This window comes from Acinetobacter sp. A2, assembly GCF_012371325.1.
GTDB lineage: Bacteria > Pseudomonadota > Gammaproteobacteria > Pseudomonadales > Moraxellaceae > Acinetobacter.
In genome coordinates, this window is sequence record NZ_JAAZQX010000009.1 from 1 (window position 1) to 86,058 (window position 86,058).

An 86,058-nucleotide genomic window follows, 5' to 3' on the forward strand; every position below is an offset into this window, starting at 1 on the left:
GTTACCCATGTGAGAGTAAGTCATCGCCAGCTCATTATTCAAACACCCTCAACTAACGTTGAGGGTGTTTTTTTATGGATAAAATAAAATGTTAAGAAGAATAAAAAACCCTTAAATATAATTTAAGGGTTTTAAACTTATATGAATATCAAATACTTAGAAATGTGCTTCTAAGCCTAAATATGGACCTTTAAACTCTAATTGAGTTTCTTGGTTGGAATCTTGATTCAGTTTAATGTCTAAGATGCGATAACCCGCTTTTAAACCGACATCCACCAGAATCGCATCAATAAAGTTATACTTAATTTCTGCTTGAGCATCACGCACTTCATTGTCACTATTTTTAGCGTAATTGACTTCAGCTTTAGCACTTAATCCTGTAAATGGTAACTTTACTGCAGCTTCAGCATACAGCATTGGCAAAGTTTCACTGACTTCCTGAGTTTGGAACAGATTAGATTTTAAATCACCCTCAATGAGTTTAGCGCCAATCCCAACATCTGCTGCAACAATATTATCTAAAATTTCATAATATAAAATGAAATCTGAATAGTCTAAATCGAGCTGATGGGTTTTTACACCTGCAACACTTTGTTCACTTTCGGCCTGTAAATTGGTGTGTTTAATTTTTGCATTGGGCAAAAATGGCACAGGATGCTCGACTGAAACGCTAAAAGGTAGGGCATAATCATCATCAAGTGCAGGTGAAAGTTGCGTTTGAGTCCAGTCTGCACTGTATTTCCAGTAATCTAGGCTGGCTTTTACACCAATGATATCGGCATGTGCAAATGAACAGCCAGCAAGGCTGAGTGCTAAAGCAAAACGTGGTATGGTGATCATAAGAACTCTAAAATTTTGTAGACATCATTTTGTCGTGATTGGATTTAAATTGTGATTTTGCATAGGATGTCTATATCTTATGCGCTATTGTCCAATTTAGTGCATCATACATTTTCTTGAATGAAAATTCTTGCAAAAAATACAGCCTATTCGTGCCAAAAACAGAGGATTTTAGTATGCAAAATATCAATCATCCCGTGGATTATCCGCTTTATGTGGCCAGTAAAGCGCTAGAAACAGGGCAATGGTTAGACGTTCAGCATAAATATTCTCAAAAATTGTACGCCCGTGTTGCACTTGCAGATGCCAAAACGCTGGAAAAAGCCATTCGTGCTGCAGTAAAAGCAGAAGCTGAAATGGCAAAATTACAGCCTTTTCAAAAACAAAAAATTCTGCTGCATTGTGTGCAGCGTTTCCAAGATATGCGTGAAGAATTGGTTGACATTCTAATAGCTGAAGGTGGAAAGCCACGCATGGCTGCAATGGCAGAGGTGGAGCGTTTAATTAATACCTTCCAAATTGCGGCAGATGCTGTATCGCAATTAGATGAAGGGCGCATTTTGCCTTTGGCTGTGACGGCTGCTGCTGCAAATTATCAAGGGATGGTCAAGCATGTGCCGATTGGTGCAGTATCTTTAATTAGTCCATTTAATTTTCCACTGAATTTAACTGCACATAAAATTGCGCCTGCCATTGCAGCAGGTTGTCCTTTTGTACTGAAACCTGCCAGTGCTACCCCTATTTCAGCATTAAAAATTGCAGAAGTGTTGGCAGAAACAGATTTACCTAAAGGTGCTTTTTCAGTTTTACCATGTGAGCGGGAACAAGCCGATGTTTTAGTCACGGATGATCGCTTTAAACTGTTGAGTTTTACGGGTTCAGATGTGGTGGGCTGGGATATGAAAGCCCGTGCAGGCCGTAAAAAAGTGACCTTAGAGTTGGGCGGCAATGCAGCAGTGATGATTGAACCGGATACAGAATTGAATGATGCGCTGATCAATCGTCTCATTGGCGGGGCATATAATCATGCAGGGCAGGTGTGTATTAGTGTGCAACGTATTTTAGTGCATGCAGATGTATATGCTGACCTGAAAAAGAAAATGGTCAGCCAGCTGAAAAAAATCAAAGCGGCAGACCCAGATTTAGACACGACGCTAGTTGGCCCAATGATTAAGACTTCTGAAGCGCAGCGTCTGAAAAAATGGGTCGATAAGGCAGTGAAGAAAGGTGCGAAATTGTTGGTCGGTGGAGAACTCAAAGGGGTGATGTTTGAGCCGACTTTATTGGAACAGGTCGATCCAAACTTAGAAGTGTATAAAGATGAAGTTTTTGGCCCTGTTGCCATTTTGGAAAAATATTCATCTTTTGAACAAGGGATTGCACGTATTAATCAAAGCCGTTTTGGTTTACAGGCGGGCGTGTATACAAAGAGTCTGGACAAAATGCTGTATGCATGGGAGCAGTTGCAGGTGGGTGGTGTGATTATTAATGATATTCCATCCTTCCGCGTTGACAATATGCCTTATGGTGGCGTGAAAGATTCAGGTTTAGGGCGAGAAGGGATTCAATCTGCCATTCGTGATATGCAGGAAGAACGTTTATTGGTAATTAAGCGTTAAGGCATTGCTCTTTTTTGCGTCATTTAGCCAGCGCTGTAGTGATTTAAAAACAACTTCGGTGCTGCTTAGAATAGATGAAAAGTAAAATAATCAGAACAAGCTAAAAAATATATTCCAAATAGTTATATTATTTATTACCAAAAAATCAAGTCAAAATGGAATGGAATTTGAACGTTTGATTAAAAAAGTGCATATAAAAAGCATCTTTCTGAGCAGAATTTACAGAAAAATTGTTCAAAAATGAGTATTGTTAAGCCATACAAAAGCGCACTATTTTGTAAAAACTTTAAGCAAGATTTTCTGAATATTTCGCTGTTTGATCTTTAGATCATGACGCTCACAAGGTGTAACTCTAAAGCAAACACCCAGATTTTCATTTTTTGCAGAATATTTTTTGTGTGCGCTAAAGTACCGTAATATAAGTAAATTTAAGCTAATGAAAAAGCAGGTTTATTTATATAAAAGGTTAAAATTAAAAACAAGCAGTAAAAAATATTCTGAAGTTTAGGTGTTCTATGACAGATTCTCGTGAGAGTTGGTCCGCACGATCAGGCTTCATTATTGCAGCCATTGGTTCTGCGGTCGGGCTAGGCAATATTTGGCGTTTCCCTTATGTTGCGTATGAAAATGGTGGCGGTGCATTTTTAATTCCGTATTTAATTGCGATCTTTGCCGCAGGTTTGCCATTATTGTTTTTGGACTATGCGGTCGGGCATAAGTACCGTAAAGCACCGCCAACGGCTTATAAAAAGCTGATGAACAGCGAATCACTTGGTTGGTGGCAAGTGATGGTGACCTTGTTGATTGGGATTTACTATGCCAGCGTGTTGTCTTGGGCAGGCAGCTATATGTTCTATTCCATTGGTCAACAATGGGGTGCAGATACAGAAAAATTCTTCTTCTCGACCTATTTGCAAAATGGTGAAGGCTTAGCTTTCGGTTTTGTACCGACTTTATTTATTGGATTAGTCATCGTGTGGACGGTGGTGATGTTCATTTTATATGGTGGGGTCAAAAAAGGGGTGGAGTTGTCGAATAAAATCTTTATGCCATTGTTGGTGATTTTATTCTCCATTTTGGTGATTCAAGCTTTACGTTTACCTGGTGCGGTAGATGGTTTAAATGCTTTCTTTACTCCAAATTGGGAAGCAATGGCGAACTATAAAGTTTGGTTAGCTGCCTTTGGTCATATCTTCTTCTCGCTTTCAGTTGGATTCGGGATCATGCTGACCTATTCATCTTACTTAAAGCGTAAAACCAATTTGACAGGTTCTGGCTTGGTGGTGGCATTGGCCAACTCTTCATTTGAAATTCTAGCGGGTATTGGTATTTTTGCTGCGCTTGGTTTCATGGCCTACAGCGCTGGTTCATCGGTAGATGAAGTAGTTTCTGGTGGTATTGGTCTTGCGTTTATTGCATTCCCAAAAATTATTTCAAGCCTCGGTGCAGGTGGCGATCTATTCGGTTTCTTGTTCTTTGCTTCATTGACCGTTGCTGGTGTGACTTCAATGGTGAGTATTCTACAAGTCCCTATTGCTGCTTTCCAAGACAAACTGGGTTGGTCTCGTAAACGTGCAGTGACCATTATTGCAGGTGGTTCGGCGATTATTTCAACCCTGTTATTCTCTACCCACAGCGCAATTACTTTTGTAGACATCATTGACTACTTTGCCAATAACATTGGTATTGTCGGTGGTGGTTTATTGTCAATTATTTTGGTGACTTGGTTCCGTCGTCCATTGCTTAAAGAACTGCAAACACATGTCAATCAATACTCAAGCATCAAATTGGGTTGGGGGTGGAATTTTCTCTTAACTGTAGTCACACCACTTTCTTTATTGGTTGCTTTAGGTTTAACCCTTAAATCTATTTTTGCAGAAGGCTATAGTGGCTATCCATTACATATTTTACTCACCGTGGGTGGGGGTACAGTGCTGCTATTTGTAATTGGTGCAGTAATGCTTAGCCGTTTAAAAGACCACGACGCAGCGGAGAAATAATATGAATACATCGGCAATTGTGATGTTGCTCATTTCAACTGTGGTGCTATGGGGTGGATTGGTCTTAGCGATGATTCATCTGATTAAAAACCCAGATGAACTGGAAGACCAAACTTGAGATGAGGATGTACAAGTGCTTTATGCCAAGTACATCCTGAAGTTTAAAAAAGTCAAAAAATAACCCTTGAATCGATCAAGGGTTATTTTTTTGAAAAGAGAAAAAGTGGCAATAAATTTATGCTGTTTTTTCGATACGACAATAATAAAAACCATCGCCACGACCTTGCTGTGGTAGCAATTGGCGCCCATATCGTTGTGCAATGCCCCAGTCTGCTTCAATTTTTACTTCTTTGGCATTGTCATGTTCGGCAAAAAACTGCTGCATTTGCTGTTCATTTTCGGCTTTTAAAATCGAGCAGGTAATGTAAAGCAATGTGCCACCCACTTTAAGTTGCTGCCACATGTGTTGCAAAATCTGTTGTTGTAAGGCTGCGGTTTGTTGAATGTCGCCAGATTGACGCAGCAAGCGAATATCTGGATGACGACGCAAAACTCCAATTGCTGAACATGGTGCATCTAATACAATACAGTCTACGGTTTCACTGGTCATCCATGTGGTGGCATCAGCAGCGACAATATCGACCTGTGTGTCTTGATTCAGCTGTAGACGTTCTAGGTTTTCACTGACACGTAATAGACGTTTGGCATCGTGATCTAGCGCAATCAGTTTTTTAGGCTGAAACTTTTCCAAAAGATGTGCTGTTTTGCCACCAGGTGCTGCGCAGGCATCGATCACCACTTTGCCATCTAAATTTGGCAAGAGGGAAGCACACAATTGAGCATGTTCATCCTGAACCGAAAACACGCCTTCATCAAAGCCGGGTAAGTCTGGAATGTGCACATTTTGCAGCATCACAATACCGACTTCAGATAAGCTACAAGCTTCGGCAGCAATCTCTTGCTCCTGCAAAATTTCTAGATAGTCATCACGGCTAATTTGGCGTGTATTGACTCTTAAAGTCAGTGGTGCGGTTTGTTTTAGGCTTTGGGTTAATTGTTCTAGTTGTTCTGGCCAGTCTTTTTTCAGACGCTTGTATAACCAACTTGGTAAACCATGTGCCTGAGTCAAAGCGGTTTGAAAGTCTGAGGTTTCACGTGAAACACGACGCAGAATGGCATTGACCACACCACTTAAGGCTTGATAGCCCAATTGCTTGGTCGCAGTCACGGTTTCCGAAATTGCGGCATGACTAGCCACACGAGTGCAGAGTACCTGATACAGCCCGACGTATAAGCAAGTTTCCACGGTTTCATTGTTTAAAGGTTTGACCAACAACGGCAAGGTAATGCTTTTTAGGGCATACCACTGTCTTAAAGTCCCCAAAACTAGCTCGTGAAATAAGGCACGGTCACGTTCTGACACTTTGTTTAAGTGTAAAGGCAAAACACTATTTAAAGATTGTCCTTGCTGGACAGCCAATAAAGTACGGATTACTTGGGCACGCAAGTTCAAATGCGAGCTGCCAGATTCAGATGGGCTCATGCGAGAACTTGTCCTGATTGAAGTTTTTGAGTTTGAATAATTTGTACTGGGTTCAGAGGCTTAGCACCTGGCCATTGCAGTGAGGTTAAACATACCGCTTGTTGATCGCCACAGGCCACGTGTACGCCCTGTTTATCCAGTTTTAAAATCGTGCCTGCTGCCTGACCTTGTGCAGACTCAGTTGATAATTGGGAACCCCATACTCGCAAGTTTTGGCTGTCATCTAAAGGGATAAATGCCACAGGCCAAGGGTTAAAGGCACGAATATTACGGTCAATTGCAACGGCGGACTGTGACCAGTCAATTTGCGCTTCGGCTTTAGAGAGTTTATGTGCATAGACCGTTAAGGCTTCATCTTGCACTTCACGCGCTGCTAAATAATCTTGTAATTTTTGTTCTGAAGCCAATACTTCCACAATCGCTTCGGCACCTTGCTCGGCCAATTTGTCATGTAAGCTGGCAGAGGTCTCTTCTGCAGTAATGGGGCACAGGGTTTTATACATCATATCGCCTGTGTCTAAACCTGCGGCCATTTTCATAATGGTTACGCCTGTTTCAGTATCGCCCGTAGCAATAGCACGCTGAATAGGCGCTGCACCACGCCAACGTGGTAATAACGAACCGTGGATATTCAAACAACCGTATTTAGGGGTATCTAAAACCACTTGTGGCAAGATGAGACCATAAGCTGCGACGACCATGACATCGGCATTCAGGGCAGCCAATTCTTGTTGGGCCGTTAAACCTTCTTCAGTAGATGATTTAAAATGCAAAGGTTGATACACAGGAAGATCGTGTTGCAGTGCCAATTGTTTAACCGCTGAAGCAGTGAGTTTTTGCCCACGTCCCGCTTTACGGTCAGGCTGAGTGTAGACCGCGACAATGTCATGTTCAGTGTTCAGGAGTGCTGCCAAAGCACTTGCAGCGAATTCAGGCGTACCCGCAAAAACGATTTTCAATGGAAATCAACCCATGTAAATAGATAACGCGGCAATTATAACAAATTGCAGCTCAAAGGTCGGAAAGGGATGTAACAAATCCCCTCTGCGGCTGTTCTGCGCTATAATTATTATGATAAATATTGGTAATGCAAAACCTAAATATTATTCATGAAAGTTTTGTATTTAATTCAGTATGATCAACAAAGTGCTGTCGTTTTTAAGCCATTACGTATTTTTTAACTAGGACATAAAGCAGCAGCCTTACTACCTCAAGCTGTAGTAAAATAGAAAGATTCTTCAACTGTTTTGCAGTGACAAAGACCTTGCAAACAGTATTATTTCGCCAGAATGAACATCGTATTCATTCCCGCACAACCAAGTTGGAACTTTACAATGCCTGACTATCGTTCAAAAACATCGACACACGGAAGAAATATGGCTGGTGCACGTGGCTTATGGCGTGCAACAGGTATGAAAGACGAAGATTTCGGTAAGCCGATTATTGCGGTGGTCAACTCATTTACCCAATTTGTACCTGGCCATGTGCATTTAAAAGACCTTGGGCAAATGGTGGCAGAGCAAATTCAGGCTGCAGGTGGTGTGGCTAAAGAATTTAACACCATTGCGGTAGATGACGGGATTGCCATGGGCCATGACGGCATGTTGTATTCATTGCCATCGCGTGACTTGATTGCCGACTCTGTTGAGTACATGGTGAGCGCACACTGTGCTGATGCCATGGTATGTATTTCAAACTGTGACAAAATCACCCCAGGAATGTTGATGGCAGCGATGCGTCTGAACATTCCAGTGGTCTTTGTGTCTGGCGGTCCAATGGAAGCAGGTAAAGTTAAAATTCGCGGTAATGAGCATGCGATTGACTTGATTGATGCAATGATTGTGGCAGCAGATGACAACTACAGCGACGAAGAAGTGGCTGAGTACGAGCGTTCTGCATGTCCAACTTGTGGTTCATGTTCAGGCATGTTCACTGCAAACTCAATGAACTGCTTAACTGAAGCTTTAGGTTTATCTTTACCGGGCAATGGTTCAATTGTCGCCACCCACGCTAACCGTAAAAAACTGTTCGATCAAGCAGGTCAGTTAATCGTGGAATTGGCAAAACGCCATTATGAACAAGATGACTACAGCGTATTGCCACGTTCAATGGTTACCAAAGCATCGTATGAAAATGCCATGACACTAGACATTGCCATGGGTGGTTCAACCAACACGGTATTGCACTTATTGGCGGCTGCCAATGAAGCAGGTGTTGATTTCACCATGGATGATATTGACCGTTTATCACGCAAAGTACCTGTTTTATGTAAAGTTGCACCTGCAAAACAAGACGTTCATATGGAAGATGTACACCGTGCAGGCGGCATCATGTCTATTTTAGGTGAGCTAGACCGTGCGGGCTTATTAGATACTTCAGTGGGCACAGTTCACGAAGCAACATTAAAAGATGCTTTAGACAAATGGGACATTATCCGTACTGAAAATGAAGAAGTGTATAGCTTCTACCGTTCTGCACCGGGCGGCGTACCAACTCAAACTGCATTTTCACAAGACCGTTACTATTCACGTTTAGATGGTGACCGTGATAGTGGTGTCATCCGTAATGCAGAAAATGCGTTCTCTAAAGATGGTGGTTTGGCGGTACTTTACGGCAACATCGCTTTAGATGGCTGTATTGTGAAAACTGCAGGGGTAGATGATTCCATTTTAAAATTCAACGGTACGGCACGTGTTTTTGAAAGTCAGGATGCTGCAGTCGATGCGATCTTAGGCGGTAAAATTACAGCGGGTGATGTGGTGGTGATTCGCTACGAAGGCCCACGTGGCGGCCCGGGTATGCAAGAAATGCTGTATCCGACCAGCTATTTGAAATCGAAAGGTTTGGGCAAAGAATGTGCCTTACTCACCGATGGTCGTTTCTCTGGCGGTTCTTCAGGTCTTTCAATTGGTCACGTTTCTCCAGAAGCGGCTGAAGGTGGTGCGATTGGTTTGGTTGAAGATGGCGACCGTATCGAAATTGATATTCCAAACCGCAGCATTCACTTGGCAGTTGATGATGCAACCATGGCGGCACGTCGTGAAGCACAGGAAGCCAAAGGCTGGCATCCTGAAGAAGAGCGTCCGCGTAAAATTTCAAAAGCCTTGAAAGCTTATGCGATGCACACCACCAGTGCGGCAAAAGGTGCGGTACGCGAAATCTAAGCATCCACTAGTGCATAAATCTTAAATAAAAAAGCACTCCTAACATTGGGGTGCTTTTTTTATGTACATACCTGTGCAGGATGTGACATCTAAATCGCACGTGGTTTTTCTTGGGCATTTGGTTTTATATCGTGCCTGCTTTCTATACAATGAAATACAGAATAAATTAGATCCGTATGACTTGACCGATCTTGCAAGGAATCCGCTATGAGCAAACAGAATATTCGCGAACATTCAGCCGAAGTCTATGAAGGCATTGAAAATGCACCTGCACGTTCCATGATGCGCGCGGTCGGTTTTAAGGATGAAGATTTTAGCCGTCCATTCATTGGTATTGCATCGACTTGGGCCAATGTCACACCATGTAATATGCACATTGATAGCTTGGCACGAGAAGCAGAAACAGGCGTGAATCAGGCGGGTGGTAAAGGTATTATTTTCAATACCATCACCATTTCAGACGGTATTTCTAACGGCACCGAAGGCATGAAATATTCACTGGTTTCACGTGAAATTATTGCCGACTCAATTGAAGCGGTGGTGGGGTGTCAGGCTTATGATGGCGTAATTGCCATTGGTGGCTGTGACAAAAACATGCCAGGCTGCATTATGGGACTGGCACGTTTAAACCGTCCAGGCTTGTTTGTGTATGGCGGCACCATCAAACCAGGTGCAGGACATACCGATATTATTTCGGTATTTGAAGCTGTGGGGCAGCATGCCAAAGGTGAAATTAACGAAATTCAGGTCAAGCAAATTGAAGAAGTGGCTTTGCCCGGTGCAGGCTCTTGTGGTGGGATGTACACCGCCAACTCAATGGCATCGGCCATCGAAGCCTTGGGCATGAGTTTGCCGGGTTCTTCGGCACAGGAAGCAGTATCTCAAGACAAATTGCAGGATTGCCAACGTGCAGGCGAAGCCGTTATGAATCTGTTGCGTTTGGACATTAAACCGCGTGACATTATGACCAAGTCTGCTTTTGAAAATGCCATTAAAGTGCTGATTGCTTTGGGTGGTTCAACCAATGGCGTACTGCATTTAATTGCTATGGCCCACTCAGCAGGGGTTGAACTCACGCTAGATGACTTTGTACGAATTGGTCAGGAAACACCTGTGGTGGCAGATGTACGCCCATCGGGTAAATATTTAATGTCTGAGCTGATTGCGATTGGCGGAATTCAACCGCTAATGAAACGTATGCTCGATGCAGGAATGTTAGATGGTTCGTGCTTAACCGTTACTGGTAAAACTTTGGCAGAAAACTTGGCCGATGTTGCTGACTACCCAGCCGATCAGCAGATTATTTTACCGTTTGATGCCCCAATTAAAAAAGATTCGCATTTGGTGGTGTTAAAAGGCAATTTATCGCCAACAGGGGCGGTGGCCAAAATTACAGGCAAAGAAGGTTTGTATTTTGAAGGCCCTGCACGTGTTTTTGAAGGCGAAATTGGTGCAATGCGCGGTATTTTGGATGGTGAAGTCCAAGAAGGCGAAGTGGTGGTGATTCGTGGTGAAGGCCCTAAAGGTGGCCCTGGTATGCCTGAAATGCTAAAACCAACTTCTGCCATTGTTGGTAAAGGCTTAGGAAACTCAGTGGCTTTAATTACCGATGGGCGATTCTCAGGCGGCAGTCATGGTTTTGTGATTGGACATGTCACCCCAGAAGCCTATGAAGGTGGGCCAATTGGTCTGGTTAAAAATGGCGATAAAATTTCGATTAATGCCGAAACCCGTGAAATGACTTGGCATGTGTCGGAAGAAGAAATGGCCGCACGTAAAGCTGCATGGGTCAAACCAAAACCAAACTACACCCATGGTGCTTTGGCAAAATTTGCCAAACTGGCATCGGGGGCAGAGAAGGGTGCGGTTACCGATCTGAATTTAGAGGTCTAATTGATCAATTAGATGTGAATTGATATAAATCCTTGTGTACTATTTAGGGACTAGCGCCATGGTTGTTTTTGTCCATAGACCCTAGACCACAAGGATTTTAATTGTAGAGGTTGATCTCATGTCACTGTTGCGCCGTTGGTTCGATCCGATTCGATCGAGTTGGTTTTATCAAAAACCTTCTCGGCAAGCGGTGTTGCCCACGGAACACGGACTGAGTGTGCATCTGCGTTTAGACGATGTTTACAGCTATTTGGCGGTGCAGCAACTGCCGCAGTTAGAAGATATTTTGGCAGAGGAATTAAAGCCGTTAAAGGTGGTAATTTCTAGCCAAAGTGGTGATGCTCCCAATCAAATGTCAGCAGCGGAATGGCAAAACTATTGCATCAATGATGCGCAGATTTTGGCCAAGCAACATCGTTTTAGTTTTCACGATACACCTGAACCACCGACTGCAGAAGCCTTGATGCAGGCCGAAGCTATTTTGCGGCATACCCCACTACGTGGGCAGGACTTTTTGTATTTACTTGAAGATGTGTTCCACATGCTGTGGCAAAAACAGTCGGGTAAATTACGCACCTTATATGCCATGGCCAGCCGTCATCATCAGGTACAGGATTTTTCCGAACGGGTATTTGATGATGCACCTGTGTTGGCCAGTTATTTTGAATTTGGCGGACGTAAATACCATGCGGTCGATGATTTATTGCGCTTAACTCGCCGTTTAAAACAACAAAAACTGCTGACTGATAATCCTATTTTCTTGATCAATCACATTGAATGGCGAGAACATTTAATTAGTGATGCCGAAGAACTCAATGAAATTCAGGCACTCGACCCTGAACTGGATTTGTATATTGCACTGGAAGACCCGATTTCTTGGTTGTTATTGGCGTATATCAAAGAAGAATTAGCTGCCTATTACAATATCCATTTGAATGTGTATCCCTTGTCTTATCATGGACGCGACTGGTTTGACTGGAGTTTGGCAACACGTTTATCTAAACGTACTGATGTTGCGTTTACGCCGTTTTGCCGCCCGACTGAGCAGGCGACTTATCAAATGGCACAACTGTATTACAGTGCGCCTGAAGAACAGCGTGTGGATGCCATGTATCGCATTTTGCAGGCGGTATGGACGAGGGGACAGGATTTATCCTTTAAAGCGCATTTTGAGCGTATGCAGCGTGAACTGGAGTTAGATCAACTGACCACAGCCGATGTGACCGAGTTGCTCAAAGAAAACGATATGCTGTGTGAAATGAAATCTCAGCCCGATTTTCCTGTGTTGGAATTGCGCATAGATGGGCAAAGCTACGTGTTTAACAGCTTATATCGGGTGTGGATGATTGAAAGTATTTTCAGTAATGTGTTAGAAGAAAAGTATAAGAGTGAAATTGAAAACGAAACTGAAAGTGTAGCCCCAGCCCATGAACAATGAAAAAGTAAACTCATTACAACAAGCACGTGACAAGATTGATCAGATAGATGTGGCTTTAATTGAACTGATTGCATCACGTCAGTTTTATGTCGATCAAGCCATGCGCCATAAACAGACGGTGGAAGATGTGCAATCACCACAGCGAGTGAAAGAAGTCATTGAAAAAGTGCGTACTCTTGCGCTGCAACATGATGTTGATCCTGATATGGTTGAGCGTTTGTACCACGATATGATTCAGCACTTTATTCAACGTGAACTGAAAGAATTCCGCCCTTAAAAAGTTTTTAATGAGTTTGGCGTGATACTTCAAACTCAGCCAATCCTTTCCTTTACGCTGCAAAATTGCGGTGTCTGTATTTATTTTTAGCCTCGAAACAGTATTTTTAAAAATAATATGTTTATTTTTTCTATAGACAGCTTTTAGCGCAAAGCCTTGCCTGTCTTGGCTTTGCTGTTGCTTTTGAAAGCTATGGTAAAAAAAAGATTATGATTTTATTACATTTTTTAACATTGTAAGTTTGCATTATTCTGAAAAGTATATATATTGTATATACATCTTTTGCAAAGCAGTCTTTATTTTGGAGAGATCAGCAATGAACGAGCAAATCAAAAAAATAAAGACAGGCAAGAAAGATGGACAACTTTTAATTCGTATTAATAGTACTGAACGTGATGAATTTATTCGTTTATGTGAAGAACTTGATACTAGTGCTGCTCGTGAATTAAGAAAATTTATTCGTAGTTTTGTGAAACAACACAATGGTAACGAATAGCCTTACTAAGGAGTAATACCATGGCTAAGCAAGTTAAATCTTTGAAGCAACAAATCAAAGCACGTTTGAAAAAGATTTCAAAACATAAAGGCAAATTGAAGCAACTTAAGCAAGAGCTTAAAAAACAGAAATAAGCCACAGCAAAAGCATGATCTCTTAAAACGGTTTATTCTAGACAGACTGTTTGAGGTAAAAAAAAGACCGAACAATCATTGTTGTTCGGTCTTTTTGCATTACTTCGGCAGCTGCTTAGGTTACAGCAGATGACAGCAGGTTCTGATTAGGATGGATCACGCAAACTAAAGAACCAGTTCAGGAACAAGGCTGCAAAAGTTGCTGTCCCAATCCCGCCCAAGTTAAAGCTGCCCAATTGCAACGCAAAGTCACCCGTTCCTAAAATAATGGTCACGGCAGCCACCATCAGATTTTTGTTTTTAGAAAAATCGACTTTGTTTTCAATCCAGATTTTCGCGCCAGCAATGGTAATCAAACCAAATACCACAATCGAAGCGCCCGTTAAAATGGCGGTAGGAATGGTATGGATGATTGCCCCAAATTTTGGTGATAAGCCAAGGAAAATAGCAAAGACCCCCGCCACCACAAAAATAATCGTGGAATACACGCGGGTAACAGCCATCACCCCAATGTTTTCACCATAGGTAGTCATACCCGGTGCACCGACACCACCTGCAAGGGTTGTGGCAACACCATCGGCTACAAAGGCTTTACCAATGTGTGGATCGAGGTTTTCACCAGTCATGGCACCTACTGCTTTAATGTGTCCCAAGTTCTCTGCCACCAAAATGAAGGCAATTGGGGCAATAATCAGCATGGCATTCACATCAAATACAGGCGCATGAAAGTCTGGTACGCCAAACCAAGCGGCTTGCTGAATTGGTGTGAAGTTAATTGGCGTCCCCCAACCCATGACATTGGTGACCATAAAATAGATCAGATACGACATGAGTAAGCCAATTAAAAGCAAGAGGCGTTGCAGTAAACCTTTGGTAAACACGGCAATCATGCCCATACATAGTACAGTTACCAATGCCATCCACATATTAAATGGATTGCCTGCAACGGCTTTGACCGTGACTGGGGCAAGGTTTAAACCAATGATCATCACCACTGCACCTGTCACTACAGGTGGCATCAATTTTTCAATCCAGCGGGTGCCTGTGGCCATCACCAAAAAGCCAATCAGGGCATATAAAATACCGCAGGCAATAATCCCGCCTGCCGCGACCCCAATATTGGCATTTAAACCACCTGCTGCACCTGCATAGCCTGTGGCAGCAATCACTACCCCAATAAAGGCAAAGCTCGAACCTAAATAACTTGGAACGCGCCCACCTGTCATGAAAAAGAACAGGATGGTACAAATCCCTGACATTAAAATGGCAAGGTTCGGGTCAAAGCCCATTAAGAAAGGTGCAAGTACCGTAGCACCAAACATGGCAAACGCGTGTTGTATCCCCAATACAACGGTTTGTGCAGGCGGTAGATACTCATTGGTCCCTACAGGACGCGCATCAATGTTGCCTTCATAAGGGCGCCATTTGGGAAACCAATTGGACATAAAGTGAGCACTCAAAAGCTAAATTGAGCACATCATACCCTTGTATTGCATAAATTTTTAAAAAATTTTGCGAGGAAACTGACCAGTTGCTTATTTTTAGAATTAAATTTTACTATTTGTTAAAAATTAAATTTAATATAAATAAGTAATTTTATTTATAAATTTAAAGAATGTATTGCGGCATTAGTGAGATGAAAACAGACTAAGAATAAATTTAATTGCACATAATTTAGGCTGGTTTTTTTGCCTCGTAACGCATGTCTTAGTCCATGTCTGCTTTCACGTTATTATGTCCACTGTGTTTGGCTTTATGAAGCATGAGCCCAAGCCATTTCTAAGTGAGTGAATAAGCCACAAGCAGAGTACATGACTCTGCTTGTTGTGCTATTCGTAGAGGCTTAACCTGTATTGCGTAAGCCTGCTGCAATCCCTGCAATGCTCACCATAAGGGCATGATCGACAGGGGTATGTTCGGCATGTTGTTCTGCCAAATACCGGCGACGACGTTTCATCAACTCTGCCTGTAGCAAATGCAGTGGCAATAAATACGGTTTACGCACCCGCATTGATTGATCTAGCACATCATTGCTGCTGAGCAATTGCGATTCACCTTTGAGGGTCAGTAACGTTGTTACGGCATCACGCAGGCGTTGACGCAGTTGCTCACCGAGTTGTTTCAAGTCTTCGTCATCGGTCAGGTGTGACTCATAATACAATGCAATATTGCTGTCGGCTTTAGACAACACCATTTCCAACATATCAATTAAAGTCTGGAAATAAGGCCAATCGCTGAGCATTTCATCTAAAGTGGCTTTTTGTCCCTGATCGATTGTTTGGTTAATTGCTGCGCCTGTACCTAACCAAGCAGGCAGCATCAACCGGATTTGCGTCCATGCAAACACCCACGGGATGGCACGTAAGGATTCAATTCCGCCGCTGACTTTACGTTTTGCAGGACGAGAACCGAGCGGCAACATCTGCAATTCTAGTTCTGGCGTAACGGTGCGTAAATATTTCACAAAATGTGGATTTTCACGCACAGTTTGACGATACACCTGTACTGATAACTCAGTCATGTTGTGCATCAACTCGCGCCACTCAGGTTTAGGAACTGGCGGTGGCATTAAGGTCGCTTCTAAGGTTGCCGCGGTATAGACTTCCAGATTTTGTAAAGCAACGCCTTCAAGCCCGAATTTAAAGCGAATCATTTCGCCTTGTTCTGTGACGCGAATTGCACCTGAAATAGAGCCAGGTGGTTGTGAAAACAGCGCTTGCTGAGTCGGTGCGCCACCACGGCTGATTGAACCACCACGACCGTGGAATAAGGTCAACTGTACAGCGTGTTGTTGCGCTACAGCTGTTAATTCTTCTTGCGCACGGTACTGTGCCCAGTTAGCCGACATAAAGCCCGCATCTTTGGCTGAGTCTGAATAGCCAATCATTACCTCATGTTTGCCCTGAATATGCTGTTTATACCAATGCATCCCAAACAGGGTATTCATGGTTTGCGCAGCCCCATCTAAATCTTTCAGGGTTTCAAACAGGGGAACAACACGTAAAGGATGCTGAATACCCGCTTCTTTTTGTAGCAGTAACACTGCCAAAACATCACTTGGATATTCCGCCATGGAAATAATATAGGCACCCAAGCTTTCCTGCGGCTGTGCAGCCAAAGTACGCATCGTAGCAAAGACTTCTTGCACATCTGGGTGTTGAATCAGACTTTGTGCAGGTTCCTGCATGAATTTTGGCAATAATGGACGCTTGCTTTGTAATTCTTGTAGCAAGAAGTTTTGACGTGCCTGTTCTGTCCAAGTTTCAAAATTGCCCAAACCTAAGTATTCGGTAATAGCTGAAATGGCTTGGCGATGACGTCCAGACTCCTGACGAATATCCAGTTTCAGTAATTCAATGCCAAAACAGTTGACCCGATGAATCAGATCCAACAATTTGCCATTGGCAATCTCTGATAGCTGGCAAGCGGTGAGTGAGCGATAACACAGCAATAAAGGCTGTAACAGTTCATCTTTGCTTTTAATCACCAAGCTGTCATCGCCATCTTTGCCTTGTAATTTGGCAGCCAACCAATCACGGGTGGCTTTTAGACGTTCGCGAGTGTCACGTAAATATTCACGATATGGCTCTGCATGGAAATGTCCTAAGGCATCGGCCAGTTCTGGGCTGCATTGCTGAATCGAGAGTTCCCAACGCAAGTTTTCAATATCGCGTAAATATAATTCTGCAGCTTTCCAGCGTGATAGCCACAGCACTTCTTGAGTGACTTTATGAGTGACATTGGGGTTGCCATCACGGTCACCACCCATCCATGAAGCAAAACGCACAGGGGCAACGGTTAGCGGCAAGTTTTGCCCACAATGTTCTTGCACAATGCCGTCTAATTCACGCATGAATTTAGGCACGGCATTCCATAAGGTCTGCTCTATGGTGGTAAAGCCCCATTTGGCTTCATCGACTGGAGTTGGGCGATGCTGACGAATTTCATCGGTTTGCCAAGCCGAGCTGATCAGCTGTTTTAAATCTGCCAAAACTGCCTGACGTTCACGTGGGGTCAGTTTTTGCTGATCCATTTTAAATAGGCAGTCATTAATATCGTCATATTTTTGAATCAGGGTACGACGGCTGACTTCAGTTGGGTGTGCAGTCAGTACCAGTTCAATTTTTAGTTCACAGACTTGTTGAAACAAAGTTTCTGCAGAAATTTCATGGTGTTTAAATTTTTCAAATAAGCGGTCTAAAGGGTTGGGAGAAACCGCATGTTCATCAAACTCACTCTGACGACGGCTGCGCACCACATGGTATTGCTCGGCAATGTTGGCAAAGTTCAGGAAGTGGGTAAAGGCACGGGTCAGCGGTAAGATTTCATCATCTTCGAGGCTTAAAAATAGTTGTTCGAGCTGTTTTTCTGCTTCGGCTTGTCCATCACGTGCGCCTTTAGATAATGCTCGAATTTGTTCGACCTGATTAAACAAATCTTGTCCTGCGTGTAACTTGAGGGTTTCGCCCAGCAAGTTCCCAAGTAAGCGTACGTCATCGCGTAGAGGAGCATCAATTTGTTGAATCATTCGTTGTTCTCCATGTTCTGTGTTTTTCTACTCTAAAAAGACTATACCCCGATTTATCTACAATCCAAGCGGGCTATCTACAAAAGTTGCATGGATTTTGCGCATCTGAGCTTATAGTGCCAAGCAGCAGTATTTAGGAGAGAAATACAGGGTGGAGTGGAATGCTATTTGGTAAAAGAACCCCCGCTTTAGATAAACCTTTTTTGTAATGGGTTCTAAGATAATCAATGTATTAGAGTCCCAAGTGAATTTTCATGCTCATTGAGAGTATTTTTTATGCATAGTTGCTACCAATATGTAGTGATGAGGGGGGAGCAGCGTTTTGCTAAGTTACGAAAACAGCTGGATTAACCTTCGGTTCGACCTACTTTTCTTTCGGGAAAAGTAGGCAAAACCATTGTCATCCACAAAACCTGCTTACAGTTTATCTCTTATTCATTGTTTCGCAGAAACAGTAATAAAACGAATACCACGCAGGTTGTGGATGACATTCCTGCGTATCGAATGGTGATTAGTGTTGAGTTTGTTTATTTTCTTAAAACTGCGTGATTTGAATTTGTAAATCACGTAAGAAGAGGCAGCAAAATTAACCTGTTCAGCCATAACGCAGCATAAAAATTTCAATGGCGTGATTAATAATGTGCTGACATTCTGTTGGATTGGGTACGGCTCTTACACCAAGTAGGACTTCATGGTGGCGTAAACCATGCAGGAGCGACACAATCAGTTCAGTTTGGGTTTTGGGCGCATCTGCTTCAATAAACTGCAATGCAACGGCTTGGCGGAAGAAGTTTTCCCACATGGCTCTGAGTTTGGCATGTGAGGCATTGTAAAACTGTAATGCCAACGGATTTTGCTCAGAGGCCAGTTCCATCAATAAGTGTTCTAGCTTAATTGCCTCAGGCATATTCACCAAAGTTAAAGACAGTTCACAGGCTTGGTATAAAGCCTGCCGAAAATCGCTATTTGCGCTTAAGTGTAGAGGTTGGGCATTAAGCAGGCTTTCACAGGTTTCTTCAATGGCACAGGAAAACAGCGTGGCTTTGTCTTGAAAGTGATTATAGACCGTTAATTTGGTCACACCTGCTTCACGCGCAATCTGATTCATACTTGAACCATGAAAGCCTAGCTTTAAAAACAAGTGTTTTGCCGACATTAAAATGCGTTGGCGTTTTTCTAAATCTTTTGGTCGTCCGACATTAAGCTGCACTAGTTGATCCTAATTTACACCTGTAAATCTTGAAATGACGCTGCAGTTTTTAATTAGTGTACCCAGTGGTATATTAATTAAAAACTAATCAATTTAATATAGGGCCTGCTGATATTTCATAAATGATTTGCGCTGTAGGCTAAAACTGAGCAGATCAGGCATGAAACGCAGGGAATAGCGAGACTATTGCCAAGTTTCATAACGTAATCTGAGAAAGTTTTAGCCACAGCCTTTCAGGACGAGCATATTTTTGCTGCTATTGTGTTATGAGCCAGTCATTTAGAATGACTAAATTTCCTACCTCATGCCTTAAATCAGCTAAAAAATATGCGTCGTCGCAAACATAGACGAAGTGTCAGCAGCCCCTATCGTATTCTGCCCTAAAAATGAATTTTAAATAAGAGCGAACCTGATGAACATAATTCAGAATGCCATTGCCAGCCTGATGCTGATTTGCTGTCTTGCCTTAATGGGATGTAACAAACAAAACACAGCGGTTGAACAGGAAGTCCCTTTAGTGATGGTGACGCAACCGAGCAGTTTGCATACAGAACAAAAAAGCTATGCAGGTGAAGTGCAGGCACGTCAGCAAACTGCTTTGGCATTTCGTGTGGCTGGGCAGGTCACACAGCGTTTTGTTGATGTAGGCGATCAGGTCAAAGTGGGGCAAGTTTTAGCTACTTTAGATGTGCAAGATGCTGCGTTACAACTGAATGCAGCACGGGCACAACTGGAAAGTGCGGAATCTGCTGCAAAAGTGGCCAGTGATGAATTGCAGCGTTTTCAACAACTTTTACCTATGAAAGCAGTCAGTCGCTCACAATACGATGCAGTAAAAAATCAACATCAACATGCCATGGCGCAGTTGAAACAGGCACAGTCCAATTATGCCGTCAGTAGCAATCAAACTGCCTATAACCGACTGCGTGCCACAAAAAATGGGGTGATTACAGAGCGTTTTATTGAGGTTGGTCAGGTTTTGCCCGCAGGGCAAGTGGCGTATCAACTGGCCATTGCGGGTGAGCGTGAAGTGGTGATTGGCGTACCTGAACAGGCGGTGACTGATATCAAAGTCGGGCAAGCGGCTACAGTAAGTTTATGGTCACAACCTGATGCCCGTCTGGCTGGTACGGTGCGGGAAATTTCACCTGCAGCAGATCAGTCACGTACCTTTAAAGTCAAAGTCGCATTGCGGGAAAATAATGCCAACATTCAACTGGGGCAAAGTGCGCGGGTATTTCTCACTCGTCAAGCTCATCAGGGTTTATATGTACCGTTGTCTAGCGTATCGGCAACCGAGCAACAAGCCTTTGTTTTGGTCTTACAGCCGGATTCGACTGTACGTCAAGTACCAGTCAGCTTAGGGGCTTATGGGCGTGACAGCGTACCTGTACTCAGCGGTTTACAGCCACAGGATTATGTGGTGATGGGCGGTGTACATTTACTGCGTGATCGTCAAAAAATTCGCCCGATTAACCGTGACAATCAATCTATAGATGTTAAAACTGTGCTGCAAACACCAGCAAGTCACTCTGCGACAAGTGCAACCACCACACAGACGGAGCCTTAAGCATGAAGTTTAATCTGTCTGAATGGGCGCTGAAAAATAAAGGCCTAGTGGTTTACCTGATGCTGTTGTTGGGTATCGTCGGTATCTTCTCCTATTCAAAACTGGCACAAAGTGAAGACCCGCCATTCACATTTAAAGTGATGGTAATTCAAACCTATTGGCCGGGTGCGAGTGCCAAAGAGGTGTCGTTACAGGTCACAGACCGCATCGAAAAAGAGTTAATGAGTACGGGCGATTATGAACGCATCATGGCCTATTCACGGCCAGGTGAGTCTATGGTGACTTTTATTGCCAAAGACTCCATGCGTTCCAGTCAAATTCCCGATGTCTGGTATAAGGTGCGTAAAAAGGTCAATGACATTCGCCATGAACTGCCGCAAGGGGTACAAGGCCCATTTTTTAATGATGAATTTGGCGACACCTTTGGCAATATTTATGTGCTGACAGGCGCAGACTATGACTATGCCACCCTTAAAGAATATGCCGACCGTTTGCAGCTACAGTTACAGCGAGTGAAAGATGTAGCCAAAGTCAATTTGGTTGGGTTACAAGACCAAAAAATCTGGATTGAACTATCCAATACTAAAGCTGCACAACTTGGTATTCCAGTCACAGCCATTCAGCAAGCCTTACAACAACAAAACAGCGTGGCCAGTGCAGGTTTTTTTGAAACTGAGTCAGACCGTATTCAGGTACGAGTCAGCGGAGCATTACATAGTGTTGATGAACTGAAACAAATGCCACTGTTGGTGAATGGCACCACTATTCAACTGGGTGATGTTGCCGAGGTCTATCGTGGGTTTAGCGAGCCGGCCCAGCCACGTATGCGCTTTATGGGCGAAAATGGCATCGGCATTGCCGTGTCTATGCGTAAAGGCGGTGACATTCTGGCTTTAGGTGAAAATCTGGAAGCTGAATTTGCTCGTTTGCAAAAGACTTTGCCTTTAGGGATGCAGCTGCAAAAAGTGTCTGATCAACCTGTTGCGGTCAAACACAGTGTGAATGAGTTTATGAAAGTCTTGGCCGAAGCAGTGTTTATTGTATTGCTGGTCAGCTTCTTTTCACTGGGTTTTCGTACAGGCTTGGTGGTGGCATTTTCTATTCCACTGGTCTTGGCCATGACCTTTGCTGGCATGCACTTGTTTGATGTCGGGCTGCACAAAATTTCACTGGGTGCCTTAATTCTAGCCCTAGGTTTATTGGTGGATGATGCCATCATCGCCATTGAAATGATGGCGATTAAAATGGAACAGGGTTATAGCCGTTTGCAAGCCGCTGGGCATGCGTGGCGAACCACTGCTTTCCCAATGTTGACTGGTACATTGATTACCGCAGCAGGCTTTTTACCGATTGCCACAGCAGCATCAAGTACAGGGGAATATACCCGTTCAATTTTTCAGGTAGTGACCATTGCTTTAGTAGTGTCATGGTTTGCCGCAGTGCTGTTTGTGCCGTATTTGGGCGATAAATTATTGCCAGATTTTCAGCGACATGTGCAGCGCGCACCGTGGTATCAACGTCTTTGGGCACGTTTGCGTAAACAACCTGAGCCACAGCCTGTGGCACATCAGGCTGGTGAGGCGCATGACCCGTATCAAACCCGTTTCTATCAGGTATTTCGGTCATGGGTAAATACCTGTGTGCGCTATCGTAAAACCGTAATTGCGGCCACTGTTGCGATTTTTGTGTTGTCGATTGCAATGTTTAAACTGGTACCTCAACAATTCTTCCCGCCTTCCAATCGGGCGGAAATTTTGGTCGATTTAAAACTAGAAGAAGGTGCATCGCTCAAAGCCACCGAGGCCGCAGTCAAAAAAGTGGAAGACTTTTTGGCACAACAGGAGGGCATTGACAATTATGTGGCTTATATAGGTACAGGTTCGCCACGTTTTTATTTACCGCTAGATCAGCAATTGCCGCAAGCCAGTTTTGCGCAATTTGTGGTGCTGGCTTCATCTTTAGATGATCGAGATGAAATTCGCCGTAATTTATCGGAGCAGATCCGTTTATTGTTGCCTGAAGTGCGTACCCGCGTTTCTTTGCTGGAAAATGGCCCACCTGTAGGTTATCCATTGCAATTCCGTGTTTCAGGAGAAGACCTTGCTCAAGTACGACAGTGGGCACAGCAAGTGGCTGCCACAGTCAGTGCCAACCCGAATACCACCAATGTGCATTTAGATTGGGGTGAGCCAAGCAAAGTTATTCAATTACAAATTGATCAAGACCGTGCCCGTCAAATGGGGGTATCCAGTCTGGATTTGGCTAACTTCCTGAATAGCTCCATTAGTGGTGCGGCAATTAATCAATATCGTGAAAAACGTGAGCTAATTGAAATTCGATTACGTGGTGATCAAAGTGAGCGCCTAGATGTTGCATCCTTAAGCAGTTTGGCTGTACCGACTTCACGTGGAACATCGGTGCCGTTGGCACAAATTGCACAAATTGAATACCGTTTTGAGGAAGGTTTAATTTGGCATCGTAATCGTTTGCCAACCATTACTGTGCGTGCGGACATTAGTACGGGCCTACAACCTGCAACGGTGGTGAATCAGATCCAACCTGAGCTTGAAAGCTATAAAGGCACTTTGCCAAGTGGCTATTTAATTGAAGTTGGCGGCACGGTTGAAGAATCGGCGCGGGGTCAAAAATCAGTCAATGCGGGTATGCCGTTTTTCTTGGCTGTGGTGATGACCTTGTTGATGATTCAGCTGCGCAGCATGTCACGTGCATTCATTGTATTTTTGACTGCTCCGCTAGGCATCATTGGCGTGGTCTTGTTCTTATTGTTGTTTAACAAACCCTTTGGTTTTGTGGCGATGCTCGGCACAATTGCCTTGTCAGGTATGATCATGCGCAACTCCCTGATTTTAATTGATCAGATTGAACAAGACATTCTTGCAGGAGAGTCGCAGTGGGATGCAATTATTAACGCCACGGTACGCCGTTGCCGTCCAATTGTACTCACAGCATTAGCGGCTGTTTTGGCCATGATTCCACTTTCTCGCAGTATTTTCTTTGGCCCGATGGCCGTGGCGATTATGGGGGGATTAATTGTGGCAACCTTGTTGACGCTGTTCTTTTTACCAGCACTGTATGCGCAGTGGTTTAAAGTGAAAAAAAATCCACATAATCTGTAAAAGTGACATAATAACGGGTGCGAAACTTGGAAAATTTCAATATAGTAGCACCTTATATTTTTCAGCCTTAGCATACGTCACAGCATGCGCCAGATTAAAAAATAAAGCATGGCACACATGGGGTTTAATCACATTATGAAGCAAGATAACTTGGTAAAGTTTCGCCGTTCTGTTGCGATCTCTTACGTGTTTATGTTTTTTGCTTTGTTTACTGTGGTGAGTGGTGCTTTGGCGTATTGGTATGCACGTAAAGTGATTGTGGTGGACAGTACCGAAGTCTGGTTACAGGCGCAGGCGTTATGGATCATGCGCAATGTGGTAATTTACACGGTATTGGCCCTGTTTGCTGCACTGTGGTTTATTCCTTTGGCATTCTTTCCTTGGGATGCCTTTTTATGGGTCAAAGCCTGTACTGTGGCAGGTGTGGTATTTGCCGTGATCGCCTTCTTATTTTTACTCAATGCTTGGATTAAAGGGCTGTCCAAATTTTTAAAAAATAAAGCGGTGTTTTAACAGCATTTCGCTTGTATTCAGCATGTGGCTAAAATTTTTAGCAGTCTTCCCTTGTAAAACTCAGTTTTACCCCAATTTCACACATCAGTTCAGTTTTAAATAGAATTCCGTGAGGAGCATCGCCAGACATGGCTAAACGTGATTATTATGAGGTTTTGGGTGTAGCCAAAACCGCTAGTGATGATGAAATTAAAAAAGCCTACCGTAAGTTGGCGATGAAATATCATCCAGACCGTAACCCAGACAACCCAGAAGCTGAAGAAAAATTTAAAGAAGCTGCAGAAGCCTATGAAATTTTATCGGATGCAGAAAAGCGCAGTATGTATGACCGCATGGGGCACAATGCCTTTGAAGGTGGCATGGGCGGTGGTGGTGGCTTCGGCGGTGGTTTTAGCGCAGAAGACATTTTTAGCCAGTTTGGTGATATTTTCGGTGGTGCATTCGGTGGCGGTGGTCGTGGCCAGCAACGTGCACGCCGTGGTTCAGACTTACGCTATGTGATGGAACTGACCCTTGAAGAAGCGGTAAAAGGGGTGAAAAAAACCATTACCTTTACTGCACCAGCACCGTGTGAAGCGTGTGATGGCAAAGGCTCAAAAAATCCAAACGATGTTGAAACCTGTCCAACCTGTCATGGTGCGGGTCAGGTGCGTATGCAGCAAGGTTTCTTCTCGGTACAACAAACTTGTAGCACCTGTCGTGGTCAAGGCAAAATCATCAAAAACCCATGTAACCAATGTCATGGTTCGGGTGTTGCTGACCGTCAGCAAACCTTGGAAGTCACTATTCCTGCAGGCGTGGACAATGGCGACCGTGTACGTTTAACTGGTAAAGGTGAAGCCATCCGTGATGGTCAATCGGGCGACTTATACGTAGAAGTGGTGGTGCGTGAGCATGAAATCTTCCAGCGTGATGGTGCCGACCTGTATATGGATGTGCCTGTCAGCATTGCTGATGCAGCCCTAGGTAAGGAAATTGAAATTCCAACGCTTGATGGTCGTGTCAGCCTGAAAGTACCTGAGGGAACACAAACAGGTAAATTGTTCCGTTTGCGTGGTAAAGGGGTAAAACCTGTACGTACTAGCATGCAGGGCGATTTGTTATGCCGTATCGTGGTAGAAACACCAGTGAATTTGACTGCGCGTCAGCGTGAATTGTTAAAAGAGTTACAGGCGACGATGGAAGGTGAGGGTAGCCAATCATCACCAAAGAAGAAGTCGTTCTTTGATCGTTTGTTTGATTAAAAAATTTGGATGAGGTCTGCCAAAGCAGCATCTCATCTAAACTCAAAAATAAAGGCGATCTTGAGGATCGCCTTTGTTGTATCTGCCTTAGCTTTATTCGACTTCAGGCACATCTATTTCTAAAACATCTGCATTTTCTGAGCTTGCAGTTTCAACGGCAGTTTGTGGTTGAGCTGTATTTTCAGTTGTTACAACATTTACAGTTTGCGCTGCTTCTGTTTCAAGTTCAGGTGCATCCACATCAACCGCTAAGGGTTCTTGTAGCGTTACGCTAATACGGACTTTAGACAGGCTTTCTAGTGTATCGCCTGCTTGAATTGCTGGTTCTGCCAAAACGTGTCCTGCGGTCATGCTGAGCAGTAATGCTGCGACTATTTTCTTTGAATGCATGTAAATCCCCTTTCATTTTTACAATTGTTCTCATGCGTGCAGGCTAGTCTGCGCATACAAGTTTGCAAATTTGTGAAATTCACATAAAAAACAGCTTTTTGCTGATAAATTTTTAATGGAAATCTCCTAAAAATTAGCCAGTATGATCTAAAGTCTGACTTGCTCCCCCAAAGACGGTAATTTTCCGATAAAAATAAACCCAGAAACTTGCGCAGCAAACTTAGTCTGAGCAGCGAGTTTTGATATAGTAAGCACAATTTAGAATCTATTTTAGGAATATGCTATGTCAGCAACTCCACGCATTGGTGTATTAGGCGCAGGCGGTCGTATGGGACGCATCTTAATTCAGGCCGTTCAGGAAGCAGGCTGTCAATTGGCTGCAGCAGTTGAACGCCCAGAAAGCAGCCTGTTGGGTGCAGATGCAGGGGAGTTGGCAGGTGTTGGCACATTGGGTGTAAAAGTGGTGGGTAGCCTAGAGCAAGTATTGAGTGACTGTGATGTCGTAATCGACTTTACTGCACCTGCGGCAACCGCACAGCACTTAAAACTTTGCCGTGAAGCAGGCGTGGCTATTGTGATTGGCACCACGGGCATGAACGATGAACAAAAAGCTGTCTTGGAAGAATCGGCACAACAAACCCCAGTGGTGTATGCAGCCAACTATTCAGTTGGGGTAAACGTATCAATCAAACTGCTGGAATTAGCCGCCAAAGTTTTTGGCGATACTGTCGATATTGAAGTGATTGAAGCGCACCATCGTCATAAAGTTGATGCACCATCAGGTACAGCGTTAATGATGGGTGAGGCGATTGCGGCCACGCTTGGTCGTGATCTTAAACAAGATGCCGTTTACTGCCGTGAAGGACATACCGGTGCGCGTGAACGCAAGAGCATCGGCTTTCAAACCATTCGTGGTGGCGATATTGTCGGTGAGCATACCGCAATGTTTATTGCCGATGGTGAGCGCGTGGAAATTACTCACAAAGCCACCAACCGTATGAACTTTGCTGCAGGTGCTGTTCGTGCGGCAGCTTGGGTAGTTGGACGTGAAGCCCGTAAATACGACATGAAAGATGTACTAGGCTTTAACGATATTCAAGTTTAAATCGCCGCTGATGATAAAATAATAAAAACTGCTTGAACAAATCGTGATCTGCAGTTAAAACTAGGGTCTGATGTCATGGATGATGAAGCATCAGACCCCACACAAAACTAAAATAAGATGCACAAGATAATGAAAAAAATTCTGCCAATTCTTGGCATGATCGCCTGTAGCTGTATCACGCATGCGCAAAGCCTTGAACATGCCAAACTCAGTATTCATAAAAACAATATTAAAGTCTGGACCTATCAACAGCAGTCTAGTCCTGTATTTTTATACAAGGCAGAAACTACCTTTAATGTGCCTTTAGAAAAAGCAGCTGCTTTAATTTTAGATGTTGATCATGCTGTGAAATGGGTGCCTTATGTGGGCAGCGTTAAAGTCTTGTCACGAGATGATCAAAAAGGTGAGTTCTTATTGTATATGGTGCTGGATTTTCCATTTCCCTTGAAAGACCGAGATTTGGTGGTTAAAGGAAAAATGAGCAAAGATGCACAGGGAGTCATCAGCATTCAAAATACAGCCATTGAAGGCGGCTATCCGCTGAATCCTAACTATGTGCGTATTCGGCAGTATGAGGGAGATTGGACATTTCAGAAATTGGGCAATCAGAAAGTCAAGGTCAGTACCTATGGCTATGCTAACCCTGAAGGCTCGATTCCTTTAAGTTTTGTGAATATGTTTGTGCAGCAGCAACCGTATCAAATGCTGCAAAAAATGAAAATTGAATTAAGCAAAAGCGGTAATTATAAGGCGTTGCCGGAAATTTTGCGTTAAGTAATTGAGTTGCGCTGAATTTTTAATCTTAGAAAAATGGATGAAATCGGTGTCGATCTCATCCACGAAGTATTTCGGTCTAGCGGGTAGACTTAATAAGAAAACAGCCCTTTTTCTAAAGGAAATTCAATACCAATCGATGCACCACCATCATTGCCAAGGACATCTGAATCGCTAATCCAGCCATTCAGTTTAAGTGGAATATCTGGGCGTAAATAGTGTGTCCAAGTTAAATCCAAAGCTTTTAACTCATCTTTTTCTGGGAAAGCATAATTCGTGCCTCGATTTGATTCATTCAATTTGGCAAACATTACACGTGCATTCACGCGGTTGATACGATCAAAACGAATATCCCCACCGACTGAGATCATTTGTCCATCACCGCCCATGGCATGCGCTAAAGGATAGCCATGTTGATAGAAACCATCAGTGTAGACATGGTGGTTATAGGTAATACCTTGTGCTTTACCGTTAGTACGGGTATCTGCCCATTCGGTATAGAGTTGGAACGGCATATTTTGATAGCTTGATGAATAATCGACCCCAGCCAAATACATTTTTTTTGAAGGTAAGCCACCAGCTTCATCTTCACCTGCGTATTGTGCATAGATACCCATTGGCACTTGTAGCAATGGCTGTAGGTTTAAGCGTGCATCAAAACCTGCAACTTGGTTAGATTTATCATCATCACTGTTATTAAAGTTATCGTTGCCTTTGATTGCATTCCAAAGTGTGGATAGACTTTCTGAACGATCACCCCCACCCCACTGCATCATACGTGATGCCCCAAGTTCGAAATAAGGTAGCGGTTGTGCAGTGACACGTAAACCAATCAATTTGGCATCGGGTACATCATCATAATCATGCAATTGACCTGCAAAGGCTTGATATTGCCATGGACCAATCCAAGACAGCCATTTGTTGCTGAAAGCTTGTTGTTCAGCACGCTGCATGGTTACGCCGTAAACTGGGCGGCTAGCATCACCACGAATTAAGCTGCCGTCATGTGCAGGCCCCCAGTAGGTTGGAATTTGCCCTGCGATGAGCCATTGATTCCAAAGTTTGGCTGCAATGTACGAACCTTCAACATTGACATCTTGGTCATGGTCAATTTGTGGGTCTTTTTCTGCATTGACCCGAATTTTAGCATCCCAGTTCTGATTACCAGCATTGAGCTCTAAACCTGCTTGATATTGTGCTTTTTGTTGGTCGCCAAAAGCCTGAGGAATATGCTTTTGATCTGTTTCTGCAAAAAGAGAGGCTTTGAGCAGTTGGTTATTGGCATTTAAATGTGCCACCACTGCATCTACAACTTTTTGCTGATTGGTATTGCTGACTTTGGCTTGAGAAAGTGCACGTTGAATTTCATCACCACTCATGGGCCAAGTTGAAGTACTGATTTGAATAACACCTTGCTGATTTAGCCAGTTTAAATCGGTACGTAAGTTTTGGTCGTTTAGGACAATGCCTTGGGCAAAGCTTAAGGATGAGCTTAACGCCAGTGTTACCAGCAGCGCTTTGGGTGCAAACATGCTTATATATTCTCAGCGTTTATAAACTGTAAACAAGATAGATTTTTGAGTAGATTTTTGCAATGTGAATTGTTGAGTATTGTTGTAAATTTCAAAAGAAAATTCTTTAAAAATAGGTGAGTATTGCGATGGCGGGCTGATTTCAGCCCACCAATCACTTCAAATTAATCATCATTCTTATTGGCTTTATAGGCATAAGCATAGTTATACCCATAGCCATAACCGCCTGCTTCACGTTGAATATCATTCAAAATAAAGCCGTTTACTTTCACGCCAGCTTGTTCAAAGCGGTTGACAGTCAGTTCAAGTTCTTTCATTTGCGTCTTGGCATAACGTGCCACTACCAAATTCACACCCGCATATTGTGAAATAATAATCCCATCGGTGACTGCAAGGACTGGTGGGGTATCAATCAGAATATGGTCAAATTGACTCGACAAGTGCGTGAGCATGTCTGCAATTTTTTGCGTGCTTAACAACTCTGAAGGATTGGCAGGGCTTTTGCCGCGACTGATGATGCTTAAATTTTCAACTTCAGTACTACGCACAATATTGCCTAACTCTTGCTGACCATTCAGGTATTCGGTTAAGCCAGGCTTAGGGTCGTAATTAAAGTATTTATGCATATAACCACGACGTAAATCGGCGTCAATCAATAATACGCGCTTATCACTTTGCGCCAAAATAGTAGCCAAGTTGGTTGAAATAAACGATTTACCCAACTCTGGTGCAGGGCCAGAAATCATAATGATATTGTTTTTGGCACTGCTTAAAGCAAAGTGAATAGCAGTACGCATGCTGCGCAGGCTTTCAATGGCAATATCATCACTATTTTTAACCGCAAGAATAGGAATATTCTTTTTCTTTTTCAGAATTTTAATACGGCTTTCTTGCACAGGTGAACGTGGTACAGTGGCATAAACAGGTAAATCAAGTTCATTTTCAATTTGATTCGAGTCTTTAATACCTGAGCGCAACATATTACGCAGTAAGGCCAATAATGTGCCCAGAAAACCACCCAAGAAAACGGACAAAATCAGAATTAGTAATTTCTTTGGTTTAATTGGCTCAATCGGTTCTACAGCAGTATCGACAATACGCACATTGCCAATTTCACCTGCTTTAGCAATCCGCAGTTGTTGGTAAGAGTTAAGCAAGCCTGTATACAGCTGTTGTTTGACTTCTACTTCACGGAACAGTTGTAAATATTGGCGTTGTAATTCTGGCAAGCGTTTAAGTGTGCCATCTAACTCTGCAATGCGTTTGTTAATTGCCCCCAATTGCGCATTCATTTGCTGCATCACAGGGTGTTCGTTGGTGTACTTGGCCCCAGCTTCAGCCACTTGTTGCTCTAACTGCGCTTTTTGGGTTTCCAAAGTAATACTTTGGGTTAAATATAACTCAGATTCTTTGGTCACATCGACTGTATTAAACTGTTGGCGGAAACGGTTAAATTCACGCTCTGCGACATCTAATTGTTGTTTCAGTTCTGGGAGTTGGTCTTCCAAAAACTTTAAAGTCTGTGCCGTTTCTGCAGTACGACGCTCAATATTTTGTTGGCTATACGCTGCTAAAATGGCATTCAGTACTTGGGTAATGTGTTGTTTGTCTGACCCTTGGTAATTCAGCCCCAACACGCCCGTTAACTTACCTCTTTCTGCCACAGAGTAGTCAGTGGTTAAGCTTTTCATGGCAGCAGGTAAGCTTTGTTTTTGGATGTTATAGGCAGCGTTAAAGCTGTCTTGACTAAAAATAGCGACTTTCCACAGCCCAAATTCAGACTGTAATTGACTGACTTGGTTTAAAGGTGCAGAAAAAACCACCTGTTCGGTTTCTTCATCGGTCAAGCTGTATTTGCCTTGTGCAAATTTTAAAATTAAGTTTTTATCTTGAAAATATTGCGGGATATCGAACTGGCGAATATCAAAACTTTTTTGATTGTCTTTGAATAGCACTGACTGAGATGAATATTCACTGTCATATTCATGCTTGGCAATTAAACGATTCCAGAAACTGTCTTCTGTACCCGAAACGCGAATATTTAAATTTAGATGATCAATCACGCTGCCCAACACCAAACGTGATTTTAAAATTTCAATTTCAGCTTGTGCAGGCGATTTCTGCTCAATCATATTGGACAAATCACCCAATAACGCTGCAGAGGCCCCTTTGCTGTCTTCGACCTGTACCAAAGCATCTACTGCATAGGTGTCTGGCGTGGTTCTTAAATACAGTAAAGCGCAGACGATACTGAGTAGAACGCAAAGGGTAATCATTTTCCATTGTGCGATTAAGGAAAAAAATAATTCCTTTAAATCAATGGTGTCTTCGGTGTTGGCGGTTTGGCTCATAGTTTAAATATCAAAAAAAGTAGAATTTTAAAAAAAGCTGAATATCAAGAAACTAGATATATTTTTTCCAGTCGGCAATGCAGGCTTGAATTAACGCACAGGTTTCATCAAATACGGCCTGATCGTGCTGATAGGGGTCGGCTACGTTTTTACTTTGCCAGTGCCCCAATCTAAAAGTTTTGCCTTTGGCAAAGGGCCAGGTTTGTTCCACATGCTTTTGTTGATTTTGGCTCATCACCAAAATCAGGTCGGCTTTTTTAATTAAGTCTGCATTGAGTTTTTTTGCCACGTGTGGACTCATGTCAATGCCGTGACGTTGCATACATAAACAGGCTTTGTCATCGGCTGCATGACCAACCAAGCCTGAAATACCTGCAGATTCAATCTGTAAGTGTGGATATTGCTGTTTTAAAAAGTATTCTGCCATGGGGCTACGGCAAATATTGCCGATACATACCACCAAAATGTGATTAATTTTCATTAGTTCCCCAAACGATCTAGGTTATATAAAGCATTTGAGAATGGAATAATTTGATTGACGACACGTTGCCAGCGAGCCAAGCCTGAAGCATCGACATAGACAATATCATTGCTGCGCATTTTAAACTGATTGGCCAAACCAAAGTCGGCTATGCTGGATAAATCCATGTGATAGACTTCAGTATGTGCTGCATTCGGCTGACTACGAACCACATAAATTTTACTACGGCTGGCAGACAGTGGGTTTAAGCCCAGACTTTCCCCCAATACATCGCTTAAGCTCATGCCTTGATCACGCATAGGGAGCGATTGATTTTTACCTGATTCACCCATGACATAAATTTTTTGGTTTTCACGGTTGTTGACATACAAGGTGTCATTTGGCTGAATGAGCAAGTTGTGCAGTGACAAGCCTGCTTTTTCCAACTCTACGGTATTGAGTTGATAGCTACGCCCCTGACGCACTAAAGTCATAGAAGCATTGTCACCTTGTTGGGCATTGACCCCGCCTGCCATACCCAGTGCGGTATAGACACTCACAGGTTGATCGTTTAAATAGAATTGCCCGCCTTTCATGACATTGCCTTGTACAGAGTATCGCTGCCCTTGGTAAGACAAGACTCGTACAATCACGTCTGGGGTTTTTAAATAACGTGCCAATTGACCGCGCAACTCACGATTCACTTGCGCTAAAGATTTACCTGCCGCTTTATAACGCCCGATAATCGGAAATTGAATATAACCCTGTGAGTCAATTTGATAACCATTGGACTCAACCGCTTTTTCGTTACTAATGGTATTGGTGGGTGGGGTAATTTCAGGATATGCCCATAAATAAATAGAGAGAATATCACCTGAACTTAAGGTGTATTGGCGCTGTCGTGTATTAAATAAATGTGCATAATCCTGCTGAATATTGTGTACTGCAGGCTGTACTGCGAGCATTGAGTCTTGGGTGAGTTTAATCACATTGACCGCTGTACCCAAGTCGGTGGTATAGACCCCTTCATTTGGTAAGTCATAAGTTTGTAAACCAGAGGTGACAGCGCACCCAGTGGTGGCAAGGCCACATGCCAATAAAACAGTCAGTTGAAAATGTCGCACGCGAGATTCCATTATTAATTTTTTAAAATCTTTTAAATCAATTGCTGCCATTTTACCGAACTTGTCAAATAGGTACATAGCAATTTGTAATCATTTTGCAGATTCTGTCAAATTCTTTGCGAAAAGTGATAAAAATCACAAATTGTGAACTTACTCTAAATTTAAAAAGTTGAATATTCACAAAAACTATACACTGATGCATCTTTCAACTAGGGTCTGTTGACATTTCATAAAGGCAGCCACAGAAAAATACAAGCTAAGGCAACTGCGCTTTGAAAGTTTCGCTTTAGTTTATCAAACCGTGTAGCAATTCCTCGAAATTGCTTCAAACGACAAAATGAATTCTCAACTAAGTGTCTGATTTTATATAAATACCAGTCCATATGATCATTACTTGATCTTGTGTTTGATTTCTTCGGTATATTCGCTTTAGCACTTCTATTTTTAATCTGCTCTCTTAATGTTTCTGAATCATAGCCTGTATCCATACAGACCATTTCAGTGTCAGTTAAATCTAATTGTTCGACTAAAATAGGGCAACTTTGACATCATGGGTTGTTCCATCTGAAATAATAAATTCGATCGGGTTACCATGAGAGTCAACAGCTAAGTGGATTTTCGAACTATTACCCCCAACACTTTTTGAAATATCTTGATCAGGGATTCCTGCTGAATGTTGGTGTGCTCTAACATGAGTAGCATCAATAAATATCTATTCATGATCAGCGTTCTCTGAGAATATTTTAAATATTTACATTAGCTTATCTTTATTAGACCAACGATTGTACTTTTGAGAAATTAAGTTAGGATTACCAAAGACCTCGGGTAAATCTTTCCAAGGGCATCCTGTTCTAATACGATATAGGATTGCCTCAAAAAAATTTCTCAAATTTGATTTGAGATAAATATTAAATTTGCGGACAATAGCTTTTAACTTAGACCAGTGTTGATCATTCAACATTGTACGAGGCATAGCGAGTAGTGAATTTGGTTTGGCGATTGAATTTTACTATCTCGCTATTTTTTTATACAGCAAATGTCAACATAGCTTAATTTGAGCACAAATCATAATAGAAATTTCATAAATTTCTGCTAGTATTCCTGCCGAAAGATTCATTATTTTTCATAAAATATAGATATAAATTGTAAGGCGCTCAAATGCTACAGCTTTCAGACCTAAAAATTGCCATTATTGGTTTAGGCTATGTCGGGTTACCCCTAGCGGTAGAATTCGGCAAGCAGCTGCCTGTTGTGGGTTTTGATATTCAGCAAAAACGTATACAAGAATTACAAAGTGGACAAGATCATACTTTAGAAGTGTCGCCAGAAGAACTTAAACAAGCGATACATTTAAGCTATTCAGCCAATTTAGATGACTTACGCAGCTCCAATTTTTTTATTGTGACGGTGCCAACCCCAATTGATGAATTTAAACAACCTGATTTAACTCCACTTATTAAAGCCTCTACCAGTATTGGGAAAGTACTTAAAAAAGGCGATGTGGTGGTGTATGAGTCTACCGTTTACCCAGGTGCAACTGAAGAAGCCTGTATTCCAGTTTTGGAACAAGTGTCAGGCTTAAAGTTTAATCAGGATTTTTTTGCAGGCTATAGTCCAGAACGGATTAACCCAGGCGATAAGCTACACCGAGTCACCAATATTTTAAAAATCACTTCAGGTTCTACCCCAGAAGTGGCAGACTTTGTAGACCAAGTTTATAACTTGGTGATTGAAGCAGGTACACATAAAGCCGCTAGCATAAAAGTGGCTGAAGCAGCTAAGGTCATTGAAAATACCCAACGTGATGTGAATATTGCTTTAATTAATGAATTAGCCGTGATCTTTAATAAGTTGGGTATTGATACTGAAGCGGTTTTACAGGCTGCGGGAACCAAGTGGAATTTTTTACCTTTCCGTCCAGGTTTAGTCGGTGGGCACTGTATTGGGGTAGATCCATATTATTTAACCCATAAAGCACAGTCTATTGGTTATCATCCTGAAATTATTTTAGCGGGTCGTCGTTTAAATGATGGTATGGGCGCTTATGTGGTGACTCAGTTAGTCAAAGGGATGATTAAAAAGAAAATTCAGGTAGAAGGTGCTAAAGTTTTAGTCTTAGGCTTAAGTTTTAAAGAAAACTGCCCAGATATTCGTAATACCAAAATTATTGATATTGTGAGTGAACTGAAAGAATATCAAATAGATGTAGATGTATATGACCCTTGGATAGATGTGCAGGAGGCCGAGCATGAATATGGCATTCGCCCTGTACAGTCAGTGAGTGACAATAGCTATGATGCGATTATTTTAGCGGTCGCGCATGAGCAGTTTAAACAGATGGGGGCAGCGCAAATTCGTGCTTTGGGTAAACCAGAGCATGTACTCTATGATTTAAAATATGTGCTAGACGCGAAAGAAGCCGATATTCGACTTTAAGTAAAGTGCAAATAAATAAAAAATAGGGAATGATAAGTTTATGAGTCAATATCAAATAGTATGTGAGCAATTACAACACGCACCAAAAACTTGGTTATTAACAGGTGTGGCGGGTTTTATTGGCTCAAACTTATTAGAAGCTTTACTGAAGCTGAATCAGAAAGTTGTGGGTTTAGATAACTTTGCCACAGGTCATCAGCATAATTTGGACGAAGTGCAACACTTGGTGAGTGTAGAGCAATGGGCAAACTTTAAGTTCTATGAGGGTGATATTCGTAATCTAGAAGATTGCCAAAAAGCCTGTGCAAATGTGGACTATGTATTGCACCAAGCAGCTTTGGGTTCTGTGCCACGTTCTATTGCAGACCCAATTACGACTAATGCTGCCAATATTACAGGTTTTTTAAATATGTTGGTGGCAGCACGTGATGCTAAAGTATCTAGCTTTACGTATGCTGCCAGTAGTTCTACCTATGGTGATCATCCTGCATTGCCAAAAGTGGAAGAAAATATTGGTAACCCGCTTTCGCCTTATGCAGTCACTAAATATGTAAATGAGTTGTATGCAGATGTATTTGCAAGGACTTATGGTTTTAAAGCCATTGGTTTGCGTTATTTTAATGTGTTTGGTAAACGTCAGGATCCAAACGGTGCCTATGCTGCGGTGATTCCAAAATGGACCGCAGCCATGATTGCAGGTGATGATGTTTTCATTAATGGTGATGGTGAAACCAGTCGTGATTTCTGTTTTATTGAAAATACAGTTCAAGCGAATATTTTGGCAGCAACTACGCATAATGATGAAGCCAAAAACCAAGTCTATAATGTAGCAGTGGGCGATCGTACTACAATAAATGATTTGTATCGTGTGATTCATGCTGCACTAGCTGAAAATGGCGTGAATTACTGCAAAGATGCAGTGTATCGAGACTTCCGTGCTGGAGATGTACGTCACTCCCAAGCTAGCATTGCCAAAATTGAGAAAGCTCTGGGTTATGCACCTGAGTTTCGAATTGATGCTGGTATTCAGCTGGCCATGCGTTGGTATATTAAAAAGCTGACATGATTGCGCGTATTTTCGCCAAATATCAGTCGATTGGCTTAATTACGTCGAGTTTATTGGTAGGTGTGATAATTACATTTATCGCACTCCCTTTTTTAACGCGCCTTTATTCGGTGCAGGATTTTGGTGAATATGGCATTGCCTTGGCTGTGGTCAGCGTTTTATCGACCATTGTCAATTTGCGTCTCGATCAAGCCTTACTAGTCGCGGAAGAGCAGGACAAAAAAAGCCTGATCTTTGAAGGGGCGGTGTTCTCAACGGTCATTGCAATCATCAGTGGCATTGTCATTAGTTTTATTTTAAATGTTGAAATGGCAGGGGCTGTCGCGACAGGTGTGCTTGCCAATACCCTGATTCAAAGTCTATATAATTATCAATTTTCTGCACATAAAGAATATTTCTGTGCAGGTTTGAATATTTTTAGAAGTGCGATCGTCGTTGCGGCGCAATTGAGTTTGCCCCTGTTCATGCAGATCAGTCTGGTCAATAGCTACAATGTCAGTTCGATCCTGATGATCGTGGCGATGTTGCTCTACCTATTGAAGTATCAGCTCTATCAAGTCAGTTGGCAGGCGTTTAAAAATTATCAAGATTTTATTTATGCCAATACCCCGCATGCCTTGCTGAATAGTTTTTCGCATAATTTGCCGTATTATGTGGTGTCGCATTTTGTCGGTGTGCAGGCGATGGGTTTTTATGCCATTGTCGAGCGGACATTACGTGTGCCGATCAATCTAATTTCACAAACTTTACGTCAGTTTTTTATCCGTAAGTTTAAAAGCACGGATTCAAATAACAATGCGTTAAAGGCAAGTGTGCTTTTAAGTTTGGTGTCACTGCCTCTTTTTGCAATTTTCTTTATCTTGCCTGAATCGCTATATCTTTGGATTTTCGGTTCTGAATGGGTTGGCATCTCAACTTATTTCCAAATTTTAGCGTTGGGCTATTGGGCGGTTTTTTGTAATCCGCCAAGCTCGGCTTATTTAATTGCTAAGCGAAATAGCCAAGTCTTATTTAAACTGCAAATCGTAGAGCTAATCATTAAGTTCGCTTTATTTGCAGGCTTATATGTTTTATGTGCTGATAAAATTTATATGCTCTTGGCGGTGCCTGTGGCGCTAATCATTTATAACTTTGCCATTTTGTATGTGGTGTGGAGAAACAAAAGCTGATGTTTTTTAAACTGTTAAAACTGATGAATTGGTTCACTGCACAATGCCGTCAGCAATTTTATAACCTGGCTTTTGGCACGAAATTTCGTTATTTCGGTAAAGCCTGTACGGTCGAAATTAGTGGACAAGTGAAGATTGGTCAGAATGTTTATATTGGCGATCATGTCAGTTTAATTGTCGAGCAAGGTGCAATTTTAGAAATCGCGGATAACAGTTTTATCGGTGAAAGTTGTTATATCAAATGCTTTGGTGGCAAGGTGTCGATTGGCAAAGACGTCAGCATTAACTCGAAGTCATTTATCAATGGCTGTGGCGGTGTGAGCATTGGCGATAACACCCGTATTGGCACGCAAAGTATCATCATTGCCAGCAATCATAAATTTGGTGAACCTGATGTGTTGGTGAAAGACGCGATTACCAAACAAGGGGTCAGTTTAGGCGAAAATATTTGGCTTGGTGCACGGGTGACGGTACTTGATGGTGTGAAAATTCCAAGCGATTCGGTGATTGGCGCGTGTAGCCTCGTGTCGAAACCTTTGGATGAATCAGGTGTCTATGTCGGTAGTCCTGTTAAAAAAATCAAATCGCTCTGATCTTATTTTTTCATCCTGCATCGTGACTGCGGTTTCCATATCGTAAAGTAGATTTTCAGCGTAAAATAGCTGACTTATTTTCCTCCTTTTAAGTTGCCTCGCCTCATTCAGGTATTGTGTATGTCATTTATGGTTTCTGCTTTTCTACAGCTGTTTGATTTGGCTTATTTTATGGCAAAAGGCAGTGTGGCTTATGCACGTAAAAAAGGTGTGACCGTCGGTGAAAATTGCCGAATTTATATTAAAAGCTGGGGCTCAGAACCATTTTTGGTCAGTATTGGTGATCATGTGACCGTGACCTCAGGGGTGAAATTTATTACCCATGATGGCAGTACTTGTTTAATCAAAGATGAGCAAGGTAAACGCTACCAACGCTTTGCACCAATTCAAGTCGGTTCGCATGTATTTATTGGGGTCAATAGCATTGTTATGCCTGGTGTGAGCATTGGCTCAAATGTGGTGATTGGCGCAGGTTCAGTGGTGACCAAAGACATTCCTGATCATAGCGTGGCAATTGGCGTACCTGCCAAAGTGGTATCCAGTTTTGCAGATTATCAAGCCAAAATTCAAAGTACTTGTGCCAGTGACAGTGAGCTTGCAGGTATCACGGATTATCGTGAGCGGGTTGAGCGCGCTATGGCCATTCAAGCCTCAAAAACACCGCATTAATATTCTCCCATTTTAAAATTTAGGTCTGCATATGTTGAATAAAGTCATGTTCTTTTTGCCAAGCTTGGGCGGTGGCGGTGCAGAACGTACTGTCATTCAACTCGCCAACAGCTTTGCAGAACAAGGTCTGAATATTCATTTGGGCGTGTGTGATGTCAAAGGTGATAAAGCCAAACTCTTGCCTGAAGTCAGCCCGAAAATTCAATTGGTGAATTTTAATTGCGGTCGTGTTGTGAATAGCATCACACCCTTAAAAATGAAGCTGAAAGCTGAGCAGTATGATTGTTTGGTTGCAACACAAACCCATACCAATATTGTGGCGAGTATTGCTAAAAAACTGGCAGGCGTTCAAACCGCATTAATTTTCCGTGAAGTATCGACGCCGTCTAAAAATTTGAAATTACAGGGTGTTGCTAAATTCGTTTTAAAAACTTTGGTGAATTGGACGTATCCCATGGCACAGCAAGTGGTCTGTGTCTCCAAAGGGGTTGAAGCAGATTTTTGTGAATACTATAGCTATAAGAAAAATAACCTGAGCACCATTTATAACCCAGTGTTAGATGATGCCTATTTTGAAAAGCTCAAAGCGCCCGTTACGCATCGCTTTTTTAATAATGACAATAAAGTGATTTTAGCGGTAGGTCGCCTGACTGAAGCTAAAAACTTTGGCTTTGTGATCCGTTCTTTTAAAGCTTTATATGATCAGCATTCTGAAACCCGTCTGATTATTTTAGGTGAGGGTGAACTGCGTGCTGAATTTGAAGCTTTGGTATCGGACTTGGGCTTAAAAGATGTCGTAGATTTACCGGGCTTTGATTCAAACCCTTATGCCTATTTTAAATATGCGTCGCTATTTGTTTTAAGCTCAAATTGGGAAGGTCTACCGGGGGTACTGATTCAGGCACTTGCCTCTAAAGTGAAAGTGGTGAGTACTGATTGTCCAAGTGGACCAATGGAAATTTTAGACCATGCTAAATTTGGCTTATTGGTTGAATGCAATGATCAAGCAGGTTTGACACAAGCCATGCAACAGGCAATTTTTGCCGATTATGTACATTATTCAGAAACTGATTTTGAAGCGCATATTCAGCAATTCCACAAGGCAACGGTATTGAAGCAGTACTTAAACATGATGGAGTCTGCAACATGAGCAAACCGTTGATGGTGCATGTGATCACCAACTTTGCAGGCGTGGGGGGTGCCGAAATGATGTTGGCACGCTTAATTCAGCAAACTGAGCATGACTATCAGCACGTGATCATTGCACTGATGAAAACTTCCAAGGTGTATCAAAGTACTTTAGAGCGTTGTCAGTCGCATTATGCGCTCGGTTGGAATGGTTTAAATACGCTGAGTACGGTGAGTAAGCTGCGCGCATTACTCAAAAATCTACAGCCCGCAACGGTGCAATGCTGGATGTACCATGCTAATGCCTTAACCAGTTTGAGTGTCATTTGCTTAGCAAAAAAACCAAAGGTGGTATGGGGCATTCATCACTCGCTTGCTTCCCCGAAAGATGAATCCATTAGCACGAAAATTGCCTTGGGTTTAAGTAAAATACTGTCACAGCAAGCCAGTGCTATTATTTATTGTGCGCATTCGTCCATGCAACAGCATCAGGCGTTCGGCTTTAAAAATGGCAATAGCCAAGTGATTGCCAATGGTGTTTTTCTCGATAAGTTTCAGCCAAATTTACAGTTAAATGAACCAACCGTGATTGGTTTTGCAGGACGTTATCACACCGCCAAAGGTTATCCGTATTTGTTTGAAACCATGGGTTTACTGAAAGATAAAAACATCATCTTTAAAGTCGCAGGTAGTGGTGCAAGCTTAGATAACGTGGAAGTGAAAGCTTTATTTGAGCAGTATCAGTTAGATACTCAAAAAGTGCATTTGCTTGATCAAATCTCGGATATGCCTGCTTTTTATCAATCCATTGATGCATTCCTCATGACCTCAATTACCGAAGGTTTTCCGAATGTGTTGGTCGAAGCCATGGCTTCAGGACTGCCATGTATCAGTACAGATGTTGGCGATGCCAAATATATTGTGCAGGATTTAGGAAGTATTGTTCCACCACGTAATGCGCAAGCTTTGGCGGATGCCATTTTGGCATATGTACAAAAGACAGAAGCACAAAAACAAAGTTTAAAACAGGCGACGCGTGAACGGGTAGAGCAGAATTTCAGTATTGAAACTGTTAGCCGTCAATATATGCAGGTGTGGAGCCAACAGGCATGAAGTTTTTAATGATCAGCAGTTTTTTGCCATCGGTACTCAATTTTCGTGGCAAGTTATTAGAAGCGATTTCTGCCCACGGCTATGAAATTCACATCATGGCACCTGAGTTTGCAAACTTTCCTGAAGAACAACAGAAATTGGAAGCACTTGGCTATCATTTACATGAAATTCCAATGCAACGCACCGGCACCAATCCAGTTGCAGACTTAAAATTACTTAAAAACCTGTATCAGCAGATTCATCGTATTCAGCCTGACTATGTGCTGTCCTATACCATTAAACCGGTTATTTACGGTACGCTTGCGGCTTGGCTTGCGAAAGTACCGCATCGTTTTGCTTTAATTACAGGTCTGGGCTATGCCTTTCAAAATGTGGAATCTGGCAAGCGTAGTCTGTTTCAAAAGCTGGTGCATGGCTTATATGCCCAAGCGCTCAAACGTAGCGATAAAGTCTTTTTTCAAAACCCAGACGATTTAAAGCTATTCCAAGACATGCATTTGCTTGATGCCAATAAACCAACGGTGGTGGTGAATGGTTCAGGGGTGAATGTGCAAGACTTTGATGTCATGCCTTTACCCAAAAATGAACAAGGGCAGGTCAAAGCCGCATTCTTACTCATTGCACGCCTTTTGGGTGATAAAGGCGTACGTGAATATGCTGAATCGGCACGTATCATCAAAGAAAAGCATCCTGAAGCGGAATTTCAATTGGTCGGTTGGATTGATGATAATCCATCAGCTATTTCTAGAGCCGAACTTGATACATGGATTGCCGATGATCGCCTCAAATATTGGGGCAAACTCAGTGACGTTCGTCCTGCAATTGCAGAATGCTCGGTCTACGTGTTGCCCTCCTACCGTGAAGGCACGCCACGTACGGTATTAGAGGCGATGGCTATGGGACGAGCGATTATTACCACTGATGCACCAGGTTGTCGCGAAACGGTATCGCACGGTGTGAACGGTTATTTGGTTGGAGTCAAGTCTGTAGATGATTTGGTGCAAAGCATGCAATACTTTGTTGAAGATCCAAAACTGACTGAGTATATGGGAAAGCGTTCGCGGGAAATTGCGCTGAATAAATATGATGTGCATCAAGTGAATAAGCACATGATGGCTGAAATGGATATCCATTAAAGGCGATTTACCCAATTTTAGAGACGATCCAGATGACCTTAAAATATATAAAAAGTGATTTATACCGTTATACCGGCAATGTCAGTTTTAAAACTTTTTTGAAAACTTATTTTTTCAATCGCGGTTTTAATTTTTCATTTTGGTTACGTTTAGCCAGCGCTCAAAGCAAGTGGGCAAAACTGGCCTATCCTATTTATTATTATAAAAAAAAGCAGTACGGCATTGATATTAATACCACGACTCAAATTGGCTACGGCTTGTTTATTGGGCATGGCGGGCCGTTGGTCGTTAATCCGACAACCGTGATTGGCAATAATGTGAATTTATCGCAATTTACCACCATTGGTGCAAATGGCGGCCGTCAAGCCGCAGAAATTGGCGATAATGTTTATATAGGGCCAAATGTCTGCATTATTGAGCATGTCAAAATTGGCAATAATGCCACTATAGGTGCGGGCAGCGTTGTGACAAAAGATATTCCTGAAAATGCAACTGCGGTAGGAAACTACGCAAAGGTGATCAGCATGAATAATCCGGGTCATGCAGTTAATCGTCGTTGGACAGATCTCTAAACGGCTATATGGTTTAGCAGCTTTTAGAATGGGGAATACTTGAATCCCTGTGATGTTGAAATATTTTACAAATCTGATGGCTTTGGACAGGGTATAATCATTGCTAGAAATGAATATTGACTCCGCCATTTTTATCTAACCTCAAGAGTGAACCATGTTAAAGCGCTTATTGGATATTGTGATTGCATCATCTGCGCTAGTGCTGCTGTCTCCTGTATATGCTTTTGTGGCATATAAGGTGCGAAAAAATTTGGGTTCACCCGTGTTGTTCCGTCAGGTGCGTCCGGGGCTCAATGGCAAACCTTTTGAAATGATCAAATTCCGCAGTATGAAAGATGCGGTTGATGCACAAGGTCATTCCTTGCCTGACAGTGAGCGTTTAACACCCTTTGGTCAAATGCTGCGTTCCAGCAGTTTGGATGAAATGCCTGAACTGTGGAATGTGATTAAAGGTGAGATGAGCATTGTCGGGCCACGACCACTGCTGATGGAATATTTACCCCTCTATAATGAGCAACAAGCCAAACGTCATAACGTGCGTCCGGGCATCACAGGGTATGCGCAAGTGAATGGTCGTAATGCCATTTCATGGGAAAAGAAATTTGAGCTAGACACATGGTATGTCGAAAACCGTTCATTATGGCTTGATTTTAAAATCATGTTCAAAACCATAAAAAAAGTCATCGCCAAAGATGATATTAGTGCCGAAGGCGAGGCAACCATGAGTAAATTTGCCGGCACACCGGAACACAAAAAATGACAACACTTTATGCAATTTATGGTGCTTCAGGTTGTGGGCGCAGTCTGATGCCCATTGCCCGTCAGCAATTGGCGCGTGAACAAGATCAATCTGAAATTGTCTTTATTGATGATGCTTTGACAGAAATCGGTTTGGTGAATGGTCATCGTGCTATGAATTATCAAGCATTTTTAGACCAATCAGCCTCTGAAAAATACGTGCAAATTGCGATTGCCAATAGTTGTGTACGAGAAAAAATTGCTCATCGTTTAGAAGCCGATGGTATTCAGCTTTGGTCGATCTCTGCCGATAACGTGATTTTCATGGATGAGGTTCAAATCGCGGAAGGTTCAGCTTTAAGCCCATTTGTTACGATTACCTCCAACATTAAAATCGGCAAATGCTTCCATGCCAATTTATACAGCTATGTGGAGCATGATTGTGTGATTGGGGATTTCGTTACCTTTGCGCCAGGCGTAAAATGCAACGGCAATATTCATATTCATGACCATGCCTATATTGGCGCAGGTGCCATGATTAAGCAGGGCACGCCCGATCAGCCATTGGTGATTGGCAAAGGCGCGATTGTCGGCATGGGTGCCGTAGTCACCAAAAGTGTCCCTGCGGGCGCAACAGTGGTGGGTAATCCTGCGCGGATTGTCACGACTTCACAGTAATACGTTTTAGGAAAATTCCATGTTAAACAGTGCATTTGAACCTTGGCCAAGCTTTACTCAAGCAGAAGCCGATGCGGTATCAAAAGTCCTTTTATCTAATAAGGTGAATTATTGGACTGGTCAAGAATGCCGTGAATTTGAAAAGGAATTTGCACAGTTTGCAGGAACCAAGCATGCAGTTGCCGTGGCCAATGGTACAGTCGCACTCGATTTAGCACTCAAAGCCTTAGGTATTGGTGCAGGCGATGATGTGATTGTCACCTCACGTACGTTTTTAGCTTCGGCAAGCTCGATTGTGACTGCAGGTGCTAATCCTATTTTCGCTGATGTAGAGCTGGCTTCCCAGAATATTTCTTGCCGTACCATTGAAGCAGTGATTACGCCGAATACCAAAGCGATTATTTGTGTACATTTGGCAGGCTGGATGTGTGATATGGATCCGATCATGCAGTTGGCTGAGGAAAAAGGCATTTTTGTGATTGAGGATTGTGCCCAAGCGCATGGTGCAATGTACAAAGGCAAATCAGCAGGTTCAATCGGGCATATTGGTGCATGGTCTTTCTGCCAAGACAAGATTATGACCACTGGCGGTGAAGGCGGCATGGTCACTACCAATGACGAAAGTTTGTGGAAAAAAATGTGGTCGTATAAAGATCACGGCAAAAACTTTGATAGCGTGTATAACAAGCAACATCCGCCGGGATTCCGCTGGCTGCATGACTCATTTGGCACCAACTGGCGCATGATGGAAATGCAGGCGGTGATTGGCCGTTTACAGCTCAAACAAATGCCAGAATGGACTGCAAAACGTAATGCCAATATGGCGCGTATCCAAGTGGCGTTTGAAAATAGTCCGTATTTTACTGTAGCAAAACCATCATCTGATTATGTGCATGCAGCCTATAAATGCTATGTGCAAGTCAATGTGGATGCGCTGCCTGAGGGCTGGTCACGTGATCGCATCATGGCGGAAATTAGCGCGCAAGCGGTGCCATGTTTTAGTGGCTCATGTTCAGAAGTCTATTTAGAAAAAGCCTTTGATGGCACACCGTGGCGTCCAGAGAAACGTTTAGCCAATGCCAAAGCCTTAGGTGAAAGCAGTCTGATGTTTCTAGTGCATCCAACATTGTCTGAGCAAAGCCTGCAAAAAACCGTAGATGCCATTCAAAGCGTGATCGCCAAGATTCACGCTTAAAACAGCGTATAATCACGCCGTGCTTTTTCAGCCCACATAACTGAGCCTCAATGAAAGATTTTATTCGTTCCATTGCTTCGTTACCGCGTCGCCAAAAACAAGTGGTTTTGGTGACCATGGACATGTGCCTGCTGCCACTGATGATGTGGCTTGCTTATGCCATTCGTTTGGCACGGCCCAATGTCACCGTAATGCAAGGGCTTGAGGCTTGGTATATTTTTGTGGCCATCTTAGGTGTACTGATTTTTGCATTGCTCGGGATTTACCGTGCCATTGTCCGTTCATTTAATGAAGATTATTTACTGCGGATTTCGATTGGGACATTTATTCAAATTGTGGCGTTGTATGCCATCAAAAAATTAGATGTTGCTTTTATCCCGATGAGTATTCCACTCATGTACGGCTTTATGCTGTTTTCCTACATGTGGTGGAGTCGCGCAGTGATTCGTTATGCGACGCTTAAAACCTTTGCTAAAAAACAAACCCGTAAACGCGTGGCGATTTATGGTGCAGGACTTGCAGGACAACAAATTGCGGCAGCCTTAAACCGTTCTGATGATTATCTACCAGTCTGTTTTATTGATGATAAAACATCACTCAAAGGTCAGTCTTTAAGTGGTTTAAAGATTTACTCACCGAAAAAAGCGCAAAAGAAACTTGGTAAATTTGGCATTGAGGAAGTCTTACTCGCCATGCCATCGGTTGGACGTGCACGTAAAAAGGAGATTATTGAATCATTTGAAGCCACTGATGTGAAAATCATGGAGTTGCCCGGTGTCACCCAGCTGGTTGATGGCAAAGTCAAAGTTTCTGATATCCGTGAAGTGGATATTATTGATTTACTCGGTCGTGATCCTGTACCACCGAAGCCTGAGCTTTTAGAAAAAAATATTAAAGATAAAGTGGTGGTGGTGACTGGGGCAGGGGGGTCAATTGGCTCCGAACTGTGCCGTCAGATCGTGAAGCATCAGCCGAAAATGCTCGTACTATTTGAGATGTCTGAATTTGCACTGTATTCAATTGACCGAGAATTACAAACTTCAGGTATACAGGTTATACCTGTTTTAGGTTCCGTGACCAATCAAGCAAAATTAGAACGTATTTTGCAACAATACGATGTGCAAACGGTCTATCACGCTGCAGCCTATAAGCATGTGCCTTTGGTTGAAGCCAATCCTTTTGAAGGAATTTATAATACATCGATTGGTACACAGCGCAGTGTAGATGCTGCTGTAGCTCAAGGTGTGGAAACCTTTGTGCTGATTTCAACTGATAAAGCGGTACGTCCGACCAATGTCATGGGTGCTTCAAAGCGAATGGCAGAGTTATATTGCCAAGGTTTAGCTTCAACCAATCCTAAAACGCAAATCAGTATTGTGCGTTTTGGTAATGTTTTAGGTTCGTCAGGTTCTGTGGTGCCTTTGTTTAAAAAACAAATTGCGCAAGGCGGACCAGTGACGGTGACCCATCCCGAAGTGACGCGTTATTTTATGACCATACCAGAAGCTGCACAGTTGGTGATTCAAGCGGGTGCGATGGGAACAGGTGGTGATGTATTTCTACTTGATATGGGTGAGTCAGTGAAGATTATAGACTTGGCTCGACAAATGATTCGCTTGAGTGGTTTCAGGCCTATTGATGAAAATGGGGTGGGGGATATTGAGATTGATTTTACAGGGTTGCGTCCCGGTGAAAAGTTATATGAAGAATTGCTGATTGATCAAGAAGGTATCGAGAAAACCAAGCATGAAAGAATTTTAAAATCTTTTGAAAAAAGTTTTGAGTTTGAAGAAATCCTTGAAAGCTTTATAGAATTTCAAAAATTACATCAGCATGAGAATGTGAATGAATTAATTAAGATATTAGAAAAATTTGTAGATGGTTATTTATCAAACAAACTTGATGCATAATGAAGCAGGAATACTGTAGCAATACGAAATTTTCATTTTACATTAAATAATAGATGTTATAATTGAAATGTATAAAGATGAATATTCTTAGCAGTTCGATAGTGTTGAATTTATAATTTTAGGGAATATATGAAAATTCTAGTCACAGGTGGTGCTGGTTTTATTGGGTCGGCCGTTATACGTCATATTATAAAAAATACAAATAATGAAGTTTTAAATGTTGATAAATTGACCTATGCGGGGAATCTCGAATCTCTTAAAGAAATAGATCAGAACGAGCGTTATCATTTTGCTCAAATTGATATTTGTGATGCTGATGCTTTAGAAAACGCTTTTAGTCAGTTTCAACCAGAGTTAATCATGCACTTGGCTGCTGAATCTCATGTTGATCGTTCGATTGATGGACCTGCAGAGTTTATCACCACCAATATTGTAGGCACATACACGCTTTTAGAGGTGAGTCGTAAATATTGGTTAAGCTTGAATGAAGAAAAAAAACAAGTATTCAGATTTCATCATATTTCGACAGACGAAGTATATGGTGATTTAGAGGGTACGACAGATTTATTCACTGAAAACACATCTTACGCACCTAGCTCACCTTATTCTGCAAGTAAAGCAAGCTCTGACCATTTAGTCCGTGCATGGCAACGTACTTATGGATTACCAACGATTATCACCAATTGTTCAAATAATTATGGCCCGTATCATTTTCCAGAAAAATTGATTCCTTTAGTCATCTTGAATGCTTTAGAAGGTAAGGTACTTCCGATCTATGGTAAAGGTGATCAAATTCGCGATTGGTTATATGTAGAAGATCATGCGAGAGCATTATATAAAGTGGTGACTGAGGGTGTTGTCGGAGAGACTTACAACATTGGTGGGCACAATGAAAAACAAAACATTGAAGTAGTGAAAAAAATTTGTAAGATTTTAGATGAGTTAAGACCTCAAGCGAATGCAGAGCCTTATGAAAGTTTAATTACTTTTGTTAAAGATCGTCCAGGGCATGATTTGCGTTATGCGATTGATGCGTCAAAAATGGCCAAAGAATTAGGCTGGAAACCAGAAGAAAGCTTTGAAACAGGCCTTCGTAAAACAGTTCAGTGGTATTTAAATAATTTAGACTGGTGCCAGCGTGTACAAGATGGCAGTTACCAACGTGAAAGATTAGGTATGTAAGCATAATGAATACAAAGGGTATTATTTTAGCAGGTGGTTCGGGTACACGTTTGTATCCGATTACCAAAGGAGTCTCTAAGCAGTTACTGCCGATTTATGATAAACCGATGGTTTATTATCCATTGTCGGTGCTAATGCTGGCAGGCATTCGTGAAGTGCTGATCATTAGCACGCCAGATGATATTGATGGCTTTAAAAGATTACTAGGCGACGGATCTCAGTTTGGCATTGATATTGAGTATGCGGTTCAACCAAGCCCTGATGGTTTGGCACAGGCCTTCATTATTGGTGAAGATTTTATTGGCGATAGCAATGTTTGCTTGGTGCTTGGCGATAACATTTTTTATGGTCAAGGTTTTACGCCTATGCTTAAACAAGCTGTTTCACGTCAAAAAGGTGCGACGGTATTTGGTTATCAAGTTAAGGATCCTGAGCGTTTTGGCGTTGTGGAGTTTGATGAACAAAAACGTGCAATTTCTTTAGAAGAAAAACCTAAACAACCTAAATCTCACTTCGCGGTTACAGGATTGTATTTTTATGACAATGATGTAATTGAAATTGCTAAGCAAGTAAAACCATCTGAGCGTGGGGAATTGGAAATTACCACAGTCAATCAGATGTATTTAGAACGTGGTGACTTAAATGTAGAATTACTGGGACGCGGTTTTGCATGGTTAGATACCGGAACGCACGAAAGTCTGTTACAAGCTGCTCAATTTGTAGAAACCATTGAAAAGCGCCAAGGCTATAAAATCGCCTGCTTAGAAGAAATTGCGTATAACAATAATTGGTTGATGAAGGAAGATTTGAAACGTATTAGTAAACAACTTTCTAAAAATAACTATGGTCAGTATCTGCAAGAACTAATTAAAATATGAAATTGAAATTTTTATGTAAATAAATATTAAAGTTTTAATTAGGACTATCAAAGTAATGAGGTCAAGAAAGAATGGTTGTTTTATGAGTGATAAAATACTTCATATTGGTGATTGTGATAAATTTATCCCTCCCTATATTGAATTTGTAAAAGAGAATTTTGATTTTAGTAAGCATGAGTTTCTATTAACAGATGGGATGGCAAAAAAGAATTTGATACCAGATTCTAATATTAGATTATTAAAGAATTCAAAACTAGGTAAATTAAAACACTATTTGTTAGTGTTAATCAAAATGAATCGAGCAGATAAGATTATTTTACATAATTTATTTGATCTTAAAATTGTTTTTCTTCTATTTTTTATGCCATGGTTGCTCAAAAAATGCTATTGGATTATGTGGGGAGCAGATCTTTATGTATATCAGTTTGGTGAGCGTAATTGGAAGTGGAAAATAAAAGAATTTTTACGAAGACCTGTTATAAAACGAATGGGTTTTTTTAGCACTACAGTACCTGGAGATTTTGATTTAGTAAAAAAAATTTATGGGACTAACGCAAAGTTTATTCATAATTTAATGTATCCGAGCCATCTATCTAGAAATTTAGATGAAATAGTGTGTAATCAGGATAAGCAGGGGGAAGTATTTGTCCAAGTAGGCAATTCAGCGGATCCAAGTAATAATCATTTTGAAGTTCTAGAAATACTTTCAAAGTTAGATTTAAAACATGTAAAAGTTTTTTGCCCACTTTCATATGGGTCTGAAAAACACAGAGAAGAAGTAATAGAATATGGGAATAAATTACTAGGAGAAAAATTCATTCCAATCACAGATTTTATGAGTTTTACTGAATATAATTCTTATATGGCATGTATTGATATTGCTATATTTAACCATAATAGACAACAAGCAATGGGTAACACAATTGGCCTTTTAAGTCTAGGGAAAAAGGTCGTAATGAAGTCAAATGTTACGCCATTTGAGTTTTTTAAAGATATAGGTGTTAAAATTTATCAATTAAATGATTCTGCTTTACTTACACCTATTTCAAACAATGTTCAAGAAGAAAATATTGGGATTATGAAAAAATATTTCCATATTCAAAGACTATACTCAAATTGGGAAGAGATTTTCAATGAAAAGTAAGATAATTGGCAAAGGCTTGTTAGCAAAAGCTTTTAAAAATGCTAAATCTGATAAATGCTTGTTTTTTTGTTCTGGAGTATCAAATTCTAATGAAGTTTTTGATGAGGCATTTAAAAGAGAAGAATCATTATTGATAGAAAACTTAGTATTAAATACTGATAAATGCTTCGTTTATTTCAGTAGTATTTTAGCTCCGTTAGAAGGAAATCTTTATTTTAAGCATAAAATGAGAATGGAAAAATTGATATCTATTTATTCTTCTAATTATCTAATATTTAGATTACCTCAAGTTGCTGGAGAAGTGCTAAATACAACATTGTTAGCTACTTTTACAAAAAATATTTATAAAGGTGAAAATTTTCTTGTTTATAAAAATGCAGAGAGAACCATAATAGATGTAGATGATATTGTTGAATTTTTTGATGTCATATATAGTTTAAAACTAAGGAATAAAATTATTAATTTATGTCCAAATTATACATTTAAACCAGAAACACTTATTAGTTTGATTTCTACTTTCCTTCAAAAAGAAGCATATTATAATTTAATTGATGGTGGAGTAAAGCAAGACTGTCTAATAAGTGAGGATGAAGTGGGTAAATTAATATTGGACTATTTTAATATTTATGATAATTATCTTGAAAAAGTAGTATATAAGTATGTGCCAAAAATAGTTAACATTATTATTTCCCAAGAAAATTTTAATATTAACTCTAAAAATTAAGATAGTGTAAAGTGATTGAATGAATATTAAAAAAGTATTAAATTTTGCAATAGGTCCTATAGGTGGGGCCTTTTTTGGGTTTATAACACTTCCTTTAACAGCTTGGTTTTTTACCGTAGAAGATATTGGTCGTATAGCATTTCTCCAAGTCATTATTGCCCTTTCAACGATGTTTTTTGGATTAGGTCTGGATCAAGCTTATGTAAGGGAATATCATGAAAGAGAAAATAAGAAAAACTTATGGATGCAAGTAACATTACCTGGTCTTGTTTTACTGCTGCTTTTTAGCTTTTTTCTTATAATTAATCCTTATTTTTTGTCAAATTATCTATTTGATGAAAAAAATGTGTGGATGAGTATATTAGTTCTTATAGCATTTATAGCAAATTACTTAACGCGCTTTTTTTCTTTGATCTTAAGAATGCAAGAAAAGGCATTTCTTTTTTCTATGAGTCAAATTTGGCCTAAACTGATTAACATTATACTATTAATCAGTTTTGTGTTTGTTTATGAATATAAATACTTTATTCATTTGTTATGTGCGCTAGTAATTTCAAATCTTATTGCTTGTTTGATTTTTGCATGGAATACCAAGAGTGAGTGGTTCTCCATAGAGGGTCTTCACTTTAATTTTAATGAACTCAAGCCACTGCTAAAATTTGGTGCGCCATTGATTATTGGCGGCTTGGCTTTTTGGGGCTTGAATTCAATAGATCGAATATTTTTAAAAACCTATTCAACTTTTACTGAGCTTGGTATTTACTCCATAGCGACCAGTTTTGCTGCGATTGCAATTATTGTTCAAAGTATCTTTTCGACTGTTTGGGCTCCAACTGTTTATAAGTGGGTGAAAGAGAATAAAAATTTAGATAAAATTAATGATATTAGCTGGTATTTGACTATTATAATTGTCTTTATTATCTCGCTAGTGGGTTTATTTGCAAATGTTATCGCTTTGGTTTTACCAGAGCAGTATAATGCAGTTCAATATATTGTTATGCCAGCTTTAATTGCTCCATTGTTGTATACACTTTCAGAAACAACAGTTGTGGGAATAGGGATTAGTCGGAAATCTTATTTTTCCCTTTATGCCTCTTTGGGTGCTCTTTTAGCGGCTATATTATTAAATTTTGTATTAACACCCCATTATGGGGCTTTAGGTGCAAGTATAAGTAGTAGTTTGGCATTTCTAGTTTTTTTCGTACTTAGGACAGAGTTTTCTGTTATTGCATGGAAAAGTTTTCCGCGTAAAAAAATGTACACTATTGTATTTTTAATGATTGGTTTCGCAATTGCTAATGCTATACTTCAAGAAAAATTATTCTGGTGCTTTAAGATACTTTGGTTGATTCTTCTTATTATTTCAGGTATTTACTTATATAAATTAATACTGAAAGGACGGGAAAATCTTAGATTTAATGGTTTGGTTAGGTAAAATGTCGAAATATAAAATTTGTGTAGTAGGCACGGGATATGTAGGTTTATCCAATGCGGTATTATTTGCACGAGATCACTATGTCACTAGTTTGGATATTAATGCCCAGCGGGTTGAGATGATTAATCAGCGTCAATCTCCTATTGCCGATGACTATATTGAACAAGCTTTAAGTAAACAAGAGTTAAATTTAACTGCAACTTTAAATGCTGAGGAAGCATATAAAGATGCCGATTACATTATTATTGCTACGCCAACCAATTATGATGTGGAAACGAATTATTTCGATACATCATCGATTGAAAGTGTGATCGCTCAAATTCTACCGATCAATACTACAGCAACAATTATCATTAAATCGACCATACCTGTGGGATATACGGTACAGTTAAAAGAAAAACTTAAAACCAATCAAATTGTATTTGCACCAGAGTTTTTACGTGAAGGAAAAGCACTTTACGATAATTTGCATCCATCTCGAATTATTGTGGGTGAAAAATCTGAACGTGGAGAAGCAATTGCTCAACTTTATTTAGATGCAACGATTGAGAAAAATGCACCAACACTTTGCATGGATTCGACTGAAGCAGAAGCGGTAAAGTTATTTTCTAATACTTATTTAGCCATGCGTGTAGCTTATTTTAATGAGCTAGATACTTACTGTGAAAAAAACAATCTAAACAGTTTGGATATTGTACAAGGTGTAAGTTTAGACCCACGAATTGGAAACCATTACAACAATCCTTCTTTTGGTTATGGTGGATACTGTTTGCCAAAAGATACCAAACAGCTTTTAGCAAATTACAAGGGTGTACCTCAAAATTTAATTCAAGCGATTATTCATTCAAATCAAACACGTAAACAATTTATTGTTAAAGAGATTTTAAAAAAACGTCCTAATGTCGTGGGTGTGTATCGTTTAACCATGAAAGCGGGTTCAGACAACTTCCGTGATTCTGCAATTCAAGACATTATGCGTGAGTTAAAAGAATACAATGTTAATGTAATTGTATATGAGCCAACATTAAATATTGAAAATTATGAAGGATATTCAGTTCAAAATAACTTAAATGAATTTATAAATATTTCAGATGTGATTTTAGCGAATCGTATGAATGAAGATTTAAAAGATGTTCAGTCTAAGTTATATACACGTGATTTGTTTGGTGAGAATTAAATAAATGCAAAATCTACCTTTAGTAACTGTATATATTCCTACATTTAATCGAGTTGAGTTACTCAAACGTGCGGTGAAGTCTGTACAGGATCAGACTTATAAAAACTTAGAAATCATCATTGTGGATGATTGTTCGACTGATGGGACACATGAGTATTTGGAACAAATTTCTAAAGAAGATCACCGTGTTAGATATTTTTTGAAAGAAACGAACAGTGGTGCCTGTGTAAGTCGTAATATTGCAATTGAAAATGCTAAAGGTGAATTTATAACTGGACTAGATGATGATGATTATTTTTTAGATATCAGGATTGAAAAATTTGTAAAATATTTTAATTCATGTTGTTTAAATAAAAATATAGTTTTTTTATTTGATAATCAAATTATAAAAAAAGGTGAAAGAGAATTTCAAGTTAAAAAAATAAGAGATTATTTTAAAAAAAGAAATATAACAAAGGAAGATTTAATTTTTAATAATTATATTGGAAATCAAATTTTTATAAAAACTGAAATTATCCAAAAATTTGGAGGTTTTGATCCTAAAATGCCTATGTGGCAAGACTTAGAGTGTTGGTATAATATTTTAAAAAATACTTTAGGAGTTGCAGTCAATATATTAGAACATACTTATGTTCATGATATCTCTCATGAATATGAAAGAATTTCTAACTTTAAAATTGAAAAAGGTGTATTGGCGCATAAGAATTTTTCTGAAAAACATAATATACTGGGTGTATACAAAGATTTTTTGTATACACATTTATATACTAATGACCCTAGGTTAATAGATGTTAGATTATTAATTTTAAAAATTAAACATCATTTTAATATTTATGATTTAAAAAAAATTTTATTTAATTTAAGTAAGTTGTTATGAAAATTTTTCTTAATTTTTTTATTTTTGTGATTCTCTTTATCACAGTTTTTAATATTAAAGTTTTTTTCCCACCTTATAATCTTCTTGTTATAACAGGTGGTTCTGGGTTTTTAATTTTTTTATTAAAATCTTTTAATGATAATTTGAAGATAAATAAGTTTTTACTAAATGGTAGTATTGGAATAAGTATTGCTATGATATTTTTCTTATTTTTATCTTTTTTAATTAATCAAGTTTACGACTTCTTTTTCTTTAAAGAAATAATTTTATTTAATTTTTTTAGCTTTTTTTCTGCTTATTTAGTTGTTTTTCTTATTGAAAAGAAAATAAAAAAAGAAAATTATTTGATGAAATATATATTTTATATGTTTTCTCTAGTAGTTTCTATGCAATTATTACTGTCATTTATTGCATATTTATCACCTGGATTTTTTAATTTTTTATTTGGGATTTTTTCTAGAGAAAATATTGATGATAAGGCGATAGGATTAAATGAAATAAGAATGGTGGGTTTAGGAGCTTCTTTTTTTGGTTCGGGGATTATCAACTGCTTTGCTTTAATTGTATTATCTTCATTTATTAGGTTTGAAAAACAAAAAAAAATAATATTGTTTTTTATTTTCTTTTTGATTTTTTTTCTTGGAATTATGAGTGCTAGAACAACGATTATAGGATTTATTATTTCATTATTTATATTGTTCTCTAGTATTGAAGTTGTTAGTAAGTTGTTGAAATTTTCTATTTTATTATTAATTTTATTATTTTTATTTAATCCTATAATTTCTTTTGATAATGAGAGGGTTTTAAATATAATTTCTTTCGGTTTTGACTTCTTATTTGATTATGAGAACTCTCAAGCATCTAAGTCTACAGGTGAATTGGGTGAAATGTGGTCTAACATACCCGATAATAGTTTGAAAACTTGGATTTTTGGAGATGTTTATTATCGTGATGGTCTAAGTTATTATAAAGGGATAGATATTGGTTATTTGAGAATAATTTATTCTGTGGGTATCTTAGGTTTGTTGGCGTTCTTTTATATTCACTGGTATTTAATTTCAAATATTACTTCTAAATATTTTAATTTTTTTGTAAAAATTATTTTATTTGTGATGATGATTGTTCTTAATGCTAAGGGTGTTACAAACTTTATTCCTCTACTTTCTATATTCTATATAGCGGCAAATTGGAATCGATTTATTCTATTTAAATAGAATACTGAATTAAATTTTGGAAGTGAAAATGAATTATGCAGATTTAACAGTTATAATCCCATGTTATAACTCTAGCCAGACAATAATTAGATGTCTTGATTCTATAAAAAATCAAACTTTACTTCCTGAAAAAATAATAGTTGTTGATGATTGTAGCCATGATAATACATTGGATATTCTGAAAGAATATAAAAAATATAATTCTAAGTTGAATTTAGAAATATTTGAATTAAATAAAAATAGTGGTCCTTCTTTTGCGAGAAACTTAGGCGTTAAATCTGCTAGTTCCGCTTATATAGCTTTCTTAGATAGTGATGATGTTTGGGTTAGGAATAAACTTGAAATCCAATATAAGAGCATGTTGGATAATGATTTGAATTTTTCATTTCATTTATATTCTGCATTTCCAAGTATTATAGTAAAAGATTGTATCTTAAAAAAAGTAACTTTATTTGATTTAGCTAAAAGACAAATAATTTGTACTCCGACTGTGATGGTTAAAAAAAATATTCTCAAAGATTTTAATACTGACATGCGTTTTTGTGAAGATTTTCTATGTTGGGTTATGTCAAACAATAATAATAATTTTTATTATATTGATTCTTATTTAGCCAATGGTTTTAAGAAGCAATATGGTGAGTCTGGTTTATCTTCTAATATGCGTGAAATGCATTTGGGTGTTTTAAAAGCATTTAAAATTTTGTATTATGAAAATTATATCAATTTATGGAGCTTTATTTTGTTTTCTGCTATGGAGCATGTTAAATATCCAATTAGAATTTTACGTAGCAAGAGTGTTTTTTAAATTATTTTATCGTATTCGAACTTTATTGGTAACTTTATTATGAAAATTGCACATGTACAAGTTATTCCGCAATTGTCTGGTGCTCAACAAATATCTTTAGATTTATTATCTAGTCTAAATTACGAAAGTAATGATTTGTACATGATTTGTGGTGAAATAAAAGAAGTCAATTCTGATTTTTTGGAAAAATTTAATAGTATTGGTGTTACCATTATTGAGGTTCCAAATTTAAAAAGGGAGCTTGGTAAACATGATTTTTTTGCTTTTATAGAGTTATATAGAATTTTTAAAAAATTTAATTTCGATATAATACATACAAATTCTACTAAGCCTGCCATATTAGCTAGAATTGCAGCACGAATGAGTGGTTGTAAAAAAATTATTCATACAGTACATGGTATTGCTTTCCATAAACATATTCCTATTCTGAAAAGGATTTTATATTACTTCGCTGAGTTGTTTTCAGTATATTTTGGCCATGAAAATATTTCAGTAAACAAGTACTATAATAAATTTTATCCTTTTGCAAAAACCAAAACTATTTACAATGGAGTTGATTTTTCGAAATTTTTAGTTGAAAAAAAAAGTAGTGAGTTAAATGGATTAAATTTTTCTTTTTTTGCTAGATTAGATGAGCAAAAAAATCCTATTGAGTTTATTGAAGCTATACATTTACTAAATTCAGAAGGTATTTTAGATATAAACAAGGATGTTATTTTTACTTTAGCTGGCGACGGCGAGCTTAAATCTGAATGCTGTGATTTGATAAAAATATATGGTTTAGAATCAAAAATTAATGTAATTGGATGGGTCACTGATAAAAATAAATTTCTGAATACTATAGATGTAATCTGCCAACCCTCTAAATGGGAAGCTTTTGGATTAACTTTCGTCGAATCAGCGTATTTTGGTATCCCTGCAATTGCAACAAAAGTTGAAGGAATACCGGAGGTGGTTTTAGATGGAAAGACAGGGCTATTATATGATGGAGGTGCACAAGGTTTGAAAGAATGTATGAAACAATTTGTCAATAATAGGAGTCTTGTTCATGAATTGGGGGAAATGGCACGTAAACGTGCGTTAGAAGTGTTTAGCAAACAAGATATGGTTAATAATTACCATGAAATATATTTCGAAAAATAATTTCAAAATCTATTGTGCATTTAGGTAATATGTAATCAATAAACTTAAAACTTTCTATATAACCTGAGTTCGATATAAAAAAAGAGTAGAAAAAAAGCCCTGTTTTTGTAACATATTGGTTCTCAAGACAAAATGTTATAAAACAAGGCTTCTCAATGGATCATATTACCGAATTATTTTGTATTTTGGATGATTTCTGCAAAAAATTTAATGAATCTTTAGAGAAAGCTTTAATTTCTAATCAAAAAACCAGGTTGAAAAAGTCAGCTTTAAGCTTGTCTGAAGCAATGACCATTGTCATTTTATTTCATCAATCCGGTTTTAGATTCTTCAAATATTTTTATTGCCAAATGATCGTTCCATTCTGGAAATCTGCTTTTCCTAAACTGCTTAGCTACAACCGATTTATTGAAATCATGCCCCGTTGTTTGCAAGCTCTGAGTAGTTTCTTCCATCAGGTGAAAGGAAAAGATACGGGAATCAGTATCATTGACTCCACTAAATTGGTAGGCAGAGTAAAACTTGAAGTGCGACATAAACCACCTAATTAATTTAAAGGGTTTATGGAGTATATAAAATTGTCATACCATCATCTTAACTTTGAAGATCGTACTGCATTAATGCTTGAGTCAAGAAAAGAAGGCTTTTCAGCCAGAAAATTTGCTGAACTCATTAAAAGACATCCTAGTACGATCTATCGTGAACTTAAAAGAAATAGCATCAATGACGTTTATCAAGCTCGATATGCTTCTGATAACACCTTCGCTAGACGTAGACGTGGTCACAGAAAACTCAAAATCGATTCAATCCTCTGGAAATTTATTGTTGAAGCGATCCGTTGTTTATGGTCTCCTCAGCAAATAGCAAAGCGTTTAAAGACATTTCCTGATTTGGATCAAACAATGAATGTAAGCCATACAACGATTTATTCAACGATACGAGCATTACCAAAGGGTGAGTTGAAAAAAGACTTATTATCCTGTCTGCGTCATGAAAATAAAAAGCGAAAAGCTAACGGTGAACCTAAAAAAGATTCTATATTACAGGATATTAAAACTATTCATGAGCGCCCAGCCGAAGTTCAAGAAAGAAAAATACCGGGTCATTGGGAAGCTGATTTAATTAAAGGTAAAGACAATAAAAGTTCGATAGCAACACTTATTGAACGAAATACACGGCTCTGTATCTTGGCAACATTACCTGATGCAAAGGCAGAATCAGTGCGCAAGGCTTTAACTGAAGCTCTGAAATATTTACCTGCAGAACTGCGTAAAACGTTGACCTATGACCGTGGACGCGAGCTGGCAGAACATAAAATACTTGAAGAAGATTTAGGCATAGATGTATATTTCTGTGACCCACATTCACCCTGGCAAAAAGGCACATGCGAAAATATGAATGGTTTAATTAGGCAATATTTACCTAAAGGGATTGATTTAAATCAGGCAGATCAGCATTATTTAAATCAAGTTGCCATGTCACTGAATACTCGTCCTAGAAAAGCGTTAGATTGGCTTACACCATTAGAGAAATTTGCTCAGCTTGTTGATTATCATAAGACTTTTCAAACTGTCGCACCTCATGTTTGAATTCGCCGTAGTTTGCCATAATCTTCGGATTAAAAGGCATCGTGTATTTAAAGGCTTGGCCGGTCGTGGAAAAAGTAGTACGGGTTGGTTTTATGGTTTTAAATTACATCTCGTTATCAATAATTTAGGTGAAATTATTAATCTCAAGCTGACATCGGGAAATGTTCATGATGTTGCTATATTAGAATCTTTAACTCAAGAATTAAAAGGGATCCTACTCGGAGACAAAGGCTATTTGAGCAAAGCAAAAGCCGAAGCTTTAGCAGCAAGAGGACTGAAAATATTGACCCCATCACGTCGGAATATGAAAAATAAACCCATCCAAACTGAAGAAGAAAAACAATTACTTTGCAGAAGAGGATTGATCGAAACAGTGAATGATCAATTAAAAAATTTACATCAACTTGAACATTCACGTCATCGTTCGGTAAATAACTTCATGGTGAATATCATGGCTGCTGTAGTGGCTTATTGTTTGAACCCCAATAAGCCAACTTTCCAAAATATGCTAAAAGGTTAAGTGGATTTCATCGAACTCAGGTTATATACTATGCACAGTATTAACTTATTTTGAAAAAAAGTGGTTGAAACAATGATTAAGAGAATTTTAGATTTTTTGATTGCATGTATTGCCTTATTTTTTTTATTACCAGTTTTCATTTTAGTAGCCTTTAAAGTTAAAAAAAATTTGGGCTCACCAGTACTTTTTCTACAAGAGCGTCCGGGAAAGAATGGTAAAATTTTTAAAATGATTAAGTTCCGTTCTATGAAAGATGCATTTGATAAAGAAGGAAATCCTTTGCCAGATGATCAACGAATTACACCATTCGGACATAAATTACGCGCAACAACATTAGATGAAATGCCACAACTATTCAATGTGCTAAAAGGTGACATGAGTATTGTTGGACCTCGTCCACAAATGAAAGATTTTCTGGAACACTATACTCCTGAGCAAATGCGACGTCATGAAGTCAAGCCTGGGATGACAGGGCTTGCTCAAGTCAGTGGTCGTAATAATCTTTCATGGGAAGAAAAATTTGAACTTGATGTGCAATATGTGGAAACTCAATCTATTTGGCTGGATTTTAAAATTATGTTTAAAACGGTTAAGGTAATGCTCACTAAAGAAGGTATTAATGCACCAGATCGAGAGGTTGGGGCTGTACGTTTTTCAAGTCAAAATGATTCTCAGTCTGAATCAATCCGTAAATAATTTATTTTTATCACAATGAATCATATGATCAAAAAAGCAATTCTCCCTGTCGCAGGCCTCGGTACGCGTTTTTTACCTGCAAGCAAATCTATTCCCAAAGAAATGGTCACAGTGGTAGACCGCCCAGCCATCGAATATGTGGTGAAAGAAGCAGTTGCTGCTGGCATTGAACAGATTATTCTTGTTACCCATTCTTCAAAAGCTTCGATTGAAAACTACTTTGATCGTAACTTTGAGCTAGAAACCACTCTAGAACATAAAAAGAAATTTGATTTACTCAAAGAAATCACTGAAATTTTACCGCCACATGTGAGTGTAATCAGTGTGCGTCAACCACAGCCACTTGGTTTAGGTCATGCTGTACTATGTGCAAAAGCCGTAGTAGGTGATGATGATTTTGCTGTGCTATTGCCAGATGTTCTTGTAAAAGATTCATCAGAAACCAATGATTTGAGTTTAATGATCCAACGTTTTAATGAAAGCCATGCATCACAAATTATGGTGGAAGCTGTACCAGATCACATGGTAGATCAATACGGTATTGTCGATGTTGCCTCTATACCTGCCGAAGGGCATAGCATTCAAATGCAAGGTATCGTGGAAAAACCTGCTGTCGACGCTGCACCATCAAACTTATCAGTAGTGGGTCGCTATATTTTACCTGCTAAAATTATGCAATTACTTGAGAACACGCCTAAAGGGGCAGGTAATGAGATTCAGTTGACCGATGCAATTGCAGCTTTGCAAGCGACCGATACAGTGGAAGCCTATCGGATGAAAGGGCAAACGTTTGATTGCGGCAGTAAATTGGGCTATCTCAAAGCAGTTTTACATTATGGCGTAGACCATCCAAAATTAGGTGAGGAATTTAAAGCGCTGATCAAAGAACTAAAACTATAAAAAGAGACTGATATGAAGGTTGCAGTATTTGGACAAACACTTTTTTCAGGTGTATTTGCTGCTTTGCTAGCAGAATGCGGTCATCACGTTTTTTGGTATGAACCACTGAAAACGTATGAAAGCGAACAAATATATATGCAAGATGAAGCTGTAAAAAATCTACTCAATAAACAACAAAGTAGTTTTTTAAAATACTGCGACTTTAATGATATTCCATTGGATGCAGATGCCTATTTCTTCAGTTTTAACCCAGCTGAAGAAAAGCAATGTATTGAGATTCTTCAAAACATCAAACAACGTCCTATTATTCACCCTAAATTGATGATCAATGCGTCTACTTTAGGGCTGCAAGGGACAGAAAAGCTTGCAAAAGTTTTGCATGAAGATGAGTGGGTCTATTTACCCGACATGATTCAGGAAGGAAACGCTTTACAAAGCTTTGCCCAAGCCAAGCAGTTGATTGTTGGAGCTGCATCGGATGTTGCTCAAATTAAAATGAAGGAACTCTTACGCCCTTTATTCCCACGTCAGCAGCAATATTTATTTATGCCCATTTTAGATGCTGAATTTACCAAGTTGAGTATCTCTGGCATGTTGGCGACACGAATTAGTTATATCAATGACTTGGCAATGGTTGCTGAGAAATTAGGCATTGATATTGAGTCAGTTCGTCAGGGGATGGCTGCGGATAATCGTATTGGAGGATCTTATCTCTATCCGGGGGCAGGCTTTGGTGGAGAAAACTTTTCACATGATATTCAGACACTAACGCATACGTTGTCAGGTGTGGGTGCAAATAGCCAACTCCTTGCTCAAGTTTGGGACATTAATGAGCAGCAAAAAGAAGTTTTATTCCGCAAATTATGGAATTATTATCATGGTGATTTAAAAGGAAAGACTGTTGCGATATGGGGCGCTGCATTTAAAGAAAAAACCTCCAGTACCCGACAATCTCCTATTCATGCCATGTTGGCAGCACTATGGGCTCAAGGTGTAAAAGTTAAATTACATGACCCTCAAGCCTTGGATGAAATTAAAAAAATATATGGTGAGCGACCTGATCTTATATATTGCACAGAGCAATATGAGGCAGTGCAAGATGCACATGCTTTGTGTTTATTGACTGCATGGAAACAATATTGTAGTCCTGATTATACCGGATTGCTTAAAACCATGCAGCACCCACTTATTTTGGATGGGCGCAATATTTATGATCCAGCGTATGTGAAGTCTCAAGGTTTTGCATATATGGGGGTAGGACGCTAATGCCTATGAAAACTCAACCCTATACGGTAGAACATTTAGATTCAGTTTTAGGTGGGCTTCATGGTTTAAAAGCTGAATTTGAAAATAGGCATTTAACAGAACTCTTTGCTGAAGACCCGCAACGATTCGAAAAATTCTCTGTGAATTTAGAGCCGGTGGTTTTTGATTTTAGTAAACATAGAGTCAATCAGCCCGTTGTCAAAAATCTAGTCCAGTGGGCACAGACACAAGATTTAACGTCGTGGATAAAGCGTTTATTTTCTACTGAAGAAATTAACTATACCGAACAGCGTGCAGCCATGCATTGGGCGCTACGGTTACCTAAAGATGATCAGTCTCATCCTGAATTAGCAAAACAAGTGCATACACAACTTGAGCGTATGTATGCTTTGGTAGAAAAAATTCATGCTGGTCAGTGCCGCGGCGCAACTGGTGAAGTCATTCAAAATGTGGTGAATATTGGTGTTGGAGGGTCAGATTTAGGACCACTGATGGTGAGTCATGCCTTATCTGATTTCAAAAAATCCACATATAAGCCACTCAATGTACATTTTGTTTCGACCATTGATGGTAGTCAGCTTTCGGATTTATTGCATCAACTTCGTCCCGAAACCACGCTGTTTATTATTTCTTCAAAATCGTTCGGGACCATTGATACCTTATCTAATGCGCAAACAGTGCGTTTATGGCTTGAAAAAGCACTTGGACAAGAATCACAAATTTTAAAGCATCATTTTATTGGCGTATCTACCAAAGCAGATAAAATGACGGAATGGGGCATTGCAGCCGATAACCAATTTTTACTTTGGGATTGGGTTGGCGGTCGCTATTCACTTTGGTCATGTATCGGTTTACCGATTGCACTGACAATTGGAGTTGATGGCTTTAAACAACTGTTAGCTGGCGCATATGCGGTAGACCAGCATTTTCAGACGGCACCTTTCGAACAGAATATTCCTGTATTAATGGGCTTATTGGGTGCGTGGAATAATAATTTCCTTGATATTCAGACCCATGCTGTACTGCCCTATGATGGGCGTTTGAAATATTTCGCCTCTTATTTGCAGCAGTTGGAAATGGAGTCGAATGGTAAATCGATTCAGCGTAATGGTCAAAAAGTGGATTGGGATACTTGCCCGATTATATGGGGGGAAGTGGGACCGAATGCACAGCATGCTTTTTATCAATTGCTGCATCAAGGCAGTCAAGCAGTGAGTTGTGATTTTATTGCGCCAGTGCAGCGCTATCAGGCCCAACAATTTACCTATGTCGATAATGCAGAGGCGCTGGTGGAACAGCATCATTTGGCCTTATCCAATTGTTTGGCTCAATCGCGCTTGCTGGCATTTGGTAATCAAGCTTTAAATCAACATGAAGTACAAGATTTGCCGGAATATAAACAATATGAAGGAAATCAACCAAGTTCAACCATTTTATTGCAAGAGCTAAATCCTTATAGTTTGGGCATGTTGATCGCAATATATGAACATAAAGTTTTTGTACAGTCGGTGCTTTGGAACATTAACCCGTTTGATCAATGGGGTGTAGAAAAAGGCAAAGAAATTGCCAATCAGCTACTTCCAATATTAAATGGTGATCGAAAGGATATTTCGGATTTAGATGGTTCAACGCAAGGCTTACTACAAATATTGTTAGGAAAAACTAATGGCTAAAATTTTAGTAACAGGTGGTGCAGGTTATATTGGTTCACATACTTGTATTCAACTTTTGAGCGCAGGGCATGACGTTGTTGTACTGGATAATTTGTCCAACAGTTCTGTCGAATCTTTAGCACGTGTTCAAGCGTTGGCAGCTAAAAAATTAGATTTTGTTGAAGGTGATATTCTCGATCAGCAAATTTTAGATCAAATTTTTCAGCATCATTCTATTGATGCAGTGATTCACTTTGCAGGTTTAAAAGCTGTGGGTGAAAGCCAAAAAGAGCCACTAAAATATTTTGAAAATAATATCTCTGGTTCAATTAGCTTGGTTAAAGCGATGGAGCGTGCTCAAGTTTTTAAGTTGGTCTTTAGTTCATCTGCAACAGTTTATGATGAAGCCAATATTTCACCCTTGAATGAAACCATGCCTACAGGTATGCCAAGTAATAACTATGGCTATACCAAACTGATTGTTGAGCAACTGCTAGAAAAATTAGCAGCTGCAGATGAGCGTTGGTCAATCGCTTTGCTGCGTTATTTTAACCCGGTAGGCGCACATCAAAGTGGTCAAATTGGTGAAGACCCACAAGGGATACCCAATAATTTGATGCCTTATGTCACACAGGTGGCAGTCGGCCGTCGTGATAAGTTGTCAATTTTTGGCAATGATTATGACACGGTAGATGGTACTGGTGTTCGTGATTATATTCATGTGGTCGATTTGGCGAATGCACATTTATGCGCATTGAATCATCGTTTAAAAACGCAAGGATGCCGTGCTTGGAATATTGGTACAGGCAATGGGATTTCAGTAAAACAAATTCGAGATACTTTTGAGAAGGTAAATGGTATTGAGATACCCTTTGAATATGTACCTCGTCGAGAAGGTGATGTTGCAACCTCATTTGCTGATAATGCCCGTGCTGTCGCAGAGTTAGATTGGCAGCCTCAATATGGTTTAGAAGATATGTTGAAGGATAGCTGGAACTGGCAAAAGCAAAATCCGAATGGTTATAACTAATATTAAAATTTAGTATGTAAATTCATTAAAGACAGTATGGCGAATTTTGTATTTGCCATACTTCTAACTATTTTACTTAAATATTGAATCGTGTATTGATTGTGCAAAAATAATAATAGATCTTATCTTTTATTTGAAAAAAATCGTTATCATATGTGAAAGATAAATTGATTGAAATAATATATGAAATATCAAACCCTTAGAGTTCTATCACTTGCGATTTTTTCTTCTCTAGCTCTGCCGGTTTACGCTCAAGGGATCATTTTGAATAATAATGATCTACGTACAGATCTAAATTGGCTAAACCAACAAGGTGTGATCCAAATTAGCACTTCGACTTGGCCATTGAGTGGTGAAGAAATTCAGCGTGCGTTATCTATTGCGAAAATTGAAAATAATGCTCAGCAGAAAGTTCTCAATTCGGTTATGGCAAATTTAGAAGCAGAAAATACCTCTATTAAGCTCGCTTTATTTGCTGAAACAGATCCACAAAACATCCCGCAAAAATTTGCAGATGAGCAAAAATCGCAATATCAAGCGGCGCTTGAATTGAATGCAGGTGGAAAGCAATGGGATGCAAGACTGCGAGTGAATGCTGAAAAAGATCCAATCATTGATCATGGGCAAGATGTAAATGTAGAAGGCTCATATCTTGCGGGAAAATTATGGAATCAATGGTTGATTGCTGGTCAAATCCCTACCTATTGGGGTCCTGGACATGAGGGTAGCTTAATCCGTGGTGATGCAAGCCGTCCAGTGTATGGTTTGACCATGCAGCGTGCTGAACAACAAGCATTTGAAACAAAGTGGCTGTCATGGATTGGTCCTTGGCAATATCAAGCCTTTGCAGGTCAATTAGATGATTACGATGCAATTCCCGATGCCAAATTATTAGGATTTCGTTTAACTGCACAGCCATTGCCGTACTTGGAGCTTGGTGCTTCTCGAGTTCTTCAATGGGGAGGTGAAGGGCGCTCAGAAAGTTTTGACTCATTATGGAATGCAATTAAAGGTAATGACAACTTTTATGATGGCGATCTAGATAAGTCTAATCAAATTGCGGGTTTTGATGCACGCCTTAATTTAAACCACTGGAGTGGTGTGCCGATTAGCCTTTATGGGCAATATGTCGGTGAAGATGAAGCTGGGCTTCTTCCTTCAAAAAAAATGTATTTAGCAGGTATCGACTATTCTTCACAATTGAATAATTTACCTTTGCAGGTGTATGCGGAATGGGCTGATACTCGAACCAATGGCGACGTACAAGGTATTTCCTATAATCACTATATTTATCAAGATGGTTATTACCAACACGGCTTCCCGTTAGGGCATGCCATGGGCGGGGATGGTCAAATGCTAAGTCTGGGTGGAGACATTCGCTTTGACCATATGAACCGTTTAAAGGGCCGCGTGTTGTTGGCGAAAGTGAATCAGTCAGGACCTGAGATTAATCAAGCATTTACTCAAAAAGATGAAATTAAAGCTTTAGATCTTACTTGGACACATTACTTAAAACCGAATGCGCCATTGAAAATCAATGGATGGGTGAGTGATTCTGATGTCTATGGTCAAGATACGGGAGTATCTATTGGAGTCGAAATTCCATTGGATCGTTCACTATTTTAATCAGTCGTCAGCTTGGATAGAATTTCTTTCTAGTTAAGCTAAAAAAATAAACCATTCAACTTATTAAATAAGTTGAATGGTTTTTTATTAGCATGCAGAACAATTTAACCTTGAATCAACTGCGTTAATTCATCCACATAGTCTTGCATCGGGCGTGGGTTTTGATCAAGACGGCTTTCAATATTTAAGCGCAATAATGGCTCAGTATTTGAAGCACGCACATTAAAACGCCATGCCCCAAAGTCAAGACTCACGCCATCGGTTTGGTCAATTGTTGGGTTTTGGCTGGCATAATGCTCAAAGATTTTTTGGATGGTGGCTTGAGTATCGGCCACTTTAAAGTTAATTTCGCCCGAACATGGGAACTTGGCAATCATTTCTTCGACCAGACTGGATAGTGATTGTCCTGTTTCAGACAACACAGAAAGCACCAATAACCATGGAATCATGCCGCTGTCACAATAGGCAAAATCACGGAAATAGTGGTGTGCACTCATTTCACCGCCGTAAACGGCATTGTGTTCACGCATTACATCTTTAATAAAGGCATGCCCAGATTTCGATTGAATCGCTTCACCTTGATATTGTGCGACCACATCAAAGGTATTCCAGACTAAGCGCGGGTCATGCACAATTTTTTCGCCTGCTTGTTTGAGTAAAAATGCCTGCGCCAATAAGCCAACAATATAATAGCCTTCAATAAATCGGCCTTTTTCATCGAATAGGAAACAGCGATCAAAGTCACCATCCCAAGCAATGCCCATGTCGGCTTGATGCTGCAATACGGCATCGCGGGTGCTATCACGGTTTTCCACTAAAATTGGGTTCGGGATGCCATTGGGGAAGGTGCCATCGGCATCATTGTGGATTTTGACCAATTCAACGGGGATATTCAGGGCTTTGAACTTTTGCTCAATAGCATCGACCACATGCCCTGCAGCGCCATTGCCTGCATTCATGACCAGTTTCATAGGACGAATTTTGCTAGGCTCGATATAAGTCATTAAATGTTCAATAAATTCAGGCAAAATATTGTAGTTTTGGGTGCTGCCTTTGTGCTCAACTGGGGTAAATTCGCCCGATTCTGCCAAAGCTTGAATGTCTTTTAGACCAGTATCGGCACTAATTGGACGAGCATTTTCACGTACCAATTTCATGCCGTTATAATCCATTGGGTTATGGCTAGCGGTGACTTCAATACCACCTTGCACATCTAAATGAAAGGCTGCGAAATAAACTTCTTCTGTGCCCGTCATGCCCAGGTCAAGTACATTGACCCCTGCATCATTTAAACCACGAATGGTGGCCTGTTTTAAGGCTTCACTGCTCAGGCGAATATCGCAACCAATCGCAACCGTTTTAGGTTGATAAATTTGTCCATAGGCTCGACCAATTTTATAGGCAATCTCTTCATTGAGTTCTGTGCCCAATTTTCCGCGAATGTCATAGGCTTTAAAACAGGTGATTTTGCTCATGTATTATCCTGAATATTTGGAAAAGTCGAATTGCTGCCTATGATAATCGAACTATGTGCAATGTGCTGTACAGAATGGAAGATCAATTGCTTGAAGATGTTTCAGGTCATTAACCGTGTGTGGGGTTGTTGCAAGATGGAGCAGGTCAAAGACCATGGATGAGAAAAGATGTTGTGATGGCAAGGATGTTTTTTATTGAGCGAAGTTGGTTAAAATACGGCTCAGACTTATGTGTTCGATATGATTGAAGATGAAATTACAGAAAAGTACTTTAGAGCCAGAGCAGAAACTTTCTGCGCCACAGAAAAAATTTCAGAAATTATGCCAAAAAATTGAGCAGGAACAAGTACGCTTGAATGAATGGCAGACCGCACAAGCCGATATTCAGGCACGTGCCAGCCGAGAAATTTTACCGACTTATGCGCAATTGCGTGAAATTATATTTCAGCAAATTCAACAATTGCTTCAGCAAAAACAACAAAAAATGACGGCAGCCCAACAAACTAAACTTGCTCAAAAAATTGAGCAACTCAGTTTGCAGCTTTTAGAATCGCAGCAGATGTCTGCCGAACAAGTTCAGTTTTTAACAGAATTGCTGAATCATTATGGCTATGATTTTGAGCGGCCAGACTTAGATGATCTAGATGAGATGTTTGAGGCTAAAACTGAGGCTGAGTTCGCAGAAGAAAACTTTGAGCAAGGTGGCTTTGAAGATGATGCTTCTGAACAAGAACGACTAGCACAGCTCAAGTTGGACAGTTTGAAACATTTTCTCTGTGAAGAATATGACCTAGATCTAGATTTTTTTGATTTTCAGCATGATCCATTAGATTTAGATGATTTTATAGAAAAATTTGAACAAAAAATGCAAGATCAAGAGGAGCTAGATTTTTTAAGTCAGTTGAGTGGTGCTCAAAAAGCTTTTGCCGAACAGCAAATTGCCCGTGAAAAAGCCAAAGCAGCAAAAAAACAGCAACAGCGTGAAGAAGCAAAGAAACTGGCAAATCAGTCCATCAAAACGATTTACTTAAAAATTACAGCGTGGATTCACCCAGATCGTGAGCAAGATGAGCAGAAAAAACAAGAAAAAACCGCATTGATGCAGCAAGCCAATCAAGCTTATGAAGCCAATGATTTATTGAGCTTGCTAAATTTGCAAATTCAGTTGGGTCAGCAGCACAATCTATCTTTCGCCAATCAACAATTAAAAGCGTATAACCTGCTTTTAGAAGAACAGTTAGAAACTTTACAAATGCAAGTAGATGACATTATTTACTCTTTTAATTGGAGTCAGTTTTTATATTCTAACCGTAAAATTAAAGTGCAAGATTTGTATCGAAAATATGAGCAAGACTATCGGCATGCCCAACAAAAATTAGCTCGAGCACAAGAGATACTGGAAAAATATCAAGACCTTAAACAATTAAAGCAATTGATGCGCAGTCAATATGTGTGGGAAATGCATGCTGTGGTGATGTAGACATACTGAGATTTGGGTCTGGACAAAAGCGAAGCTTGGGCTTGGAATATCTATGTCGGTAGACCATGCCCTCAGACTCCGTGATCAACATATTTTCACCCTATCGGGTGATGTTGGTGAAGGAGAGGTTGAATATTTTTTTACAATAAAAAAGCCCCAATCTTTCGACTGAGGCTTTTAAAATTCTGGAGCGGGAAACGAGACTCGAACTCGCGACCCCAACCTTGGCAAGGTTGTGCTCTACCAACTGAGCTATTCCCGCATGCGGTGTATAATACATTATGCAAAAATAGGGTCAATCCATTTATGCAAAAAATTAGCTTAATTGCATAAATAAACGACATTTTTCAGAACAACTGGCGATGAGATCGCCAAATTTGAATAGAAAAACACGCTGTAACAGCACCAAGCACGAATGATTCTGCCAAAGTGCTGAGAATTGTATAGAACGCAGTTATACTGCCAGGCAGCCTTTAAACCATTTTGGGAAATACAATCATGAGTTTAGAACAACAATTGTTGCAACGCTTAGCTGCTTTAAATCCAAGTCATTTAGAAGTTGTGAATGAATCTGCAGGGCATGGCGGTTATTTCCCAGGAAAAGAATCCCATTTTAAAGTGGTGATGGTCAGTGATGCTTTTCAGGGCTTACGTTCGGTACAACGTCATCAAAAAATTTATGCCGCTGTGGGTGATCTACTCGCGCCAAATAAAATTCATGCGCTTGCGATTCATGCCTTTGTTGCCTCTGAGTGGCAAGGCCAAGATACGTCAAGCCCTGAATGTGCACATGCACCAAAAGATGCGTAAGGGAAGGCTATAGATGGAAAATTTATCAATGCTGAACAATATTCACGTTGCTGCAGTGGCTTTGTTGCTGTTGGTGATTGTGGTGCGTGCCATGACTTTATTTAAAGGTACATTGAACCACTCTCCAAACCCTAAAGCATGGAAAGTCTTTGTAGCTTTGCAGCATTCGGCACTCACGCTGATTGTGGTGACAGGAGTCATTGCCTTATTTCTGAAGGATTTTCAGGTCGAAGCTTGGTTTTATGCCAAAATTATTTTATTTTTTGTGATGCTTTCTTCTTTGATTAAAGCGTATAAAAAAGATGAGCGTATTTTGCTGGTGCAGCGCCGTGTTGGCTGGGGACTGGCTCTGATTGCCTTCATTGCCATTTTAGGTTTGGTCATGCTTAAACCAAGTTTTGGCTAGGGCAAGTTTAAGGATTGTTAGACACTATGTACCAACAATCATAGCGGGTCGGTTAAACTGAACATATAACAAGAACTGAAGTCATTCAACGAGGGGCGACAATGCGCACACGTGTGGTGTTTAATCAGAAAGGTGGTGTTGGAAAGTCCAGTATTACCGTGAATTTGGCAGCAATCAGTGCTCATCAAGGGCTAAAAACACTGGTAATTGATCTCGACCCGCAAGCTAACTCCAGCCAATATTTACTGGGCGATGATGCGACCTATTCTGCCGATAAACCTGCGCTTGAACCCAATATTGAAAATTATTTTGAAGAGGTTTTGGGAGGCAATCAGTCCAAAGGTTTATTGGGTAATGCGCTAGGTTCGATTTTAAAAAACCGCAGCAAAGGTTTAGAAGCCTATGTGCATCAGTCACCGTTTAAGAATCTGGATGTGATTCCTGCCAGTCCGCAATTGGGTGGTTTGGCACATGCCTTAGAATCTAAACATAAAATTTATAAACTACGTGATGCCTTACAGCAATTGTCTGATCAATATGACCGTGTATTTATTGATACTCCGCCTGCATTTAACTTTTTTACGCTCTCTGCCTTAATTGCTGCAGATCGGGTGCTCATTCCTTTTGACTGTGATGTGTTTTCTAAACGTGCCTTACAAAGCCTGATTGAAAATGTATTGGAAACTCAGGATGATCATAATCCGCATCTGGAAATTGAAGGGATTGTGGTGAATCAGTTTCAGGCGCAGGCCAAGTTGCCGCGTGAAGTGGTTCAGCAACTCAAAGAAGAGGGCTTGCCTGTCCTGAACAGTATGTTGCCGCCTTCAGTGTTGATGAAAGAATCACATCATAAAAATTTGCCATTAATTCATTTGGCGACAGATCATAAATTGACGCAGGCCTATCAATCGTTGTTCAATGAAATTGAGCAAGCGTGATACACAGAGGTGAACATGAAAACATTTGCAATCGGTCTTTTGGCGGTCAGTAGTGTGTTGTTAGGTGCGTGTGCGACTACAGTCAAGCCGACTTATGTGTCACCTACGCATTATCAGGCCTTGAATTGCCAGCAATTACAAAGTGAATATAACCGCATTCAACAATATATTGAAAGTGGTGTGCAGGCACCAAAACGTACAGGCGTTGGTGTAGGCGTGGGCTTAGGTGGTGGCTGGGGCAGCCGAGGTGGTTGGGGTATTGGACCTAGTGTTTCGGTGAATATGGGACAGTCTTCCAATACCAAAAATACCGAATTAGCACGTTTATTGGGTGAGCAAGAAGCGATTGTGCAGGCTGCAAAATTTAAAGCCTGCCCGATTATAGTGAAGCTTAAACCTGCAACATCTTAAGAAAAAACACTGTGGTTGTGCCTATATGGCACAGCCATAGCTGAAAATTTTTTAGCAAAATGTTTCAGAGCTTCCCTGAAATGAAACATATAAAAACAAAAACTTAGATTGAATTGTCGTTATATTTATACGCTTTGGTCAGTATTGGCGTATTAGAAAAACTTGTCTTTTTTTATGGCTTTCATATAAGGTGTGCTCCTGTTTGACTGGCGTACTTTGGTGTTTATGATTGAAAGTTGGTGGTTTGTCTTGGCCATGATCGCGGTCTTGATGATTCCTGGACCGACCAATGCATTATTGGCGAGTTCAGCGCATCAACAGGGCATTGCGAAAACCAGTATGCTGATTCCTGCAGAATTATTTGGCTATGCTTATGCAATTAGCTTATGGGCTCTGCTGATTCATTTAAGCGCCCCAATTTGGCCGTATTTTATTGATATTTTACATATTTTGAGTGCGGGCTATGTATTTTGGATGGCCTTTCATTTATGGAAGCAGTCGCATTTAGAGCAGCACAGTCAGAAGCATCCAACCATTCGCCCTGCGCAATTATTTTTCTCCACCTTTAAAAATCCAAAAGCCTTGTTATTTGCTGCGGGTATTTTCCCTGTAGAAACATGGAATAACCCGACCAATGTAGCGGTAGTCTACGTGCTATTTAGTTTGGTGTTGTTGCCTACCGCATTATTTTGGATGTCATTTGGACGGGTGATTTTGGCCAGAGAAACTAAAAAAGTCACAGCCGATTTACTCTATAAAGGTTCGGCCTTACTTTTAGTGGTATGTATGTTGCCTGTGGTAGCACGGTTTTTTTAAGGGTTCAAATACAGAATCTACGTAAAGATTAAACCAAGGATGCGCAGCGCATCCTTGTAGGAAGAGTATTCAACACTTGAATTTTTCCAATATGCGTACACTTAAGCAGGCTTTTTCTTGAGTTTTTGGCGAATAAAACCAATCACCCCTGGCAAAACACTCAGAATAATAATACCGAAAATTAAATAGGTGAAATTGTCTTTCACAATTGGCATATTTCCAAATAAGTAGCCTAGGGTAATAAACGAAGCAATCCAACAAAATGCCCCCACCACGTTATAGGTCAGAAAGTATTTATAATTCATGCTGCCTGCACCCGCCACAAAGGGCGCAAAGGTACGTGCAAAAGGCACAAAGCGGGCAAAAATAATGGTTTTACCCCCATGACGTTCAAAAAACTTTTGAGTTTCGATCAAATGCTTTTTATTAATAAAACGTGATTCAAGCTCGAAAACCCGTGGGCCAATATATTTACCAATATGATAATTCAGGGTATCGCCCAGTACTGCGGCAATAAATAATAAAACCCCGAGTAACCAAGGATCCATCACGCCTGTTGAAGCCGCGAGTGCACCTGCTGCAAAAAGTAAACTGTCGCCTGGTAAAAACGGCATGACCACCAAGCCTGTTTCTACAAAAATAATCAGGAATAAAATGGCGTAAATCCATACCCCATATTGGGTGATGAATTCGAGCAAATGTTCATCGACGTGTAATATAAAATCAATCAGTTCCATGGGAAAAAACAAGCGAAAGTGTGCTCAAATCCTAGCAGTCCACAGGCGGAAAGTCAGTATGAAAAGGTAAATAATTTTCACAGCAATTTTAGGGATGCCAGACCAGCCACATCGGTTTTTTTTCGTTGCATAGATGCAACAACATGTCTTTTAAATGCGTATTTATCCTAAATTTTGAAAAAACTAAGATGTATTTGTCTTCAAGAATGAATCAAAAATATAGGTGATCTGATGTTTAATCCAAATGTTGTGTTAAAAAGTGTGGTCGAAAAAGCCAGTGTGCAAGCCATTGTAAGTTTATTTGCACGTGCTTTTTTATGCCATAGAAAATGCATAGTCTTTTAAAACTTAGAGTATGTGGTCACTGCAATATCACGAAGAAAAATAGCCATTTTTAGGATTGTCTGAATAGTGTGCGCAAGGCGCGGAAAAATGCTAGAATAGCGCGCTTAATTCGTTTGCCTTTCTATAGTTGTTTGTCATGACTACCAATACTCAAATTACTGAAGATCGTATCCTGATTCTGGATTTCGGTTCGCAATATAGCCAGCTGATCGCACGTCGTGTTCGTGAAGCGGGTGTATATTCTGAAATGTATGCCTACGATATGTCGGAAGAAGACATTCGTGCATTTAATCCAAACGGTATTATCTTATCGGGTGGACCTGAAAGTGTTCACCAAGAGGGTAGTCCACGCGCACCTGAAATTGTATTTAACTTAGGCGTACCTGTATTGGGTATCTGCTATGGTCTACAAACCATGTCAGAACAACTGGGCGGTAAAGTTGAAGCAGGTTCAGTGCATGAATTCGGTTATGCCGAAGTCGATATTTTGGTACGTGACAAACTGATTGGTAACTTGCAAGACCGTGAAAACCAATTGCACGTTTGGATGAGCCATGGCGATAAAGTGGCACGCATTCCAGAAGGCTTTCAAATTACGGCAAGCACACCAAGCTGCCCTGTGGCGATGATTTCTGATGAAACACGCCGTTTCTATGGTATTCAATTCCACCCAGAAGTAACGCACACGGCTAAAGGTGCAGAATTACTGTCTAACTTCGTGCATCAAATTTGTGGCTGCCGTGGTTTGTGGACACCAGAACACATCATCGACTTGCGTGTAGAACAATTACGTCAGCAAATTGGCAATGAAAAAGTATTACTTGGTTTGTCAGGTGGTGTTGATTCATCTGTAGTTGCTGCCTTATTGCACCGTGCCATTGGCGATCAATTAACGTGTGTATTTGTAGACAATGGTTTGTTGCGCTTGAACGAAGGTGATCAAGTGATGCAAATGTTTGCAGAAAACATGGGGATTCGCGTGATTCGTGCCGACGCTGAACAGCGTTTCTTAGGTGCATTGGCTGGCGAAGTTGATCCAGAGAAAAAACGTAAAATCATTGGTCGTGAATTTATTGAAGTTTTTGCTGAAGAAGCACGTAAGCTTGATGGTGTAAAATTCTTGGCACAAGGTACGATTTACCCAGACGTGATTGAATCTGCTGCCAGCAAACAAGGCAAAGCGCATGTGATTAAATCACACCACAACGTGGGCGGTTTACCAGAAGATTTAGCTTTTGAATTGGTTGAGCCATTACGTGACTTGTTTAAAGATGAAGTTCGTAAACTTGGCACCACTTTAGGCTTGCCACACAGCATGATTTACCGCCATCCATTCCCAGGTCCAGGTTTGGGCGTGCGTATTTTGGGTGAAGTGAAAAAAGAATATGCGGACATTTTACGTCTAGCTGATGATATTTTCATGCAGGAATTACGTGCAAGTGGTTGGTATGACAAAACAGCTCAAGCATTTGCAGTATTCCAACCTGTAAAATCTGTTGGTGTCGTAGGTGATGGCCGTCGTTATGCATGGGTAATCGCACTACGTGCCGTAGAAACCGTGGACTTTATGACCGCACGTTTCGCACACTTGCCGTATGACTTGGTGGATCGTATTTCAACACGCATTATGAATGAAATTGCAGAAGTTTCACGTGTGGTGTATGACGTATCATCTAAACCACCTGCAACCATTGAATGGGAGTAATTCAGGGATTTCACGAAGCAGTGCTTCGTGCCTGAATTACGCCAAGCGCTATGCGCGCGGCGGCTAGGGGTTCCAAGCAGCACTGCTGCTTGCCAGTTTTACGACATGAGCCTATTTTAAAGCACAGATTTAAAATGGGTGCAAGATGCTTGCGGCAGCTAGGTTTTCCTCTTACACATAAAAAAAGAGCACTCCATGTGCTCTTTTTTTATGTATGCTAAACAATCCAAGATTTAATTTCTTTTTTTACCGCAGATTTAGGGGGCTCAGGCATCCCCACATCAAAGCTGATGACACAATTTCGTCCACGTTGTTTGGCTTGGTATAAGGCCAAATCGGCTTCTTTAATCAGGGTTTGCAAGTCGGTTTGTTGTGGTTTTAAACTCGACACGCCAATGGAGACAGTGAAATTAAAACATTTTTTATCAATGCACATTTCATGCTGAGCAATTTTTTGTCTTAAGCGCTCTGAAATCATCAATGCTTCATCTAAGCTGGTTTCACTAAGCAGTGCAATAAACTCTTCACCGCCAAAGCGTGCCAAAATATCCTTGCGGCGCATTTCTTTACGGGCAATGTCTGCAATATTTTGTAAGACTCGATCTCCAATATCGTGCCCATAGGTATCGTTAATTTGTTTAAAAAAGTCGACATCAAACATCAACAAGCAGACCGATTCAGATTTAGGCCATGCATGAATTTTGTGTTCTGCCATGTGTACAAACTGACGTCGGTTATTGAGTTGGGTCAGTTCATCGGTATGCGCCAAGGCTTGCAAGGTATGAAAATTCCAGTCATCCAGCAAACTGCGTAAAAAGTGATGGCGGGCATTTAGGGTATTGATCCAGCTGATATACAAACTCAACAAACATACAGGGATATACATCACCATAAAAACTAAGGCATCCTGCAAGTTGGTGAGGGAAATCACCCCAAAAAACATGAGTACGCTCATGACCAATGAATTATAGACCGCAGGGCGGAAACGCACTTGAATACACAGATTGGCCATGAGTACAAAAATGACCGAGGCATAAACATAAGTGGAAATCCAAGGGCTTTGTGATTGCGACAGGATATAGAACCAAATACCGCAGCACAGTGTGGCGCTGACCGGTAAAATTAAATCCAGCAGGCGAATATCTTTGATCAATTTAAAGCAGAAATAATTGCCAATCAGCGCCAATACAACAGCACTGAGACGGAGTGTCGCCGAGAGTGTAGTGACATCTGGAATGATGAAATAATCGATGAAGAAATACAGCAGGAACGTCATTTGCCCAATGTAATTGACTTGGCGTAAATAACGACGCTGATGTAAATTTTGGTGTTGATAAAAATGTGTTTCAAATTGTGGTGGAAGTTGCGCAGCAGGGTGCTGCAATGCTTTTTCAATTGCTTGTCGGTTTTCAAGATCACACTCAGTTGTTTTTAAAAGTTTTTCTGAGGCTTCCTGATTGCTTAAAATCTTCGAACGGGTCTGTTCCCCCATTCGAGCTTTTACAGACATAGCGATATTTACTCAAATTGACAACTTATAGTTAGGATTATGCGCAAAATGCAGAAAAAATAACCTCCCTAAATTTGGGTATTTTCTCTATTTTTTTTAAATTTTGGTCAAAATTATGCCATATATTTTAAGGTGTAGTTCAAGTTTGGACCATAAAAATCAGAACAACAAATTTCATCTTGCTCTTCGTTAGTGATTTAGCGTATTTAATAGTCAAGGAATTTACAGAAATATAAGAGGTATAGAATGAGCAATAGCAATTATACCGAGCTTTCCAATTCAGACGATTGTGATAAGTACGTCAAGCAATTTATACAGGAATTTCCACTGCGTAGTGCTGAAATTGGGCAGGGAACTTTAATTAAACGTGCTTTACCGAGTCGGCATAAACGCATGATTGGGGCATGGTGTTTTCTAGATCACGCAGGTCCTGTTAATTTTCCACAAGGTGAAGGCTTAGATGTTGGGCCGCATCCGCATATAGGTTTGCAAACATTCACCTGGATGATTGAAGGCAGCATTATGCATACCGACAGCTTGGGTACTAAGCAATTGATTCGTCCCAAACAGGTTAATTTAATGACTGCAGGTTATGGTATTTCACATACCGAAGTTGCTCCCGACACCGAAACACACATGCATACAGCGCAACTGTGGATTGCTTTACCTGATGATCAGCGCAATATGGCGCCACGTTTTGATCATTACCCTGACTTGCCTGTGGTTTTGCAAAATGGAGTGGAATTTACCATTTTAGTCGGTGAATTTTTAAATACCACTTCACCAGTATTAGTACATAGTGAGTTGCTAGGGGTAGATATTTATAGTGAAACCAGCACGACAACCCGTTTGCCGCTGAATCCTAAATTTGAATATGGTTTGATGATGCTGGAAGGCACAGCCACTGTGCATGGGCATGAATTAAGCGATGAAAATATGCTGGTGCTTGAACCAGGTCTAACCGAAATTCAGCTAGATTTACATGCGGGTGCGCGTCTGTTGCTATTGGGCGGATTACCTTTTGAGTCGCCAATTTTGTTATGGTGGAATCTCGTCGGTCGTACCCAAGAGGAACTCAGCATTGCACGTGAGCAATGGGTCAATCATGATCCTCGTTTTGGCACAATACCAGACTACGATGGACCACGTTTAGAAGCGCCGACTTTCCCCGCAAAAATGCGTGCATCAAAATAAATGATGGAATATCAATCTATAGGGAGCATCTTATGGCCAAGATTGGCACAGCACAGGTACGCAGTTTAGACACAGCATGGCAAGGCCAGATCCAAAGTGGTCAGCACCAATGGAAGGTGGATGAGCCTAAAAAGTTAGGTGGTCAAGATGCAGGTCCTGCACCTTATGATCTGTTATGTAGCAGTTTGGTCGCTTGTACCATGATTACCTTGCGTATGTATGCACAGCATAAGGGTTTGGATTTTGGCAAAATTCAGGTCGAGGCGGACTTTTTTACCAATCAGGAAGGGCAGGAGTGGATTGAACGCCGTGTGCAAACTGAAGCGGTATTGGATGCAGAATTACAGCAAAAAGTACTGAATATCTGTCAAAAAACACCTGTGACTAAAACCTTGTTACGCAGTGTGGAAATTCGTACTGAATTGGGTTAAACCTAGAGGTTGAATCCGTCTCTTATAAAAAGGCATGTAGGACATGCCTTTTTATAATGTTGCGTGAAACAGAAGATATAACAATCACTTAAAACAGATGTAATAAAAACAAAATAGGACGTTTATGATTACTTTACACCACCTTGATCAATCCCGCTCTTTCCGCATTTTGTGGGCGCTCGAAGAGCTGGGCTTGGACTATGAAATCAAGTTTTACCACCGTCAGCCCAATTTAAGCGCGCCCAATGAATTGAAGCTGATTCATCCATTGGGTAAAGCACCAATTTTGACGGATGCAGAACAGACCATTGCAGAATCTGCTGTCATTTTGGAGTACTTGCAGCAGCATTATGATACGCAAAGGCAGTTTAAACCGCAGCAGGCTTCAGCACAGCAAGCCTATCAATACTGGATGCATTATGCCGAAGGTTCATTAATGCCATTGTTAGTGATGCAGTTGGTGATGACCAATGTGCCGCAGCATGTGCCATGGTTAGTTCGACCAATGGCGCAAAAAATTACAGCAGGTATTAAAGCAGGGTTTATTCAGCCTCGTTTAAAAGATCATATTGCTTATTTAGAAGATTATTTGGCCAAACATGATTATTTTGCAGGGGATTTTTCTTTTGCCGATATTCAAATGGGTTTCCCGTTACAGGCGCTACAAAGCCGTACAGGGCATCACTATCCTCAGATTGCGGCTTATTTGGCACGTGTGGAACAGCGTCCCGCATTTCAGCGTGCACGCGAACGTGAGCAGCAGTTAATGTAAATCTGGCAATGATTCTTGTGAGCACATCGTTCTATAGACCTAAAAAAAAGATGCCGTGGCATCTTTTTTTTAATTGATTTTGGTCGATTGATAGTAACTAGGCTTAGCGTTTCACGACAATTGAATCAATGCCGCTATGCTGTAAAGTTTGCTGAGCAATCACTGCAGCATCGGCTGAATCATAAGGGCCTGAAATCACCCGATACCAAGTTTCACCAGCTTCTACGCTTTTCACCACATCTGCCGATAAACCATTCAAAATAATTTCGGCACGACGTGCATCTGCAGCATCTGGGTCGGTATAGCTACGCACTTGTAGAATATAGCTGGCTTGTACCACAGGGGCTGGCATTTCTGTCAGACCAACATTGGCTTCGCTGGCCGCTGGCGCTTCAACCGCAGCAGGTGCTTCAACAATGACTACGGTATTCTGTTGCTGTGTTTCAGGTACTGCTTGCTCTGGAATTGGGGTAACCTGTTGCTGTGGCAGCAAATCATAAAAACGATAGTCTTTGTTGGTATCTTCCTGATAATGCTCAGAATTGATTTGCCCTTTAGGCTGCACAGGTGCCCACGGTTTCCAGAGCATTAAGGCTACAGCAAAACACAACACGATTAAAATCACCACGAGCGTGCCTAACCACGTTGGAATTAGTGGTTTTTTGGGCTTATTCGGTCGCTCAGATACACCGCGTTGCGTTTTTCCAAACACGTGGATTTCCTCTTGTTATGCTTTTATTGGGCTTTTACATTGTTTCTGGTGCAGAGACACCTAATAATTCTAAACCATTCCGCAAGACTTGTTGTACGTTTACTGAAAGCAATAAGCGTGCTTGGGTCAAGGCTGCATCATCATTCAGCACTTTATGCTCATTGTACCAACCGTGGAACAATGCTGCTAATTCTTTCAAATAGTTACCTACCTGATGCGGTTCGTGGCTGTTGGCAGCACGTACTAAAATTTCAGGATACGCAGCCAGTTTGGCTAAAATTTCAGTTTCAGCATCTAGCTCAAGTTTAGCGGCAAACTGACGTGCAGTCGTCGCATCAAAATTCAATTGCGTAGCCGCAGCTTTTTCGAGCATACGACAAATACGTGCATGTGCATATTGAATATAGTAGACCGCATTGTCTTTACTTTGTGAAACGGCTAAATCTAGGTCAAAGTCAATGTGCTGTTCAGATTTGCGCATGACATAATAGAAACGCGCAGCATCGTTGCCAACTTCTTTACGCAAATCACGTAAGGTCACGTACTGACCTGAACGAGATGACATTTGTACCATTTCACCGCCACGCCATAAGCTCACGAACTGCACTAACAGTACCGTTAATTTTTTCGAGTCATAGCCTAGTGCATCAATGGCCGCTTTCACACGTGAAATATAACCGTGGTGATCTGAACCCCAAATATCAATTAGGTCCGTATAGCCACGTTGTAATTTATTCAGGTGATAAGCAATGTCTGAAGCGAAGTAAGTGGTTTGACCATTGCGACGTTTCACCACACGGTCTTTTTCATCGCCAAATGCGGTCGATTTAAACCAGATATTGCCGTCTTGTTCGTATAGATAACCACGTTGATCTAATGTTTGTAGGGCTTCATCAATTTTTTCAGTCAATGACGCTTCGCTAAACCATTGGTTAAAGGTGACACCAAACTCGCCCAAGTCATCTTTAATGTCGGCCAAAATAGCATTCAGCGCAGCTTGATGGAACACGCGATAATCATCGCCCAAGAGCGTTTGTGAATTGAAAATTAAACCATCAATGTGTTTTTCTTTGTCGCCCGACAAGACCACTTTGTTGCCATCGGCATCGGGTTCTGCCGCATATTGCACATCTTCAGGCACATTGTTATATACATCGGCAACAGGGCGTACATGGCGCTGACCATCCTGTTTTAAAATGCTTTGTGCGATGTCTTTAACATAGTCACCCTGATACGCATTTTTTGGGAACACCAGCGTTTGACCTGCCAATTCCAAATAACGCAAGTAAGTTGAAGTCGCCAAAATATCCATTTGACGACCAGCATCATTGACATAGTATTCACGGTCAACTTTGGCACCTGTGGCTTCAAGTAAATTGGCAACTGTCATACCATAAGCAGCACCACGACCATGACCCACGTGCAGGCTTGAGGTTGGGTTGGCAGAAACGAACTCGACCTGAATGCGTTTTTCTGCATTGATTTGGCTGCGTCCAAATTGTTGCTTTTGTGCTTGAATTTGGTCTAAAACGCTAAAACGCTGGTCGGCATTTAAAAAGAAGTTAATAAAACCAGGGCCTGCAATCTCTGCTTTGCTGATGTCTGCAACTTCAGGCAAAGCAGCAAGAATTTTTTCGGCTAAATCGCGTGGCTTCATGCCTGCGGCTTTAGAGGCAATCATGGCAATATTTGATGCGAAATCACCGTGGCTGCGGTCTTTGGTACGGGTTAAATTACTCGTATTGTTCCAGTCAGATGGGAGTACACCTTCAGCTTGAAGGGATTGCACTGCATGATCGAGCGCTGCTTGTATTGCCGTATTCATATTTAGTCGAAAAATAGATGTGCAGAAAAACGCTAAATATAGCAAATTTCAGGGGCTTTAGGGGAGTGCAATTGTATGCTTTATCGAATTTCAGAGATTGTATCTAAGCTTGAACAAATTGCCTGAAAAATCATCCTTTAAGCAAGCAATTCATGGCATAGTATGCGGCATTCAGTGAGGCGAAAAGGCTGGAGCATGAAACAACGCGCAATGATTTTTGGCAATGTACCCAAATTACCCATGAAATGGGCCACTGTGGTAATGCCTTTCTTTTTATCATGTTTGATGAGTGGCATCATTTCGTTGATTAACATGATCCGAAATTTGGGCTGGATTGAGGGATTTTTTACTCTGTGGTTGCATAACTGGATGATTTCATGGGCGTTTGCTTTTCCAGTCGTATTATGTGTGCTGCCTTTGGTGCGTAAGTTCACTGGCTTAATTGTAGATATGACACCACTGCAACCACCCAAATAAATCAGGTTCGATGCCTATATAACATGGGCTATCAGAAATAAAAATCATTCAGATTTGGTTATCAAACTTCTAAATGCCCTATTTGCTGCAATTCGGGCTAAGCTAGTCAGATGTCAGATGGTGCATCTCAATCCATGCGCCATCAGCAACCGATTAGAATGAGATGAACAATGACAACCGCAAATTTGCAGCAGAAACGTCCTTTATATATTCCCTATGCGGGCAACGGCCTTTTAGAATTGCCTTTATTAAATAAAGGTTCTGCATTTTCAGAAGAAGAACGCACCCGTTTTAACTTGCATGGCTTAATTCCACATGCAATTGAAAATATTGAAGAACAAAGCCAGCGTTCGTATCAGCAATATTCTGCTTTTGGCGATGCCATCAACAAGCATATTTATTTGCGCAACATTCAGGACACCAATGAAACCCTGTTTTATCACCTGATTGAACAGCATTTGAGTGAAATGATGCCTATTATTTACACCCCAACTGTGGGCGAGGCATGTCAGCGTTTTTCCGATATTTACCGCCGTCATCGGGGTATTTTTATTTCCTATCCAGATCGTGCCCATATTGATGACATTGTGCAAAACATCAATAAAAAGAATGTCAAAGTGATTGTGATTACTGATGGTGAGCGTATTTTAGGCTTGGGTGATCAGGGCATTGGCGGCATGGGTATTCCAATTGGGAAACTGTCTTTATATACAGCATGTGGCGGTATTAGCCCTGCCTATACCTTACCCATTACCTTAGATGTAGGCACCAATAACCCACAATTACTGAATGACCCGATCTATATGGGCTGGAATCAGCCACGTATTAGTGGTGAGGAATATTATCAATTTGTCGATCAGGTGATTGATGCGGTGAAACGCCGTTGGCCAAAGGCATTGATTCAGTTTGAAGATTTTGCTCAGAAAAATGCCATGCCCTTGCTGAATAAATATCGTGATCAGATTTGCTGTTTTAATGATGATATTCAGGGCACAGCTGCCGTATCTGTGGGCAGTTTAATTGCTGCATCACGTGCGGCAGGCAAGCAGCTGAAAGATCAAACCATTGCCTTTTTGGGCGCGGGTTCTGCAGGATGTGGTATTGCCGAGCAAATTGTGGCGCAAATGGTGGTGGAAGGCTTGAGCGATGCTGAAGCACGTGCCCGTGTGTATATGGTGGATCGTTTTGGTTTATTCACCAGCAATCAGCCAAACTTACTCGATTTCCAACGTAAATTGGCACAAAGTCCTGAACGTGTTGCACATTGGGACAATCCTGAAGGTGTGATTTCGCTGTTGGACGTCATTCAAAACGCCAAGCCAACGGTATTGATTGGGGTTTCGGGGCAACCGGGTTTATTTACTGAAGAGGTGATTAAAACCTTGGCTGCCAATTGCGAGCGTCCAATCGTGTTGCCATTGTCAAATCCAACCTCACAAGTTGAAGCATTTCCTGCCGATATTTTGGAGTGGACTGAAGGCAAGGCCTTAATTGCAACAGGTAGCCCATTTGAGCCAGTGAACTATCAGGGCAAACTTTATAATATTTCCCAATGCAATAACTCGTATATTTTCCCAGGTATAGGCTTAGGAGTAATCGCTGCAGGGGCTACACGTGTGACAGACAGTATGCTGATTGCGTCAAGTAATGCGCTGGCGGACTGCTCACCATTGTTGAAGGATCCAAACGCAGATTTATTGCCTGATTTAAATGAAATTCAGCAGGTGTCTAAATTTATTGCATTTAGAGTCGCAAAAGCAGCAATGGATGCAGGCGTTGCAGCTGTCATGAGTGATGAGGCATTACGAGAGGCAATAGAAGCAAACTTTTGGAAGCCTGCTTACCGTGACTATAAGCGAGTAACTTTTTAAGGCACATTATTTGATTTTACTGTCTAAATTGGCAGATAGACGAACCAACAAGGCGTGCCATTGGCACGCCTTGTTTTTTAATGCAATGCTCAACAAACCCTAGGCAATATAATTCTGTTTCGGATTTAAATCGGCACAATTTAATGGATTTAAAGCACATTGTAATTCATCAATTTGTTGCTGGCTGACATAGCCTTGCCCAATTAAGTATTTGGCCACACGGTCATCTCTCAGACTTAAAAAAGCCGCATCATAGACGCCTAAATCGACAAATAGCGCTGCGGTTTCGAGACTGTTAAAACGGTCTAAATACACATCATTGCCATATAATAGAAAAATATGTTCGGCAGGGGCATGGGCATTAATATTCAAGCGTTCTGCCAATTCAAAGGGTGGGGTTTTAATAAACAGTAAATCGGACAGCTCATCAAATTGAGAGTAATTAACTATAACTAAAAATATGGACAAATATTTGCATAAGTGCTCATTTTGTCTATGTCGATTCAGTAGTGGCAAGGTGGGTATTTATTAGAGATTTAA

Annotated in this window: 72 protein-coding genes, 1 tRNA gene and 4 pseudogenes; 58 read left to right on the forward strand and 19 right to left on the reverse strand. The window is 40.4% G+C overall.

Annotated features, from left to right (window positions below; translation table 11 throughout):
• Window positions 1-156: 156 nt before the first annotated feature.
• On the reverse strand, window positions 157-840 hold the full coding sequence (locus tag HHA43_RS04955; RefSeq protein WP_168541862.1) for a TIGR04219 family outer membrane beta-barrel protein: 684 nt from the start codon (window positions 838-840) through the stop codon (window positions 157-159).
• 176 nt (window positions 841-1,016) lie between these two features.
• Between HHA43_RS04955 and HHA43_RS04960 the strand changes: the two genes are divergently transcribed.
• From HHA43_RS04960 to HHA43_RS04970, 3 genes are all read left to right on the forward strand, one after another.
• Window positions 1,017-2,459: an aldehyde dehydrogenase family protein gene (locus HHA43_RS04960; protein ID WP_168541864.1), complete on the forward strand. Its 1,443-nt coding sequence runs from the start codon at window positions 1,017-1,019 to the stop codon at window positions 2,457-2,459.
• Between the two features lie 515 nt (window positions 2,460-2,974).
• Window positions 2,975-4,459 carry a sodium-dependent transporter gene (locus HHA43_RS04965; RefSeq protein ID WP_168418354.1) on the forward strand — a complete coding sequence of 495 codons (1,485 nt, stop codon included), beginning with the start codon at window positions 2,975-2,977 and terminating at the stop codon, window positions 4,457-4,459.
• A gap of 1 nt (window position 4,460) precedes the next feature.
• Window positions 4,461-4,577 (forward strand): methionine/alanine import family NSS transporter small subunit, encoded by a 117-nt coding sequence (locus tag HHA43_RS04970; RefSeq protein WP_168541866.1) that lies wholly within the window; start codon window positions 4,461-4,463, stop codon window positions 4,575-4,577.
• Window positions 4,578-4,694: 117 nt separating this feature from the next.
• On the opposite strand, the gene rsmB is transcribed toward HHA43_RS04970, so the two are convergent.
• Window positions 4,695-6,002 (reverse strand): 16S rRNA (cytosine(967)-C(5))-methyltransferase RsmB, encoded by a 1,308-nt coding sequence (gene rsmB / locus HHA43_RS04975; protein ID WP_168541868.1) that lies wholly within the window; start codon window positions 6,000-6,002, stop codon window positions 4,695-4,697.
• Window positions 5,999-6,961, reverse strand: coding sequence for a methionyl-tRNA formyltransferase (gene fmt / locus HHA43_RS04980; RefSeq protein ID WP_168541870.1), 963 nt, complete (start codon window positions 6,959-6,961; stop codon window positions 5,999-6,001). Before fmt ends, rsmB begins: the two co-directional genes overlap by 4 nt.
• A 375-nt stretch (window positions 6,962-7,336) precedes the next feature.
• On the opposite strand from fmt, the gene ilvD (HHA43_RS04985) reads away from it, so the two are divergent.
• The 5 genes from ilvD (HHA43_RS04985) (at window position 7,337) to HHA43_RS05005 (ending at window position 13,270) form a co-directional block, all read left to right on the forward strand.
• Window positions 7,337-9,166 (forward strand): dihydroxy-acid dehydratase, encoded by a 1,830-nt coding sequence (gene ilvD / locus HHA43_RS04985; protein ID WP_168541872.1) that lies wholly within the window; start codon window positions 7,337-7,339, stop codon window positions 9,164-9,166.
• A gap of 207 nt (window positions 9,167-9,373) precedes the next feature.
• Window positions 9,374-11,059 carry a dihydroxy-acid dehydratase gene (gene ilvD, locus HHA43_RS04990; RefSeq protein WP_168541874.1) on the forward strand — a complete coding sequence of 562 codons (1,686 nt, stop codon included), beginning with the start codon at window positions 9,374-9,376 and terminating at the stop codon, window positions 11,057-11,059.
• Window positions 11,060-11,177: 118 nt separating this feature from the next.
• Window positions 11,178-12,497, forward strand: coding sequence for a hypothetical protein (locus HHA43_RS04995; RefSeq protein ID WP_168541876.1), 1,320 nt, complete (start codon window positions 11,178-11,180; stop codon window positions 12,495-12,497).
• Window positions 12,487-12,774 (forward strand): chorismate mutase, encoded by a 288-nt coding sequence (locus HHA43_RS05000; RefSeq protein WP_168541878.1) that lies wholly within the window; start codon window positions 12,487-12,489, stop codon window positions 12,772-12,774. Before HHA43_RS04995 ends, HHA43_RS05000 begins: the two co-directional genes overlap by 11 nt.
• A 316-nt stretch (window positions 12,775-13,090) precedes the next feature.
• On the forward strand, window positions 13,091-13,270 hold the full coding sequence (locus HHA43_RS05005) for a hypothetical protein (RefSeq protein WP_004970356.1): 180 nt from the start codon (window positions 13,091-13,093) through the stop codon (window positions 13,268-13,270).
• 280 nt (window positions 13,271-13,550) lie between these two features.
• On the opposite strand, the gene HHA43_RS05010 is transcribed toward HHA43_RS05005, so the two are convergent.
• From HHA43_RS05010 to HHA43_RS05020, 3 genes are all read right to left on the reverse strand, one after another.
• On the reverse strand, window positions 13,551-14,849 hold the full coding sequence (locus HHA43_RS05010; protein WP_168541880.1) for a solute carrier family 23 protein: 1,299 nt from the start codon (window positions 14,847-14,849) through the stop codon (window positions 13,551-13,553).
• A gap of 398 nt (window positions 14,850-15,247) precedes the next feature.
• A complete protein-coding gene (ppc, locus tag HHA43_RS05015) occupies window positions 15,248-17,932 on the reverse strand; it encodes a phosphoenolpyruvate carboxylase (protein ID WP_168461031.1) in 2,685 nt (894 codons plus the stop codon).
• A gap of 595 nt (window positions 17,933-18,527) precedes the next feature.
• On the reverse strand, window positions 18,528-19,142 hold the full coding sequence (locus HHA43_RS05020) for a TetR/AcrR family transcriptional regulator (protein WP_168418343.1): 615 nt from the start codon (window positions 19,140-19,142) through the stop codon (window positions 18,528-18,530).
• A 412-nt stretch (window positions 19,143-19,554) separates the two neighbouring features.
• Here HHA43_RS05020 and HHA43_RS05025 point away from each other — a divergent pair, with 412 nt between their 5' ends.
• The 4 genes from HHA43_RS05025 to dnaJ all read left to right on the forward strand — a co-directional run bounded on the left by HHA43_RS05025 (window position 19,555) and on the right by dnaJ (window position 25,606).
• Window positions 19,555-20,712, forward strand: coding sequence for an efflux RND transporter periplasmic adaptor subunit (locus HHA43_RS05025; RefSeq protein ID WP_168541882.1), 1,158 nt, complete (start codon window positions 19,555-19,557; stop codon window positions 20,710-20,712).
• Window positions 20,713-20,714: 2 nt separating this feature from the next.
• Window positions 20,715-23,849 carry an efflux RND transporter permease subunit gene (locus HHA43_RS05030; protein WP_168541884.1) on the forward strand — a complete coding sequence of 1,045 codons (3,135 nt, stop codon included), beginning with the start codon at window positions 20,715-20,717 and terminating at the stop codon, window positions 23,847-23,849.
• A gap of 135 nt (window positions 23,850-23,984) precedes the next feature.
• Complete coding sequence (locus HHA43_RS05035; RefSeq protein ID WP_168418340.1) at window positions 23,985-24,362, forward strand: hypothetical protein; 378 nt, start codon at window positions 23,985-23,987, stop codon at window positions 24,360-24,362.
• A gap of 128 nt (window positions 24,363-24,490) precedes the next feature.
• On the forward strand, window positions 24,491-25,606 hold the full coding sequence (gene dnaJ / locus HHA43_RS05040; protein WP_168541886.1) for a molecular chaperone DnaJ: 1,116 nt from the start codon (window positions 24,491-24,493) through the stop codon (window positions 25,604-25,606).
• Between the two features lie 93 nt (window positions 25,607-25,699).
• Here dnaJ and HHA43_RS05045 read toward each other — a convergent pair whose 3' ends face one another.
• On the reverse strand, window positions 25,700-25,996 hold the full coding sequence (locus HHA43_RS05045; protein WP_168541888.1) for a hypothetical protein: 297 nt from the start codon (window positions 25,994-25,996) through the stop codon (window positions 25,700-25,702).
• A gap of 283 nt (window positions 25,997-26,279) precedes the next feature.
• On the opposite strand from HHA43_RS05045, the gene dapB reads away from it, so the two are divergent.
• Window positions 26,280-27,101 (forward strand): 4-hydroxy-tetrahydrodipicolinate reductase, encoded by an 822-nt coding sequence (dapB, locus tag HHA43_RS05050; RefSeq protein WP_168541890.1) that lies wholly within the window; start codon window positions 26,280-26,282, stop codon window positions 27,099-27,101.
• Window positions 27,102-27,257: 156 nt separating this feature from the next.
• On the forward strand, window positions 27,258-27,875 hold the full coding sequence (locus tag HHA43_RS05055) for an START domain-containing protein (protein ID WP_416240601.1): 618 nt from the start codon (window positions 27,258-27,260) through the stop codon (window positions 27,873-27,875).
• A gap of 92 nt (window positions 27,876-27,967) precedes the next feature.
• Here the strand turns inward: HHA43_RS05055 and HHA43_RS05060 are convergent, their stop codons facing one another.
• The 5 genes and pseudogenes from HHA43_RS05060 to HHA43_RS05080 form a co-directional block, all read right to left on the reverse strand.
• Window positions 27,968-29,407 carry a capsule assembly Wzi family protein gene (locus tag HHA43_RS05060; protein ID WP_168541894.1) on the reverse strand — a complete coding sequence of 480 codons (1,440 nt, stop codon included), beginning with the start codon at window positions 29,405-29,407 and terminating at the stop codon, window positions 27,968-27,970.
• 164 nt (window positions 29,408-29,571) lie between these two features.
• The gene (locus HHA43_RS05065) at window positions 29,572-31,758 is read right to left on the reverse strand and encodes a polysaccharide biosynthesis tyrosine autokinase (RefSeq protein WP_168541896.1); all 2,187 of its coding nucleotides are present in this window, start codon (window positions 31,756-31,758) and stop codon (window positions 29,572-29,574) included.
• Window positions 31,759-31,810: 52 nt separating this feature from the next.
• Complete coding sequence (locus tag HHA43_RS05070) at window positions 31,811-32,239, reverse strand: low molecular weight protein-tyrosine-phosphatase (protein ID WP_168541898.1); 429 nt, start codon at window positions 32,237-32,239, stop codon at window positions 31,811-31,813.
• Window positions 32,239-33,342 (reverse strand): polysaccharide biosynthesis/export family protein, encoded by a 1,104-nt coding sequence (locus tag HHA43_RS05075; protein WP_323126715.1) that lies wholly within the window; start codon window positions 33,340-33,342, stop codon window positions 32,239-32,241. Before HHA43_RS05075 ends, HHA43_RS05070 begins: the two co-directional genes overlap by 1 nt.
• Window positions 33,343-33,569: 227 nt before the next feature.
• Window positions 33,570-34,315, reverse strand: a pseudogene (locus HHA43_RS05080) (IS5 family transposase).
• Between the two features lie 185 nt (window positions 34,316-34,500).
• Between HHA43_RS05080 and tviB the strand changes: the two are divergent.
• The 32 genes and pseudogenes from tviB (at window position 34,501) to HHA43_RS05240 (ending at window position 67,603) form a co-directional block, all read left to right on the forward strand.
• Window positions 34,501-35,778 carry a Vi polysaccharide biosynthesis UDP-N-acetylglucosamine C-6 dehydrogenase TviB gene (gene tviB, locus HHA43_RS05085; protein WP_168541902.1) on the forward strand — a complete coding sequence of 426 codons (1,278 nt, stop codon included), beginning with the start codon at window positions 34,501-34,503 and terminating at the stop codon, window positions 35,776-35,778.
• Between the two features lie 40 nt (window positions 35,779-35,818).
• Window positions 35,819-36,844, forward strand: coding sequence for an NAD-dependent epimerase/dehydratase family protein (locus HHA43_RS05090; RefSeq protein ID WP_168541904.1), 1,026 nt, complete (start codon window positions 35,819-35,821; stop codon window positions 36,842-36,844).
• Window positions 36,841-38,013 (forward strand): oligosaccharide flippase family protein, encoded by a 1,173-nt coding sequence (locus tag HHA43_RS05095; RefSeq protein ID WP_168541906.1) that lies wholly within the window; start codon window positions 36,841-36,843, stop codon window positions 38,011-38,013. The genes HHA43_RS05090 and HHA43_RS05095 overlap by 4 nt, the downstream gene beginning before the upstream one ends.
• A complete protein-coding gene (locus tag HHA43_RS05100; protein ID WP_168541908.1) occupies window positions 38,013-38,606 on the forward strand; it encodes an acyltransferase in 594 nt (197 codons plus the stop codon). The genes HHA43_RS05095 and HHA43_RS05100 overlap by 1 nt, the downstream gene beginning before the upstream one ends.
• A 120-nt stretch (window positions 38,607-38,726) precedes the next feature.
• Window positions 38,727-39,275 carry an acyltransferase gene (locus tag HHA43_RS05105; RefSeq protein ID WP_168541910.1) on the forward strand — a complete coding sequence of 183 codons (549 nt, stop codon included), beginning with the start codon at window positions 38,727-38,729 and terminating at the stop codon, window positions 39,273-39,275.
• Between the two features lie 31 nt (window positions 39,276-39,306).
• Window positions 39,307-40,425 carry a glycosyltransferase gene (locus HHA43_RS05110; RefSeq protein ID WP_168541912.1) on the forward strand — a complete coding sequence of 373 codons (1,119 nt, stop codon included), beginning with the start codon at window positions 39,307-39,309 and terminating at the stop codon, window positions 40,423-40,425.
• Entirely contained in the window at window positions 40,422-41,516 is a 1,095-nt protein-coding gene (locus HHA43_RS05115) for a glycosyltransferase (RefSeq protein WP_168541914.1), read from the forward strand. The genes HHA43_RS05110 and HHA43_RS05115 overlap by 4 nt, the downstream gene beginning before the upstream one ends.
• Window positions 41,513-42,652: a glycosyltransferase family 4 protein gene (locus tag HHA43_RS05120; protein ID WP_168541916.1), complete on the forward strand. Its 1,140-nt coding sequence runs from the start codon at window positions 41,513-41,515 to the stop codon at window positions 42,650-42,652. Before HHA43_RS05115 ends, HHA43_RS05120 begins: the two co-directional genes overlap by 4 nt.
• Before the next feature lie 32 nt (window positions 42,653-42,684).
• Window positions 42,685-43,224, forward strand: coding sequence for a serine O-acetyltransferase (locus tag HHA43_RS05125; protein ID WP_168541918.1), 540 nt, complete (start codon window positions 42,685-42,687; stop codon window positions 43,222-43,224).
• 154 nt (window positions 43,225-43,378) lie between these two features.
• Complete coding sequence (locus HHA43_RS05130; protein WP_168541920.1) at window positions 43,379-43,984, forward strand: sugar transferase; 606 nt, start codon at window positions 43,379-43,381, stop codon at window positions 43,982-43,984.
• The gene (locus tag HHA43_RS05135; protein ID WP_168541922.1) at window positions 43,981-44,640 is read left to right on the forward strand and encodes an acetyltransferase; all 660 of its coding nucleotides are present in this window, start codon (window positions 43,981-43,983) and stop codon (window positions 44,638-44,640) included. Before HHA43_RS05130 ends, HHA43_RS05135 begins: the two co-directional genes overlap by 4 nt.
• A 19-nt stretch (window positions 44,641-44,659) precedes the next feature.
• A complete protein-coding gene (locus HHA43_RS05140) occupies window positions 44,660-45,835 on the forward strand; it encodes a DegT/DnrJ/EryC1/StrS family aminotransferase (protein WP_168541924.1) in 1,176 nt (391 codons plus the stop codon).
• A gap of 50 nt (window positions 45,836-45,885) precedes the next feature.
• Entirely contained in the window at window positions 45,886-47,745 is a 1,860-nt protein-coding gene (locus HHA43_RS05145) for a polysaccharide biosynthesis protein (protein WP_168541926.1), read from the forward strand.
• A gap of 129 nt (window positions 47,746-47,874) precedes the next feature.
• Window positions 47,875-48,927, forward strand: a complete 1,053-nt coding sequence (gene rfbB, locus HHA43_RS05150) for a dTDP-glucose 4,6-dehydratase (RefSeq protein WP_168541928.1) — start codon at window positions 47,875-47,877, stop codon at window positions 48,925-48,927.
• Between the two features lie 5 nt (window positions 48,928-48,932).
• A complete protein-coding gene (rfbA, locus tag HHA43_RS05155; RefSeq protein ID WP_168541930.1) occupies window positions 48,933-49,805 on the forward strand; it encodes a glucose-1-phosphate thymidylyltransferase RfbA in 873 nt (290 codons plus the stop codon).
• Between the two features lie 82 nt (window positions 49,806-49,887).
• A complete protein-coding gene (locus HHA43_RS05160) occupies window positions 49,888-50,949 on the forward strand; it encodes a TDP-N-acetylfucosamine:lipid II N-acetylfucosaminyltransferase (protein ID WP_168541932.1) in 1,062 nt (353 codons plus the stop codon).
• Window positions 50,939-51,673 (forward strand): NAD-dependent epimerase/dehydratase family protein, encoded by a 735-nt coding sequence (locus HHA43_RS05165; RefSeq protein WP_168541934.1) that lies wholly within the window; start codon window positions 50,939-50,941, stop codon window positions 51,671-51,673. The genes HHA43_RS05160 and HHA43_RS05165 overlap by 11 nt, the downstream gene beginning before the upstream one ends.
• Window positions 51,674-51,692: 19 nt before the next feature.
• The gene (locus tag HHA43_RS05170; RefSeq protein WP_168541936.1) at window positions 51,693-53,108 is read left to right on the forward strand and encodes a lipopolysaccharide biosynthesis protein; all 1,416 of its coding nucleotides are present in this window, start codon (window positions 51,693-51,695) and stop codon (window positions 53,106-53,108) included.
• Between the two features lies 1 nt (window position 53,109).
• Complete coding sequence (locus tag HHA43_RS05175; protein WP_168541938.1) at window positions 53,110-54,285, forward strand: nucleotide sugar dehydrogenase; 1,176 nt, start codon at window positions 53,110-53,112, stop codon at window positions 54,283-54,285.
• A 4-nt stretch (window positions 54,286-54,289) separates the two neighbouring features.
• A complete protein-coding gene (locus HHA43_RS05180; RefSeq protein WP_168541940.1) occupies window positions 54,290-55,162 on the forward strand; it encodes a glycosyltransferase family 2 protein in 873 nt (290 codons plus the stop codon).
• Window positions 55,159-56,376, forward strand: a complete 1,218-nt coding sequence (locus tag HHA43_RS05185; protein WP_168541942.1) for a hypothetical protein — start codon at window positions 55,159-55,161, stop codon at window positions 56,374-56,376. The genes HHA43_RS05180 and HHA43_RS05185 overlap by 4 nt, the downstream gene beginning before the upstream one ends.
• Before the next feature lie 28 nt (window positions 56,377-56,404).
• Window positions 56,405-57,181: a glycosyltransferase family 2 protein gene (locus HHA43_RS05190; protein ID WP_168541944.1), complete on the forward strand. Its 777-nt coding sequence runs from the start codon at window positions 56,405-56,407 to the stop codon at window positions 57,179-57,181.
• A 39-nt stretch (window positions 57,182-57,220) separates the two neighbouring features.
• Window positions 57,221-58,324 carry a glycosyltransferase family 4 protein gene (locus tag HHA43_RS05195; RefSeq protein ID WP_168541946.1) on the forward strand — a complete coding sequence of 368 codons (1,104 nt, stop codon included), beginning with the start codon at window positions 57,221-57,223 and terminating at the stop codon, window positions 58,322-58,324.
• A gap of 155 nt (window positions 58,325-58,479) precedes the next feature.
• A pseudogene (locus tag HHA43_RS05200) lies at window positions 58,480-58,863 on the forward strand (IS982 family transposase); the annotation flags it as partial.
• 81 nt (window positions 58,864-58,944) lie between these two features.
• The gene (locus tag HHA43_RS05205; protein WP_249451941.1) at window positions 58,945-59,913 is read left to right on the forward strand and encodes an IS30 family transposase; all 969 of its coding nucleotides are present in this window, start codon (window positions 58,945-58,947) and stop codon (window positions 59,911-59,913) included.
• Between the two features lie 7 nt (window positions 59,914-59,920).
• Window positions 59,921-60,433, forward strand: a pseudogene (locus tag HHA43_RS05210) (IS982 family transposase); the annotation flags it as partial.
• A gap of 72 nt (window positions 60,434-60,505) precedes the next feature.
• Complete coding sequence (locus tag HHA43_RS05215) at window positions 60,506-61,129, forward strand: sugar transferase (RefSeq protein WP_168541948.1); 624 nt, start codon at window positions 60,506-60,508, stop codon at window positions 61,127-61,129.
• 24 nt (window positions 61,130-61,153) lie between these two features.
• Window positions 61,154-62,029, forward strand: coding sequence for a UTP--glucose-1-phosphate uridylyltransferase GalU (gene galU / locus HHA43_RS05220; protein ID WP_168541950.1), 876 nt, complete (start codon window positions 61,154-61,156; stop codon window positions 62,027-62,029).
• Between the two features lie 12 nt (window positions 62,030-62,041).
• On the forward strand, window positions 62,042-63,295 hold the full coding sequence (locus tag HHA43_RS05225; protein ID WP_168541952.1) for a nucleotide sugar dehydrogenase: 1,254 nt from the start codon (window positions 62,042-62,044) through the stop codon (window positions 63,293-63,295).
• Between the two features lie 5 nt (window positions 63,296-63,300).
• Complete coding sequence (gene pgi / locus HHA43_RS05230; RefSeq protein WP_416240600.1) at window positions 63,301-64,968, forward strand: glucose-6-phosphate isomerase; 1,668 nt, start codon at window positions 63,301-63,303, stop codon at window positions 64,966-64,968.
• Window positions 64,961-65,977 carry a UDP-glucose 4-epimerase GalE gene (gene galE, locus HHA43_RS05235; RefSeq protein ID WP_168541956.1) on the forward strand — a complete coding sequence of 339 codons (1,017 nt, stop codon included), beginning with the start codon at window positions 64,961-64,963 and terminating at the stop codon, window positions 65,975-65,977. The genes pgi and galE overlap by 8 nt, the downstream gene beginning before the upstream one ends.
• 183 nt (window positions 65,978-66,160) lie before the next feature.
• On the forward strand, window positions 66,161-67,603 hold the full coding sequence (locus HHA43_RS05240) for a capsule assembly Wzi family protein (RefSeq protein WP_168541958.1): 1,443 nt from the start codon (window positions 66,161-66,163) through the stop codon (window positions 67,601-67,603).
• A 104-nt stretch (window positions 67,604-67,707) separates the two neighbouring features.
• Here HHA43_RS05240 and HHA43_RS05245 read toward each other — a convergent pair whose 3' ends face one another.
• On the reverse strand, window positions 67,708-69,078 hold the full coding sequence (locus HHA43_RS05245) for a phosphomannomutase CpsG (protein ID WP_168541960.1): 1,371 nt from the start codon (window positions 69,076-69,078) through the stop codon (window positions 67,708-67,710).
• A 250-nt stretch (window positions 69,079-69,328) separates the two neighbouring features.
• Between HHA43_RS05245 and HHA43_RS05250 the strand changes: the two genes are divergently transcribed.
• On the forward strand, window positions 69,329-70,558 hold the full coding sequence (locus tag HHA43_RS05250; protein ID WP_168541962.1) for a hypothetical protein: 1,230 nt from the start codon (window positions 69,329-69,331) through the stop codon (window positions 70,556-70,558).
• A 186-nt stretch (window positions 70,559-70,744) separates the two neighbouring features.
• Here the strand turns inward: HHA43_RS05250 and HHA43_RS05255 are convergent.
• Window positions 70,745-70,820: transfer RNA gene (locus tag HHA43_RS05255), tRNA-Gly, on the reverse strand.
• A 236-nt stretch (window positions 70,821-71,056) separates the two neighbouring features.
• Here HHA43_RS05255 and HHA43_RS05260 point away from each other — a divergent pair.
• The 5 genes from HHA43_RS05260 (at window position 71,057) to HHA43_RS05280 (ending at window position 73,939) form a co-directional block, all read left to right on the forward strand.
• Complete coding sequence (locus tag HHA43_RS05260; RefSeq protein WP_168541964.1) at window positions 71,057-71,368, forward strand: BolA family protein; 312 nt, start codon at window positions 71,057-71,059, stop codon at window positions 71,366-71,368.
• A gap of 13 nt (window positions 71,369-71,381) precedes the next feature.
• Window positions 71,382-71,774, forward strand: a complete 393-nt coding sequence (locus tag HHA43_RS05265) for a SirB2 family protein (protein ID WP_104852855.1) — start codon at window positions 71,382-71,384, stop codon at window positions 71,772-71,774.
• A gap of 101 nt (window positions 71,775-71,875) precedes the next feature.
• Window positions 71,876-72,712: a ParA family protein gene (locus HHA43_RS05270; RefSeq protein WP_168541966.1), complete on the forward strand. Its 837-nt coding sequence runs from the start codon at window positions 71,876-71,878 to the stop codon at window positions 72,710-72,712.
• 15 nt (window positions 72,713-72,727) lie between these two features.
• The gene (locus HHA43_RS05275; protein ID WP_168418965.1) at window positions 72,728-73,123 is read left to right on the forward strand and encodes a hypothetical protein; all 396 of its coding nucleotides are present in this window, start codon (window positions 72,728-72,730) and stop codon (window positions 73,121-73,123) included.
• Between the two features lie 225 nt (window positions 73,124-73,348).
• Entirely contained in the window at window positions 73,349-73,939 is a 591-nt protein-coding gene (locus HHA43_RS05280; RefSeq protein ID WP_168418964.1) for a LysE family translocator, read from the forward strand.
• A gap of 101 nt (window positions 73,940-74,040) precedes the next feature.
• Here the strand turns inward: HHA43_RS05280 and HHA43_RS05285 are convergent, their stop codons facing one another.
• The gene (locus tag HHA43_RS05285) at window positions 74,041-74,676 is read right to left on the reverse strand and encodes a DedA family protein (RefSeq protein WP_168418963.1); all 636 of its coding nucleotides are present in this window, start codon (window positions 74,674-74,676) and stop codon (window positions 74,041-74,043) included.
• Between the two features lie 481 nt (window positions 74,677-75,157).
• Between HHA43_RS05285 and guaA the strand changes: the two genes are divergently transcribed.
• On the forward strand, window positions 75,158-76,726 hold the full coding sequence (gene guaA / locus HHA43_RS05290; protein ID WP_168525963.1) for a glutamine-hydrolyzing GMP synthase: 1,569 nt from the start codon (window positions 75,158-75,160) through the stop codon (window positions 76,724-76,726).
• A 217-nt stretch (window positions 76,727-76,943) separates the two neighbouring features.
• Here the strand turns inward: guaA and HHA43_RS05295 are convergent, their stop codons facing one another.
• Complete coding sequence (locus tag HHA43_RS05295; protein ID WP_171525576.1) at window positions 76,944-78,236, reverse strand: GGDEF domain-containing protein; 1,293 nt, start codon at window positions 78,234-78,236, stop codon at window positions 76,944-76,946.
• A gap of 246 nt (window positions 78,237-78,482) precedes the next feature.
• Here HHA43_RS05295 and HHA43_RS05300 point away from each other — a divergent pair, with 246 nt between their 5' ends.
• From HHA43_RS05300 to HHA43_RS05310, 3 genes are all read left to right on the forward strand, one after another.
• The gene (locus HHA43_RS05300) at window positions 78,483-79,430 is read left to right on the forward strand and encodes a pirin family protein (RefSeq protein WP_168541968.1); all 948 of its coding nucleotides are present in this window, start codon (window positions 78,483-78,485) and stop codon (window positions 79,428-79,430) included.
• A 32-nt stretch (window positions 79,431-79,462) separates the two neighbouring features.
• Window positions 79,463-79,861, forward strand: coding sequence for an OsmC family protein (locus tag HHA43_RS05305; RefSeq protein ID WP_168541970.1), 399 nt, complete (start codon window positions 79,463-79,465; stop codon window positions 79,859-79,861).
• A 124-nt stretch (window positions 79,862-79,985) separates the two neighbouring features.
• On the forward strand, window positions 79,986-80,633 hold the full coding sequence (locus HHA43_RS05310; protein ID WP_168541972.1) for a glutathione S-transferase family protein: 648 nt from the start codon (window positions 79,986-79,988) through the stop codon (window positions 80,631-80,633).
• A gap of 103 nt (window positions 80,634-80,736) precedes the next feature.
• On the opposite strand, the gene HHA43_RS05315 is transcribed toward HHA43_RS05310, so the two are convergent.
• Together HHA43_RS05315 and argS are read right to left on the reverse strand one after the other, a co-directional pair.
• Complete coding sequence (locus HHA43_RS05315) at window positions 80,737-81,345, reverse strand: SPOR domain-containing protein (protein WP_104852865.1); 609 nt, start codon at window positions 81,343-81,345, stop codon at window positions 80,737-80,739.
• Window positions 81,346-81,379: 34 nt separating this feature from the next.
• Window positions 81,380-83,170, reverse strand: coding sequence for an arginine--tRNA ligase (argS, locus tag HHA43_RS05320; protein WP_168541974.1), 1,791 nt, complete (start codon window positions 83,168-83,170; stop codon window positions 81,380-81,382).
• A 195-nt stretch (window positions 83,171-83,365) separates the two neighbouring features.
• Here argS and HHA43_RS05325 point away from each other — a divergent pair, with 195 nt between their 5' ends.
• Together HHA43_RS05325 and HHA43_RS05330 are read left to right on the forward strand one after the other, a co-directional pair.
• Window positions 83,366-83,647: a DUF2798 domain-containing protein gene (locus tag HHA43_RS05325; RefSeq protein WP_004970219.1), complete on the forward strand. Its 282-nt coding sequence runs from the start codon at window positions 83,366-83,368 to the stop codon at window positions 83,645-83,647.
• Window positions 83,648-83,817: 170 nt separating this feature from the next.
• Window positions 83,818-85,518: an NAD-dependent malic enzyme gene (locus HHA43_RS05330; RefSeq protein WP_168541976.1), complete on the forward strand. Its 1,701-nt coding sequence runs from the start codon at window positions 83,818-83,820 to the stop codon at window positions 85,516-85,518.
• A gap of 99 nt (window positions 85,519-85,617) precedes the next feature.
• Here the strand turns inward: HHA43_RS05330 and HHA43_RS05335 are convergent.
• Window positions 85,618-85,956, reverse strand: a pseudogene (locus tag HHA43_RS05335) (hypothetical protein); the annotation flags it as partial.
• Window positions 85,957-86,058: the final 102 nt, after the last annotated feature.

Coding starts and splice junctions, on each gene's coding strand:
- HHA43_RS05070 (WP_168541898.1), bottom strand. CDS start 32,239: ATGAAAATTAATCACATTTTGGTGGTATGTATCGGCAATATTTGCCGT.
- galU (WP_168541950.1), top strand. CDS start 61,154: ATGATCAAAAAAGCAATTCTCCCTGTCGCAGGCCTCGGTACGCGTTTT.
- HHA43_RS05280 (WP_168418964.1), top strand. CDS start 73,349: ATGATTGAAAGTTGGTGGTTTGTCTTGGCCATGATCGCGGTCTTGATG.
- HHA43_RS05245 (WP_168541960.1), bottom strand. CDS start 69,078: ATGAGCAAAATCACCTGTTTTAAAGCCTATGACATTCGCGGAAAATTG.
- HHA43_RS05065 (WP_168541896.1), bottom strand. CDS start 31,758: ATGAGCCAAACCGCCAACACCGAAGACACCATTGATTTAAAGGAATTA.
- HHA43_RS05090 (WP_168541904.1), top strand. CDS start 35,819: ATGAGTCAATATCAAATAGTATGTGAGCAATTACAACACGCACCAAAA.
- HHA43_RS05285 (WP_168418963.1), bottom strand. CDS start 74,676: ATGGAACTGATTGATTTTATATTACACGTCGATGAACATTTGCTCGAA.
- HHA43_RS04955 (WP_168541862.1), bottom strand. CDS start 840: ATGATCACCATACCACGTTTTGCTTTAGCACTCAGCCTTGCTGGCTGT.
- HHA43_RS05025 (WP_168541882.1), top strand. CDS start 19,555: ATGAACATAATTCAGAATGCCATTGCCAGCCTGATGCTGATTTGCTGT.
- HHA43_RS04965 (WP_168418354.1), top strand. CDS start 2,975: ATGACAGATTCTCGTGAGAGTTGGTCCGCACGATCAGGCTTCATTATT.
- dapB (WP_168541890.1), top strand. CDS start 26,280: ATGTCAGCAACTCCACGCATTGGTGTATTAGGCGCAGGCGGTCGTATG.
- HHA43_RS05115 (WP_168541914.1), top strand. CDS start 40,422: ATGAGCAAACCGTTGATGGTGCATGTGATCACCAACTTTGCAGGCGTG.
- ilvD (WP_168541872.1), top strand. CDS start 7,337: ATGCCTGACTATCGTTCAAAAACATCGACACACGGAAGAAATATGGCT.
- rsmB (WP_168541868.1), bottom strand. CDS start 6,002: ATGAGCCCATCTGAATCTGGCAGCTCGCATTTGAACTTGCGTGCCCAA.
- HHA43_RS05045 (WP_168541888.1), bottom strand. CDS start 25,996: ATGCATTCAAAGAAAATAGTCGCAGCATTACTGCTCAGCATGACCGCA.
- HHA43_RS05275 (WP_168418965.1), top strand. CDS start 72,728: ATGAAAACATTTGCAATCGGTCTTTTGGCGGTCAGTAGTGTGTTGTTA.
- HHA43_RS05240 (WP_168541958.1), top strand. CDS start 66,161: ATGAAATATCAAACCCTTAGAGTTCTATCACTTGCGATTTTTTCTTCT.
- HHA43_RS05215 (WP_168541948.1), top strand. CDS start 60,506: ATGATTAAGAGAATTTTAGATTTTTTGATTGCATGTATTGCCTTATTT.
- HHA43_RS05180 (WP_168541940.1), top strand. CDS start 54,290: ATGCAAAATCTACCTTTAGTAACTGTATATATTCCTACATTTAATCGA.
- HHA43_RS05125 (WP_168541918.1), top strand. CDS start 42,685: ATGACCTTAAAATATATAAAAAGTGATTTATACCGTTATACCGGCAAT.
- argS (WP_168541974.1), bottom strand. CDS start 83,170: ATGAATACGGCAATACAAGCAGCGCTCGATCATGCAGTGCAATCCCTT.
- tviB (WP_168541902.1), top strand. CDS start 34,501: ATGCTACAGCTTTCAGACCTAAAAATTGCCATTATTGGTTTAGGCTAT.
- dnaJ (WP_168541886.1), top strand. CDS start 24,491: ATGGCTAAACGTGATTATTATGAGGTTTTGGGTGTAGCCAAAACCGCT.
- HHA43_RS05190 (WP_168541944.1), top strand. CDS start 56,405: ATGAATTATGCAGATTTAACAGTTATAATCCCATGTTATAACTCTAGC.
- HHA43_RS05250 (WP_168541962.1), top strand. CDS start 69,329: ATGAAATTACAGAAAAGTACTTTAGAGCCAGAGCAGAAACTTTCTGCG.
- HHA43_RS05055 (WP_416240601.1), top strand. CDS start 27,258: ATGATCGCCTGTAGCTGTATCACGCATGCGCAAAGCCTTGAACATGCC.
- HHA43_RS05325 (WP_004970219.1), top strand. CDS start 83,366: ATGAAACAACGCGCAATGATTTTTGGCAATGTACCCAAATTACCCATG.
- ppc (WP_168461031.1), bottom strand. CDS start 17,932: ATGATTCAACAAATTGATGCTCCTCTACGCGATGACGTACGCTTACTT.
- rfbA (WP_168541930.1), top strand. CDS start 48,933: ATGAATACAAAGGGTATTATTTTAGCAGGTGGTTCGGGTACACGTTTG.
- HHA43_RS05300 (WP_168541968.1), top strand. CDS start 78,483: ATGAGCAATAGCAATTATACCGAGCTTTCCAATTCAGACGATTGTGAT.
- HHA43_RS05010 (WP_168541880.1), bottom strand. CDS start 14,849: ATGTCCAATTGGTTTCCCAAATGGCGCCCTTATGAAGGCAACATTGAT.
- HHA43_RS05310 (WP_168541972.1), top strand. CDS start 79,986: ATGATTACTTTACACCACCTTGATCAATCCCGCTCTTTCCGCATTTTG.
- rfbB (WP_168541928.1), top strand. CDS start 47,875: ATGAAAATTCTAGTCACAGGTGGTGCTGGTTTTATTGGGTCGGCCGTT.
- HHA43_RS05330 (WP_168541976.1), top strand. CDS start 83,818: ATGACAACCGCAAATTTGCAGCAGAAACGTCCTTTATATATTCCCTAT.
- HHA43_RS05145 (WP_168541926.1), top strand. CDS start 45,886: ATGAAAGATTTTATTCGTTCCATTGCTTCGTTACCGCGTCGCCAAAAA.
- HHA43_RS05175 (WP_168541938.1), top strand. CDS start 53,110: ATGTCGAAATATAAAATTTGTGTAGTAGGCACGGGATATGTAGGTTTA.
- HHA43_RS05000 (WP_168541878.1), top strand. CDS start 12,487: ATGAACAATGAAAAAGTAAACTCATTACAACAAGCACGTGACAAGATT.
- HHA43_RS04960 (WP_168541864.1), top strand. CDS start 1,017: ATGCAAAATATCAATCATCCCGTGGATTATCCGCTTTATGTGGCCAGT.
- guaA (WP_168525963.1), top strand. CDS start 75,158: ATGACTACCAATACTCAAATTACTGAAGATCGTATCCTGATTCTGGAT.
- HHA43_RS05135 (WP_168541922.1), top strand. CDS start 43,981: ATGACAACACTTTATGCAATTTATGGTGCTTCAGGTTGTGGGCGCAGT.
- HHA43_RS05060 (WP_168541894.1), bottom strand. CDS start 29,407: ATGTTTGCACCCAAAGCGCTGCTGGTAACACTGGCGTTAAGCTCATCC.
- HHA43_RS05130 (WP_168541920.1), top strand. CDS start 43,379: ATGTTAAAGCGCTTATTGGATATTGTGATTGCATCATCTGCGCTAGTG.
- HHA43_RS05265 (WP_104852855.1), top strand. CDS start 71,382: ATGGAAAATTTATCAATGCTGAACAATATTCACGTTGCTGCAGTGGCT.
- HHA43_RS04995 (WP_168541876.1), top strand. CDS start 11,178: ATGTCACTGTTGCGCCGTTGGTTCGATCCGATTCGATCGAGTTGGTTT.
- HHA43_RS05160 (WP_168541932.1), top strand. CDS start 49,888: ATGAGTGATAAAATACTTCATATTGGTGATTGTGATAAATTTATCCCT.
- galE (WP_168541956.1), top strand. CDS start 64,961: ATGGCTAAAATTTTAGTAACAGGTGGTGCAGGTTATATTGGTTCACAT.
- ilvD (WP_168541874.1), top strand. CDS start 9,374: ATGAGCAAACAGAATATTCGCGAACATTCAGCCGAAGTCTATGAAGGC.
- HHA43_RS05120 (WP_168541916.1), top strand. CDS start 41,513: ATGAAGTTTTTAATGATCAGCAGTTTTTTGCCATCGGTACTCAATTTT.
- HHA43_RS05305 (WP_168541970.1), top strand. CDS start 79,463: ATGGCCAAGATTGGCACAGCACAGGTACGCAGTTTAGACACAGCATGG.
- HHA43_RS05030 (WP_168541884.1), top strand. CDS start 20,715: ATGAAGTTTAATCTGTCTGAATGGGCGCTGAAAAATAAAGGCCTAGTG.
- HHA43_RS05095 (WP_168541906.1), top strand. CDS start 36,841: ATGATTGCGCGTATTTTCGCCAAATATCAGTCGATTGGCTTAATTACG.
- HHA43_RS05170 (WP_168541936.1), top strand. CDS start 51,693: ATGAATATTAAAAAAGTATTAAATTTTGCAATAGGTCCTATAGGTGGG.
- HHA43_RS05205 (WP_249451941.1), top strand. CDS start 58,945: ATGCTTGAGTCAAGAAAAGAAGGCTTTTCAGCCAGAAAATTTGCTGAA.
- HHA43_RS05035 (WP_168418340.1), top strand. CDS start 23,985: ATGAAGCAAGATAACTTGGTAAAGTTTCGCCGTTCTGTTGCGATCTCT.
- HHA43_RS05110 (WP_168541912.1), top strand. CDS start 39,307: ATGTTGAATAAAGTCATGTTCTTTTTGCCAAGCTTGGGCGGTGGCGGT.
- HHA43_RS05270 (WP_168541966.1), top strand. CDS start 71,876: ATGCGCACACGTGTGGTGTTTAATCAGAAAGGTGGTGTTGGAAAGTCC.
- HHA43_RS05105 (WP_168541910.1), top strand. CDS start 38,727: ATGTCATTTATGGTTTCTGCTTTTCTACAGCTGTTTGATTTGGCTTAT.
- HHA43_RS04970 (WP_168541866.1), top strand. CDS start 4,461: ATGAATACATCGGCAATTGTGATGTTGCTCATTTCAACTGTGGTGCTA.
- HHA43_RS05260 (WP_168541964.1), top strand. CDS start 71,057: ATGAGTTTAGAACAACAATTGTTGCAACGCTTAGCTGCTTTAAATCCA.
- HHA43_RS05225 (WP_168541952.1), top strand. CDS start 62,042: ATGAAGGTTGCAGTATTTGGACAAACACTTTTTTCAGGTGTATTTGCT.
- pgi (WP_416240600.1), top strand. CDS start 63,301: ATGAAAACTCAACCCTATACGGTAGAACATTTAGATTCAGTTTTAGGT.
- HHA43_RS05165 (WP_168541934.1), top strand. CDS start 50,939: ATGAAAAGTAAGATAATTGGCAAAGGCTTGTTAGCAAAAGCTTTTAAA.
- HHA43_RS05195 (WP_168541946.1), top strand. CDS start 57,221: ATGAAAATTGCACATGTACAAGTTATTCCGCAATTGTCTGGTGCTCAA.
- HHA43_RS05185 (WP_168541942.1), top strand. CDS start 55,159: ATGAAAATTTTTCTTAATTTTTTTATTTTTGTGATTCTCTTTATCACA.
- HHA43_RS05140 (WP_168541924.1), top strand. CDS start 44,660: ATGTTAAACAGTGCATTTGAACCTTGGCCAAGCTTTACTCAAGCAGAA.
- HHA43_RS05005 (WP_004970356.1), top strand. CDS start 13,091: ATGAACGAGCAAATCAAAAAAATAAAGACAGGCAAGAAAGATGGACAA.
- HHA43_RS05295 (WP_171525576.1), bottom strand. CDS start 78,236: ATGTCTGTAAAAGCTCGAATGGGGGAACAGACCCGTTCGAAGATTTTA.
- HHA43_RS05100 (WP_168541908.1), top strand. CDS start 38,013: ATGTTTTTTAAACTGTTAAAACTGATGAATTGGTTCACTGCACAATGC.